A 115,343-nucleotide genomic window follows, 5' to 3' on the forward strand; every position below is an offset into this window, starting at 1 on the left:
CACCCGCCTACCCGCCTACCCGCCTACCCTACCCCCAACCCCCTCCCCTCCCGCAGCAGCGTCGTCAGATTCTGCGCCGTCATCGGTCTGGAGAAGAGATAGCCCTGACCGTAGTTGTAGTTCAACTCCAGCATGAGGCGGCGCTGATCGGCATGCTCAATGCCTTCGGCCACCAGGTCAAAGTGGATGCCATCTGCCAGATTGGCGATCGCCCGACAGATCGCCACCTTCTCCAAATTCTGGGCATTGGTGGGAATAAAATAGCGATCGACTTTGACCTCATCAAAGCGAAACTGCAAGAGCTGGGCCAGGCCCGACTGCCCCATGCCAAAGTCGTCGACCTTGAGCCGCAGCGACATGTCGCGCATGCCCTGCAGGCTTTGCAGGTAGCGCTCCAAATTGCTGTAGATGCCCCGCTCGGTGATCTCAATGCCGAAGTGATGGCTGGCAATGCCCGCCCCCGAAACCCGCTGCAAAATGCGATCTAAGAAGTCGTCGTCTTCTAGCTCTAGGGGGCTGATGTTGACAGAGAGGTTGAACTGGGGCGAGATCTCCTGCCACTGGGCTAGCTGCTCCAGGGCGTGGCAGAGCACCCAGTCGCTGATGCGGTGCACCAGTCCGGTGGCCTCGGCCACTGGTATAAACTCCGACGGCGACACCCGACCCAAACGGGCCGAATCCCACCGGATCAGGGCTTCGGCTCCGACAATCGCGCCGGTTTCCATCTGGCAGATGGGCTGGTAGGCGAGCCAAAACTCTAGCTCGCTGCTGCGCTGCGCCAGGTAGGCCTCCAGGGTGATCTGGCGCAGTCGCCGTCGAGCCAGGTTGCTATTCCATACCTGAATGCGGTGCTGGGGCAGGTTCGATCGCCGGTTGCGTTTGGCCTCCCGCAGGGCAGTTTCGGCCGCCTGCTGCAGCCGGTTAATGGGCACATCTTCCTGAAAAGCGTCGATGGTGCCGCTGGCCACGCCAATGGAGGCGCTGATGCTGGCCCCCTCGACCTCAATGGCCAGAATTTCGTTCAGCACATCTTCGGCGATCGCAGCGGGGGTAGGGCAGGGTTCGGTAGCGTCGGCATCGGAGGCGGGCAGCAGCAGCAGAAATTCGTCCCCGCCATTGCGTACGGCAACACCGCTATAGCGTTGGGCAAAGTCTTGCAGCACCTCGGCGATCGCTTTCAGCAGCTCATCCCCCAAAAAGTGGCCTCGCTGGTCGTTGATCAGCTTAAAGCGATCGAGGTCAATAAACAGACAGACCTCCCAGTTACCCAGCTCCATCTCCAGCACTCGGCGGTTGTAAAGGCCTGTGAGCGGGTCGTGAATAACGCCGCTCACCTCCGTAAAAGTCATGTAGAGCAGCTCTGGGGAGAGCGGGGTAACCAGGGTCATGTACCAGCCAGAAATTTCGCCCTTGTACTGGTACTCCAAGCGCTTGGGCTCGCCGGAGTCGAGGGCCGCAAAGTAGAGGTCAATTAGAGGTACCTCATAGGGGTAAACCTGCTGCTGGTGAAAGGGCATTTTTTCGCAGAGGCGATCGCCCGGCCGGAGCAGATTTTTGGTGATGGCAGCGGCCGCAGGGTTGAGCTTGAGCACCTTGAGGTCGTCGCCCGTGCGCTCGCACAGCACCTTGCCGGTGAGGGCCTGGTCCCAGGTGGCCTCTAGCAAGCTAAAGGTCTCACCCAGGTAGCGGAGGCGCGTTTGGCTGCTGAGTAAGGCCGCTACCGCCGCCCACGATATACCCGCCGTTACCCAGTGCCAGAGGGCGCTGTGCATGTGCAAGGCACTCAGGGTATGCCCTATACCGCAGCTAAAAATAAACAAGATCAGCAACAGCAGGTTGAGCCAAAGGTCGCGCTTGGTCGTTCGCAGCAGCGGCAGCAGCGTTAGAGGAATGACAAAATACGCCGCTGCGATCGCGCCGTTAGCCGCAATCTCCATGCCTGACTCTCCCCTAGAACAGTGCTCCTTTCCCGTTTTCAGCCCATGGCCTGCCAGGCCAACGCATGCATAAACGTTCAATTATCACCTAGCGGAAAGCAAAATACTCACCGAGAAAACGCCGACCAGCCCAAACCAGCGTTGCAGCCCCAGACGGGCTCTATCAGTAAATCTTCGCTGGCGCTAAGTGCAACGTCCTATTGCGAAGCACAACAAACTTTATCGAGGCGTAAAGGTTCGGCCTGAACAGTAGCCGTTGAGGATAGGTTTTCGGAGAATAAGGTCATGCACCCGGACCCGGTGCCCCAAAACGGGTCTGGTTCCTTTTATGTATAAGGACTATTGCTATGAACAATCCCCAAGAAGTACTTGAGCACCTCAAGCAGCTCGAAAAAGTTGATACCGTACAAAGCGCCCTATATCGCGAAGAAGCCCAGGCCGTACTCGCGGACGACACCATTAGTCTCAAATGGCGACGGGCGATCGCCGATCGCCTCAACCGGGCCAACCACGACCTGGGCCTGCACACCGTCACTGGCGACGACAGCTACTAGGCCAATAAACCCGGCTTCTGAGCTGATAATCTGGCTTCGACTCCGCTCAGCCACCGGCGGCTGAGCGGAGTCGAAGCCCCCTATTCGAAGCCCTTGTTTAGGCCCACAACCCTGGGTTTGACTACATCCTTAAGTTTGCAACCTGTTAATTTGGCCTAGCTCAGATCGCCGCTCACCGCCAGCCAGTTGTCTGGGCTGGGCACCAAACTGTTCAACGGGGCGTTAGACAGAGAGGTTAGGGAAGCTAGACCGCTGCCTGCGCCCTGGGGTAGCCAGTCTGCCTCAGCTGCGGCACTCAAGGCCGGCAGTAGGGCATCGCCAGATTGCAAATATCCGGCCTCCACCAGCGCAACCTGAAAGACATCCGATAGCAGGTCGTGTACGCGGGTCGTGGGGTGCTGCTGATCCCACCAGAAGTAGCCGGGGTCGTCGAGCAGCCCCTGGTTAAGCAGCGCGTCGGTGACATTGGTAAAGCCAAACTCTGCCGGAGCGCCAATAATTTCATTGGTCAGCCCAAACAGATCGACCGGGATAATGTCGATGGGCAGAGTTTGCTCCAGCGCCGTCAACGCATTGGCCAAGCCCGTATTAAACCCCAGACTCAGAGCCGTAGCCTGTTGGCTAGTGCCGTCACCCAGGGTGCGAGGCGTCAGGCCCAGGTTGGGCAGGTTGGGCACCAAAAATGTATCGGCCCCCCGCGCCGCTAGGTTGCCGATCGCCGTGGCGATATTTTGCACTGAGTTGGCCAAAAAGGCTGGAATCGCGGCGGGATCGCTGGGCAAGTTAAACAAATCGTTGGCCCCAGCCCATACCACATAGAGACCATCGGGATTGGCAGAACCACTGCCCAAGCTGCTCAGATAGCTATCAACCTCGTCGAGCAACCCCGGCAGATTAACCTCTGTACCCGTGAGCGAGCTAATCAAGGGGTCGAGGCCGTTGTCGCGGCCGGTGGTAGCTCCCCCCACGGCAAAGTTTTGCACCTGGGCAGGCTCCAGACCGATATCGTCACTCAAGTAATCAACCCAGAGATCGCCATTAGAAAAGCGCCCCTGGGAATAGGGAAAGGGCGGGAAAAAGCCCGTCAGCCCAAACAGGTTGCCAGGGTCGGACAGGCTATCGCCGAAGACGGTCAGGCTGTTAAAGCTGGGCACCAGCGCCTGGGTTTGAAAACTTTCAGGCGTAAGGCTACTGGCCTGCACATTGAGAAGAATGACGCTGGGCTCTGCCTGGTTGAGATAGCGCAAGGTGGTATTGGCTCCCTGCTGAGCGATCGCAATCTGCCCCAGGCTCAAGCCGCCCTGAAGCAAAAACCGATCGACCCCAGGGGCAAAATCTACTACGGTATCGACTCGGCCATCGTTTCTTAGCACAAAAGTATCTTGCCCNNCGANCCCGCCGNCGAKKCSANNNTTTTKGSCCARCYCRSYGNCNAAMAYATCGYYRCSKSGMYCGSCAAMSWRGCGNKCGNKKSSSSCCGMTMCMWWWYWGSTGNNYSYWACCNSCCCARNCCGATCAAAATCTCGTTTTCGGCTCCTCCGCTGAGCCTGTCATCGCCAAAACCACCCAGCAAAACGGTGCTACCAAAAAGATTGATGGGGCCGACTAACGCAGAAATTGGGCTAAAAAAAGACGACATCAGCGATGCCATAGCGCCTCCCGGCAAAAAAATAATTTAAACAGAACTACGCCCAGAATAACCAACACCTGGTGACTCTCACTCACACCTTGGGCTGACTCAGCACCACGTTTACACCCAGTAAAATTAGCCCCATGCTAGCCAGCATAGTTGCCGTCAATGGCTCGCGAAAAAAGAGCCAGGCCAGTGCCGCCACAAAGATTGGCACCAAACTGTAGACCACGCTAGCCGTGCGAGTGGGGCCAACCTTTTGAATGCTGAGGTTAAACAGCAGGTAGGCCACCCCCGAGGCCGCTACGCCCATGTACACAATGGCCAAGAGCGAAGCCAGCGATAGGGTGGTGAGCTGCTGCCACCAGCGCTCTAGCGAGGCCAACACCAGCAGTTGCCCCACCCCCGCTACCGCCGCGTAAAACGTAATGGTCAGCCCCGAGTAGCGCTGGCTGAGCTGCTTAATAATTAAGGAATACACCACCCAACACAGCACGGCGCACAGCATGAGCCCGTCGCCCCGGTTGAGGTCGAGCCTGAGCAGGGCCGTCAGGTTGCCCCGAGTCAGCAGGGTAAGCACTCCGGCCAGCGCCAGCACAATGCCGCCGTACTGGCGGCGGCTCAGCCGTTCGCCAATGAACAGGGCCGCCATCACCCCGGTTACCACTGGGTTAAAGGCGTTGATAATGGCGGTGTTGGCGGTGGCGGTGTAGCGCAAGCTGCTAAAGAAAAAATAGTGATAACCTACCACCCCAAACAGCCCCAAGAGCGCCATCGCACCCCAGTCCGAACGGGCGACGGTCAGGGCTTTGGTGGGGCGATCGCTGCGGTAAACCAGCAGTCCTAGCACGCCCAGGGCAATGACGTAGCGCAGCAGTGAGGTGGTCAGTGGCCCCAGCTCAACGGTGGTGTATTTGCCTGCGATAAAGCTACCTGCAAACAAAAAGCTGGTGAGCACAGGCAGCAAAACCTTGAGGCTGGGCAAAGATGGCATAGCAATGATGATTTGAAAGGGTTTAAACGATTTATTAAATGAGGTCTTCTCCAGCCTGATTTTGACAGCGATCGCACCCACTCACCTACCCGCCCACACATCGACCCCTTTTTTCCTATGGGAGACGCTAGTGCGTTGGCGAAGCCTGTCCACAGGACAAACGACTCGGCTCAGGGACCATCACACATCCACCCTCCTACCCGCCCACTCATTCACTCATCCACCCAGTTCGGGAACCCGTACAGGTGTCGGCGTTGCGATCGCCCCCCTTTCCGCCGTAAATTAGCACTCGGAGCTTGCGAGTGCTAAGCTCTGAAAATCTGTGTAATGCGTCTGAGCGGGGTTAGGCCACATTCCCCCAGGCGCTGTCTTAATAGCAAATCCGGAGAAGCATTGTATGGCAGCTATCACTTTGGCGGCATCTAGCGTTAAGCCCCTAGCCGATCGAGTTTTGATTAAAGTAAGTGCGTCCGAAGAGACCACCGCTGGCGGCATTCTGCTACCTGACACCGCCAAGGAAAAGCCTCAGGTGGGTGAAATCACCGCTGTCGGCCCCGGTAAAACCGACGACAAAGGTTCCCGCCAGGCCATGGAAGTCAAGATCGGCGACAAGGTGCTCTATTCCAAGTATGCCGGTACCGACATCAAGCTGGGCGGCGACGAGTTTGTGCTGCTATCTGAGAAAGACATTCTGGCTGTGCTCGGCTAAACCAATTTTGGCTCGGTAGCTGAGCCTATCGAAGCTCGGTAGCTGAGCTTGTCGAAGCTCGGTAGCTGAGCTTGTCGAAGCTTAGATTCGGGATTTCGGCCTCGTAGGGTGGGCACTGCCCACCATTAGCTATGTCGGTTTGTTGGGTTCCGCTACCGCTTCACCCAACCTACTTAGCCGATGCCCTGAACTCTAGGTTCCTCAATTCCCCTCGCTTCACGTTTTCACATTCACTTCCTATCTTCTTCCCGGAGAACATCGATTCTATGGCTAAGCGCATTGTCTACAACGAAAACGCCCGTCGCGCCCTTGAAAAGGGTATGGACATTCTGACCGAGGCCGTGGCCGTCACCCTCGGCCCCAAAGGCCGCAACGTGGTGCTCGAAAAGAAGTTTGGGGCACCCCAGATCGTTAACGATGGTGTCACCATCGCCAAGGAAATTGAACTCGAAGACAACATCGAGAACACCGGCGTAGCCCTGATTCGCCAGGCCGCTTCTAAGACCAACGACGCCGCTGGCGACGGCACCACCACGGCTACCGTGCTGGCCCACGCCATGGTTAAAGAAGGGATGCGCAACGTTGCCGCTGGTGCCAATGCCATCTCCCTCAAGCGCGGCATTGACAAAGCCACCGCGTTTCTGGTTGAAAAGATTGCTGAGCACGCTCGCCCCGTTGGCGACTCCAAGTCGATCGCTCAGGTGGGTTCCATCTCCGCCGGCAACGACGAAGAAGTGGGTGCCATGATTGCCGAAGCCATGGAGAAAGTGGGCCGCGAAGGCGTCATCTCCCTGGAAGAAGGCAAATCCATGACCACCGAACTGGAGGTCACCGAAGGGATGCGCTTTGACAAGGGCTATGTCTCCCCCTACTTCGTCACCGACACCGAGCGCATGGAAGCGGTGCTGGATGAGCCCTACATTCTGATCACCGACAAGAAAATTGCCCTGGTGCAGGATCTGGTGCCCGTGCTCGAGCAGGTGGCTCGCTCCGGTCGTCCTCTGATCATCATCGCTGAAGATATTGAGAAGGAGGCCCTGGCTACCCTGGTGGTCAACCGTCTGCGCGGCGTGCTGAATGTGGCCGCTGTGAAAGCGCCTGGGTTCGGCGATCGCCGCAAAGCTATGCTCGAAGACATCGCCGTGCTCACCGGCGGCCAGGTGATCTCTGAAGACACCGGTCTCAAGCTCGACAACACCAAGCTTGACATGCTGGGTCAGGCTCGCCGCCTCACCATCACCAAAGACACCACCACCATCGTTGCCGAAGGCAACGAGCAGGATGTCAAGGCCCGCTGCGAGCAGATCCGTCGCCAGATCGACGAAACCGAGTCGACCTACGACAAAGAGAAGCTGCAAGAGCGTTTGGCTAAGCTCTCTGGCGGTGTGGCCGTAATCAAGGTCGGTGCCGCCACCGAAACCGAGATGAAGGACCGCAAGCTGCGCCTCGAAGACGCCATCAACGCCACCAAAGCGGCGGTTGAAGAGGGCATCGTCCCCGGCGGTGGTACCACCCTGGCTCACCTGGTGCCCGATCTGAGCGAGTGGCTGGAAGCAAACCTCACCGCTGAAGAGCACACTGGGGCTGCGATCGTGGCCCGTGCCCTGGCCGCTCCTCTGATGCGGATCGCTCAGAACGCTGGCCAAAATGGTGCTGTAATCGCCGAGCGTGTCAAAGAGAAGGACTTCAACGTTGGCTACAACGCCGCCAACGGTGAGTTCGTCGATATGTTTGACGCCGGTATCGTTGACCCCGCCAAAGTGACTCGCTCTGCCCTGCAGAATGCCGCTTCCATCGCAGGCATGGTGCTTACCACTGAGTGCATCGTGGTCGATATGCCCGAACCCAAAGAGGGTGCCCCCGCCGGTGCTGGCATGGGCGGCGACTTCGACTACTAAATCACGCCGACGTTTTCCAACGAAAGCTAGAGTGAATTAGCCAAAAGCCGCCCTGAATTAGGGCGGCTTTTTTATAGCTTTATAACCTTGGCCATTGCAACTAACCTAATTTATACGAAATCCGCATTGAGAAATCTTGATTCAAAACAGAGATCTCGTAGGGGCATTGCAGTGCAATGCCCCTACAAACCGGGTGCAACCCAATAGGATTCGGTATTAGACCAAATCCGAATCGCATAGCCCCGATCCCAAACAGGCGGTTCCCGTAGGGGCAAACGGTGTCTGCCCAGTCCAACCGGGGGTAGCCAAGGCAGATTCAGTATTAGACCAGCGGTAGATTGGGTGAAATAAAGTCTCACTCAACGCCAGAGCAGGTTTTGTTGGGTTTGCTAACGCGCCACCCACCCTACGCGATCGCAGGTGCTTCACAGGTTTTGTCAGCCAATCAGGCTCAACCTAGCAGGGCAAGCGGCGCTTGCCCCTACAACTTAAAAAAGGTCTGGGGCGTTCGTACCCGCAAAGCCCTTTTCTAGCGGAAGTTACAGACGGTTCCAGCCCACAAATTCTCAACGGTGGCATCGGATTCGGCAGAGCTGAGAATTCCAAACAAGTCGCCCGTCGAAAACTCTGTGCCCAGGGAACCCTCAGCCACCTCAATGGTGTAGGCGGATTCTAGTTCACCGCGCGTTGAGCCAATGCCCACCCCGGCTATGGTGGTCAGATTAGCATCGGTGTCGGGACGCGTCGACCAGCCGATGAACTCACCGTCGGCGGCATGCAAAACCAGGCCATTGGACCACTGGGTGATCATCTGCGGGCCTGAACCGCACTCGGTATTTTCGCCAGACTCTGCAGGTTCTCCCACCAGCTCGGTGACGGCGTCTTCGACAACAGCCATGTCGGTGCCAAAGGCGAGGGTATCGGTCGAGCCACTCTGGTCACCCACCAGCTGCAGTCCCTCACCCGAGAGCGCCAGCAAAGAGGCGGTATCTTCAGTCTGATCGCCAGCAACGGGGTCAACCGGGGCGGCCATGGGGTCTGTGCCGTTGATATCGGCGGAATCTGAGGTGCGGGTGCAGGCGGCTGTAGTAAGCAGCAGAGTTAGCCCTAGGGGCAGTAAGGCAGAAAGGCGAAATGTTGATTTAATCATGATCTATTAAAACGTTGTTTGCGATACAAAAGCGAGTTTGTTCGGCCTATGGCAGATTACCGCAATTGGGTAGGGTAAGCACACCCAAGCGCAGCTGGATGGCCCACTTGAACAAGTTTTAGCCCTTTTACCCAAGGCCAGCGTTACTCTTTCCAAGCAGCCAGCCTTCGCTTAAGACTCGGTTTAAGGGATACTGACAGGCCGTTAGAAACGCTGAATTTTCTAGCCTGGGCCGTGGAGCAATGCCACAACACACGTAGCGCGAAGCCCTAGATCCCCGGCCGCACACTGTGGGTAGCATCCTGATCCTCCTGGCTACCGAGACTGCAACACCCCCCTAAAGCGGGAGGCTACAATGCGGGGTTGCCCGTCCTGCATTTGCACGGTGAACGTACGCTCCTCGCGCTGGGTTGAGCCGTCGGGGTAAATGTAGGTGTTCTCGCCCACAAACTCGACGGTATCAGCGCTTTGGTTGGTCACCCGCAGGTTCTCGACCGAGACGCGATCGAACTGGGCGAAAAAGTTGGGGTCAAACTGCTGGGCCAGAGAACCGCCAAACTGCGATCGCGCCGCATCCCAAGATCGGTTAGATACATGGCTATACAAAGCGTTTACCGTTGCCTGGGCCGTCGCTGGGGTTAGCCCACTACTGGTCTCTGGTGGCGCTGGCTCGGCAACTGGATCGGCTGGCTCGGCAGGCGGTGTGGCGTCTGCCGCTGGGGGAGGCGGTTCTACCGGCTCGGCATCCGTTGGCTCTGTAGCATTTTCTGTAGCATCATCGGCGGGGCTGGGGGCGGTGTCCTCCCTGGGGGGTGCAGTGGTCGCCTCGGTCTCGGAACCAGCGTCGGTGGCCGTCTCGTCGGTGGTCGCCTCATCGGTGGTAGGGGCAATAACCTCCGGGGCAGCGGCCTCTTGAACGGAGTCATCTGAACGCCAGAGCTGCCAGCCCAGGAGAGCGGCGATCGCAACGCTAGCCCCCGCCGCCAGCGGTAGCCACAGCGGCAAAGAGGTTTTTTGCCGTCGTCGGGCCGGAGCTTGGGGGGCGGTCGCCTGGGGGACCGTCGCCCTGGGGGTCGTGAGCTGAGTTCGCTCGCGGCGACGCCCCACCGCGACGGTGGGAGCGGCCTGAGTAGCACCGGGAGCCTGGCCTGGGGAAGCGATCGCAGGCGGAACGTACCGACTTAGCTGAGGCGGCAGGCCTCTCAGCGCCGCCAAAGCCTCAGCGGCGGTGGTGTAGCGGGTGCGAAAGTCGTAGCACACCATGTTATCTAGCAGATCCAGCAGGGCCGGATTGGCCTTTGGCGCGTAATGCTGCCACTCCAGCTCGCCGCTGTGGGGGTCGGGGTGCAGCTCGGTCGGCGGGTACCCGGTCAGGGCCTGAATGCCCAAGATGCCGACCGCATAGATATCGCTGCTAAACTGGGGTCGCCCGGCCACCTGCTCGCTGGGCATATACCCCTGAGTGCCGATCGAAATGGTGTGGCTGAGATGCGATCGCAGGGCGGTAGCCTGGCTGCTGACCTGTTTGACCGCACCAAAATCAATCAGCACTATGCGGCGATCGCTGGCGCGGCGGATCAAGTTCGATGGTTTGATATCGCGATGAATGACGCCGTGGCTGTGCACAAAGGCCAAAATCCCCAGCAGATCGCCCAAAAATGTGACCACCTGGGCCTCATTCCATGGGCTGCCCAACTCATCGGCCAGCGAATGACCTTCGATATATTCCTGGGCCAGGTAAAACTCCTGGTCCTCCTCAAAGTGGGCCAGCAGCCCCGGAATCTGCGGGTGCGACCCCAGCTTGTAGAGGGTCTGGGCCTCGGTATCAAACAGCCGTCGCGCCGTTTGCAGTTCTTCAGCGCTGCTGACCTGGGGCTGAAGCTGCTTTACCACGCAGATCGGGTGCCCCGGCAGGTGCAGATCTTGGGCGCTAAAGGTTTGCCCAAAGCCCCCCGAACCCAGGGGCTGCACGATGCGATAGCGCCCCCCTAGCGGTCTCGACTCGGGTTGAGAGTTGGGAAACGAAGCAGTCATAGCCATCGGCAAGAGTAGTCAATATGTGTATTAGACGGTACTTAGCGGATGCCGTTAACCCCCTTAGGGTAGCGCTCAGCAGCATAACCCTAAATAGAGAGCAACTTGGCCAAGTTTCTGCTGACTCATTATGCCGCCGATAAGTTCCTGGGGCAGGGAATGTTCTGTCTAAGGTGCTTGGGGACAGATGCGATGACGCAATGAGCGATCGCGGGAGGCAGTTCAACTCCTAATTTTTGTTCTTACCTACAGTGTGCTGGTGGGCACTGCCCACCCTACGGGACGTCAGGGAATCTTTGCGACGATAGGGTGGGCCGAAACGGATGGACTATCTACACGACCTCCTTCAAATGCTCGGCCAGGCGAATCGCCAGGGCGGCCAGAGTCAGCGTCGGGTTTGCCGCTGGCGATGACGGAAACACCGACAGGTCGCAGGCATAGAGGTTGTCGTAGGCCAGAAACTTGAGATTCGTGTCCACTACGCCATCGTTGAGCGACTGGCCGTCGTCGGTTTCGCCGCTCATCCGCAGGCTGCCGACTTCGTGGGCCACGCCACCGAGACCTGCGCCTTTGAGGCTGAGGTCGTTGTTGACCAGGGGTTGCCCCCCCAGAGCGGCAATTAGCTGGTCTTTAATCGCGCTCATTTCGCCGTAGTACTGGCCGCCCAGGGGGCTGGGCTGCATTTGCACGACGGGTTTGACGTAGGCAGGACCAACCTGCTGCACGGTGTTGGCCTCAATCAGCGGGGCATCCATCAAAAACACGATTTCGCAGAGCATGAGGTTGCCTTTTTGGCGGCGGTGGCGATCGAGCAGGTCTAGATCGACGTAGCGACCCTGGTTAAAGTCGGCCCCAAACTCCAGCACAACGTTGTAAGGACGGGCCTTACCGTCGTTGGGCTGAAGCAGCACTTTGCTGGTGCTGTTGGGGTCGTAGAGGTCGGCGGTGACGGGCAGGGCAAAGTGGGTAAAGTAGATCGGGTGGTCGGTAATGCCAACGCCAATTTTGTTGGTGGGGTCGGCCAGCCCGCTGAGCTGAGCAATTTTGGCGCTCTCAACGGTGCCCGCCGCTAAGACAACCGCCTTGGCCTGGTAGCTGCGCTCCTGCTGGGCAATTAGGTCGTAGGCAACCACGCGGGTAACTCGGTTGCCCTGGGTCTCGACCCGGCTGACGGGATGGTTGAGGTTAATGAACAGGTGCTGGTTGCCCTGGGGGCCATTGGTGAGCATCGACTCGGTGAGCAGGTCGGCGGTAGAAAACATGCCGGTGGGCACCGTGCTGAGATCTTGGGGGTTGGAGTATTGCACCGCCATAGGGGCATCGAAGGCGGTGAACTCGGCCAGGTTTTGGCGCAAAAACTGCTTCACGCGGCGGCGGTAGGGGGTGGGGGGTAGGGGTACGCGGTTCATCAGGTCCTCGGCCTGCTGGTAGCCGCCGCCTTCGAGAAACCAGCGCAGGCTGCGGGGCCAGCGATCGAGTTCCCACCAGGCCATCCGGGGAATGAGGCCGCCCCAGAAGAGCGATTTGCCGCCCAGGTTAAAGGCCTGACCGCCATCGAAGGCGGAGCCAAAGCCGTTGGCAAAGTTCTGCACCTTAAAGCGTTCGTAGAGGTTCCAAACATGTTTGTCGAACTGGCCGACGCGGTGCTGCCGGGGCAGGTTGGCGGTGTGGGTGGGGAACAGGTAGCTGCCCGCTTCAAGGACCAAAACATCTAGGCCTAGGTCGGAGAGCTGGTCGGCCAATATGCCGCCGCCAATGCCGGAGCCGACCACAATTACGTCGTAGAGCCGGTTTTCGTTGAGGTTGGGCGGAAAGAACTCTTGCTGAAGGTTGGTGTTTTCGACCACCACTTCGGTCATGGGCGGAAAGGTGACGGCGGGGGCCTGGTAGAGGTAGTCGCCGCCAGAAACGGGCTGTAGGAACAGGTCGGGGCCGTTTTGCCAGTAGGTGCGCTCCAGCACAAACTTAAAGGTAAAGCCGCCGCCGTAGCGGGCGATGGGCAGCTCAAAGCGCCAGGCCCCGTTTTCGTAGAGGCCGGGAATATCTTTGGCCCAGTTGTCGAGGTTGGTGCGGAGGGTGATCTGGCGATCGGGGCGGTAGTCGGCGGTGGCGAAGCGAAGGGTAAACATGGTGGCTCTCCTGGGGTGTCGCTTTTACCTCCAACGGGGATCAGTTAGGCTCCGGATAGAGAATTGTGATCGTGATCAGCTGGTTGCGATCGCCTCCGCCTTTCCTATGCCAATTCATTTCTGTGCCCTGAGCGGAGTCGAAGGGCACAGAAATGAATTGACAGGGGCGAAGAAACCTCCATACTGAGAGTCATGGCACGTGCCGCCGTCCTCGTATTTCCCCCAGCCGCCATGATTGCCACCAGCGATACCCACGTTTACCCCGTGATTTGGCAAGACGACCACCTGGTGCTGATCGACCAGCGGCAGCTGCCGGAGCGCTACAACATTGTGTCGATTCACCGCTGCGATGATGTGGTGCGATCGCTGCGATCGGGCATTGTCCAGGGCGGCTCGGCCATGGGTATTGCGGCGGCCTACGGCCTGTATCTGGGGGCAACCGAAATTCACACCGACGACCCCACCGCCTTTTGGGAGCGAATTGAGGCGATCGGCGACCAGTTTAAGCAGACCCGGCCCGACAAAGCCCATTTGCAGTGGGCGGTAGACACCATGCTGCGGGTGGTGCACCACTCCGGTGCCTCCATCGAGGAGGTGAGGGCGCAGCTGATGGCCCAGGCCCAGACCATTCAGGCAGAAGATTTTCGCCTCTGCCACGCAATTGGTGACCACGGAGTTAACGTGCTGCCGGAGCACCCGGCCAAGCTCACGGTGCTAACCCACTGCAACCACGGGGCGCTGGCCACCTCGGGCTACGGTACGTCGCTGGGCATTATGCGATCGCTGTGGAAAGCGGGTCGATTGGAGCGGGTCTACGCCGCCGAAACCCGGCCCACCTTTCAGGGGTCGCGCCTCACCGCCTGGGAATGTGTGCAGGAGGGCATTCCGGTGACGGTGATTACCGACAGCATGGCGGCCCACTGTATGCAAAAAGGGCTAATTCACGCTGTGCTGGCGGGGGCCGATCGCATTGCCGCCAACGGTGACACAATGAGCAAAATTGGCACCTATAGCCTGGCCCTGGTGGCTCAGGCCCACGACATTCCCTTTGTGGTGGCGGCTCCCGTATCGACGGTTGATTTTGCGGTAGCAACGGGGGAGGGCATGGCGATCGCCGAGCATCCGCACGAGGAAATTTATCAGCTGGGTGACTCTCAAAGCGCTATTCAGGGGGGGCAACGGGTCACGTCTCCCAACGGGGCCGAATTCTATAACCCTGCCTCCGACGTCACTCCGGCTCGCTGTATTACCGCGATCGTGACCGAGCGAGGAGCCTTTTCTCCCTACCAGCTGGGTGAGCTGCAGGTGACGTGACACACCTCAGACCATTGACTTTTCTAGCGTAAATGCTGCTCCTTCGCTCCGCATCATTATGATTAGGAGGATTGTTGCTCCCGACCTCCTTCTCCAATTGCCCCAGCCATGCCTACCCTGCGCCCCCCAGCCCACGTTTCCAGGTATTTGCTGGCGGTTTTTGCCATAATCGCCGCTGTGATTGGGGTGAGGTTTTTAGTCACCTGGGCAGCCGAGCTATTTTTGCACCCCATTCCCATTTTGGGTGGCTGGCTCAAGAGCCTCGAAATTATTGAGCTGAGCGTAATTTTGTTGTTTGCGGTGCTGGGCTTTGGCTTGGGCAGTGCCACCCATCATCTGCCAGCTAAAACCTCGTTGGGGTTGAAGTCGATCGCCCTACTGGTGGCTTTACCGCTGGTTTTCTTTAGCAGCTACTGGCTGCGGCACCAGCTGTGGCTCAGCCAGCTCACTGCCGAGTCAACCCTGACCCGCCAAGAAATTACCGCCCTGGCTAACCAAGCCCTCAGCCGTGAGGGAGGCGGCCAGGGGTTTTGGGGTTACTACACCACCACGACCCGCATGCCGATTTTGCCCGCCACCGTAGACGAGCTAGAGCGCATGGCCGAAGACCAGAAGTGGTTTCGCTCTGAACTCACCCGCTTCAGCGGCATTGAACCTGGCGTGTTTTCGATGATTTTTGACGGGGCCGGGTGGGGCATTCGCCTGTTTTACATGGCCTTGGCCTTTCTGACCGGGGTGATCTACTTCTTTAAAGGGCTGGCCGAGGCCGACGCGGCCCGGCTCCGCAAGCTGGCCCAGGGTACAGCGGTCAAGCGATGACATCCCTGGCCGCTGCGGTGCTAGCCGGAGGCCGCAGCTCCCGTATGGGCCACGACAAGGCGCTGATTTCGCTGGGGGCCGAGACGCTGATTCAGCGCACCTGTCGGGTAGCGATCGCCTCTGCCGATGCGGTGTATGTGGTGACGCCCTGGGGCGATCGCTACCGCCCCTTGGTGCCCGCCTCGGTGCAGTTTATCGCAGAGCACAAGACCGATTCCCAGGGGCCGCTGGTGGCGCTGGTGCAGGCGCTAATTTGGCTACGGGAGCAGCCCGAGCATACCCCCGAATGGGTACTGCTCCTGGCCTGTGATATGCCCAACCTGTCAGCGACGGCCCTGAGTACCTGGCGCACCGAACTGGCCACCATTCCCCTGCCCTACCTGGCCTACCTGCCCCAGCGCCAGCAGCGTTGGGAGCCGCTGTGCGGGTTCTACCGGGCGGCGGCGCTGGAGTCGCTGCAACAGTACGCGATCGCATCCCCAACGCGATCGCTGCAGGGCTGGCTCAACCAGCATCCGGTGCAGCCAATACCGTCGGTGGATGACGCTCTGCTGGCCAACCTCAACACCCCTGCCGAGTTTCAGCAGTGGCAGCGGGCGGCAAAGCCCTAGGTAAACCCTATCGAAGTCTCTGCCCTTAACGACTATCGCCGTCCGGTAGGGTTGGGAATGCCGGAGTCTCCAACCCTGGTCAGCGGCTAGGTTGCCCGCCAAAGCAGCCCCGGTTCGTAGATCACATCTAGGACGTAGCCCCGAGCCCACAGCGTTGCCTGGAGGTGGGGCGATGGGTTGAACAAAAACAGGTCGCTGTAGCCCGTCGGGAGGGGCGGCACCGCTTGCGGCTCGCACACCAGCACCAGGGTAACCGTATTGGCCAGGGCATGGCTGAGGGATAGCAGTTCTCCGGTATTGGTTCCGTGGTTGCTGCTCACCAGCAGCGGTCGGGGGGAGCGATTAATCTGCTCGGCGATCGCGGGCTGGGCCTGGCTGCTGTATTTAGTCCACCAGGTATCGGCCTGCAGAATGACCCCATTGGACAGAACCGCCGCTGTCAACAGCAGGGCGATCGCTCCCCTCTGCCACCGCTTACCGACCCTATCGGCGGTAGTCAAAACCAGGCCCATCCAGTGGGCAACCGCCAGTTGCAGACTTAGCCAGGTAGGAATCAGGTAGCGGCTAATGCTCGATCGGTGCCCCCCCCACAGCACATCGGGCAGCATCATTCCCAGGGCGGTCACGCCCCCCAACAGCAGTACAAAGGCCCATACCGCAACGGGTGCCCGGCGCACCAAAACCACCAGCGCATAGCCAACCAGGCCCGCCAGCACCAGCACGATCGGCAGCGACAGCAGCAGCGGATCGTCAGATCCGAGGTTAAAGTCCACAAAAACGCGACCGACGTCGGCCAGCCACGATCGCGTCAGCTCCGGCAGCGATCGCGGCTGGCCCAGCCAGGCTGTAGACGCGACAATCCGTGCAGACTGGGATGCCACCTGCACCAGCCAGGGAACAATCAGCACCCCGCTGGCCGCTGTCGCCAGCAGGTACTGGCCCAGGGGGCGGGTCAGCCGCAAGCCCTGCATCGCCAGCACGTACAATCCGTGGGCGAGCATCACCAAAACCGTGAGAAGAAACGTGTATAACCCCAGGGTGAGACTGAGGGCGTAAATAGCCCACCAGCGGGGCGATGGGTGGCGCAAGGCCCGCAGCAGTGCCGCACTAGAAAACAGCACCATAGCCGTCCACAGGCCATATTCTCGGGCCTCCTGGGCATACAAGCTGTGGAACGGGGAAATGGCCACCAGCCCGGTCAGGAGGGCCGCATGGGGCGGCGATCGAAAAAGTTCCCAGCCCAGCCAGTGGGCAAAGGGCAGGGCCAGCAGGGCCAGCAGGGCCGAAACCGCACGGATGGCGGTGACGGAATCTCCCACCAGTCCGGCCCAGAGCCGCGCCAGAACGTAGTAAAGAGGCGGGTGCTGGGCGTCATAGGTAGCCAGCGCCGCCACGGTATCCGTCACGTTGCGTCCGGGACTGAGGCGCTGAAACCGCTGAAGATCTGCCACCGTGACGGGTTGCCCGGTAAACAGGGCCTGCTCCAGGTCAGGCACCGCATAGCCAGACAGGTGCAGGGAGGTGTAGGCCTCATCGTGCCAGTAGACCTGGCGATCCAAATGAGCAAAGCGGAAGACAATGCCCAGAGCGATCAGGGCCGCCAGCAGGAGCGTCAGACCAGAGGCCTTGGGAAACGCTGCAGGGGCCTGCGATCGCTGAGCAATCATTACCCTAGACCTTAGTTAATGCATTACGTTTTGGCAGTCCGAGTATATAGCATCAGGCCCAATCGCCACTGCTTCCACCAGCGTCTCCGCCGAGGTCATACCGCCTCTTTGAAATGCTGCTCTATGAATATCGCCAGATCGCTCAGAAAACTGAATCCTCCAGGCTAAACCGACAGGCGCAAGCCGCGCAGTGCTAACCCTCGTCGGCTGGTTGAGGCGCAGGCTCGACGGGGCTAGCTSKGTCNSKTRTWSRSRKCWGWNNCRGAGCCTGGGGGCACAGCATCGGAGGTTTGGGGCGCGGCACTGGGCCAGGGAATGCGGGGGTCAGCGGCCAGCAGACGGGCCACCTCGCGGGCACCGTAGCGGTTGACGTGGCTGGGGTCGGCAAACAGGTGCGACTGCCAGCGCCATTCCTCCAGCAAATCGACCAGGGTGAGGGTGCCCTGATTGGCCCAGCCCTGCAAAAATCGCTGAAACTGGCGCTCGTAACCCAGCCGCACCCCGTCTAGATAATCGTCGCTGAGCGGCAGGTTCACAAACACCAGGGGAATGTTTTGCCCCCTGAGAAACTGGGTTATGGCCTCAAAGGAGGCCGTCTGCACCCCCTCCAGGCGAAAGGGGCGATAGGCGTTGTCGTACAGCCCCCGCACTCGAGGAAAGCTGCGGTAATACACCGCCGGGTTGAACTGGTCGTTGACGGCAAGAAAGCCCTGGGCATTGATTGGGCTGGGGGGAATGGTGCCATGCTCGGCCGGGATCTCGGCTGGGGCGGTGGCCTCTGAGTCGGGTTCTGAATCGCGATCTGCGCTGGAACCTGAGCCTGGCTCAGCAGCCTCGGCTGGAGCAGGCGATTTTTCGAGGTTTTGCAGGGTCAGCACAGCACCAGCGCGGACGGCAGCATAGCCTGGGGAGGCGAGGATTTCGGCAAAGGTGCGATCGAAGCGCCCACTGTTAAAGGCGCGCGACCCCTCAGCCCAGATCACTAGCCGAGGGTGCAGGTCGGGGGCCAACAGCTGCCGGGTCAAAAAGCTCACCACCTGGGCAGTGGCCCCGTTGACGCTAAAGTTGTAAACCCGCAGACCGGGGTAGCCCTGCAGAGCCAGCGCCTGCTGCAGCACTTGGGGGTCTACTCCCTGCAGCGATCGCGAACTGCCCACGATCAGCACATCCGGCGGCCCTTGAGCTGCCACGTAGGCGCGATACAAACTCACCTGCTCGTCGAGCACATCGCTGCCCAGGGCCGGAAACGCTCGCGGCAACCCCTGCTGGGCCGCCTGCTGCTGGGCCAGGTAGAGATTGCGCTGGTACTCCTGCGCCTTGCGCTGGCTAAACACCTGGCGGGGGTCATCGGTAGGCAGGTCTTGAATCAGGGCGATCGCTCGACTCCAGGCCCCGGCCACCTGGTGCCACTGGGCAGCGGTAGAGGCGGTAGCGGCCAGCTGAGCGGCCTGGTTGGCTTCGCCCACTGCCTGGTACCAGGGGTCACTGGCGGCAGCGGGGGCCGCGATCGCCGTGCTGGTAGGACCAGGGCTGGTAGCCAGGGGGCTAGAACGTCCGGCGCAGCAGGTAAGCAAAACGCCCAACATCATCGATGCCGTTAGCCCGCCTCGGGAGGTGAGGAGATAAGTCATGGCAGTGATAGGGCGCAGGTAGTAAAAAGGTTTGGCTGAAGCCCGTAGGTCGGTGGCGATACACCCTAGCTACAGTTTAGAAAATTGCGCGACCAGGTTGGGGGTGCCGTGCCAACGGCATGGCCGATTGGAATTAGACCGAAAGGCAAGCCGATGTCCTACCGTCTCAGTCGGCTGCAAAAAACGAGTGCAGTGTGCTCTCCAATGGAGCGATCGCTCTACCTAAAGGCCCACCAGGGGAGGATTTTATTTCTTTAAACACTCTGCAATAGTGGGGCTGTCTCCCGTCATTGTCCCCAGTAATAGCGAGGTAACCGGTGGTACCCCTCAAAGACTACAACCCAGGTCAGCGTACACCCTACGTCACCTACGGGTTGATTGTGCTCAACATCGTCATTTTTATCTATGAACTCAGCCTGCCTACCTACGGCCTGAACGACTTTTTCCACGCCTGGGCGGTAGTGCCCTCAGAATTTTCAACCAGCCTGACTACCGGAGTTTCAGCCATTAATGCCGAAGAATGGCTGACGGTCGTGACCAGCCAGTTTCTCCACGGCGGCTTTTTACACCTGGCAGGCAACATGCTCTACCTTTGGATCTTTGGCAACAACGTCGAAGACCAGATGGGGCACCTGCGGTTTTTGGTGTTTTACCTGCTGTGCGGCACGCTGGCCAACCTGGCCCAGTGGTTTTTTGCCATGGGTTCTGGCATTCCATCACTGGGGGCCAGCGGCGCGATCGCAGGGGTAATGGGAGCCTACATCTTTCGCTTCCCAGACGTGCGTATTCTCACCATCGTGCCCCTGGGGCCATTTCCTCTGCCGCTGAGAATTCCAGCCCTGTTTTACCTGGGCATTTGGTTTGCGCAGCAGGCTGTCTACGGCGTCGCCAGCCTCGGTGCCCCCGCCATGATCGGCATGGAAGGCGGTGGCATTGCCTACTGGGCCCACGCTGGCGGCTTCGCCATCGGTGCCCTGCTGGGACCGCTGTTTGGCCTATTTAGTCAGACCGATGCGGAGATTGCTGCCGAGAGGTCGGGGGTGGAGTGAGTGGGCGGGTGGATGGGTAGGCGGGTGGATGGGTAGGCGGGTAGGCGGGTGGATGGGTGGATGGGTAGCTGCGATCTTGATTCTTGTAAGCAGCGGCCTGAAACCTAAGCACCAATAAGTTTCAGAACTCATTCCTCCCTCATCCCCTTGCCTCCTCGTCCCCTTCCCTCCTCATCCCCTTACCTCCCTCATCTATCCGCCCACTCACCCACCCACCTACTCACCCACTCGCCTACCCATCTACCCATCCACCCCCTCATCCCCTTGCGACGGGGATGAGTAATTGTTACATTAGTTTACAAATGCGCAATATTCCGCAATACACTGGTCACTGCCTCCGGAGGGGCGACAGGGGAGTTGCGAGCAGGCCACAGAGTCGGTTGGAGTAATGTCGGGTGGGTGAAGAAGGTTCTATGAGTAGTCAGTCTGTCACCATAACCATGGCCCAGGTATTAGATTTGTACGCCGCAGGGCGTCGCGATTTTAGCCACCTCGACTTCCACGAAGCCTGGATGCCGGGGTTGGATCTGCCCGGCATTAACCTGAGCCAGGCCAATCTGGTATCGGTCAACCTGCACCAGGCCAGACTGAGTGAGGCCAAGCTGAGCGGCTGCAACCTGTGGCGAGCTAACCTGCGGGGAGCCAATTTGGAGAAAGCCGACCTGGCCCGCACGGTCCTCATTCGGGCCGAGCTTAGCGACATCAACCTGGCGGGGGCCGACCTGCGCTGCAGCGATTTGCGCCTGGCTACGCTGCATCACAGCACATTGCACAACGCCGACCTGCGCAACGCAAACCTTAGCTACACCGACCTGCGCGGCGCGGATTTAACTGGGGCCGACCTGCGCGGCGCGGACTTGACCGGGGCCAACCTGCGCGGCGCAACGGTGACGTTCGCTCAGCTAGAGGGTGCCCGCCTCGATCGCGCCTGGATCGACGAAGTTGACCCCCAGCCCCCCGAGCTATCCTCCATCCGCTAGATTCCCCGCGTTCGCATCTTCTTCACCTCTCCATCCCCTTATCGCTCTGCCTCCAGCGCCCGCCGCAAATGCCCCCCGTGCTGGGCCAATCGCTGGGCTGCAGCCTCGGCCTCTAGCCCGCCCAGGTGCATCATCAGCGCTAGCTTGACCTGCTGGTGGCTGCGATCGAGCAGGTCGGCGGCGGCAGCGCGGTCTAAGTCAGTGAGGTCGCAGAGCATACGCAGGGCGCGATCGCGCAGCTTGGTGTTGGTGACCGCCACATCGACCATCCGGTTGCCGTAGACCTTGCCCAGGCGCACCATCGCCCCGGTGGAGAGAATATTGAGGGCCATTTTGGTCACCGTACCCGCCTTCAGCCGGGTTGACCCGGCCAGCAGCTCTGGCCCCACCAGCAGGCGAATGTCGATGTCGGCCTCGGTGGGCACCTGGTCAGCGGGCACACAGGCTACAAACACGGTGGTTGCGCCCCGCTGGCGGGCGGCGGCGATCGCCCCCTGCACGTAGGGCGTGGTGCCCCCGGCGGTAATACCCACCACCACATCCTGGGGCTGAAGGTTGCGATCGGCGATCGCAGCGGCTCCGTCTTCTGCTATATCCTCTAGCCCCTCAGAGCTTTTGACTAGCGCCCCCGCCCCGCCCGCAATAATGCCCTGCACCAGCTCCGGAGGTGTGCAAAACGTGGGCGGGCACTCCGCCGCATCAAGCACTCCCAGTCGGCCGCTGGTACCAGCCCCGACATAGAATAGCCGCCCGCCCTGGGCCAGGGCCGCCGTTACCGCGTCGATGGCGGCCGCCAGGGCCTCGCGCGCTCCCGCGATCGCCTCCAGGGTGCGCTGGTCTTCCTGGTTGAACAGGTCAACCAGTTCGATGGCACTGAGCCGATCGAGCTGGGCGCTGCGGGGGTTGGCCTGCTCGGTGAGCAAATGACCGCGATCGGCGGGGTCTGAGGATGGGTGAACAGAAGAATTAGCGGGCACAGGCAGCATCTCTTAGGCGACAAACACTCCCGCTAATGTATAGCGCTGGCGCACCTAGCGCACAAACCGAATCGCTGCGTAGCGCACGGGCTTGCCCTCTGACGCTCGCACAGCCGCCACAATGCAGCTGACGATTTCAAGCAGGGCCAGGGGCACCACCAGCAAAAAGCCCACCAAAACAAACATCAGCGCCAGGGTAACGACCCAGGCGATAAACATCGTGAGCTGAAAGTTGAGGGCGGCTTTGGCCTGGTGCTGTACGTAGGCCGCATTGGTAGCCGCGCTGGCCCCCGTTCCTTTGACCAAAAGCAGCACCAGAGGAGCCACCACCCGGCAGGGCAGCAAAAATGAACCGCCCCAGAACAGCGGCCACCCCCCCAGCCACTGGCTGCCCAGCACGAGATAGCTCAACACCGGCGCTAGATGGGCCAGGGCCACCAGGGTGGTGTCTGAAAGGGCTGTTTCTGGAACTGGGTCTGGGGGCGAGCGGTCGGTGGTGAATCCGTCGTCAAAGCGATCGGATGTGGTCAGGGCCGGTTCTGGCGCTGCTCCAGGGCCAGTCGCGGGGGATATTGGCCCCGCCGCATCGAGCGGGGTTGTCGCCATATCGGTCGGGGAAAATACCGCCCCATCGAGGCTAAAGCCCTCGCGCCAGGCGGCCTCGGCCCAGCCCACTCGGCGGGCCGTTACCCACACCGTATCGACCGGGCAGGTGAGCCCCAGTCGCAGCAGCCCGCGCCGAAGCTGAGGCACCACCTGGCGCTGGTCAATGGCGGCCTCTGACTCTAGGTCGAGGTAGAGCTGGGTGCCCTGCCACTGCCCCTGGGCCACAACGCCCTGGGCGGCTAGCGATCGCGTGATCAACCGGGCGATCGCGCGGGCATCACCCTGGCGGGCGCGGGCAATCAGGGTAGACAGGGGGTTGGTCATAGCGCGGCCAGCCTAAAGCAGTTTTTCAAGCTGCTGACGCATGCGATCGAGTTCGGCCTGGGAGATGCCACCCGCCGCTTCATCCGGGCGATCGCTGGGCCGATCGCCGGACTGGTCACGGGGCTGGAGGTCGGGGTCGGGCTGGTCGGGGTCCCAGAGGTGTTCCTCCAGGCTGTGCTCGGGGGGCACCGCCAGCGTCCCCTCTGGAATCAGGCGATAGCCGTAGCCAACCGATTCACAGAACTCTTCGATCTCAGTTTGCTCAAAGCCTTCAACCGTAGCCTCCGGAAAGTCTTGGGCTTCCAGCATGAGGGCATAGCGGGTGGCATCGTCCTCGTGCTCAAACATTAGAATCAAATTCTGCCCATTCATGGTTTCGGCGTGGATGCCCTCATTATCGGTGCGGGCATTGAACAACAGCACGTACACCACCATAGCCCTATCTCACATACAGCATTACCTTGTTTACTCTACCGGGCGATCGCAGCGCGAACAAAGTTACTCCGGCTGCCGTCTATGCTTTAGGAGTTAAATCACAGCACTAGAATTGGGCATCACCCGAAGAGAAGAAATCCATCAGTTCATTACGGATGGTGGGCAGAAGTTTCGGGAGTTCACTACTATGTTGGGTGTTCTGCGGTGGCGTAAACGGGTATGACCCCTTCTCAAGATTCGGAGTCTTCTCAGGAACCGGAGTCTGCTCGGGAGCCAGAGTCTTCCCAGGCACCAAAACCGGGCGGTGGCAAACCCTGGCTAACATCGGCGCTGGTGGTGGGATCTGGGTTGCTGGTGCTGGGGGGCAGCACGGTTCTGGGCGGCTGGTTATGGAGCCGCAACAACCTGATTCCCTGGGTGTCTGAGCAGCTTTCTGAGACCCTGAATCGGCCGGTAGAGCTGGGACCGCTAGAGCAAATTGGGCTGACTGGGATACGGGTGGGGCCGTCTACCATTCCACCAACATCCACCGACCCAGATTCTCTATCGCTGGAAGCGGTCGAGCTGCGGTTTAGCCTGCTAGATCTGTGGCGGCGCGAGCTGCCGCTCAGCCTCACCCTGGCGCAAGGTGAGCTTTACCTGGAGCAAAACGCCGAGGGCGAGTGGTTCAATCTCGACATCGACTTGCCGGAGCAAGATCCCGATCGCGATCCGTTTATTAACATCAACCTCGACACGATTAACGTTGAGGATAGCCAGCTCACCATGGTGCCCTACGTTGCAGGAGACGCAGAGCCCGTGCGGGTGGCGATCGCCGATCTTGAGGGTCAGCTAGAGTTTAGCGACGCGTTCATTGACGTTCCTGAGGATCCAAACTCTCCCTTAGAAACCCGACAGCTGGATTTAGCCCTGAGCGGCAACTCCATCCAGGGCGGCAGCATTGAGGTGAAAGGTGCCGTTCTGCTGCCCCCGCCCCAGGATTCCAGCGCCGTCGCCGATGCCACCGAGGTACCCGGCCCTGGTCTGCAGGCCAAGATTAACCTGCGCACCCAGGAGGCCAGAGCGACCGACATTCTGCCCCTGCTCGACTCTTTTCTAGAGAATCCGCTGCCGGTGCAGTTTCCTAGCGGCCAGATCAGCGGCCAGGTCGATATTGAAAGCGGCGGCGGTGTGCCAACCACCGTAGTGGGTACAGCGCGCGTCGAAGCCGCCTCTCTAATTACCCGCGGCTTACCCGAGCCCCTGCAAAATCTGCAGGGCGACGTGCGGTTTCAGGGCCGGGTGCTCGAGTTTGAGGGGGTAACGGCTAGCCTGGGCGAACTGACGGCCAGAGCGGGCGGCACCCTTGACCTAGACGAGGGCTACGACTTGAGCGGTCAGGTCAACCCCTTCAGGCCAGAGCAGCTGTTTGAGCTATACGAGGTGGCGCTGCCGGTAACCACGACAGGCACCTTTTTAGCCAATGTCACCATGACCGGACCGCTGCGGCAGCCCGTTATCGCCACCGATTTTATTTCCCGAGGCTCCGTCACCATTGACCGAGTTGCCTTCGCGGCGGTCGAGGCCAACACCACCCTGAGGGGACGCGACCTGGTAATCGACAGCTTTCAGGCGCTGCCCCAGGCAGGAGGCTCGCTGACCGGCAGCGGTCTTTACAGCTTTAGTCAACCGGGACAGCTGGCGCTCTCGATAACGGGCGATCGCCTGCCCGCCAATGCCCTGGGTCAGCCCTACGGCTTGCCCGACACCGTTGCCCTGGGGCCAGTGTTTCTAGAGGCCGAGGTCAGTGGGCCATTCAGCCAGCTCACGGGTACTGCTAGCTGGCGAGCCCCGGCGGGCGACTACCCGGCCCGTGGCGACATTCGCCTGGCAGGCAACACCCTGCGCTTTACCGATACCTTTGTGCAGGTGGCCGGGGGCACCCTCGTCGGCCAGGGCAGCCTGGGGCTAAACAGCCGTCAGTGGGAGTCCTCCATTCGCGCCGATGCCGTGCAGCTCGATCAGCTGGGGGCTGGTGTAGACGGGGTGCTAAACGGAGTTGCCCAGTTTTCTGGCACCCTGGCGGGTGGCCTGAGTGGCATTCAGGGGCAGGGGGTGGCCCAGGCGGTGCTGCCCGGAGGAGGTACGGTGAATACCCGCGCCAACCTCAGCGGCGGCCAGTGGGTGGCCGATCTGCGGGGCCAAAACCTGCGGCTCGCCGCCTTTGCCTCCGATCTCCAGGGCACCGCCGAGGGCCGCTTTCAGCTCAGGGGCAGCACCGATGCCCGCAGCCTGGCCGGAGTGCGGGGAGAGGGCCAGCTGATTCTATCCGACGGGTTGGCCACGGCGGCAAGCCGCGCCCCCCAGCTAGCTCAGGTGCGCCAGCCCCTCACCGCCGACCTAGCCTGGAACGGCCAGTCGATTCTGGTACAGCGGGCCAGCACGGCCGGGCTACAGGCCAATGGCGTAATCACCCCCCAGCTGAGCGGAGCCGGTGCGCCCGCGATCGCCAACCTCGATCTCAACCTCGATATCGATGGCTACAGTTTGGCGGCGCTGCCGCTGCCTGAGATCATTCCCCTGACGGGCAACGCGTTCTTTAACGGGCGGCTGCGGGGTCGCCCGGGGGCCCTAGCCCTGACTGGCAACGCCTCGCTAGTGGGCCTCACTGCCGGGGACTTGGCCTTTGCCTCGCCGCTGACGGGGCCGATCGCCTATACCCAGGGTGGCCCGCTAGCGGTTGATTTGACCGGCGGCGGCGATCGCGTCTATGCGGCCACTGCCCAGGGCGACCGCGACCTCGCCTTTGAGGTGCGCAGCGGCGAGGCCCTGGCAGAGGGCTATACCCAGGCGGGCATTCTCTATGCCACCGTCGAAAATCTGCCGATTGGCGACCTGCGGCTGCCCCAGGCGGGCACCAGCGGCATTGGCACCTTCGACGGTCTAATTACCTCCGCTGAGATCGTCGCCGACCTGCGCCAGTCTACGCTGCGGGCCAGCTTCGACGTGCAAGACCCCAGCATTAGCTACATTAGGCTGCCCTCAGAGACCACCCTGACGGCCATTGACCCAGCGGCTCCCGAGCAGCCGCTGGAGGTGACCCGCTACGGTCGCCTGCGGGGCAATGTTACCTTCGCCAACAACGTCATTGGCCTGGTGGGGGTCACCCTGGAGTCGGCAGGTGGCCTCAGTCGCTACCTGGCCAGCGGCACCTATACTCTGGGCGACAGGCCCCAAATCAATGGCGAACTGGTGGTTGAGAACGGCCAGATTCAAGAGCTGCTGCAGACCCTGCTGATTTTTGAATGGGCCGACTTTCGCCCTAACCTGCTCAACCCACCCGACTGGTACCGCCCCGCCGCCCCGGCTGAGGTGGCCTCTCTAGAGGAGGTGAACCCGGTGGGCGATCGCAACGCCAGCCTGCTCGACCAGCTGCGCCGCCTGGCCGAAGTGCAGGAGCTGCAAGACACGCTGGCGGCCCAGGCCGAATCTGCGCCGCTGCCCCCGCTCGAAGAGCTGACCGGCAACTTCTCAGGCACCGTCACCGCCAGCGGAGCCGTGCCCGACGACCTCAACGTTACTTTCGACCTGGCCGGGGCCAACTGGGTCTGGGGCGAACCCGACGGCAGCAACGGTGCTGTCTATCGCTTTGACGAAGTCATTGCCCAAGGCAGCTACGAAGACAGCATCGTTCGGCTCGACCCGGTCAGCCTGCGATCGAACTTTTCAAATTTCTCAGCGACAACCCAGCAGGGGATTGCCCTGGCCACCCTCAACGGCGAGTTTAGCCTCAACCCCGACGATGCTGAAAACCGCACCATGCGCCTGGAGGTCAGCAATGTGCCTCTCAACGCCCTGCGCCAGCCCCTGCGGCTGCCCGACAACCTAGACGGGCTGATGAACCTGGGCGCTACCCTCACCGGCAGCCTGGCCAACCCCCAGGTGCGGGGGCAGCTAGCAGTCAACGAAGCCACCATCAACCGCAACACCATCGACCTGGCCAGCGCCAACTTTAGCTACGAAAACGCTCGCCTCAATTTGATCAGCCGGGTGGCGGTTGATGAGGAAATTGAAGACCCGCTGCGGCTGGTGGCTAGCGTGCCGCTGACCCTGCCCGGACTCAGCCAGCAGCCAGAGACCGATACAGTCAACATCACGCTTAGAATGCGCGACGACGGCTTTGCCCTGATCAACCTGTTCACCCAGGCGATCGCCTGGGAGTCGGGGATGGGCAATCTCGACCTGGCGGTTCAGGGCCGCTGGCCCACCAATCAGTCCATTCAGGAGGCGCTGACTACGCTCAACGTCACTGGCCAGGCCGATTTTGAGGGCGTTACTATCAGCGCCCGCAGTCTGCCCGAGCCGCTAACCAACATTCAGGGCAGCATTCGCGTCGTCGAAAGCCCCGCCACCAGCCTGAGCAGCTCGGTTTATAGCAGCGGTCTAGTGCTCGATTTCCAAACCCTGCAGGGCGACTTTAGCGACGGCAAGGTGGTGGCTGAGGGCAATCTCAAGCTGCTGCCCTCGGTGCGCGATCTGGCCCCAGGGCTATTCGACAACAACAGAACTTTGTCCGCCGAAGCCCAGGGTCCAGGCGTCGATAACCCCTTTCGCGTCAGCCTTGACAACATCGCCCTTGACCTGCGCAACCCCGCCGGTACCTATCGGGGACAGGTGGATGGCAATGTTGTGGTCGACGGCAGCGTCTTTTTGCTGGCTCCCCTTGTCTATGGCGAGGTCATGCTCTCTGATGGGCTTATTACGCTGCCTGAGGTTGGCGAAGGGGGTGGTACGCCAGCAGGCTTTGCCCCCACCCGAGAACCCCGCATCTTTGACCCCATTCCACCCATCCTGGAGGACTTCCAGCTAATTTTGGCCGACAACGTTCGGCTTGCAATTCCTGGCATTGTCGATGTACGGGCCGAGGGCACCCTAGATTTAATCGGTACCGCCCCCAACATCAAGCCCGTCGGTCGCATTGACCTACCCTCCGGTCGCATCAACCTGCTAACCACTGAGTTTCGGCTGACCGGGGACGAAAATTACGCCGAGTTTAGTGAACTAGACGACACCATTGACCCCTACTTAGTGGCCACGCTGTCGGCGGCCGTTCCAGACAGCGCCGCCGCTGGCGCTTCTCTGTCCACCGCCTCCCCCTTCCCCCGCAACGAAATCAGCGAGTCTAGAATTGACCAGCTGGGCCTCACCCAGGCGGGGGTACAGACGGTTCGCATTCGCGCCAACGTCAACGGTCGCGCCAGTCGGGTAGTCAACCTGCAGGGGGTCGAGCTAGAGAGCACACCCCCCCGCTCGGAGGGCGAAATTGTCGCGCTGATTAGCGGCGGCTTTTTAGCTGCCCTAGAGTCGACGCTAGGGAGCGTGTCGGGCGGTGGCGACGGGTTTCAGGGGCTGCTGGCCTTTGCCGGTTCGGCCCTGCTCAACAACCTGCAAAATCTTTTGGGCTCGGGTCTAGAGCGTACCGACCTGCGTCTGTTTTCGGCCTCGCCGCCGGGCAACCCCCAGGGCGGTGCTGTCGATATCGGCGGCGAAATTGGATACAACTTCTCGCCCAGTATTTCGGTGTCGGTGCAAAAGGTGTTTACCAACGTCACTCCCGCTGTTTTTAGCGTGCGTTACCGCATCAACGACCAGATCACGCTGCGGGCCATTACTAGCTACGAGCAATTTAACGAAAATACGGGAGCGATTTTAGAATTTCGGTTTTAGAGCAGGGGGATGACGCTGCCTTTCGCCCTCCATTCCCTGTAAGGTAAAAGCCGTGGGGATAATGCCACCCGGCCCATCGTCGTTTGCATATCTATGGATCCTAAGCTAACTGACCAGGCTACACCGTCCCCTGCCAAGGACGATCGCACCACCCAAGCAAACTCTACAGAAAACGCTCCCCAGGGGCGGTGGCGATCGCTGTGGCAGGGCCAGTGGGGCAACCTGCGGGTGCTGGCGATCGCCCTGGCGATCGCCCTAACGGTGCGGGTGCTGATTGCTGAACCCCGCTATATTCCCTCCAACTCGATGGGCCCAACGCTGCACATTGGCGATCGCCTGCTGGTTGACAAAGTCAGCTATCGCTGGCAGCCCCCCCATCGGGGCGACATTGTGGTGTTTGCGCCGCCGCCTCAGCTCACTCGCCTGGGCTACGAAACCCGCCAGGCCTTCATCAAACGCATCATTGGCGAACCGGGCCAAACAGTCGAAGTGGTGCAGGGACAGGTCGTTGTCGATGGACACCCCCTGCAAGAGCCCTATATTCTTGAACCACCCGCCTACACCCTTGCTCCCGTAACGGTACCGACCGGGCAGGTGTTTGTTATGGGCGACAACCGCAACGACAGCAACGACTCCCACGTGTGGGGTGGGCTGCCCCAGCAAAACATTATTGGCCGCGCCCGGTTTCGGTTCTGGCCCCTCGATCGCCTCGGTCCAGTCAATTAAAGCTTGCCATCGCTTTCCCTCACCCGACGATGGCCCAACGGCGTACTGCATTACCACCCTAACTTGACGGGTTGTGTAAGATCAAAGCGGCTTGAGATAAAGCGGTTTTGAGGAAGGCCCCATGCTTGTACAGCTCGTTCGCCCCCTAGTGCGCACCCAGGTGCAAATGCTCACCCAGGCCCAGTCGGCCAGCAGCAAACTGGTGAGCATGGTTTCCCAGTGGCTGGGCTATCTGGGCGTTCATGCGGAGGTAACCCAGCTGCAAACCACCGGCAGCCGCATTCAGGTGTCGCTCTGCGTGGGCAAACCCGAGCAGTGCACCGAGGCCGAGTGGCAGCAGATTCTCAATAACCTCAACCAAGATCAAACCGTCACACCTGAAGAAGACTCCCTTACCTACGCGGCCATGTCCCCCGCCCAGCAGAGCAAGGTGCAGCGGCTGTTGGCCTCCATGCTCCACGCCAGTGGCCAAGACCCCCTCGAAGAATGGGCTAGCCTGCGGCCAAGGCTGGTGGCTTTGGGCATGGAAGAATCAATGCTGGCGGGCATTCAAAGCGCCCTCAAGGTGCCTATGCCCGTGGAGCTTTTGGCCGAGCAGCTAGAGCCTGACGTAGCCGCCTTTGTGCTGTCCAAAGCCATTCACATCGCCCTACTCGACCAGCAGATTAGCCAGGCCGAGGACACCGCCCTCAAAACCCTGCTCAACGCCGTCGATCACAAGGTAGTGGCCTAGGTTCGCCGCTTCATCTTCGTTCCCTTCGCCTCTCTCGGTATGGATTCTGTCGCCCTATTTCACCTGGCCTTTCCCGTGGCCGATATTCCTACCACAAAAAAGTTTTACGTGGATGGCCTCGGCTGCGAGCCAGGGCGAGAAACGCCTAACTCGCTCATCCTCAACCTGTACGGCCACCAGCTGGTAGCCCACACCACAACCGAGCTGATGCCCCAAAAGGGCATCTACCCCCGCCACTTCGGCCTGGTCTTTATGGCTGAGCCCGCTTGGGAATTGCTGCTCCATCGCGCTAAAGAGCATCAACTCACGTTCTACCAGAGCGAAAAGCACCGCTTTCCAGGCACAACGCTGGAGCACCGCACGTTCTTTTTGCAGGACCCGTTCTACAACCTGCTGGAGTTTAAGTACTACTGCCACCCCAGCGCCATCTTTGGCGAGGTAGAGCAAGGTCTAGTGGGCGATGCCAAGTAGAGGGCTAGAGGATTGATACTGAACTTGGGAATGTGGGCACTCGCATGGTCTTTATAGTGCGATCGCACCCACACCCTGAGACTGGCTTTTTGCGCTTCAGAAATGCCCGTCGCTCCGGCAATGTTCATGCCTTTATAGGGGCGATCGCACCAGGAACACTGTTCGTTTACCCTACCCGTAGCCAGCCAAACACCTGCCCCACCGTTAGCGCCAGAGCCGGAGCCAGACCCGTCATTGTCACCTCATTTTCTGCTTCTTCCAGAGAGGCAGGGAGTTGGTCAGGCAGATAAACCTGCACCAGATTCTCATTCGGGTCGATCAGCCAGCCTCCCAGCCCGCCGTGGTTGAGGCAGTGCAAAATGTTGCTCACCACCCGCGTTGACGACTGCTCAGGGCTAAGAATTTCGATCGTCCAGTCAGGGGCGGCGCTAAACGTATTGGCAATGGTGCCATCGTCATTCGTGGGCAACCGCTGCCAACGGAATACAGATACGTCTGGAATGATGGATCTGCCGCCAAACGTGCAGCGCAGTTCGGGTAGGGCCAGGGCGACGCGAGCATCTTCAGTCACTGCATTAACAGTACCAATCAGCTTTTGTTGAATACGGCTGTGCTGTCCCTGGGGCATGGGTTTTTGAATAATGTGGCCGTCGATATATTCGCGGGCGGGCTTGGTCTCTGGCTGTTGCAGAAACTCAGCCAGGGTAATGGTTTTGGCAGGGGTTTGTACCATGGGCCAGGGAGATCGCGTTGTGGCTATTGTAGACCGCCGTTATGACCAGGTGCCCTACGAAGCGTGATGGCTAATGCTTTTGCCCTCCGCCCCCGTGCTAGGTTGAGAGGCAGCAATTTTTCGGTGGGCTATGCACAAAATTCCAGTCACCATCATCACCGGCTTTCTTGGGGCGGGCAAAACCACCCTGATTCGTCAGCTGCTGCAAAATCCCCAGGGCCGGCGCATTGCCGTGCTGGTCAACGAGTTTGGCGAAGTTGGCATCGATGGCGACCTGCTGCGCAACTGCCAGGTGTGTGACGAAGACGAAGACCCTACTACCAACATTCTCGAACTCACCAACGGCTGCCTCTGCTGCACTGTGCAGGAGGAGTTTTTGCCCACCATGCAGCAGCTCATGACCCGCCGCGACCAGATCGACTGCATCGTCATCGAAACCTCCGGTCTCGCTCTGCCCAAGCCCCTAGTGCAGGCCTTTCGCTGGCCCGAAATTCGCACCGCCGCCACCGTCGATAGCGTCATTACCTTGGTTGACTGCGAAGCTCTGGCCGCAGGCGACCTGGTGGGCGACCTGCCCGCCCTGGAGGCCCAGCGCCAGGCCGACGACAGCCTCGACCACGAAACGCCCCTCGAAGAACTATTCGAAGACCAGCTTAACTGCGCCGATCTGGTGCTGCTGACCAAAGTAGATAAGGTCAGCGAAGGCGATCGCACCCGCATTGAAACCTGGCTCACCCAACAGCTGCCCCACCCCGTCAAAGTACTCGGTCTAGCCGGGGGTGAGGGCAGCAGCCCCATCAGCCCCGACCTGCTGCTGGGCTTCAACGCCGCCGTCGAAGACAACCTCGACAGCCGCCCCAGCCACCACGACCACGAGCATGATCACGACCACGACGATGACATTGTGGCCATCCCAGTTGTGCTCAACCAGGGCTTTGAACCCAAGGCACTAGTAAAACGGCTAGAACAACTGGCCGCCGCCCACGAAATCTACCGCATCAAGGGCTTTGTGGATGTACCCGGCAAAGCCATGCGCCTGGTAGTCCACGGCGTCGGCCAGCGATTTGACTCTTTTTTCGATCGCGCCTGGCAGCCCAGCGAACCCCGCCAAACCCGCCTAATAGTTATCGGCAAAGATCTAAATGAAGCGGTGATCCGGGCTGCGATCGCCGCTTAATACTAAGTCCTATTTAGATAACCCCCGGTACCTCTGGGCGAATGCCATAAAGCCTCCGGCTAGGCTGCGCCAACACCCCTACGATCTGGCCTTTTCAGAACCGGGGTTATGCCATGTCCAATTAGCTCACCCACTGACCCATCCACCCATCCACCCGCCTACTTGCCCACCCATCCACCCATCCACCCATCCACTCACCCATCCACCCGCCTACTCACCCACCTCACCTACCCATACAACCCCGCCACCCACTCCCCATAACCGTTGTAAATCACCGTCGGCTGCTCCTCCCAGCTAAACAAAGCCGTACTCTCTCCCACTAGCCGCTCCTTCTTCTGCGACCATCGGGGATGCGGCACGTCAGGCTCTACATTGGCCTCAAACTTATACTCATTGGGGGTCAGCGTGTTCCAGAAGGTAGCGGGTTGCTCGGCCACAAACTCAATTTTGACGATCGACTTGGCCCCCTTAAACCCATACTTCCAGGGCACCACCATGCGAATGGGGGCACCGTGCTGTTTGGGCAGGGTGCGCCCGTAGACCCCCACCGCAAAAAAGGCCAGCTCATTGGCCATTTCGTCTACAGTTAGGCCCTCGGTGTAGGGCCAGGGCAGGTTGCGGGCAAAGCCCAGATTCGGGCCAGGGGTGACGGCCGAATCATAGAACGAGGTAAACCGCACGTACTTTGCCGCCGCCGTCGGTTCTACTGCCGCCATCAAGGCCCGCATCGGAAAGCCAATCCACGGCACTACCATCGCCCAGGCTTCCACGCAGCGAAACCGATAGATGCGCTCCTCCAGGTCAAAGCGCCGGGTCAGGTCATCTAAGTCATAGGTGGTCGGGTTTTTGACCAGCCCCGTCACCTCTAACCGCCAGGGATCCACAGGCAGCGCCTGGGCACTGGCCCAGATATTTTTGCTGCCGCCAAACTCATAGAAATTGTTGTAGCTGCTAGCGTATTGCTGCAAGGTTGGTTCTCGTCCAGCATCGGCAAAAGCCCGATTGCGAGATACCCCCAGCAGCGGTTCCCCCAAGGTGCGCGCTAGATCAGCATCCATCGTTGTGGAGCGCTGGCACCCACCCGCCGAGGCCGCCGCCAAACCTACTCCCGCCCCTATCAGCGAGGTCATAAACCGTCGTCGCCGCCAAAACACTCCTTCGGAAGTGACCCGAGGGTGGGGTCGTTGCCAGTCGGGGGGAGCCTTAAAGAAAACCATGCTCAAGTCAAGGAATGAGGGGGAGGGCGATCGCCAGCTCACTTTATCCTTTCACAGCCAATTCCTAAGTGGATGAGGCCTGGGTGAGAAAGCCAGGGGCCAGACCGTCACCAAGCCAATCGCGCCTAATCTCGCGAAAACTTATGTAACGTTTCTGTCCCTAACCTGAGGAATATACGGATATTGACTTCAGTCACCTCCGAGAATTCCACAATTTCCCTAGGAGGAAAATAAAATTTCGGCGGCTAACCCGCCAGAAACCAGATCATTTAACTAAAAATTCACAGAGCTGTGGGCATTTCATGAATCAGGCTAGATCCTTTACGGCACAAGGGTTAGCCCCTACTCAAAACCGCTTTGGTCAGCCCTAGCGGCAGCTTTAAGCATCAATTTTTTGCTGCTGTCGCCACTGCTTTTGAGAATAGAATCAGCAGATTCTATACTGGGTAGGCGAGTCCAGGCTAATCCGTAGTTCCGCTATTGTGAGCTTTCTCCTCTAACCTTAGGCTGATATCACAAGCACATGATTTTCACTTGCTGTCTATGCGTTGCCCTGTAACCAGCCGCAATCGACAGGACTAGGGCAGCGGGCACTCGCCTGCGCCTGCCAGTCGTCCGCTCAGCTTGGGGCCAGGGTTACTCCGTTAGGGGCACAGTTCTCGATTATCCGATTGGATTTTGGACGTTTCCTGAAATCGCTATGGTCGCTACTTCTCGGTTTCAAGCTAAAGGCAATACCCTAGAGCTGCTGCGGCAGTATCAAAGCAGCCCTAATCTCAGCCTACGCAACCAGCTGGTACAGCTCAACATAGGTTTAGTGCGCCGGGAAGCCTACCGCTGGCTTCAGCAGTCCACAGAAACCTTTGACGACCTGATGCAGGTGGGCAGTCTGGGCCTAATTCGAGCCATCGAGCGGTTTGATATGGGCAAAGGCTATGCGTTTAGCTCCTTCGCCATTCCCTATATTCGGGGCGAAATTCAGCACTACCTGCGCGACAAAAGCACCTCCATGCGCATTCCGCGCCGATGGCAGGCGCTACAGAGCCAGTCAACTCGCGTGATTCGCCAGCTGCAAGTCGAGCTGGGCCGAGGCCCAACTGACGCGGAGATCGCCGTTGCTCTCGACATCTCAGTGGCCGAGTGGCAAGACGTTAAGCTGGCCAACCGCAACCGATCGCTGCTCAGCCTCGACGCCCCCGTACAGGACGAGGAGTCGGCCTGTCTGGGTGACCTGCTGCCCGATCTCAAGTACAAAAGTTTTCAGCTAGCCCAGGAAGATCAAATCCGCTTACAGCAGGCGCTGCACCAGCTTGAGCAGCGCACTCGCGAAGTGTTGGAGTTCGTCTTTCTGTACGATTTAACCCAAAAGGAAACCGCCGAGCGCATGGGCATCAGCGCTGTCACCGTATCGCGGCGGGTCAAGCAGGGGCTCAGTCACCTCCAGACCCTCATGGTTTCTAACGAAGACGAAATAGCTTAAATCACGCTGTATCGGTAGTAAATGAGCCGCATCGGCAGAAGTGAGCTATCGTTGAGGAACATCGGCTCAGGAAGCAAGGAGGCTTGGCCATGGGGGCGATCGCGTTTTTGGTATTGTTTGTGCTGGGCTTTTTGCTGGCTACCGTAGGCGGCATCATTGGCCTGGTAGACGCGTTTCGAGTCAGCCCAGTATGGGGCCTGCTCTCGCTGTTTGTGCCCTTTGTGCTGCTGGTTTACTGCATTAAGTTTTGGGGCCGCAAGTGGGCTCGCAACAGTCTCATCATGAGTCTGGGCGGCTTGGGGGTCATGCTGCTCTCCACACCCCTGATGGGCGCTTTTATTGCGCAGCGGGCGGGTCAGCTTGGCATATCCACTGAAGAAGAGGTTCCCGCCGAAGGTACCGTGATTGAGCCTGTGCCTGTGCCCGACGAGCAGGTAGCCACCGGTGAAGAATTTGCTGAACCTCTGGTACCCGTTGCGCCTCAGCTAGCGCCAATTGCTCGGGCCGATCTAATTCAATCTACCGACCCCAACGAGCGGCTCCAGCAAATCAATAACAGCCGCATCGATCCCTTTGCGGCTGTGCCCGTACCACCGCCGCCCCAGGTTGTGGCCCCGCCAGCTCCACCCGGGTCTCCTTTACCCGGTGCTGGCAGCCCAGTGGGTACTACCACTGCTGGTGGCGGCGCTGCTGGCGGCGGTGCCGCTGGCGGCGGTGGCGGCGGTGGCGGCGGTGCCGCTGGCTCACCTGTGGCGGCAGCCCCTGGCACTCCAGGCGGTGCGGGTACAGGGACCGGTACGACTCCTGGTGCAGCGGGTGGGGCTCGGCCCGGTACACCCTCTCTAGCACCTCTGCCAGCTCTACCCCAGCCTACGTTAGCCGAAGCAGTGCTTGTGACTGGGGTCATGACTATTGGCAACGAAAACTTTGCGGTGGTGGAGACCTCTGCTGGTAGCCAGTACGTCAGGGCTGGTCAGCGCGTCGCCAATGGGCAGGTGCTGGTCAAGCGCATTGATGTGCGTGGTAGCGACCCAGTGGTGGTGTTGGAACAGAACGGGATTGAAGTGTCCCGCCCAGTAGGAGCCGCTCCGGCAACCGCTGCCGACGAACAACCTGCCGCCTAGGCCCAACCCCTCCCGCACCTCAACATTTAAAGCAAGCCCAGGGCCTAGGCCCTGGGCTTTGCTATTGCTCCACGGCCCTGCACCCCGCATCAAGTCGTGTCAGAATGTGAATTGCTCGACTTGGTGTGAATTATCTATGCCGCTTGAAACGGTTGTTTGGCAGGGGTTGTGGGGCGCGATCGCCATTGTGATAGCAGAGGTCCTACGAGATGTGTACCACGTGGTCAGCCACTACTGGCCCCCTCTAATGCGGCTCCACAATTGGCACCACCGAGCTTACAAAAAAGATTTCACTCCCGTTAGCCCTACCCTCTATCGCCAGGCTCAGCTCTACAACGATGCCCCTGAAGCCATTGTTATGGCCGGGGCACTGGCGGGGTTAGCCATTTCCACTGGCGTGGTCGGACTGTGGATCGGTTCGCTCTACGGCCTGAGCTTTTTGGCGGCGGCGATCGCCCGCTCCCAGGGCTGGCTCCTCACCACCGATCTCACCCACGAGCCCGGCGAACTAACTACCATTCCCGGCAACTGGCGAGTCAACCGCACTTACCACTGGCGGCACCATTTTGACGATACCAACGCCTACTTTGCCGGCTACTTGACCTTTTTGGATAAGCTGATGGGCACCGCTGTTTCCCTCAAGGGCAAAACCGTCGCTGTTACGGGGGCTTCGGGCACAATGGGCCGCGCCCTGCTGCAGGAGCTGGCCCGTCAAAAGGCGCGCCCGATCGCCCTTACTACCTCTTCCCATGCCGTCTTTGAGGATGGCATTCCCTGCTGGCAGTGGCAGCCTGGGTCCGAGGCTGACCTGCAAGACGCGCTTAAAAAGGTGGACATTCTGATCATCAACCACGGGCTAAACGTGCACGGCGATCGCACCCCCGAGGCCATTCACACCTCCCTGGAGGCCAATGCTCTCTCGGGCTACCGGCTGATGGAAGTCTTCTTCAGCACCGTAGAAACCTCGCCCCAGCGGGCTACCAAGGAAGTGTGGGTGAATACCTCTGAAGCCGAGGTTAGTCCGGCCTTTAGCCCTCTGTATGAGGTGTCTAAGCGGCTGATGGGTGACCTGGTCAGCCTGCGGCGGCTCGATGCCCCCTGTGTGGTGCGTAAGGTGATTTTGGGGCCGTTTAAGAGCAATCTCAACCCGATTGGGGTGATGTCTGCTGACTGGGTGGCCTGGGCAGTGGTGGCGTTAGCCAAGCGCAACGTGCGCAACATCATCGTCACCATCAACCCGCTGACTTATCTAGCCTTTCCTCTAAAGGAGTTAGCCCAGGGCGTTTACTTTCGCCTTTTTACCCGCCGCAGGGGAAGCGAGGGCAGCTAATTAGGGGTGGCGCGGCACAGCCCTGACGCCTATACCTCGGGGATGGGCCAGGGCTGCTGTCTCCAGCCAAGCTGCCGTTTCGCCGCAGATGTATTGATCTGAGGCATGTGGTGTTCGACCAGCGCTACGGTGTCTTGCACGAGTGCTTCTAGCTGAAGAGCTGCGACGGAGGGCTCTTGGTGAAACAAGCCTTCCAGCCGAGCCGCCAGATTTGGCGGGGCTATAGCCATTTGCTCAATAAAGATGCCCATGCGCTTGAATTGAAAGGTTGAGAAGTAAAGGTGGTTCAGCCCAGACAGCACCCCGAGAATGTTTTGGGCCGACTCAACCAAAATTTGGTAGTACCAGAGGGTAGCATCCCGCCGAGACAGCTTATCCTGCACGCCCCAGAGGGCAAAAAATTTGAGATGGTGCTCTATTACGGCTTGGGCAAGCTGGTTGGGATAGGTGGCGATGTTGTCTTTCCAACGGTGAATGAGGGCTTCCCCATAAAGCGGAATGCTAATCAAGGTGCCGTGCAGCATTTTCATGATGCCGGGTTGAATCTCAAATTTCTCCAGTACGGTGCTCATTTCCGCTTCCCACTGGGCGATCGCGGTATGGGCAAACTGGCATTCAACCCCCTGTACCCGAAACGTTTCACCAAACGCACCCGCCTGGCGATCGCCCACAATTTCAATTAGTTCTGCGTCCCGATTTTGCTGTCGTGCCAGAGTTAACTCGTCTTCAGTGGGCAGCTCATCGTAGTACAGCATGACATCGCAATCTGAGTACTCATCGCACCGCCCCTCTGCCACTGAGCCTGTGACCATCACGGCTCTGGTCTTTGGGTTAGCAATGTACGGTTTGACGTTGCGATGGACTAATTCCAGCAGGTATTGCGTTCTATCCGTCATGGCTTAGCCACTGAGAGCAACAGCGTTTACCCCGCCGCGCTAGATTTTTTGCCACCTAGCTGCGGTTAAAGAACTCAACCTGGGGCAAACGGGGGTCGTTGACCATGCCCAAGCCCTGAAAATTCCAGCGGTTGATCAGGGGTTTGAGACTAGAGGCGGTGATAGTTTCGATCGCAAATTTGTCACTCAGCTCGGGGGCGTGGGCGTTGAGGTAGCTGAGGGCATCGTAGTCGGCGGTAAACACCAGCAGAAACCCCGTGGGCGGTGGCTGGTCAGGGCTACTGCCGTGGGGTCGGGCGACTAGGTAGCTGCCGTCGGCGCGCGATCGCAGCAAATAGTAGAGCTGAGACACCATAAGTTCTAACCGCCTCAGTTGATATCCGACAGGCGAATGCGCGGGTCTACAAAGCTCAGCAACAGATCGGCCAGCAGATTGCCAATAATCAGCAACACCGCTCCCATAATTAGGCTGGCCATCACCAGGTATAAATCCTGGGCCTGGACCGCTTCGAGAGTCAGTTTTCCTAGACCGGGCCAGTTAAAGTAGGTTTCGGTAATGAATGCACCGCCCAGCAGACCAGCAAACTCAAAGCCCAGGAGCGTGATCAGCGGGTTCACCGCATTGCGCAAAGCGTGGACATAGACCACCCGTTTTTCTGACAGCCCTTTGGCTCGGGCGGTTTGAATGTAGTTCTGGCGCAGTACGTCGAGCAACTGCCCTCGGGTAATGCGCTGAAGGCCAGCAAAGCTGGTGATGCTGAGGGCCAGGGTTGGTAAAATCAGGTGCCAGCCTACGTCGACAAGTTTGCCAAACCAGTTGAGGTCGTCGTGGATAATGCTGGTGCGCCCGCCAATGGGGAACAGCGGCGCTACGCTTTGGGCAAAAAACAGCAGCAGCAGGCCGGTCACAATGCTGGGCATGCCCTGGCCCAGATAACTCAGCACCCGCAACACCTTATCGACAGGACGATTTTGGTTGACGGCGCTGACAATGCCCATCGGGAGAGCGACTAGCCAGGTAACCAGAAAAGCCGCAAAGGATAGCAGCAGCGTGTTGGGCACCCGCTCCCACAGCAGATCGACCACCGGGCGCTGGTAGGCAAAACTGAGGCCAAAGTTACCGTGGAAAATCACCTGGTAGAGCCAGTTGAAGTACTGCCGCCACACCGGCTGGTCGAGCCCAAATTGGGTTTCAATCTGGGCTAGGGTCTCAGGAGAAAACTGGGGGCTTTGGCGGTACTGGTCGAGAAAATTGCCTGGGGCTAGCTGAATCACAAAAAAGCTGAGAGCCGAGGCCAGCAGCAGCGTTAGCGCCGCCTGCAGCAGACGTTTCACCACGTAGAGGACGGTTTCGCTGGTGGCAAAGGTCACCAGGCGGTCCCAGGGGCTGACCAACGGACGACGGGGCGTAGAGGACTGAGCCATTCCCAAACACAGAGAGTAAAAGGGCTATCTCTGGTGATTCTAAACCAATCGCGCCTGCCCCATCGGTGCAGGTTGCTTGCGCAGAGGCTGAAGTCTGGGCCTGCGGGCAGGGTTAGCCCTTTACAACATCAGATTTTGCAACATTAGATTGCTGATTTGAACTATTGAGCTGTCCATCATCTTTGATGTTTATATACCCAGTCCAGCTCAGGATTTGGAGTTTTCTCATCGGCAAAACTCTACGTCTGGACTTGGAGTTGGGTTATACCCCCGACGGCAGCGCTCAAATGTGGTGCCAAATGCAGTCTTGCAGCGGTTAATTTCAGCCCGACTGATTTGACCTAACTAATTTGAATCGATGGCTAATTTTGCGGCGTCAAATTAGCCACCAGCTCCTGATCAAGCCCCCATCGCAAACTTCTTCCCAATCGGGATTCTCCTATGACTGCCCTTGAAGCCTCCCCAACCAAACTCAGTACCCTGGTGCTAACGGCTCCCCTGTCGGGACAGATGGTGCCCCTCGAAACGGTGCCCGACCCGGTCTTTGCCCAAAAAATGGTGGGCGATGGCGTGTCTATAGACCCGCTCAGTCAGGTGCTGCTGGCCCCCTGCGATGGTGAGATTGTGCAGCTGCACAGTGCCCACCATGCGGTGACGATCAAAACCGCCGAGGGCGTTGAGGTGTTGATGCACATTGGCCTCGATACGGTGGCCCTGAGGGGAGAAGGATTTTTACCTAAGGTTAACGTGGGAGACAGGGTTAGAACCGGCGACATGCTGATTGAGTTTGACGCCGACTATGTAGCCCTGCACGCCCGCAGCCTGCTGACCCAGGTTGTGATCACCAACAGCGATCGCGTGGCCGAGTTTAAACCCGCCAGCGGTTTGGTCAACGCCGCTCGCGACTCGGTGCTGGAGCTGGTGCTGGCCACAGGCACGGCGGCTGGAGACGAGGCAACCGGCGGGGCAACGGTGACCTCTCAAGCCATCATTATTCCTAACCCGGTGGGTCTGCACGCGCGGCCTGCGGCGGTGCTAACTCAGCTGGCGAAAAAGTATCAGTCGAGGGTTCGCATTCATCGCGGCAGCGACAGCGCCAATGTGCGCAGCGTAGTGGCCATTTTGGGCCTAGAGATTGGCCGGGGCGACACGGTGACCCTAGAGGCCACGGGAACCGATGCCGGGGCCGCGATCGCCGAACTCGAAGCCGCCGTTCGCAATGGTTTGGGCGAAGCGGGCGCAGTGCCCATGACTACCGCCGCCGCCAGCATTGCCCAGGCCGAGATCTCGGCTCCAGCCCCTCGGCCCAAGAGCGATGACCCCAACATTATTTTGGGCGTAGCGGCTTCGCCTGGGGTGGCGGTTGGCAACACCTATCGTCAGCGGCGGCAGGAGATTCATGTAGAAGCAGCGGGCGACAGCCCCCGCGAGGAGCATCGCAAGCTCGACCAGGCCATCGACCAGGCCATGCTGGAGATCGAGAGTCTGCGGGCCAAGGTGCACGGTCAGGGCGACCCCAGCAAAGCCGCCATCTTCGCTGCCCACCAGGAGCTGCTGGAGGACCCGGAGCTGTTGGAAATGGCCGCTAGCGCGATCGACAAGGGCAAAAGTGCGGCCTTTGCCTGGCAGCAGACCTACACCGCCCAGGCCAACCAGCTAGCCCAGCTCAAGAGCGAGCTGCTGGCCCAGCGAGCGAATGATTTGCGGGACGTGGGCGATCGCGTACTGCGCCTGCTCACTGGGGTAACAGCAGAAACCCTGGTCTTGCCCGCCAACACCCTGCTGCTGGCCGAAGACCTCACACCTTCGGATATGGCCAACCTCGATCCAACACGGGTAGTGGGCTTTGCCACGGTGGCGGGTGGAGCGACCTCCCACGTGGCGATTTTGGCCCGGTCGATGGGCATACCGGCGATCGCAGGCGTCGAACCCCGCATCCTTGATTTAGCTGACGGCACTCCAGTCATTCTCGATGGCACCAGAGGACGCATGACGCTCAATGCCTCGGTGGCCGAGCTAGAGCAAACCCAGGCCCGCATTGCCCGCCAAAAGGCCAAGCAGGCGCAGGATCTAGAGCAGGCCTTTGAACTGGCAACCACCCAAGACGGGCGACAGGTTGAGGTAGTTGCCAACATCGGCAGCCAAAAAGATGCCGAAGAGTCGCTCAAGGTGGGCGGCGAGGGGGTGGGTCTGCTGCGGACAGAGTTTATCTTTATGGAGGCCAGTTCTGCCCCCACCGAAGCGGAGCAGGAAGTCATCTACGCCGATATTTTGCGGGTGCTGGGCCGCGATCGCCCCATGATTATTCGCACGCTAGATGTGGGCGGCGATAAGCCCCTGCCCTACCTGGCCATGGCCCACGAAGAAAATCCTTTCCTGGGCGAGCGAGGCATTCGCCTGGGCTTCGATCGCCCCGAGCTGCTGCGCACCCAGTTTCGCGCCATTCTCAAAGCCTCCGTCGCTGGCAAAGCGCGGGTGATGTTCCCCATGATTGCCCGTTTGGAGGAGCTAGAGATGGCCAAGGCGGTGATGGAAGAGGAGCGCCAAAAGCTGAGTGTACCCGCGATCGAAATTGGCATTATGGTCGAGGTGCCTGCGGCGGCCGTGTCTGCGGAGCGCTTTGCCCAGCACGTTGACTTCTTTTCCATTGGCACCAACGACCTCACCCAGTACACCCTGGCGATGGATCGCGGCCACCCCAAGCTGGCCCCCTACGTGGATGCCCTCAACCCCAGCGTGCTGCGGATGATCGACCTCACCGTGCAAGGGGCCGAGAAGCACGGTAAATGNSTGNSRSKTMTRCRSMKSYGWSGCKGSCGACNNMSCYAGNMRGTKMMSRTCNTGCTGGGGCTGGGGGTAAAAGAATTGAGCGTTAGCGTGCCGGTAATTCCGGCGGTGAAGGCCCAGGTGCGATCGCTGAGCTTTGCCCACTGTCAGGAACTAGCGCAACAGGCGCTAAACCTAGATTCGGCGGCTCAGGTGCGCGATCTGGTTCCCCTAGATGAGCTGTAGGGTGCGTTCGGCGGCAGGGGTTATGCCTGGTGTGGTTCCACCCCGCCCCGCCAATGCACCATCGAGAGTCCAGAGAGAGGACTCACACCGTAGGGTAGGCACTGCCCACCATGAACCATGCAGTATTCAAATCAATTGCTTGAGGGAAAGTGCGGCGCATAACTGGGGATGAAAGCCAAGTCTACTGCTGGGGCCATTTCGCTGGCCCCAGACCCCCGACTTCGTGCGTCCTTCGGCCTACGACCAGGGACGTCGCCCCTACTGGGGCGCAACAAACATTGGCCGCCCTGGACCCGACGTAAAGGATGTATTGCTCATCGGTTTAAACCTCTAGTTGGATCATGAGCCTGTTAGCAGCACGAGATCCTAAGGTTCTCAACCCCTCACCCCATCATCACTCCGCTAACTCCCTACCCATCTACCCCCTACCCATCCACCCCCTACCCATCTACCCCCCTATGAACATCAAAGAGACCTGGAACCACGCCTTCGGGCTGCTGCAAAAAATGGGGAAGTCGCTCATGCTTCCCGTGTCGGTGCTGCCGGTGGCGGGGCTGCTGCTGGGCCTGGGCAGTGCCCGCCTGATCGAGCTTCAGCAGATTGAGCAGGGCATTCTTAGCGACCCCAAGTTTTGGTGGCTGCCGGAGTGGTTGGCGGCCATTATGAAAAGCTCGGGGGACGCGATTTTTGCCAGTCTGCCGCTAATTTTTGCGATCGCCGTGGCGATCGGCTACACCGGCAACGATGGCGTTTCGGCCCTGGCCGCTACCGTGGGCCTGATGGTGTTTCTCGCCACCTTGGGTACCGTCGCCGTCGGTATGGGGTTAGAGACCAAGGCTGTACTCGGCATCCCAACGCTGGATACGGGGGTGTTTGGGGGTTTGATCATGGGCTGCATTGCGGCCTATATGTTCAACAAATTCTTTCGCATTAGCCTGCCACGCTACCTGGGGTTCTTTGCAGGCAAACGGTTTGTGCCCATCATCACAGCCTTTGCCGCCATCCTCACCGGGCTGGTGATGAGCGTGATCTGGCCGCCGATCGGGGCTGGCATCAATAGCTTTGCCCAGGCGGCGGCGGAGGGCGGCAACGTGCCCCTGACCGTGGCCCTCTACGGCTTTATCGAGCGCCTGCTGATTCCCTTTGGCCTGCACCACGTGTGGAACGTGCCCTTTTTCTTTGAAATTGGCTCATTTCAGGACCCAATTACGGGAGAAACCGTGCGGGGCGATATTGCTCGCTTCTTTGCAGGCGACCCAACGGCGGGCATTTTGGGCGGGGCGTACTGGTTTAAGATGTTTGGTCTGCCGGCAGCGGCGATCGCCATTTGGCACAGCGCCAAACCCAAAAACCGTAAGCAGGTTGGTGGCCTAATGATTTCGGCGGCCCTCACCTCGTTCCTAACCGGCATTACCGAACCGATCGAGTTTTCCTTCCTGTTTGTCGCCCCCCAGCTGTTCGCCATTCACGCCGTGCTGGCGGGGTTTGCCGACTGGCTGTTTGTCACCCTAGGCGGACGCATGGGCTTTACCTTCTCCCACGGGCTAATCGACTTTGTGCTGTTCAACGGTTTGGGCACGCGGGTGTGGCTCATCCCGGCCCTGGCTCCGGTGTTTGTGGCGCTGTACTACTTCATCTTTCGCTTTGCCATTCGGCAGTTCAACCTCATGACCCCAGGCCGCGAAGAGGATGTCGATGTTGATGAAACCACCGCTGCGATCACGGGAGACAAAGCCGAAATGGCCAAAGCCCTGGTGCTGGCCTTTGGCGGTCGCAGCAACATCAAAAACCTGGATGCCTGCATTACTCGCCTGCGGGTTACCGTCGACGACATTGCCAAGGTCAACGTGCCCCGGCTCAAGGCGCTGGGGGCTTCGGGCGTGCTGCAGATGGGCCAAAATGCCCAGGCCATTTTTGGCCCCCAGTCTGACAACCTTAAAACCGATATGGCCGACTACCTCAAAACCGCAGGCCCCGAAGCCGACGCGGTAGAGGTACCCGCCGAGGGCTTTGTGGATCAAACCTCTGCCGACCTGGCCAAAATTCCCCCCGATCCGCAGGCGGCTGAAAAAGCGACGGCGATGGTTGCGGCTCTGGGCGGTGCTGACAACATTCGTACCATTGATGCTGTGGCCCTCACCCGGCTGCGGGTCGAGGTCACTGACCCCGCGACAGTCGATGAAACTGCCCTTCAATCCGCTGGAGTGCAGGGCATGATGCGGCTACAGCAGGACGTTCTGCATCTGGTTACGGGTCTCAACGCCGAGCAGTACGCTGCTGAAATCGTCAAGCACTTGACCGCTCGGGTTTAGGGCGCGTCATCAATTCTGGCCAAAAGCCTCGTGTTACAAGCCTTGCCACGTTCGACCCCAAAAACAGGCTAGGGGCTGTAATCCCTAATTTGTCGGCATTCAGCAGCTAATCAGCTAATCAATATAGCCGTCGCCACAATGGTGAGGACGTTTTCGTAGGTAGCCTATGGGCGATGGCTATACGCTAGTTCGCTGTCCCAGGCTTGGCTACGGGCGATCAGCATTGTCCTAGCGAACTAGCCAGCGCTATAACAGCCACCTAGAATTGCGGCTTCAGAATGTGCCAAATAGCCACAAAAAACCCCAGCCGTCCAAAGCTGGGGTTGTAGGTTAAATGGCTAATTCAACGATTTGATTTAAGGTTTTGATTTAAAGGTTTGATTTATGAGAATGCGTTAGCGCTGGCTTTGCCCTAGCAACTTCTTTTACCCATCAGTTTTTGTCCACAGGGATCAGTCAGTGAACTGTGACATTGTCAACGCTGCATAAAGTGTATGTTAGCTCAACATAGCCTGCCGTTACAAAGACTACGGTTAAATAAATCAAAAAAACAGCTCCGTTAGGTTCTGGCTATCGTTGAAGTAGCAGGCAACAGCTATCGACATTTGGAGTTTACAGGGAAAGCTGCGGTAGCATTTGTGTACTGTTCGGTGGCCAATTGTTACAGCTCGATGTGAGCAAAACTCTTAGCGAATTTCGCGGGCGGCGTTGTAGTTTTTTTCGTTGGCCTGGACCGACTTGTACAAATTTACTATCGGATTTGGGTAGTCAACACCGATATTTACCCCAAAGCGCTTTTGCTCCACGGGCTGAAGTTTCCAGGGTTCATGCACTTTTGCGGCAGGAATATTCTTCAACTCAGGCAGCCAGTGTTTGACGTAGAGGCCCTCGGGGTCGTAATCCTTCGCCTGTTTTGGAATGTTGAAATAGCGAAACCCCCGCGCGTCATTGCCAACTCCGGCGGTATAGTTCCAGTTGCCGTAGTTGCTGCACACGTCGTGGTCAATTAGCAGTGACTCAAACCACTCGGCCCCCATGCGCCAGTCAATGCCCAAATTTTTGGTTAAAAAGCTGGCCACATTTTGGCGGCCCCGGTTTGACATAAACCCAGAGCAGGCTAGCTCGCGCATGTTGGCATCGACTAGGGGAAAACCTGTTTCGCCATTGCGCCAGGCGTCAAAGCGCGTCCAGTCCTGTTTCCAATCGATCTGTAATCCTCGCAGGCCAGAGGGATAAAACACGCGATCGCCGTGTTTGGCGCAGATAAAGCGAAAGTAGTCGCGCCACAGCAGCTCAAAGATTAGCCAGTAGGTGGAGTCGTTGCGAATGCGATCAGCTTCGTAGTCCTGCACGGTTTCGTACACCCGCCGGGGCGACAGGCAGCCCAGCGCCAGCCAGGCCGAGAGCTTGGCCGAATAGTTGGCCCCCACCATGCCGTTGCGGGTTTGCTTGTAGGTCTTGAGGCAGTCGGCTTCCCACACGTAGTGGTTGAGGCGAGCTAAGCCAGCGGTTTCACCCCCCGCGAAGCTCAGTACAGCGCGGCTATCGGGGGTCGGGGGCTCAAGGCCAAAATCGGCTAGCGTTGGCATGGGGCCGGGCTCGACTGGGGGCAGCGGCGGCAGTTTGGCAGGGGTAGGCAGGGATACATCTACAATGCTGTGCTGCTCTACTTTTTTGCGAAACTGAGTAAATACCTCGGGCAGACGAGCGATCGCAAAGGGCAGGTTGTCGGGATGGTAAAGAGTGGCCCCCCAGTACACCTCGCTCGAGCACCCCTGCGCCGCCAGCTTGCTCTCTAGGGCCTGCTCGACCCGCCGTTCTTCAGCGGTAACTTCCTCATGCCAGTAGACGGTTTCAACGCCGTGGGTCTTGACCAAATCTGGAATAATATCCTCGGGTTTGCCGACCCGGACGACGAGATCGCTGCCCAGCGATTGCAGCGATCGCCGCAAATCGGCCACACTCTCCAGCAAAAACTGCGCCCGGTAGGCTCCCGTTTTGGCAAAGCCAAAGGATGTCTGACCAAACTGGCGCGGGTCAAAGCAGTAGAGCGGCACAATCGGGCTTCCGGCCCGCAGAGCCTCGTCCAGGGGTTGATGGTCGTGGAGGCGGAGATCGTTGCGGAACCAGACGAGGGTGGACATAGACGGAGTAGGTGAGTGAAGAAGTAGCCAGAACCCCAGGCTTTAATGTAGACAGGCCCCAGGGAAACCCCGCAGTGGCCGATATCCGTTGAGCATGGGGTGCTTTATTAAGTATTCTAAAGAACTATTACCCCCCACGCAGGAGACTGGCATTTATGGCAATTCAGGTTGGCGATGCGGCCCCCGATTTTACGCTGCCTAACCAAGCGGGCGAACAGGTTACACTGAGCAGCTTTCGGGGCCAAAAGGCAGTGGTGCTATACTTCTATCCCAAAGACGACACCCCCGGCTGCACGGTAGAATCGTGCTCGTTTCGCGACAGCTACGAAGACTTTGTCGCGGCGGGCGCTGAGGTGATTGGCATTAGCAGCGACTCGCCCGACTCGCACCGGGCCTTTGCCAGCAAACACAACCTCCCCTTTACCCTGGTCAGCGATGCTGGGTCGACGGTGCGGAAGGCCTATGGGGTACCTGCTACCCTGGGGCTACTGCCGGGGCGAGTGACCTACGTGATCGATCAAGAGGGCACAGTGCGCCACATCTTTAATTCGCAGTTCAACCCCAAAGGCCATGTGGCCGAAGCTATGGGCATTTTGAAAACTTTACCAGCAGCTTGATATGGAACTTCAGCCCCACCACAGCGATTTTGTCACCTGCCTGACGGCCCTAGAGGAGGCGATCGCTGGCCTCTGGTACCCAAGTGAAACCGATGCCCCCCTGGCGATCGCCATCTATGCCGACCCTAACCTAGACGCCACAACCCTGGGCAAGCAGCTCGGCACCAATGCTGACACCTTCGAGCACCGGCCGGCTGACGAATTCTTTCGGCGTATATTTGACAATTTTTACTGGAGTACTCCCCAAGGAGGCAATCTAACCCAGCGGTATAAGCACCTGCAAGACGTGCTGCAGACGCACCTGCAGGATCTAAATTTTTACCGGGTGGGAACGGTAGACGTGAATCTGTACGTGCTGGGCCATCACCCCAGCGGCTGCTATGTCGGCGTCTACACCCACATGATCGAAACTTAGAAGACGGTCGCCGTGTTATGCCTTACCCGCTTAGATTGATAGCCTGGGTGGGTGAGGAAGAAGTAGGGCAATGAAGAACTCACTGAGGGGCGTAGCCCCAGGGTCGTAACCCTGCAATAGGGCAATCCAAAATCTAAAATCCCCAATCCAAAATCTTTTGCCTGAGATATTTTATCCTGGTCACTCCGCCCAGATGACGGTAGCCTATCGGTAGAAATCGAGGCAAAAATCCATGGCTTTTCAAACCCCGGACTGGGTGAAGCACGCTGTCTTCTACCAGATCTTTCCCGATCGGTTTGCCCGTACCCAGCGGCATCTCGATCACCCCGCCATGGCCGTAACCCTGGAACCCTGGGAAACCCTTCCGACCCCCTTTGGCTACAAGGGTGGTGACCTGTGGGGCATTGCTGAGCAGCTCGACTACCTAGTAGATCTAGGGGTGACTGCCATTTATATGACGCCGATTTTTCAGTCGGCCTGCAACCATCGTTACCACACCCACGACTACTACCAGGTCGATCCGCTGCTGGGGGGAAACCCAGCCTTCTTTGACCTGCTGGAGGCAGCCCACGCCAAAGACATTAAAGTGGTGCTTGACGGCGTGTTCAACCACTGCAGTCGCGGCTTTTTCTTCTTTAACGACATTCTTGAAAACGGCCCCAACTCCCCGTGGCTGGAGTGGTTTGAGGTCGAGGGCTGGCCCCTGTCGGCCTACGATGGGGCTCTGCCCGCCAACTACAGAAGCTGGGTCGACAACCGGGCGCTGCCCACCTTTAAGCACGACCACCCGGCGGTGCGCGAGTACCTGATGCGGGTGGGCGAGTACTGGGTGCGCCAGGGCATCGACGGCTGGCGGCTGGATGTGCCTTTTGAGGTGAAAACCGAAGGGTTTTGGCAGGAGTTTCGCGATCGCATCAAGGCGATCAACCCCGAGGCCTACATTGTGGGCGAGGTGTGGACCGACGCTCGCGAGTGGCTCGACGGCACCCAGTTTGACGGGGTGATGAACTACTTGTTCACCGGGCCAACCATCGCCTTTACGGCGGGCGATCGCGTTCGTATGGACCTGGTGGAAAAGCCCCACTACTACCCCTACCCCGCCCTGGATGCGGCTGGCTATGCCGACCAAATTCGGCACCTGCTGGAGCTTTACCCCTGGGAGATTCAGCTCACCCAGCTCAACCTGCTCTCTAGCCACGATGTCGCCCGTATTTACTCAGTTGTGGGTGAAGACGACGCCAGCATGGTGCTCTCAACCCTGCTGCTGTTTACCTTCCCAGGTGCGCCCAGCATCTACTACGGCGATGAAGTGGGCCTGCCGGGCGAGCTTGACCCCGACTGCCGCCGCACCTTTCCGCCCGAAAAAGAGTGGCACCAGGACATGCTCAAAATTCACCGCAAGCTGATTGCCCTGCGCCACCGCTACCCGGCCCTGCACACGGGCACCTACGAGGTGCTGCACGCCGAGGGCATGGGCTATGTCTTTAGCCGCAGCCTGGGGGGCGATCGCGTCATTGTGGCGTTGAATCCCGGCGATCAGGATACAGTTACCCTATCCGCCGATGCCCTCACCCCAGCGGTCAAGTCTGCCGAGCAGGTCTTCGCCTACCACGGCGCGACCTGGGGCAGCGACAGCCTGACGCTGCCCCCCCGCTCAGCTCTGGTCGTAACCGCAGCGTAACCAGGCAGGCTTAACCCGAAATGATGAGCTAGCGACATGAGAGGTACTAGCTTTGCCGCCTAGGGGATAGATCACCCACAGGTGCACTTTCCTATCCCCTTACCTTCCCCAGTGCCTACCCCTCAGAACGGCGCTGGCGAATTTTGGCGATAAAAAACTCCTCCAGGGTCGGACGGGTTTGCTGCAGCGCAATCAGGTTTGCCCCCGCCACCGGAATCTGCTTGGCAAAGTCGTAGGGGTCGCCTTTGATCTGGCCGCGCCAGAGGTCGCCCTGCACAGTCATCTGGTCGAGCCAGGGCTCAAGCTCAGCCGTGCGCCCGCCGCGCCCTTTGACGACGTATTGGTTGGCGGTGCCCAGCAGGTCGTCGAGGCTGCCTTTGGCAATCAGCTCGCCCTGGTCAAGAATGGCAATGCGATCGCAAATCACCTCCACATCTGACAAAATGTGGCTGTTGAAAAAGATCGTTTTGCCCTCCCGCTTCAGGGCCAAAATAATCTCGCGCACCTGAAACCGTCCGGTGGGGTCAAGCCCCGACATCGGTTCATCTAAAAACACCACGTCGGGGTCGTTGATGAGGGCCTGGGCCATGCCCACCCGCTGCACCATACCCTTTGAGTACTGGCGCAGCTGCTTCTTTTTGGCAGCGGCCTGCGATAGCCCCACCAGGTCGAGCAGTTCGGTAATGCGGCGCTGCTGGGCCGCCCGCGAGAGGCCAAATAGCCCAGCGGTGTACTGCAAAAACTCCCAGCCGGTCAAAAAATCGTAGAAGTAGGCATTTTCTGGCAGATAGCCAATCCGCTGCTTGACGGCGCTCTCGCCCAGGGGATGACCCAGCAGCGTGGCGCTACCGGCGGTGGGGCGAATGATGCCCAGCAAAATTTTCAGCAGGGTTGTTTTACCCGCTCCGTTGGGGCCGAGCAGCCCAAAGGTTTCGCCCTGGTAAACGTTGAGGGTGCAGTTTTGCAGCGAGGTGACCTTTTGGTTGAGCCAAAACCCGGTGCGATAGGCCTTGGTTAACCCCTGGGTCTGCACTACAGCGGAGCGATTGTCTGGCAGACGGTTGTCTAGCTGGGTAGGATCATTCGGCAACAATGGAGCGCTCATAGAAACCGTGCGAAGACCAAATAGACGACAATCATTAAAAGACTCATCCTTAGAATACCCTTCGAAAACCTCTCCCCTGCCAGGGGCCAATTTAGCTCCCGTTGTGCCAGGCTAAGTACATGAACCTGGTGCCTCCAGTCTGTAGCGTTAAGCGCCTGTAGCGTTAGGGCAGGTCTCGCAGGAACTACGCTGAGCTCAGGTCTCATTCACTCCTCAAATCGATAAGTTGCTCTATGGATCGCTTCAAGCTAGATCGTTCAAAACTGGTAGCGGTAATTACGGGGGTAATCTCTCTGCTGCTAGCGGTTGGTTATCTTGTGCTAGTTCAAATTCTGGACTTTCGCGGCGACATGGTGCCTGCCCCCCTGTCTACATTAGTAGGGTTACTGGATCCAGCCTTGGCCCTCATGACCTAAACCTTACCGAGGGCTTTGAAGAGGTGGCAGCAGGGGTTGAGTGGTCTGTCGGCCCTGGTCCTAAGAGTGGCAGGGGAAATGTCAGGGCAGCCGTTGCTGGGTTAAGCCTAGGTAATCGGATACCTCTATTGGTATTCTAGATTGCGCCTAGACAGTCCTCTTTAGGATTGGCCTCTTTTAGGATGAGGAGGTACTGCTGTCTGTTTCACCGTTGTTTTACTGCTGCAAAAGTTCTGGCTATGGTGCCGCTTGAGCCACGAGCAAGTCTGCTGCCCCCAATTTCTCTCTTCTCTGAGCTGAAAGTTTGGCGGTCATTCCTTAGTCAATGGATAGGTGGTGTCAGTATGGCCTTTGAGCCAGGGCAGTTCCTGGGGTCTATGTCTACCGCTGGTAGTGGCACTCCTCCTTTAAGTTTCTCAGGGCTGTGGATATGTTAAACCGAACTGCGAACCAGACGTCGCTACAGACCCTGACAACGATTGAAACCTTCGTGGAGCTGTTGGCCTGGCGGGCTGAGCAAACTCCCCAGGGCACAGCCTACCGGTTTTTGGCGGAGGGCACCCCCGAAACCGCCCAGACGATTACCTACAGCGCTTTGCAGCAGCAGGCCCAGGCCATTGCGGTACTGCTACAGGATCTCAACTGCCAAAACCAGCCGGTGCTGCTGCTCTACCCCGCTGGGTTAGACTACATTGCCGCCTTTTTTGGCTGCCTTTACGCTGGGGCGATCGCCGTTCCAGCCTACCCGCCGCGCCCCAACCGCTCGTTAGATCGCATTCAGGCCATGGTGCAGGATGCCGGAGCCGCCGTCGCCCTGACCGACAATGCCACCCTGCAAAAGCTGGAGCGGCGACTGGCCGAGACACCCCAGCTGCGATCGCTCTACTGCCTCAGCACCGACGGCCTGCAACCCGATCTGGCCCAGCAGTGGCGTCCCCCCGCGATCGATGCCAACACCCTGGCTCTGTTGCAGTACACCTCAGGGTCAACCGCCCTGCCCAAGGGGGTAATGATCAGCCACGACAACCTGCTGCACAACTCCGAGCTGATTGGCCGCTGCTTTGGCAATACCGCCGCCAGTCGGGGAGTTTCCTGGCTGCCGCCCTACCACGACATGGGGCTGGTGGGGGGTATTCTGCAGCCGCTGTATGTGGGGGCGGAGATGACGTTGATGGCCCCGGTGTCGTTTTTACAGCGCCCGGTGCGCTGGCTGGAGGCGATTTCCTACTACCGGGCCACCACCAGCGGCGGGCCGAACTTTGCCTACGACCTCTGCGTGCGCAAAACTACCCCCGAGCAGCGGCGCGCCCTCGACCTCAGCTCTTGGCAGCTGGCTTTTAGCGGGGCCGAACCGGTGCATCAGGCCACCCTGGCCCAGTTTGCCGCCGCCTTTGTCCCCAGCGGCTTTCGGCCCCAGGCTTTTTACCCCTGCTACGGCATGGCTGAAACCACCCTGCTGGTGACTGGCGAGGCGGTGCAGGCCGAGCCTAAGCACCTGATTCTCAAAGCGACCGACCTGCAGCAAAATCAGGTCACGTTGGTTTCTGCCGCCGATGCCGACGCAGCTCGCCCCATTGTCAGCTGTGGCCCCCCGGCCATTTCCAACCAGGTGTGCATTGTGGACCCCGACAGCCACCGCCCCTGCCCCCCCAACACCATTGGCGAAATCTGGGTGCGCTGGTCGCGCAGTATTGCCCAGGGCTACTGGCGGCGAGAGGCGGCTACCCAAGATGCTTTCCACGCCACCCTGGCCGATGGAGCCGAGGGGCCGTTTTTGCGCACGGGCGACCTGGGGTTTCTCTACGGCGACGACCTCTACGTCACCGGGCGACTCAAGGATCTAATCATCATTCGGGGCCGCAACCACTATCCCCAGGACATTGAGGCCACCGCAGAACAGGCCCATCGCGCCCTGCGCCAGGGTAGCGGAGCCGCTTTTTCAATAACGGAGCACGACACCGAACACCTGGTAATTGTCCACGAGCTGGAGCGCAGCGCCCTGCGCACCGCTGACCCCGAGGCGATTTTTGCCGCCCTGCGCCGCCGAGTAGCCGAAGACCACGACTTGCAGTTGGGGGCGATCGCCCTGCTCAAGCCCAACGCCATGCCAAAAACCTCCAGCGGCAAGGTGCAGCGGCACCTGTGTCGGTCGATGTTTTTAGACGGGCAGTTTGACGTGGTCCACGGCTGGCCTACGGCAGAGACCAGCCAAGCCCTAGCGACCGCTGAGGCCTGGGCTGACGGCGGCGAGGAGGTGATCGCTGCGGAAAACCTGAATCAGCCTGAGGTAGAGGCCCAATCGCTGGCGGTGGCCAGCCCGGCTAGCTCGGCATCGCCGCCTTTGACCAGCCCCGATGCGATCGCCGATTGGATGCTGAGCTGGCTGGCCAACGCCCTGCAGGTGCCCAAGCACACCCTAAACGTGCGCCAACCCCTAGCCGAGCACGGGATTGACTCCCTGGCGGCGGTGGAGCTGGCCGAAGCCCTAGAATCGACCCTGGGGGTGCCCCTCTCGCCCACCCTGGCCTACGAGTACCCCACCATTGAGGCACTATCGACCTATCTGGCCTCGGCGCGGGACCGTGCTACCGTCACCGTTTCCCCGGTAGAGGCCGTCGACCATAGGGAATTGGAGCAAATCGTAAGAGAATTAGAACTGCTGTCGGATGCAGAGGTGCAAACCCTGCTGGGCAGACAGCGTCATTAAATAATAATGGAGCGTGGGAGTTGCCCGTGGAGGATCTCGCAAGGCGAATTAGCAGCCTTTCCCCAGAGAAACGGCTGCTGTTAGAGCTACAGTTGCAGCGCAAGCGCGGGCTACCCGAACCCATTGCCATTGTCGGGATGGCCTGTCGATTGCCAGGGGCTCCCAATCTGCAGGCCTACTGGCAGCTGTTGACCGAGGGGCAAGACGCCATTCGTGAGGTGCCCGCCGATCGCTGGGATGTCGATGCCTTCTACGATGCTGACCCTCAGGCCACGGGTAAAACCTACTGCCGCTGGGGCGGATTTCTCAACGGGGTAGACCAGTTTGACCCGGCGTTTTTTGGCATTGCCCCCCGCGAAGCTCCCTACATTGACCCCCAGCAGCGGCTGTTTTTAGAGAGCGTTTGGGAGGCCCTAGAGGATGCTGGCATTGTGCCCCACGACCTGGGGGGACAGCCAGTGGGCGTGTTTGCCGCCGCCTCAACCTTGGACTACGGCCAGATGCTGCTCCAGGGGCCAGAGGTGGTGGGTACCTATACCGCCACGGGGCTAGCCTCAACGATGGTGGCCAATCGGGTATCCTACCTGCTCAACCTGCAGGGCCCGAGCCTGACGATAGACACGGCCTGCTCATCGTCTCTGGTGGCGGTGCATCTGGCCTGCCAGAGCCTGTGGACCGGCGACAGCAGCCTGGCCCTGGCCGGGGGCGTCAACCTGATGCTAACCCCCACTGTCACCGTGAGCTTTAGTAAGTTGACGGCACTCTCCCCCGAGGGGCGGTGCAAAGCCTTTGATGCGGCGGCCAACGGTTTTGTGCGCTCTGAGGGAGTGGGTACTGTGGTGCTCAAACGCCTCAGCCAGGCCCTAGCCGACGGCGATCGCATCTACGCCCTAATTCGGGGCAGTGCCACCAACCAGGACGGCCGCACCAACGGCCTCACCGCCCCCAACCCAGCCGCCCAGGAGGCGGTGGTCAAAGCTGCCTACGAGCAGGCGGGCATTCCCCTCCATCAGGTGGACTACATTGAGGCTCACGGCACCGGCACCCTACTGGGCGACCCTATTGAGGCCAAGGCCCTGGGGAATGTGTTCAGCCCCTTTCGGGAGCTAGATCAGCCGATCCGGATGGGGTCAGTGAAAAGCAACATTGGCCACACTGAGGCGGCGGCGGGCATCGCTAGCCTAATCAAGGTGGCCCTCTGCCTGCGGCACCGCACCCTGGTGCCCAGCCTGCATTTCCACACCCCCAACCCCTACATTCCCTTCGACCAGATTCCTCTACGGGTGCAGCAGCAGCGCGAACCCTGGGCCGAGGCCGAGAATATGGCGATCGCCGGGGTGAGTTCCTTTGGCTTTGGCGGCACCAACGCCCACGTTGCCCTCCAGGCCGTCCCGGTTTTTGCTGGTGCACCAGAGGCAGATCGGCCCCTGCACCTGTTTTGCCTGTCGGCGCGATCGCAACCTGCCCTGCAAACTTACGCCCACACCATGGCTACGGCCCTCAGCCAAATGCCCCAGGCCAACCTGGGCGACCTTTGCCACACCGTCAACGCCGGGCGCACCACCTTCGACCACCGCCTCGCCCTCCTCGCCCCCGACCTTCCCACCCTGATCGCCGCCCTCCAGCAGCCCGTCCCCCCGCCTCCTCACCCTCTCCATCCCTCCGCCTCACCCGGCGTTGTCTTCCTCTTCACCGGCCAGGGCTCTCAGTACGTCGGCATGGGGCGGCAACTCTACGACACCCAGCCCGTCTTTAAAGCCACCATCGATCGCTGCGACGAGCTGCTGCAGCCCTACCTAGACCGTTCCCTTCAGAGTTTGTTGTTTGGAGAGGACAGCACTGGGCAAGATTCACCTACGGCTCCCCTGCACCAGACAGGCTACACCCAGCCCGCTCTATTCGCCCTGGAATATGCTCTGGCTCAGCTGTGGATGGCCTGGGGCATTCGCCCGGCGGCGGTGATGGGGCACAGCGTCGGTGAATACGTGGCGGCCTGCGTGGCCGGGGTCTTTAGCCTGGAAGATGGTCTGCGGCTGATGGCTCTGCGCGGGCGGCTGATGCAGACCCTGCCCGCTAACGGCGGCATGGTAGCGGTGTTTGCCGATGCCGACACCGTAGCAGCGGCACTGCCCGATACCGTTTCCCTGGCCACCCTCAATGGGCCAGATAATACCGTCATCGCCGGTCCCCAGACCGATCTGGAGGCCGTGATCGACGACCTCCACAGCCAGGGCATTCGCACCAAACCCCTGCAGGTATCCCACGCTTTTCACTCGGCGCTGATGGATCCGATTCTCAATGTGTTTGAGCAGAGTGCTCAGGGCATTAACTTCCATGCCCCCACCCTGCCCCTGGTCTCGAACCTGACCGGGGAGTTCGTCGGCCCCGATCTGCCGATGGACGCCCGCTACTGGCGACGCCATGCTCGCCAGCCGGTGCGGTTTGCCGATGCGATCGCCACCCTGCACGCAGCAGGTCATACCCTGTTTCTTGAGGTCGGCCCCCATCCGGTGCTCAGCGCCATGGGCAAGCGCTGCGTGGCCCAAAGTAACCACACCTGGCTGCCCTCCCTCCGCCGGGGCCAGGCCGATTGGCAGACCCTGCTCACGACCCTAGGTCATCTTTACCAGGGGGGCCTCACCGTTGACTGGGCTAATTTTGATCGCCCCTACCAGCGTCAGTGGCTGAGCTTGCCCACCTATCCCTTTCAACGCCAGCGCTACTGGATTGACCTGGCATTGCCCGCCCGTCCGGCGGCGGTGCGTGAAAACGATAGCGCACCCGAACCTGTTCCCAGCAACGCTTACGGCATTGTCTGGCAACCCCAGGCGATCGCTCCGGCTACTGCTGTAGCGGGCGAACAATGGCTGATCTGGGGGGCCACCGATGCCCTTTGGGGGAGCCTGAGCCAGACTTTGCAAAAGCAGGGAATTGGGGCTATTCGGGTTTCGGCGGGCGATCGCTTTCAGGCCCTTCAGCCTGACCACTACCAGGTATCGCTAGCCCAGGATCGACCCTTCGAGGCGCTGATGGGGGCTCTCCAGCCCCAGCCGGTGGCCCACCTACTCGTGCTAGCTCCCGAGGCTAGCGACGCTAAGCCAGCTTCCCAAGCCGTGACCGAACCGATTCTGCAATGGGTGAAGGCACTGGCCCGTCAGCCCGACCCCTCTAAACCCTGGCCCAAACTGTGGCTAGTGACCCAGGGTGCCCAGTCGGTAGAGACCTCAGATGCCATTACGTCGTCCCAGCAGGCCGTGCTGTGGGGGCTGGGGCGCACCCTGCGCCTGGAGCATCCAGAACTTTGGGGTGGCCTGATCGATCTGCCGGGGACAGCGGCTGCTTCAGACCCGGTGATGGCTCCGTGGCTAGACAATCTGGTAGCCCATGTGACCAATTCCCAGGGTGAGGATGAGGTAGCCCTACGCCAGGCCCAGGGTTGGGTGCCCCGCCTACAGATCCTAGATTTCGCCGAGTCCCCTGAGGCACAGTCCATTCGGGCAGAGGCCACTTATTTGATTACCGGCGGTACCGGTGCTCTGGGCCAGCAGCTGGCTGGCTGGCTGGTCGAGCAGGGGGCGCGCCACCTGGTGTTGACAAGTCGCCGGGGCAGCAGCGCCGAGCTGGAGAAAACCCTGGAGCCTTTGCGTCAGGCCGGGGCCACGGTGTGGGTGGAGGCGGTGGATGGGGGCGATCGCGCTACCCTAGCTGCCCTGCTCGATCGCATTGCGCAGCAGCTACCGCCGCTGCGCGGGGTGTTTCACGCGGCGGGCGTTTTGGCCGATGGCTTTGTGGCCAATCAGTCGGTCGAGCAGTTCCACCGGGTGATGCCCGCCAAACTTGAGGGAGCCTGGCACCTGCACCAGCTCACTCAGTCCACGCCTTTGGACTGGTTTGTGCTGTTCTCGTCGATTACCTCGGTGTTGGGTTCTCCGGGTCAGGGCAATTACGGAGCGGCCAACGCAGGGCTAGACGCCCTGGCCCAGTACCGTCGCCAGCAAGGGCTACCGGCCCTCAGCATTAACTGGGGGCCTTGGCAGGGGGCAGGGATGGCCGCCCACCAGAACGCCACGGCCCTGGCTCAGCGAGGCATGCCCGCCTTAGCAGCGCCAGAAGGATTGCGGTGGCTGGGGCGACTGTTGACCACAGAAACACCGGCCGCAGTGGCGATCGCCCACCTAAACTGGCCCCGCCTGCTGCGTTACTTGCCCACCGATCGCCCCCCGGCGATCGTTTCAGCCTTTGTGGGGAACGAGCTGGCTGCAGCTCCGGTGGATACAGCCACTGTACCAGTGGTTAAGACTGCGGCGATCGCTCTTCCCCTGGAGCAAATTTTGGCCCAGCCCGAGGCCGAGCGGGTCGCCACCGTGCAAGCCTACTTGCAGGCCCAGGTGGCCAAGGTGATGGGGCTGACCGAGGCTGTGCCCGTGGATGCGCCCCTGATGGATTTGGGCATCGACTCGCTGATGACCATGGAGCTGCTGACCCTGTGCAAGCAGGACCTGGATTTGGTGCTATATCCGCGTGAGGTGCTGGCCCACCCCACCGTGGCGGCACTGGCGGCCTACGTCGCTCGGGAGCTGGTGCGGGTGCATCGCCCCGTCAGCGATCGGCCTGGGGCAGGTTTAGTGGCGGCAGAGTTATCAGAAGGGGAGGACACCGATCTACCCAAGAGCCCCTGGCAGGCCCCAGCCCCGCTGGAGCCACTGCCCGCCCGCCGCAACCCGCCTATGGTCTTTTTGCTGTCGGCCCCCCGCTCCGGGTCTACCCTGCTGCGGGTGATGCTGGCGGGCCATCCCGGTCTGTTCTGCCCCCCTGAGCTGCACCTGCTGCCCTTTAACACCCTGGAGGCCCAGGGTGCAGCCCTGGGCTACAGCTACCTGCAAGAGGGTCTCCAGCGGGCGGTGATGGAACTACTACAGGTAAAAGCAGACCAGGCCGAAGCCCTGCTGAGCGAATGGCGACAGCACCAGACCACCGTACCAGCGGTGTATGACAAACTCCAGCAAATGGCGGAGGGGCGGCTGTTAGTCGACAAATCGCCCACCTATAGTCTCAGCCTGGAGACGCTGGAGCGGGCCGAACAGATGTTTGAGGGAGCCAAATACATTCACCTGGTGCGCCACCCCTACGCGGTGATCGAGTCGTTTGTGCACAACCGCATGTACAAGATCTTTGATCTGGAGCCCGATGACCCCTATCGGCTGGCGGAGCAGGTGTGGCAGGCCTGCAACCAAAACATTCGCACCTTTGCCCAATCCTTAGATGCCGATCGCCACTACACCCTGCGCTACGAAGACCTGGTGGTCGACCCGGAACCGTCTATGCGAGACCTGTGTGCCTTTCTAGAGCTGCCCTTTGATCCGGCGGTGCTGACTCCCTACGAGGGGCGACGCATGACCGACGGCATCAGCGCCCAGTCTATGGCCGTGGATGACCCCAATTTTCGCCAGCGCAGCCGCATTGAGGCCCATCTAGCCAAAATCTGGCAGGGCATTCAGCTACCCCACCCCCTGGGGGCCACAAGCCAAACCCTGGCGGCGGAGTTTGACTACCCGCTGCCCCAGGAGCAGGCCATGGCCCTGGCCTCCCCCGCCCCCGGTCTGGCTGAAGCGGTAGATCTCTCCCCCAGCTACGTGCCCCTGGGGGCCGTGCGGGAAGAGGAGATACTGCTGCGGGAGCGTCCCTACCGCCTGTGCCACTGGGGACCAGAGAGTGGGCCACGAGTACTCTTGCTGCACGGCATTTTAGAGCACGGTGCCGTCTGGGATGGAGTGGCGACGGCCCTAGCCGACCAGGGCTACCATGCGATCGCCCCCGACCTGAGAGGTCACGGCCGCTCGGCCCATGCTGGCCCCGATGGCGGCTATCAACTGCTCGACTTTTTGGGCGATCTCGATCGCCTGACCGCCACCCTAGACACCCCCGTGGTGCTGGTAGGCCATTCCATGGGGGCGGTGCTGGGGGCGATTTTGACCAGCCTGCGGCCCGAGCGGGTGCAGCAGCTGGTGCTGGTCGAACCCGTGGTACCAGCCCCTGCGCCATCCCTAGAACCTGCGACTCAGCTAGTGGCCCATCTCGATGCCCTAACCCATGCCCCTCAGCCAACCGTGATGGCGTCGGTGGCGGTGGCGGCCCAGCGATTGCTGGCCCTAAAACCCTACCTGTCGCCGCCCATGGCCGAGGCGATGGCCCAGCGACTCACTCAGGTGGTCGAGGGGGGCGTGGTGTGGCGTAGCGATCCGCGATTGCAGACCCGTACAACCCTGGGCCTGAGCGGCGGCCTGCTCGATCGCCAGGGCTACGGCCAGATTCTCAAGGGGATTCAGCGGTCCACTACGGTAGTATTTGGCCAGAGCAGCCAGTTCAATCGACCTGAAGATTTGGCGTTTCTGCAAGCAAGTTTGCCTGATGCCAACCAGGTAACGCTAGCCGGAGGCCATGACCTGCCCCTTGAAACCCCTGGGGGTCTGGCTCAGGTCATTCGCGCTGCCCTGGCTCCCGAGAGCCCATCTACAACACCTCCAACGGAGCCCCGCCCATGCCCCTGACCCGCCAGCTTGCCATTCTGTGGGAAATTCCCCTGGGGCTATTGTCCTTTGGGTTTTCGCGGCTGGTGCGAGGCACCCTGACACTGATCAGCCGCTACTACAACCCCACCGACACCAAGGTAAAGGCCGACTGGCAGGTGGTTTCGGCAGACTTTTTGCAGTCGCCCCTCAAGCTGCTGTGGACCATGAGCCGGGCCCGGTGGAACCTGCACGCGCTGATTGCGATCGCAGGTCCCTTCACCGTGCAGTCTACGATCGCGCTAGATGTGCGATCGCTCTGGCAGTCGGCCCCCACCTGGACGGCGGTGGTCTACACCCTCAAGGGATACAAAACCCTGACCAGCATCAGCTCCCTCACGGTGCCCCCCGACCAAGACACCGCCACCATTACCCTGCCCCCAGGGCGCTATCTGGTGGGGTTGCGCCACTACGACTGGCGCAACCCCGTGCAGCTGCCCGCGATCGCCGTCGATGGCACCCCAGCCCTGGCCTCAGAAACGCGATCGGCCCCGCCCGACTTCAACCAGTTCTATCGCGGTCTGGCTCCCCGTCGGAGCCTGCTGTTTAGCGCCCTAAACTTCTACGTCTACCCCCTGCTGCGCTGGATGCAGTGGCTACCGCGATCGGTAGTCAAACCGATTTTTCTCCCCGTCCCTAACCCAGAAACCCACTTTTTCTACGGCGCACTGGATCGGGGAGAACAGCTCACCATCGACCTGCCCCCGACCCTGCGAGACACCCACAGCCTCTATTTCAGCCTCTACAGCCGCGACTGCTTCCCCATGGATTGGTACCCCCTTGTCACCGACCACCACACCACCAAGCCCCTGCCCGAACAGGGGGTCTACATCCTGCGGGTGCACCCGAAAACCCCAGCGGCCATGGCTATGGCCAAACCCGCCATTCAATTTTCAGTAACCTAGAATATGTTGGTGCTTGACTAAGCGGAAGCGTTTAGGCAAACCAGTCTGCCCTGCCAGAGCGGCAAACGCTGATTCTCTGAGCTAATCTGAGCCAGTCTGGGATCGAGGGAGCTCTCCCTCGGCTGCGCTCAGCCCGAATCTGGCTTGAGTCTGGCCAGCCGCCGATGGCAGAGCACGTGCTTTTCAAACGCCTGTCTTACCTAACAACCGACAGGACAAATACAGCTGGGATGCCCGACTATTTCAAGGTCGATTAAATGCTAGGGGCAAGCCTTTAGCAGAGGTTCGCGTTCACACTACTTCCCGGCTCCACAGTTTTGTCAACTACCCCTTTAGATAAAGGAAATAATGCGGCCATATTCTCAATTTACAGTTGCTTCTTATCTAATGGCTCCGACGCTAATCACAGTCAGCCATGTCGGTTCTTTACTCATTCTCATAACTGGTCTATCTTGGGCCTCTATCCTATGGATGGCGCTACTTTACATCAGTCGAGCAATGGCAACTACGGTGATTTACCACCGGCTAATTACCCATAAATCCTACCAAGCTCCTACTTGGGTGAAATGGGGAGGTAGTGTCGTGGCTGCGTCGGCAGGGCAGTTAGGCCCAAGCTGCTGGAAAGCTCACCACTTGGCCCATCACCAGCATACAGATCGAGCTTTAGATCCTCATTCTCCCTACGCCCCCCCTAAGGATAGCAGAGGCCTTTATTGGTCTCACATCGGTTGGTTGTTATCCCCACGTTTATTGCCCACCAAACTTCCATTAGACGTTGAAAGTGATCTGGTTTTAAGATTGATTGATCGCTTCCACTTCATCCCCCTTGTTGCACTTGGGATAATCTCTTACTTTATTGGAGGAGTGGAATATCTCGGAGCCTTCTTCCTCAGCACGACGCTCCTGTTTCATGGTGTGCAAACGGTAAACTCCTTGGCCCATATATTTGGTGCTCAACCCTTTGCTACTGACGATCAAAGCCGCAACAACAGTTTTGTGGCACTGCTCACTATGGGTGAAGGCTGGCACAATATGCACCATGCTTTTCAGGCCTCCAGTCGCCATGGCATTACTATTCGCGATGGCCAGGTCGTCTATCTGCCTGACCCCACCTTTAGGTTCGTAAAACTGATGGAGTTCTTTGGGTTGGCCTCAAAACTCAGGGTGCCAGCTGAAACCGATCTGCTGGCCCGTGCCAAACACCGAGAGCCTGCCTACGTCAGTTCGTCCCTCTGAGATTTGGTTAGGCCTCCCTTTGGCGGTGTCCAGGGCTTCGGCCCCAAACTTACGTAGCCTTGGCAGTGGTTCCACAGGTCGCCCAGGCCAGGACTGAGGCCGATGAGTTCCTGCACATAGTCTGATCAGGGGCTATCGTAGTTGTCGCTGATAAAAATTAATTCGAATTGCTATGCAAGTCCCTGGAGAGCTGGGAAGTAAAGAACTGCACAGCCATTCTCTCTCCAACCAGGGCGCGATTTAATCCGGCTGGGGGCAGTTTATCGTAGTGGAATTGTTGACCTGCACCCAGGTTTTCTAACCCACAACTTTTGTTAACTAAATCTGCAATGTTTGGCCTAATTGGACATTTGACCAGTCTTCAGCATGCCCAGGCGGTAGCCCGGGACCTGGGGTATCCCGAATATGCGACCCGAGGCTTAGACTTTTGGTGCAGCGCCCCACCCCAAATCTTTGACCCCATCCAGGTCACCAGCATCACCGGACAGCAGATCGAAGGCCGCTACGTCGAGTCGTGTTTTTTGCCCGAAATGCTTGCGGCTAAACGCATCAAAGCGGCTACCCGCAAGATCGTCAATGCTATGGCCCACGCTCAGAAGCACGGCATCGACATCACTGCGCTGGGCGGATTTTCGTCGATTGTGTTTGAGAATTTTCACCTTAGCCAAATTCAGCGGGTGCGCAATGTCACTCTGGAGTTTGAGCGGTTCACCACCGGCAATACCCACACGGCCTACGTTATTTGTCAGCAGGTTGTTGCGGCGGCTGAAACGCTCAGCATCAACCTGTCTGACGCCACCGTAGCCGTCTGCGGGGCCACGGGAGACATTGGCAGCGCCGTCTGCCGCTGGCTGAGTGCCCGCACCAATATCAAAGAATTGCTGCTCATTGCCCGCAACCGAGAGCGCCTTTGTCTCCTACAGGCAGAACTGGGCGGTGGCGTGCCCATGACCCTAGACCACGCCCTGCCCAAAGCTGACATTGTGGTGTGGGTAGCCAGCATGACTAAGGGCGTCGGGGTTGACCCCGCCCGGCTCAAGCGCCCCTGCCTGATGATCGATGGCGGCTACCCCAAGAACCTCGATCAGCACTTCAACTACGATGGTGTTCACATTCTGAAGGGCGGCATTGTCGAGCATTCCCTTGATATCGACTGGCGGATCATGAACATCGTGAATATGGATGTGCCCAACCGTCAAATCTTTGCCTGCTTTGCTGAGTCGATGCTGCTGGAGTTTGAGCAGTGGCACACCAACTTTTCCTGGGGTCGCAACCAAATCAGCCTCGAAAAGATGGATCTGATCGGTCAGTCGTCGCGGCGGCACGGGTTTCGCCCGCTGCTTGACCTCAACGCGGCTCCTCTGGTGGCTTGAGGCTTGTGAAAAGAGACTTTTCCCGCGGCTGGGTGGGGCTAACCTTAGGCGATCGGGTCGCCGTCTTGGTATCCTAGGATGCGAATGGATCAGGATTTTCCGCCCGATGGCTGGGAGATCTCTGGTTAACGCTGGCTGGTTTTTGTTTTTGTATCCCCCTGGCTATGGCCCCACCTGAGCGCAAGTCGATTTTGCTATCGTTTGAGAAGCCCCTGGTTGAACTGGAGGCCCGCATTGATCAAATTCGCGATCTGGCTGAGGAGAATGATGTTGATGTCTCGGCTCAGCTGCGCCAGCTAGAGGCCCGCGCCACCCACCTGCGCCAGGAAATTTTTTCCAACCTGACGCCAGCTCAGCGCCTGCAGGTGGCGCGCCACCCCCGTCGCCCCAGCACTCTCGACTATATTCAAGCGATTACCGACGAGTGGATTGAGCTGCACGGCGATCGCAGCTCGGGCAAAGATGACCCAGCTCTCGTGGGCGGCGTTGCCCGCCTAGACGGTCAACCCGTGGTCATTTTGGGCCATCAAAAGGGGCGCGATACCAAAGACAACGTGGCCCGCAATTTTGGCATGGCCTCGCCGGGGGGCTACCGCAAGGCAATGCGGCTAATGCGCCACGCCGATCGCTTTTCAATGCCAATCATTACCTTTATTGATACTCCAGGGGCCTACCCTGGCTACGAGGCCGAAGAAATGGGCCAGGGCGAAGCGATCGCCTACAACCTGCGAGAAATGTTTAGCCTTTCGGTGCCCATTGTTTGCACCATCATCGGTGAGGGGGGCTCTGGCGGTGCCCTGGGCATTGGGGTGGGCGATCGCCTGATGATGTTCGAGCACTCGGTCTACACTGTCGCCAGCCCCGAAGCCTGCGCCGCTATCCTGTGGAAGGATGCCGCTCGTTCGGGAGAAGCCGCCGAAGCCCTCAAGATTACCTCCTGGGACCTCAAGCAGCTGGGCCTTTTAGACGTGCTGCTGCCCGAGCCCGTCGGCGGAGCCCATGCCCACCCGATCGAGGCCGCAGATAGCCTCAAGCAAGCGCTAATCGAGCAGCTAGCCGAGTTATCTCAGCTCACCCCAGCGGCTCGGCAGCAGCTGCGCTACCAAAAATACCGTCAGATCGGCGTCTTTGCCGAGGCAGCTTAGGGGCACTCTAGGGTTAATCTACGCCGCGCCGTGGCAGCCACCTTCCGCCAACCACAGGAGAAAGAGTCAATCGTTTATGCATGGGCCAGACTGAGGCGAGCGCCAGGGTTAAAACAGCCCCAGGATGCTGGCCAGCGATAACAACGCTCATAAACCGTTTACATTTGTTAACATAGTCAATGGGTTAGACGAAGCCCTGAGCTGGGGCTGCCTGTCTCAACCCTGTGACCCTGGGTGTTAACAACCCACGTTCTTTGTTGATGGGTACTTTCTATTGCAGACTCCTACGTTTCCTGACCTGCCGCGCCGCGCCCTGGTAACTGGGGCTAGCCGCGGTATTGGTCGCGCGATCGCCCATGCCCTGGCCCAGTCGGGCTACGACGTTGCCCTGATCAGCCGCTCCCTAGACTCGCTCCAGCCGGTGCAGGAGGAATTGGCGATCTACGGAATCGTGGTTAAGGCCTACGCCGTTGACCTAGCTCAACTGGAGGCCCTGCAAGACCGCATGGCGGAGGTGCTGGCCGATTTCGGCCCCCTCAGCGTAGTGGTCAACAATGCTGGTATGGGCTACACCGGAGCACTTGCCACTACGCCTCTAGCCGACTGGCAGCGGGTGATGGACTTAAACCTGACCAGCGTGTTCCAGTGCATTCAGGCCGTTTTGCCCACGCTGCGGGCCGGGGGCGGAGGCACCATTGTCAACATTTCCTCCGTTGCGGCTAAGTCTGCCTTTCCAGACTGGGGGGCTTACAGCGTTAGCAAAGCCGCTTTGGCGGCGCTGTCGCGGGTGTTAGCAGTAGAAGAACGGGCCCACGGTATTCGCGTGGTTACCCTATCTCCAGGTGCTGTCAATACGCCTATTTGGGATACCGACACGGTGCAAGCCGACTTCGATCGGTCTTCTATGCTGTCTCCAGAGGTGGTGGCGCAAACCGTTCTGCACACCATTCTCTTGCCTTCCCAGGCGGTGATTGAAGACCTCACTCTCATGCCTGCTGGCGGAGCCCTGTAGCAAGTTTTTACCCGTAGCGCCCTGGCCAACTCAGCGAGTGGCCTCTATTTTGTTGAACCTCTAGAGTGTTTAAAACCCCTATGACTATTGCATCCTCAAACAGCCTTAACGACAAAGTTACCAGTGGTGTGCCCAAAATCGCCCAGCCCGAAATTCGCCCCGATCGCACCAGCAGCTACCGCGACGATGCTGACCAGTATCCCATTCCTGAGACCAGCCAGGAGGATATGACCGACGCCGTGCGCACCATGCTGCTGTCGGTGGGTGAAGACCCCGAGCGGGAGGGGCTGCTCAAAACGCCGAAGCGCGTAGCCGAAGCCATGCGGTTTCTCACCAGCGGTTACCAGCAGTCTCTAGAGGAACTGGTCAACGGGGCTATCTTTGACGAGGGCCACAACGAGATGGTGCTGGTGCGCGATATCAATTTGTTTAGCCTCTGCGAGCACCACATGCTGCCCTTTATGGGGCGCGCCCACGTTGCCTACATTCCCAATCAGCGAGTGGTGGGGCTGAGCAAGCTGGCCCGCATTGTTGAGATGTACTCGCGCCGTCTGCAGGTGCAGGAGCGTCTGAACCGCCAGATTGCCGAGGCCGTACAGGAAATTCTTGACCCCAAAGGCGTGGCTGTAGTGGTAGAAGCTAGCCACATGTGCATGGTCATGCGCGGCGTGCAAAAGCCCGGCTCCTGGACGGTGACCAGCGCCATGCTGGGGGTGTTTCAGGAAGATTCTAAAACTCGCGAAGAGTTTCTCAGCCTGATCCGTCACCAGCCGTCGTTCTTCTAAACCAGCATCCGGTTTAAAAAAACCTGTTCAAACAATGGCATCTGTAGGGGCAAACGGTTGTTTGCCTCTTTACCTGGTACGAAGGGTTATTGAGCTAGAGCCTCGAAGTATTAGCAGGGCTAAAACCCCGGTTTCCTTGTCGCAGCCCCAGTAGCCTGGGTCTGTTCGTCGAGAAACCGGGGTTTTTGATCGGCGCTCTAGTCTCGCCCGGTCAGGTAGCCCCAGGCGTAGGCGGCATCGGCCATGCTTTGCATAACGGTGAACTCGTTGATGTTGGGCACAAAGTAGATATCAAAATAGGTCTCAATGGAGGGCCACTCGCGGGCTGGAGGTACCGCCACCGACTCCAGCACGTCAAAGAACCACTCATCGCCGTACATGCCGGTGTCGATGGGGCCGTACAGCGTGATGCCCGGCAGCAGATCGCCAGTAATGCGCTGATCGACGATCAGAGGGTTTTGGGGCGATTTAGGGCCGAGGCCGGTGGTGTAGGTCATATTGTCGGGGTTGGCCCCGGCGGAGAACTGACAGGCCAGTAGGGCGGCCTTGAGGTAGCGATCGCGGCCCGTCAGCGCATGGGCTCGCAGCAGGGTACGGGCCTTGGGTGCGCCCAGCCCATCACCCCAGCCCACGGGGGTCGATGGAATGAGCTTTGTCCAGCCAAAGGCTGTAGTCTGGCCCGTTTTGACAGCGGCTTCGGCTTCGGCCAGCAGCTCGGCTCGCAGCTCGGCTTGCCGGTCGGTATCGACCTGGTCGACGGGCATGCGGGCGTAGAGAAAAGCGATTTCTCGCAGGGGGCTGGTAATGCGGTAGTCCTCTCGGGCCTCGGCGGGCAGGGCCGATTGCGCGGCGACAAAGCGATCGTGCCAGGCGCGATCGCCCGTCAGCCGGTAAATCTCCAGGGCCGCTAGCGCGCGATCGGCCTCAATGCGATAGCGAGCCCACTCCAGAGCCTCAATGCCTTCGCGGTGGCGAGCTTCGGCCCAGTTCATGGCGGCCAGGGCACTGTCGCGATAGCCCTGGACCTGGTCGGGGGCATAGGTAGCGATCAATCGGGCGGTGCGGGCGGCGACTCCTGCATAAATGTAGCTGCTCCAGGGATCTGGGGCATAGGCCATAACCGGCAGCGACTCCTGCCAGCTGGTTTCGCCCCGGCGAGGGTGCTCCGCCGACTCAATGCCGCCGCGAATGCCGCCTTCGGGAGTTTGCAAGCGGCGGAAGAAGTCAACGCCCCACAGCACCTCGTCGAGCACATCGGGTAAATCGTTATCAGATTCTGGAATATTGAGCGCCAGTTCCATCGGCTGAGGAAAAAGTTCTAGCAGCTCTAGCAGCCAGCGAGCGACATCCAGGTGCTGCACCCGGCGGTCCCAGTCGCCCGCATCGAAGTAGCCGCCCCAGGCGTTGGCCACGGTCGTATTCGTTTTGCCCCGCACCAGGTTGCCAAAGTTGCCGTCGTCCGTGCCCTGGGCGTTAAGGCCGTTGCCGGTGTCCATTAACCCCGTGCTCGATTGGTACACGACGACCCCATCGTCGGGGTGAAAGGGCCGGGGGCGCTCCACATCTGTGTAGGGAGGCCCTAGCTCAATGCCGCTGCGCTGGTGGTAAAACCCGCGAGCCGCTAGGTGAAAGGCCTGCTGCCAGGTATTGTCAGCGACGGCAAAGGGGTTAGAGCAGCCGACGGTGTCTACACAGAGCCGATAACGTCCGGGCTGATTGAGGTCGCTAAAGTCGAGCTGGTCAACATCGGCGAGGGTATAGGTGCGATCGCGGGCGTCTTCACTATCGCCGCTGCGGTAGCGGCGGCGCGCCTTCCCCGTAAATACTGTTTGCTGACTAGCCTCATCAATTACCTGAAACGACAGTCCTTCCGGGTAGCTGAGCCCGCCACCTGTGCCCATCCAGGTCGATAAAAAGCCCACTTTTACCGGGTCGTCGGGGCGAAAACCGACCGCAGAGATGTGCACCGCCTCACTGTACTGCCGCTCGGGCTGGTAAGTAAGGGTCAGTGGCGGCTTCTCTTGACCCGTCAGCTCAATTTTGTAGGTTTTCCCTGGGGTCAGAGGAGTTGGCAGCCGCAGGTAAAAGCGATGCTCCATGGCCCAGCGCAAATCGCCGCCGCGCCCCATACGGGCGAGGTCTATCGGCTTGCTTTTGCGGTAGACCTCCTCAGGGGCAGCCGACTGGCGGTAGCCGGGGTCATTCTGCGACTGAATGCGATAGCTGCGCGGCTGGCTGGCGCGATCGGCATTAAATGGGGTTTCAGTGTAGCGATCGAACCCGTAGAGAATGTCTTGGTCGGGGCCAACCAGCGTGCCCAGGGCTTGTCCTCGTCGAATCACCCAGGTGTCGTTGCCTGAGGTCTCTAAGCGATCTTGGGGTTCGGCCTGGTAGGGGGTCTGCCGGGCGTGGGTAACGCTGCCCTGGCGCACCGAAACCACAACAATTTCGGGGCTAATAACGCCCACGCTCAGATCGGGCTGCCCGGACTGGGCCGTAGGCAGACGGCCTAGGGTGCCTGTGGTACAGGCCACTGAAAAGGCCAGTATGCCAAACCAGAGTGCTGTTTTGCGAGGCCAGCGGTAGAGCGTTGACAACATTCCTATTAGACCCCCTTTAAGCCATTTACTGTGGCGCGATTCTGGCGCTACTGTGGCGCGATTTTGACGCTGTTCTGGTGCTGTTGGGTATGGCTAAAACCTGCAGTCTAAACGTTAGCCCAACGCCCTCGGGCCATAGTAGCGATTCTGGTAAGAGGTGTGGAGTCAGTTGCTCCCAGAGCTGTCAAAGTTTTACCGCAGCTAAATAATTGGGGTTTTACTTCATTAAAAGTGAGCTAATATCGAGCCAATTCAGCCCTTCAAAAACAGCTTAAAGAGCCATTTTGGCGTTTGAGAGCCAATTTCTAAAGCCAGGTGGACTTTTATAGGGAGCTGAAGCTGGCGTAGTTAGCGGCCTGCGATCGCCTGGCGATCGCGCTCAGGTCAGGCTAAATTCTGTGGTGTGTGGGGAGATTGGCCCAATTGCGGCTGAGGCAGTTTTTTTCTGGAGTGGTTGGCGTGGCTGGGGTGTGCCTGTTGGGAAGCCTCCCGGCCAGGGCCAGCGCGCGGCTGCAGACCTGGCAGTTTGACACCGGCCAAAACCGCCTTATCTTTACCACCGAGAGCGGGGTTCAACCCCAGGTTAGCCTGTTAACCAACCCCCACCAGCTGGTCATCGACCTGCCGGGTATTGCGTCGGATGAGACTTTAGGTAATCAAATTATCGGTGGGCCGGTGCAGGCGGTGCGGGTGACCCAGGCCAATGCCCGCACCACCCGGATGGTGCTGGACCTGAGCCCCGACTATACCCTCGACCCCAAACAGGTGAAGGTGTGGGGGATGACCAACCAGCAGTGGGTCGTGCAGCTGCCCAGCGCCACTCAGGCTGACGCCTCCAACAGTGCGTTTCCCAATAGCACCCTAACTATTCCCGATCTGTCTAAAGCGATCGCCTCGCGGCCTCTAACAGCGGTGGGTACCGAACCGATGCCGCCGCTGATTAGCCGCAACCAGGTGACTACGGCAGCAGTCAGGGCCACAGCTACGGTGCTGCGCGGCGTTCAGACTACGGCTGAAGGGTTTTTTATCCCCACCGCGGGTGCTGCCCCCCAGGTGCATGTGTACCGCACCCGCGATGCCAACCAGGCGCGGCAGATTGTGATTGATCTGCTGGATGCGGCCATTGCCCCTGGACTGGTTGCCGAGGCGTTGCCCCAGGGGCGCTACGGCATTTCCCGCTGGAGCCTGACTCAGTTTGCGACGGCCCCGCCCGCCATCCGCGTTACCCTAACGCTAGATGGGCACAGCCCCGACTGGCAAATTACGCCCCTGGCCAGCGGCGGCGTTTGGGTAACACCCATCGGCATGGCTCCCAGTCAGATTGCCGCGCCGGCGACCACGGTGGTGCTGCCGGTCATTAACGCGGTAGCCCCGCCGCCGGTCAATCAAACCGTAGCCCCCCCAGCGGTGGCTACCCCAGTACCGCAGCCCACGGTTACCCCCTACTCACCGAGCCGTGGCCAGGTACTGGTCATGCTCGACCCTGGCCACGGCGGGGTTGACCCCGGTGCGGTGGGCATTGGCGGCCTGCAGGAAAAGGGTGTGGTACTGGCAGTAGCGCAATACACAGCGGCGGCCCTACAGGCCCAGGGCATTGCGGTGCAGATGACCCGCCAAAGCGACCAAACGGTAGACCTACAGCCTCGGGCCACCATGGCTGAAACAGCGCGGGCGACGGTATTTGTCAGCATTCACGCCAACGCGGTTAATATGCAGCGCCCGGAGGTTAACGGCCTGGAAACCTACTACTACTCAGATTCGGGGCAGGTGCTGGCCACGGCCCTGCAGCGGCAGGTACTGAGTACTATGGCCATGAACGATCGCGGCGTCCGCCAGGCCCGGTTTTTGGTGCTACGCCGCACCTCGATGCCCGCTGCACTGATCGAAATCGGCTTTGTAACCGGAGCCACCGATGCGCCGAAGCTGCGCGACCCCCGCTGGCAGGCCCAGATGGGTCAGGCGATCGCCCAGGGCATTGTCAACTACCTGAGTGGTCGGCCCTAGGAAAATTCAATGGTTTTGGATTTTCGCTTTTGGATCAATTGTGAGTTAGGAGATGCAGGGACCCCGGCGATCGTGACACCATATCTGGTATTAGATGTGGTAGATGAGCCTGCGGAGGGTACCTTTTGCCTGAGCCAAGATTCAAAATCGCCAGTCTAAAATTCACATCAGGCGCGTTTTGTGGGTTTGGCTGGGAAGTGCAGCACCAGAATGTTGGTATCCCAGTTAGCTTTGGTAATGGCCTCGGGCTCTCGACCCAGGGCTGACTGGCCAACCATACGAGTGCTGGCGATCAGAACCAGCAGGGTGTTGGGCTGAACCGCCTCTGACACCTGTTTAACGGTGTTGCCCTGCACGGGCTGCACGACAATGTCTTCTTCCTGAAGCAGGGCGGTGAGCTTGCGATCGCGGGCCGAGCCCACGGTCATCTGCACCACGTGGAGAGGAGCCTTGAGCTCTTCAGCCAAACACTGGGTAATAGTTAGGGTCTGCTTAATTTGCCCCAGGTTGGCCTGCCTGCCGGTAACGGCCAGCACCACTTTTTCAGTGTTCTCAATTGGCTGTGGAAAGCGACTGATCAGCACTGGAATAGTTGCCGATCGCACAATGGTGTCGATAACGCTGCCAAAGAAATTCTCTCGATAGGTCGAAAAACCCTTCCAGCCGCAAATCAGCAGATCGGCATCGCGCTCTTGAATAGTGCGCAAGATGCCCCAGGCAATGGAGTCGTCGATGCGACCAATGGTTTCGACCGGAATCGTAGCGGCGTGGGCAATGGTTTCGGCGGTTTCGAGCAGACGATTTTGGCGGGTTTTGTCGGCCTCGGCAATGGGTTGGTTGCGATCGGGCAGCACGTGCAGGGGCAGCAGAGTACCCTCAACCCGCTTGGTCAGAATAATCGCCAGCTGCAGCAGGTTGTCTTCGGTACTGGGGTTGGCCACCGGAATGAGCACGCGCTTGCCCAAGGTTGGAACCATCGGTACATTCTGAGCGTCCACCGGGGCCGCTTCAGCCTCAGCGGGCTGAGTCTGGAGCTGAGCACCCCAGCGCGCTACGACCCACGGCGACAGTACGCAACTGACCAAAATCATCAGGATAATGGCATTGACCACCACTTCATCGACCAGGCCAATGTCGAAGGCGATGGTAATAGCGGCCAGGGTAGAGGCCGCCTGGGCCATCGACAGGCCAAACATCACCATCGTGCTGGGAAATTTCCACTTAAACCAGCGAGCCGCTACCCAGGCCGCCACAAACTTACTGACCAACTCCGCCAGCACAACAATGCTGACCAACAACAGCGACTGGGGGTTGCGAACCAAAATCAGCGGGTCGACCAGCATGCCCACAGAAATCAAGAAAATGGGCACAAACAGGGTGTTGCCAATAAACTGCACCCGGTTCATCAGCGGGCTCAGGCGGGGGATAATCTGAGTAATGGCCACCCCAGCCAAAAACGCCCCGACAATAGGTTCAATCTCAATCAGGCTGGCCAGGTATGAGGCCACAAACAGGGCCGCCAGCACAAACGTAAATTCAGCCCCTTCGTCGTGGCCAAATTTTTTAAAAAACCAGCGACCCAGCTTGGGCACGCCCCACAGTACGGCAAAAGTGTAGATTGTCAGGGCCGGAATTAAAAACAGCCAAAACCCAAGGGTGAGATCGCCCTGGTCGGCCTTGACCACCACGGCCAGCACCAGCAGCGCCAGCACGTTGGTAATCAGCGTTGCCCCCAGGGTGGCGGTAGAGGACGGGTGCCGCATGATGCCCAGCTTGTTGAGCACAGGCAGCGCCACCAGGGTATGAGAGGCCAGGCAGGAGGCCACCAGTACCGCCGCCCAAAAACTATAGCCCAGGGCCACCATGACCCCAGTGCCAATCACCATGGGCACCACAAAGGTGGCTAGGCCAAAAATAATCGGTTTGTCAGCGTTGCGCTTGAGGTCATCGAGGCTGGTTTCGAGACCGCCTAAAAACATCAGAAACAGCAGCCCTACCGTGCCCAGCAGCACAATGGTAGGGTCGCGATCCAAAATGCCCAACCCGTAGGGGCCTACTATAACGCCAGCCAAAATCAAACCAATGATGCCCGGCAGCCGCAGCCGTTCAACCAGCAGCGGGGCGACCAGCATAATGGCCAGAATCGTCAGAAAGATCGCTACCGGGTCAGTGATAGGCTCCTGTAAAAGCTGCCCCAGGGGTAGGGGTACTGCCCTAGCGAAAATCCCTGACGCGGCGATCGCCGCGCTAAATTCTAGCCCAAGGTGAATCATGGCCTTTATAGGTAGGGAGTTAGTTTACTGATTGCTTATCTATAACACCACGTCAGGCTGCGCCCCTCAACCCGACTGGGGAGATTAATGAAGCAAACGGCCAGGCCGCCAAAGCTTCAACCCAGTTAGATTACCGGAACCTGGGCCAATTCAGTACTATCAGTGCCCTCGTTGGCATCTCTACCCGAATCTGGCGCAGACTGAGCAGACAATTCTGCCAACAGCGCCAGCAGCTCGCGTTCAAAGGTCACCTGGGCGCGATTGGTTCTGCCGCCCACGTAAATGGTGCCATCCCGCTCTAGGGCCCACACCTGGGAGTGGGAGACATAGCTCATGATTACCCCCAGCATGAGCAGCCCAAAGCCGCCGTACACCATCGGAATACCAGGGTCGGCCTTAATTTGCAGGCCGGTGCTGCCCACCACATCCACCAGCGTCAGCCTGACCCCATTCACCTCCGCCACCATACCCTTGCGAACGGTGGAAATTAGCTGCCCTGCATTGTCATAGATCAGCACTGACCCTTGCAGGTCGCTAGCCAGCAGGGTAACGCCCTCGCTCATGTCGGGCTTGGTGGGTAGCCAGGTGCCCCAAAACCGGGGGCCGTCATTTTCTAGCGGCTGCATGGGCAGCTGCAGCACAGGGCTGTTGTTGAGCTTGATCTGCACCGCCGCAATTCCCCAGTCGGCCTGGTAAAGCGTCACGCCCCGGTAGCGCATGGGCTCATTGACGTGAATCGTCTTGCGATCGACTTCGCTGCCGGCCTGGTTGAGCACCGATAGGTCAGAGTAAAACTGGTCAATCTTGCCCTCAGGCGTGTAGTCAATCCAGAAGCGGTTTACCCGCACCGACCAGTCTTTAGGAATTTGGGGCTCAGCCCAGGGACCGGCATCAAAAATATTGCGAATTTGGAACGTCTCGCCGCTGGGCACCAGCTCTTGGGCAAAAAAGCCGGTCATGGCCCCCCAAATGGCTCCCAGCAAGATTAGGATCATGCTGGCGTGCACCACAATCGGGCCAATGCGGCCCACAATTCCCTTGCGCCCGTAGAGCTGAGAGCCATCCTGAAACACCCGATAGCGCCTTTTAGCTAGCCGAGCCGACAGAGCGGTGAGATTGGTTTCGCTGAGTTCGGCGCTTAGGGCCAGCTTTTGAAACTGACGCGGCTGGCTGTAGTACTTCCAGTTTTGTGCTGCGCCCAGGGCCGGGAACTGGCGGGTAAAGGTGCAGGCAATCAGGCTGGCTCCAAACACAATCAGCAGCGCTAGAAACCACCAGGTGCGGTAGACGTGATCTAGCCCGCTAATCAAAATCACCTTCCAGCTCAAAAAGCCAAACAGAGCCGGATCGTCGGGATAGTTGGTCTGATAAAACTCCAGGGTTTGGCCCTGCTCAATCACGGTACCGCTAACGCTAAACGCCGCGATCGCCAGCAGCAGCACGATCGCCAGCCGCAGATCCGCCAGCAGCGGCAGCAGGTCTTGCCGAAAGTAATCGCGCACTGCATTCCGCAGGGAGTCACGGGGAGCGTCAGATGGGGCCATAGTACCTTTAGTATCCGTTGAAACAGGTCAGTACACCTACACCAGTCAACCTTGCACTCGTCCTTACAACTTTAAATCTGGACGCCTAAACCAAGGCAGACGGCAGCAGCCGCGACAGCAGCGAAAAGACCCCGAACCCCAGCAGCAGCGCCCCGCTAGCCGGAGTGACCCAGCTTGACCACTGGCGCAGATCTAACAGCCGCTTGAGGCTGGCGGTAAAGGTGCCCGCCAGCACCAGGGGGGTCACGTAGCCCACAGCGTAGGCCAGCAGCAGCGCACCGCCCAAAACAGGATCTTGCGTCGTCGAGATCCAGGCCAGGAGGGTGGCCAACACCGGGGTACTGCAGGGCGATGCCACAATGCCAAAGGTAAGGCCAAGGGCATAGGCCCGCAGCCAGGGCGGCAAGTTCCAGCCTTCGAAGGTGGGGCCTACGCCAGCGGGTAACGCCAGGGGAACCACTCCCAACAGATTTAGCCCCATCACAATGGCTACCAGGCTCACCACCACCGGCAGCCCCCAGGCCACCTGGCCGTAGACGTAGCCAAAGAGCCCCGCAATCAGCCCCAGCACCGCCAGGGTGGTGGCCAGGCCCAGAGCAAAGGCGAGCGATCGCCCGACTGCATCACGGCGGCGATCGCTCTCGTAGCCCCCCATATAGCCCACCATGATGGGCAACATCGATAGCAAACAGGGCGACAAACTGGTCAGCAAGCCCGCCAGCCCCACCACCGACAGACTCACCCAAGATACCTGAGTCAACTGGTCGTTAACTAACTGGTTGGCCCACTGGGCAATGTCATACAAATAAAGCTGAAGGCTCTGGAGCATTGCCGAAGTAGTGAAGTGCAGAAGCACCCCCTATTGTAACAATCTCGCAACCGGCTCTCAGTTTTTTCAGCCCCGTTTTAAGGCAAAAGATTACCGCCATCTAAGACGCGTAGAGACAATCGTTTCCGAGCGTTAGCTTTTGACTTTCTCTCCAAAGGCACCGGTGCTTCCAGATTAATCTCCCGCGCGGCTCGTACTAGCAACGCCGCCGTCACCAGGCTAGCCACCATCGAGCTACCGCCATAGCTCAGTAGGGGAAAGGGCAGACCTGTCGTAGGCAGCACCCCGGTTGCCACGCCCATATTCAGCAGTGCTTGCCCCACCAATACCACCATAGCTCCCACCGCCACTAGCCGGTGTAGGGGCTGTTTTAACCGTAGCGCCACCAGCAAAGCTACAGAAGCATAGATTCCCAGTAGCGCCAGCAGCACCAGACAGCCCACAAAACCAAACTCTTCGGCAAATACCGCAAAAATAAAATCGGTGTACTGAATTGGCAGTGAATACAGCTTTTGCTGAGACAGCCCAAAACCCTGCCCCCAGAACCCGCCTGAGCCAATCGCCAGCAGACTCTGCACCAACTGGTAGCCCTGGTCGCCGGGGTCAGCCCAAGGATTTAAAAAGGAAGTAATACGCTGGCGCTGGTAGGCCTTGAGGCTAATACTCACCCCCGCCGTCAACAGTCCACCACCAGCAGTAAGCAGCAGGTAGCCGTAGGGAATTCCCGCCGCAAGGGCGATGAGCCAGAGGGTGAGGCCGCAAACGGCAGCCGTACTCAGGTTGGGCTGCAGCAAAACCAGACCCAAGATGGCAGCAAAAACGCCTAGCCAGGTAAGGCGGGTTGACCAGGTAAGCTGCGGCCAGCGGCCAAACAACCGCGCCCCCTGCAAGACCAGGCAGGGCTTAATAAGTTCCGAGGGCTGAATCATAAACGGCCCCAGCGGTAGCCACCGAGTCGCCCCATTCACCGTCACGCCAAGGGAAGGAATTAAGGTTAGTGCCACCAGCCCCACCAGCACCAGTAGCACAATGCCCGATCCCTGGAGCAGGCGATCAAGGGACATGTGAACAATGCGATTAAAGATGACCAACCCAATGACCACCCAAAGCAGCTGCACCAGGACGTAGTGCAGCCCATAGCCGTGCTCTACCACTGCCACCGCGTAGGAGGCCGAAAACAACACTAGCAGACCGCCTCCCAACCATAGAAAGGTTAGCCACCGCAACCAGCGCGCCTCCGCCGACCACTGACCTACCGTGGGGTCAATCCATGGAACCAATCGAGCAATGTTCACACCTACTACCCCGCGCGCCCAAGGGCCAACTCTTTTAAGGGCCAAGTATAGCGGAGGGGACTATTTTTGTGATTTTTGATCAGGCCAAATCACAAAATATCCCCTCAAAAAACAACGGCAGGGTTAGCCCTTTAGCCAACCCTGCGCGTATCGCAGCATTAGAAATAATGCAGTAAGAATTTTTATCGGATGCCTTTACGACCCCTGTGAGGGAACCGCTCGGAATCCAGCCATTAGAGCAAGCCAGTATTGGCCCCTTGTCGCCCCGTAGCCAGTTCGACCTTAACGATTTTGCCGCCCATTTTTTGAATCCGCTGCTGCTCTTTAAACCAGTTGTCGTAGGGCACTAGTTTAGTGAAAAAAGTATTTTGCAGTTCCCGCTGGGTACGGATCCTGGTTTGGCTAGGAACACAAGCGGTAATCTTAAACATGCGCATGGCCGAAAACTCTCCTGCTATCTCACGGGACAGATATAAAGCCAATCCAAGCCCGAATCTAAATTCAAGAGCGGAGCTTTGCCAGCGGCAAAAACACCGGATCCTGAGCTGGACTGGTTAGAAACACTGAAAAGCCAGAGTCGAAAGCCAATGCTATGGACAGCAGGAAGACAGTACAGCACAACCTAGTGTCCTCAACACTCGCCCCTGACTCTGGCCTAAGGTCACTTTAGCTACTAGCTAAAGCGCAATGGATGAGCTTGAACTAGCTCAAGCCAGAGCAGATGTAGTCAAAGTAAACGCCCATTTCCTTACCAGCGTCAGCGCCCACCAGGCTAGCGGTCACTTCTTTCATGGCTTGGATGGAGTTGACGGTAGCGCCGATGGGTACACCCAGGGAATTGTAGGTTTCCTTGAGGCCGTTGAGCACACGCTCATCCAGGATGGAGGGATCCCCAGCCAGCATGGCGTAGGTTGCGTAGCGCAGGTAGTAGTCGAGGTCGCGAATGCAGGCAGCATAGCGACGGGTGGTGTACATGTTGCCGCCGGGACGGGTGATATCGGAGTACAGCAGGGACTTAGCCACGGCTTCCTTCACGATTTCAGCGGCGTTGGCGCTGATGGTGCTGGCGGCACGAACCCGCAGTTCACCGGTTTGGAAGTAGGCTTTGAGCTTGTCGAGAGCAGACCCATCCAGGTACTTGCCCTGCACATCGGAGGAGTTGATAACAGAAGTAATTGCGTCTTGCATTGGTGAAGCTTCCTTAGAACTGACGTAATCTCAACAACGAATCGACGGAGTAGCGCAGCTGCGACTACTGCATAGCGCCGACAACATAGTCGAAGTAGGACGCGGCTTCAGCGGCATCATCGCTGGACAGCAGCCCGGTTGCAACAGCCTTCATGGAGCGGACAGCCTCAGCCACAGCGGGGATGGGGGTGCCCAGGGAGTTGTACATTTCACGCACGCCCACCAGACCAATCTCTTCGATGGGGGTGACATCACCAGCGACCACACCGTAGGTGATAAGGCGCAGATAGTAGTCCATGTCGCGCAGGCAGGTGGCGGTCATTTCTTCGCCGTAGGCATTGCCACCGGGAGAAACAACATCGGGGCGCTTCTGGAACAGCTGGTTGCCAGCTTCCTTAACGATGCGCTCGCGGGATTCGGTCAGCACCTGAGCAATCCGCAGACGGCGCTCGCCAGAAGTAACAAAGCCCTTGATGCGATCCAGTTCACCGGGGCTGAGGTAACGAGCCTCAGCATCGGCATTCACGATTGACTTCGTGACAATACTCATTGATGGATTCCTCCGAAAAATATGACCAGATTAGTATGAAACTGGCATTTAAGGGTGCAGGGCCAGAGCTAACTCTATACAGAACCTCGGTTCTGGCGGCCTTCCCGATTAATTGTCCGGTATCGTGTAAGCCTTCTTCAAAGCAGCGAAATATTTTGTAACAGTTTTCCTCAGGTTCTCGAAGAGTCGACGGCAACGCCATCCTAGAGGCCTAGAAAAACGCCTAAAGCCTCCAAAAAACTATAAACCGGATGCAATTTAGAACCCGGTTTTAATATTTCGCAACAAATTCGAGTAGCTTTACAGCTAGGACAATGCCTTAGCTTAAAAACCAGTTGACCTTAACTACTGAATAGTCATTGCACCAGCTTAAAGGGAATGGCCTAAACCATCCCCTTTAAGCTTTAGTGGCTACTAGGCACGGCGATAGGGTACGCCCTGTTCGCCAAAGTAACGCAGATACTCAGCAGAGTTGAGCATGGCCTCGGCAACAGCCATGGCTCCCTGCTGGGCTGCGATCGCCCCGTACTCAGCATCCTCCAGGCTGCGGCCCAGCAGCTGACGGCCCATGATAGCCACGAGCTTGGCAGCTGGGTAAGCAGCCACAAACCGTGCCTGGTAGGCAGGAGACTGCACAAGATGACGAATGAACTCGCGCAGGGTGATGCGATCGCTCTGTAACCCTGCCTCAACCTCGCTCAGTCGCCATTCAGCCGGAATTTCTCCCGTGGGCAGCACCATCACCTGGCGATAGACCGCTGCCAGTACCTGGTCGAGCTGCTCAGGGCTAGCCCCCGGCTGGTGACGATAGAACCGCGTCGTCGGTCCGGCGACGGGTACGTCAGCTTCAACCGAAGCCCGCCCCACCGTTGCTGCTAGCTCCGCAGAACTGGCCTCCTGAGAGGCTACTGCCCCTGCCATCAATGGCATATCGGCGGCATCCATACCGGTCTTGGCGCTGGCAAAGCTCGGCACGATGAGATCGCGATTTTGCTTTGTCAGACGGTTGTAGAGCTTTTCAGTGTTGGGGAAGTTAGCCGCTGGCAGCGTGGGATAGCGCCGGTAGGGCACCGTGTCTTCGCCGAAGTTTTCGGCGTATTCGGGAGTATTGAGCATCGCCCGAATAAACCCTCGAATCCCTTCGCTGGCCAACACCTGGTTGTACTTACGAATTTCCGCCTGATCCTGCGGGGCACGGCCCAAGAAGTGCTTGGTGCCAAACTCAATTACCTGAGTGTTGGGGTAGGGCGCGTAGAACTCTTTGATATAGAGCGTTGAACAACCCAGCCCTTCAATGAACTCCTTCAGGTTGATTTCACCGTTGCCCAGCTTGCTCTCAAGCGCCGTAAACTCGCTCTTAACAATGTAAGGGGCGATATCGCGCTCAAAAATTTGCCGATAGGCAGCGGCGGTAACCAGCTTGAGGTTTGGCTTGTCGACCAGGGAGGTGAGCTTAAACACCTTGGTCTGCTGGCGCTGGCGGTTAACCCCCTGGGTCAGGCGACGCTGAACCTCAGGAATGGCCCGCTCTTCGCTGACTGCACCGAGTTCTACAAAGCGAGGAACGCTGGTATCGACGGCAGGAACCATGCCTCTCTCAGCCAGGCTGCCAGCCCGCATGCTGCGCAGAGCCAGACCTTTGGGCGTCAGGTAGCGTTCGTAGGGAACGGTGTCTTCCCCAAAGGCCTCGTTGTACTCCTGGCTGTCGATAATTGAGTCGACCAGGGCATAGAACCCTTTTTTGGCACAGATGTCGAAGTAGGCGTTGGTTTCATTGCGGCCGTAGGTGGGCCGCCCTAATAGACGACGGTGGATGTATTCCACCGCCTTCATCACGTACAGCGATGACCAGTAGGTCTTGCGGAAGGCTTCGGACTTGGCGATCGCCCGAATAAACTCCTTCATCGAAATTTCGCCATTCTCCAGCTTGATCTCGGCGACCCTAGAGCGCTGCCCCGAGTACACTTCGCGACCGAATACCTGACGATAGGCGGCGCTAATGATGGCCTGGGTCGAGCTTTCAGAATAGCGGATGCTGTTCTGAGTGTTGCCGGTTCTAGGAATTTGATCCAGCTTGAACACCTTGGCTCCCAGCGAACCGGGATTCTCAGGCCGAGCCGCAGGGTTGCTCAACTGGTTGTTGATGCCAGGGCCACGGTGAATCAGAATGCGGCGGGTGTCTTTGTTGAAGAAGGCTGGAGTAGCACTGACATCGCGGGTTTCCTTGGGGAAGATAGCCCCGAACTGAATCTCCAGCGGGTCATTGCCCGAGCCGTAGGGGTGCTGGTCGGGCAGAGGCTGCTCGTAGGCCGCAAACAGCGTAATGAACTGCGGCTTTTTGCGGAAGGGGGCGCTGTAGTTGAACAGGTCAAACTGAGGTCCCCAGTTGCGGCACTCTTGGGCTTCTTGACCCAGACCGCGCAGGTAGGGTACGGTCTCTTCGCCAAAGTAGTCGGAATACTCTTTTGAATCGACCAGGGCATCGATTAGAGCCGCCAGACCACCGTTAGACACAATGGAGAAGTAGTCGCGCACTTCTTCGCGGGAACTGGGCGCGCGGCCGAGAATATGGCGAAAAGCCAGTTCTAGGGCACGGCTATTGATGTAGGGGTCGTAGAAATTTTTGCGGTACAGAGGCGACTTGGCCAGGCGACGCACGAACTCCTTCATGGAGATTTCGCCGTTCTTCACCTTCGACTCCAGGTCAGAGACCGACAGGGAGTAGGCTCGGGTAATGTCGCGCTCAAAGACCTGACGATAGGCAGCTTTTACCACGTCATTTTTCTCGACCGCCGACAGCCCTGGCTTCATCGCGTACTTGGGCCGACGCTCAGCAGCATTGTAGTAAATCTGAGGCAGTTCCAGACCCTGCAGGTCGTTGGAGGAACGCTGGCGCACTTTGTTTGACGGGGTTGGCGCTTTAAACTCGCTCAACAGCACGTCGAAGTACTGATCCACAATGCCTTGGGCCTCAGAGTCACCACTCAGATAGCGCAGAGCCCCTGCTTTCATGGTCTGAATGGCTACGATGGTCGCCGCTGAGGAGCAGGCACCCTCAATAATTTCTCGCAGACCGCGCACGTTGACCGCAATAATATTTGGGTCACCCGCCACAATGGCATAGGTTACGTAGCGCAGGAACCAGCTCATGTCGCGCAGCGACTTGGTCATGTTGCTGGGGCCGTAGCGAGACACGCTAATCGGGCGGAACCCAGGGGGAACCGGCCCCGAGGGCGTAGAACTAAACAGGTTCTGAAACAGGCCGCCGCCGCTTTCAATGAAAGTTGAGGTGCCCAACCGGGAAGCCTCGGATTCATTTAAAACGGTGCCAGCTCGAGTTTTTTCGACCGGCGACTCGCTTTCGACTCGCTCTAAATAAGCCAGGGGAGACCCACCGGTAAAGATGCGGTTGGCCGCCTGGGAGACAATCAACTCGGAGTAACGGGTCAAGATTTCAGCAATCTGCACCCGCTTCAGGCCGGAATCAAAAAAGCCTGATAGCTCTTCTAGCTCACCTCGGCCCATGTAGCGATCTTGCTGCTCGGCCTGGGAAATCGTGGCCACTGGCAGAGTTTGGTAGAGCTGGGGCCGCGCCGGTGCACTTCCACCACTTGCTTTAACACTCATGCGTTTTCAAAGGCTCCCTATGCGGACAATGACGGCATCAATTAAAGAATCTATCAATCGATTAGAGGTAGAGGGCGCAGAATCCTGCACTGGTCAGGGACATCGATCAGGAAGGCTCCCTGAGCGAGGGCAAAATCACTGAACCTGCTTGAAGGTAAAGCGTTGTTAACCTCACCTGCCGGGTACCCAAGGCCGGGCACCGAATGCGGTATCTATGGATGGCGGGCTGTTCGCTGACCTGGAATCAGATTAAACCGTTTCAGGACAGCAACACAGATTATTAAAAACTGTGTAACATCCGACTGATTAAATGCCTTTGGCCATCATAGATGATGGTCACTACACCCCTGAGAAGGCGGATAAGTTTTGTAACGTTTCGTGATAAAGCTGAGACTCCGACAGCTCTGAAAGCCGCTTTCAGAAAGGGTTTGCTTTGGCTGACCCACTGTAACGATAGGGAATAAGGGTGGCGGGGAAGTCGGCCCGTCAGGTTCTATACCAACGGTTGCGATCGCCCGGCAGCGACCGGCGCAAGTATTGTAGGGTCAGGCACAACATTGCTGGGGCCACCCCTCTCGATTGAGCATTTCCTTGATGTAACTGTTGTGTAACGTAAATTGACAAACTAGCCATGGACGACTTGACAACAACCCAGGTGGTCAGCGATGCGGTTGCTCGCCTGTACAACACCTACCCCTTTCCGCCGGAGCCAATTCTCGACGAGGCTCCGCCGGGGTACAACTGGCGCTGGTACTGGCCTACGGTGCACAGTTTTTGTACGGGGGCAGCCCCTGACGCAGCCTCCGTGCGCGTGCTAGACGCGGGCTGTGGTACTGGGGTCAGCACCGAATATATTAGTCATCTCAATCCAGAGGCAGAGGTACTGGGCATTGATTTGAGCGAGCGGGCGATCGCCACCGCCACCCAGCGCTGCCAGTCCTCCGGGGCCACCAACGTTCGATTTCGCCAGCTCAGCATCTACGACGTGGATCAAATCGAGGGCGAGTTTGATTGGATCAACTGTGTTGGCGTTATTCACCACATGCCCGATCCGCTCAAGGGGCTGCAGGCGCTGGCAACCAAGCTGGCCCCTGGCGGGTTTATTCATTTATTTGTATACGCCGCCATCGGTCGCTGGGAAATTTCGCTGATGCAGCGGGCGATCGCGTTAGTTCAGGGCAGCCAGCGGGGCGACTACCGCGACGGGGTACAGGTGGGCCGCCAAATTTTCGCTACTCTGCCCGAGGGCAACCGGCTCAAGCAGCGAGAGCGCGATCGATGGGCGATGGAAAACCATCGCGACGAGTGCTTCGCCGATATGTACGTCCATCCCCAGGAGGTTGACTACACCCTCGATAGTTTGTTTGAGCTGATTGAGGCATCGGGGCTGGAATTCGTAGACTTCTCAAACCCTCACATCTGGCAGATCGATCGCCTGCTAGCCTCAGATCCCGCCCTGCTGGCGCGTGCCCAGCAGCTTCCCGAAAAAGACCAGTACCGCCTGGTCGAACTGCTCGATCCAGAGATCACCCACTTTGAGTGGTTCCTGGCTCGCCCCCCCTACCCTCGTGTTACTTGGGAGAACGACACTGACCTGCTAGCGGCCATTCCCACCCGAAATCCCTGTATGGAGGGCTGGCCCAGCCAGAGCATCTTCGATCACAACTATCAAATCATTTCGCTAGACAAGAAGGAGTTTGAGTTTTTGCAGGCCTGCGATGGTCAAAGACCGGCCCAAGAGGGCGATCGCCAAAACAGCCCTCACAGTCAGCCCTCAGCCACCGTTGCAGACCTACTCAGCCAAAGCGAGTTAACCCTTGAGGACGTGCGCCAGCTGCACAAGCGTCAGCTGATCTTGTTGCATCTGCCACAGCACCGCCCGCAAAGTTAGGCTGAAGATAACAGATTTACTTTTGGGAAGCGTCTATTAAGTATTATTGCCGTGATATGATCTCCCATGGCCTGCGTGAGCAGGTAAAACCCTTTAACGGCTAAGGATTAGGCGCTTTCGTGGCCCCATTGCCCTCCGAACACCCCGACCCTACTGCTCCAGCAGAGGTAGACCAAGACCCAGGTCAAACCGACGGTCAAGATCTTCCTCCAGCTTCAGCAGATGCCATGGCAGAGTACTACCAGCTGCAGCAAAACTTGCTGCTGACCACCCTGTCATTCAGCGGCGTCATCTTTGTTTCCGTGTGGCTAGTCTACTCGCTGCCAATTGCTCTGAATTATTTAATAGGAGCGTGCGGCGGTGTGGTTTACTTGAGGATGTTGGCAAAAAGCGTGGCCAACATCGGGCGCGGAAGCGCCAGGCTAGGCAGTGGTCGATTGGCCCTCGTGGTTGGATTGGTTCTGGTAGCTACTCAGTGGCAGCAGCTTCAGGTCGTACCCGTTTTTCTGGGTTTTTTGACCTACAAGGGGGCGTTAATTGCTTACACCCTCTGGACTGCGGTGCTGCCAAAATCATCGTCAGAGTCATTCCAGGAACCTGGTTGACCTAGATCGGTGGTTCCCCAGCATAGCATGCTTTTTCCTGGTAGGTCTTAAGGAAAAGTTGATTTAAGAGATGGCGCTCAATATGTTAATGATTCATCCCTTAGTCCTGGCAGAGCTAGAGGTCGGCCAGCATTTGTACTGGCAGGTTGGTGGCCTCAAGCTCCACGGTCAAGTCTTTTTGACCTCGTGGTTTGTCATTGGCGTGCTGCTGCTGGTGTCATTTTTGGCCACCCGCAACATTCAGCGCATACCGTCCGGTCTGCAGAACTTCATGGAGTACGCCCTGGAGTTCATCCGTGACTTGGCCAAAAACCAGATTGGCGAAAAGGAATACCGGCCCTGGGTTCCGTTTGTCGGCACATTGTTTCTATTTATCTTTGTGTCCAACTGGTCTGGGGCGCTGATTCCGTGGAAGCTAATTCACCTGCCGGCAGGTGAGCTGGCCGCTCCCACTAACGACATCAACACCACTGTGGCCCTGGCCCTGTTGACATCGTTGGCCTATTTCTATGCGGGTTTCAGCAAGCGTGGGTTGGCGTACTTCGCCAAGTACATCGAACCAACGCCCATCTTGCTGCCCATCAACATTTTGGAAGATTTCACCAAGCCTCTCTCCCTCAGTTTCCGTCTGTTTGGAAACATCCTGGCCGATGAGCTTGTGGTCGCTGTGCTGGTCTTGCTGGTACCTCTCTTCGTACCGCTGCCGGTTATGGTCCTGGGTCTGTTCACCAGTGCTATTCAGGCGCTGATCTTTGCAACCCTGGCTGCGGCCTACATCGGCGAGGCCATTGAGGGGCATGGTGGTGAAGAGCATGGATGACCCCGAAGTGACTTTCTCTTAGGGGCATTCAGTTTGGTATTGGCTGGTAGGGCAGGTGCTGCCAGCCGACGTGGTCTTAGGGCCGCACTGACAAGAAACGCCTATCGAGCGTTGTCTACGACCTGATTAACGAGTTGTTGATTGTCCAAATCGAGGTAAGACATGGATTCTACTATTGCAGCCGCTTCCGTAATTGCAGCCGCTCTGGCCGTTGGTCTGGCAGCGATCGGCCCTGGTATTGGTCAAGGTAATGCAGCTGGTCAAGCGGTAGAGGGTATTGCTCGGCAGCCCGAAGCTGAAGGTAAGATTCGCGGCACCCTGCTGCTGAGCTTGGCTTTCATGGAAGCACTCACCATCTACGGTCTGGTAGTAGCCCTAGTGCTGCTGTTTGCCAACCCCTTCGCGTAGATAGTCATCGGCGGGCTAGGGAGAGGTTTTTGTACCTTTCCCTGCCTATTGATACTTGCGATTTCCTCTGTGGAATTTCACTCTGTAGTGCTGGCCCTGGGCCGGGTTAAAGGGCATACCCACAATGATGAATTTTGTTTGGTTACTAGCGGTTGAAGCCGCTGAAACGGTTGAAGAAGGCGGTGGTCTATTTGACCTTGACGCCACTCTGCCGCTGATGGCAGTGCAATTTGTGCTGCTGGCGGTGGCGCTCAACGCGCTGTTCTACAAGCCTCTGGGTAAAGTTTTAGACGAGCGTGACGGTTACATTAGTTCCAATCAGGTTGATGCGGCAGAGCGCCTGGCCAAGGCCGAGCAAATTGCTAAGCAGTATCAGCAGGAGCTAGCTGAGACCCGTCGCCAGGCCCAAGCGGTAATTGCCGAGGCCCAGGAAGAAGCGCAAAAAATTGCGTCTCAAACCGTTGCTGCTGCTCAGCAGGAGGCCCAGGCCCAGCGGGAGCAGGTGCAGCGCGAGCTAGACGAGCAAAAGAATCAGGCAATGGCCACCTTAGAGCAGCAGGTGGATGGTCTGAGTCAGCAAATTTTAGATAAGCTGCTGGGTTCTTTAGCGGCCTAGGCTATTGGTAACGGCGGGATGGTTTAGCCCTTCCGGAGTTGCCCGCGTCGTTGACGGAAAGTAGGGATATGACTATTGGTTGGTTACTGGCGGCGGAAGCAGGTGGTTTTGGTGTGGATTTCAACATCCTAGAAACCAACCTGATTAATTTGGTCATTATTATTGGCGTGCTGTATTACTTTGGCGGCAAGTTTTTAGGGAAAACCCTATCGACCCGCCAGTCGGCGATTAAAACAGCGATTGTTGAGGCCGAGCAGCGTAAGCAGGAGGCCGCCGCCGCGCTGGCAGAGCAGCAGCAGAAGCTGGCCCAGGCTCAAACAGAAGCTAAAAGGATTTTGGCCGAAGCCCAGACAACAGCAGAGCGCAGCCGTGAGGAGATCTTAAAGCAGTCTCAGATCGACGTAGAGCGCATGCGAGCTAATGCCGCTCAAGACCTCAGCTCTCAGGAAGCTCGGGTCATGCGAGAGTTGCAGCAGCGGATTGCAGCCCTGGCCATCGAGCGCAGCGAGGCCGCTCTGCCCGATCGGCTGAACGACGATTTGCAGCGGCGTCTGGTGGATTCCAGTATTGCCTCGCTTAAAGGAGAATAGCCATGAACGACACAACGCTGAGTTCTGAAATTGCTGGTCCCTACGCCAAGGCTCTGATGTCGGTGGCTGATGATAACAACGCTGCTGACCAGGTAGGTGACGAAGTCGCCAATCTGCTGGAGATACTGGCCAGTTCTGACGAGCTAATCGGGTTTCTGTCTAACCCACTGATGGCTCCCGATTCTAAAAAAGAGGTGCTGCGCCAGATTGCGGAAGGAAACGTGAGCGGCTTTTTGCTGAACTTTCTGATGCTGCTAGTTGACAGGGGTCGGATAGCCTTCCTGCAGCCCGTGCTTCAGCAGTACCGAGCTTTGCTGAGGGAGCGTAACCAGACTGTTTTGGCTGATGTAACCTCTGCAGTCGAGATCACCGACGATCAGCAGAACGCGATTCGCGATCGCGTCAAGGCCATGACCGGGGCCAACAGCGTCGAGCTGTCGATCCAGATTGACCCATCCCTGATTGGGGGACTGATCATTAAGGTTGGCTCTCAGGTGATCGACGCCAGCCTCAAAGGGCAGCTGCGTCGCATTGGCATGCAGCTAGCGGCTACCGCCTAGCCCATCGATCTAGTTTGCCCTTTGGTGGGGCATTTTCTCTGACGTCTCGTGTTTATGTAGGTTTATCCAGAGCAAGTCCTATGGTTAGTATCAGACCTGACGAAATTAGCAGCATTATTAAGCAGCAAATCGAGCAGTACAACCAGGAGGTCAAGGTCTCCAATGTGGGTACGGTGCTGCAGGTGGGTGACGGTATCGCCCGCATCTACGGCCTCGAGACCGCTATGTCCGGCGAACTGCTGGAGTTTGAAGACGGCACCGTAGGGATCGCCCTCAACCTGGAAGAAGACAACGTGGGCGCGGTGCTGATGGGCGACGGCATCAACATCAAGGAAGGCAGCGCCGTTACCGCCACCGGCAAAATTGCCTCGGTTCCCGTGGGTGAGGCCATGCTGGGCCGCGTTGTGGATGCTCTGGCCCGCCCGATTGACGGCAAGGGCGATATACAAACCACTGAAACCCGTCTGATTGAATCTCCTGCCCCCGGCATTATTGCCCGCAAGTCGGTTTATGAGCCCCTGCAGACCGGCATCACCGCTATCGACGCCATGATTCCCATCGGTCGTGGTCAGCGCGAGCTGATCATTGGTGACCGTCAGACGGGTAAGACTGCGATCGCGATCGACACTATCCTCAACCAAAAGTCTGAGGACGTGGTGTGCGTCTACGTGGCCATTGGTCAGAAAGCGGCTTCGGTGGCTCAAATTGTAGACGTGCTGCGCGAGCGCGGTGCCCTTGAATACACCATTGTGGTTGCGGCTAACGCCAACGACCCCGCACCGCTTCAGTATCTAGCGCCCTACACCGGTGCTAGCCTGGCTGAGTACTATATGTACAAAGGCAAGGCTACCCTGATCATCTACGATGACCTCACCAAGCAAGCCCAGGCGTACCGCCAGATGTCGCTGCTGCTGCGTCGTCCGCCCGGTCGTGAAGCTTACCCCGGCGACGTGTTCTACTTGCACTCTCGTCTGCTAGAGCGGGCGGCTAAGCTCAGCCCCGAGCTGGGCGAGGGCAGCATGACCGCCCTACCCGTGATTGAAACCCAGGCGGGTGACGTATCGGCCTACATTCCGACCAACGTAATTTCGATTACCGACGGTCAAATCTTCCTCTCCTCTGACCTGTTTAACTCGGGTCTACGCCCCGCTATTAACGCCGGCATTTCGGTATCGCGGGTAGGCTCTGCAGCCCAGATCAAGGCGATGAAGCAGGTGGCCGGTAAGGTGAAACTGGAGCTGGCTCAGTTCGACGAGCTGCAGGCGTTTTCGCAGTTTGCCTCTGACCTAGATGCGGCTACCCAGAAGCAGCTGGCTCGTGGTACTCGTCTGCGCGAACTGCTCAAGCAGCCCCAGTACTCTCCCCTGCCGGTGGAAGAGCAGGTGGCCATCATTTACGCAGGCATCAATGGCTACATGGATGAGGTGCCCGTAGATCAGGTGACGGCTTTTGCTAAGTCGCTGCGCGACTACCTCCGCAACAGCAAGCCCAAGTTTGGCGAACTGATTCGCAGCGAGAAGAAGCTCGGCGACGAGAGCGAAGCCATTCTCAAGGACGCGATCGCTGAAGCCAAGCAAGCCTTCATGGCAGCCGTCTAATCTCCTGTTTTAGTCGAGGTGCTGCCTAAGGCAGCACCTCGACTCTCGACGACCCCTTAGGGATCCACTATGCCTAACCTAAAAGCGATTCGAGACCGCATTAAGTCTGTTAAAAATACTCGCAAAATTACTGAAGCGATGCGTCTGGTAGCTGCGGCCAAGGTACGTCGCGCTCAGGAGCAGGTGATTGCCACCCGGCCCTTTGCCGATCGCCTGGCCCAGGTGCTTTACGGCCTGCAAAGCCGCCTGCGGTTTGAGGAGGCCGATCTGCCGCTGCTGAAGCAGCGCGACGTTCAAACCGTTGCTCTGCTGGTCATTTCTGGCGATCGCGGCCTCTGCGGCGGCTACAACACCAACGTCATTCGCCGAGCTGAAATCCGTGCGCAAGAGCTAGCGGCGGAGGGGTTAAACTATCGCTTCATTCTGGTGGGTCGCAAGGCTAACCAGTATTTTAAGCGTCGTGAACAGCCGATTGAGTCCAGCTTCATCGGTATGGAGCAAATTCCAACAGCTGCAGAGGCATCGACGATTGCCGACGAGCTGCTTTCGCTGTTTCTCTCCGACGAAGTCGATCGCGTTGAGCTGGTTTACACCCGGTTTGTGTCGCTAGTCAGCTCACGCCCGGTTATTCAAACGCTGCTGCCCCTCGATCCTCAGGGTCTAGAGGTATCGGATGACGAAATTTTCCGGCTTACTACCCGAGGTGGCGTCTTCCAGGTAGAGCGCGAGAAGGTGACTGGGCCGGCTCCAACCGAGTTTCCCCAGGACATGATCTTCGAGCAAGATCCGGTGCAAATTCTAGATGCGCTGCTGCCTCTGTACCTAAATAACCAAATTCTGCGGGCACTGCAGGAGTCGGCCGCAAGCGAACTGGCCGCCCGAATGACCGCTATGAACAACGCCAGCGACAACGCGAAGGAACTGGCTAAGACGCTTAACTTGACCTACAACAAGGCTCGTCAGGCGGCTATTACCCAGGAAATTCTGGAAGTGGTAGCAGGGGCTAACTCTCTGTAAACCTAGAACAACCTACATTCACGATTCAAAAGCCCGTCACAGGTGTGACGGGCTTTTCTTTTCTATAGGGTTTCAGGTGGCTGCGCCGATCGGTTCGCGCAGCGGTTGCCCAGGGGAGCGCTACCCAGGCCAAACTCTCTAGCCGTGGCGCTTTTGGTGCCAGGCCCAGGCGTGGGTCAAAATGGTGTCGATGTCGGCGTACTGTGGATTCCAGCCTAGAATACTGCGGGCGCGATCGCTGCCTCCCACCAGCGCCGGCGGATCGCCGGGGCGGCGTTCGACTTCCACCACCGGAATGGTCTTGCCGGTCACTCGAACCGCTGCGTCAATCACCTCTCGCACCGAGAAACCGCTGCCGTTACCCAGGTTAAAGACGTTGCTCTCGCCACCTTTGAGCAGGTATTCCAAGCCCAAAATATGGGCATCGGCCAGGTCGCACACGTGGATGTAGTCACGGACGCAGGTGCCGTCGGAGGTGGGGTAGTCGGTTCCAAAAACGCTAATCGACTCCCGCTTGCCCAAAGCCGTTTGCAGCACCAGGGGAATCAGGTGGGTTTCGGGGTTGTGGTCTTCGCCCAGCAAACCGTTGGGATGGGCACCCGCCGCATTGAAATAGCGAAAGCGCACCGATCGCAGATCGTAGGCTTTGTCGTAGTCGGTCAGAATGCGCTCCACCATTAGCTTGGTGGCACCGTAGGGGTTGATCGGGTTTTGGGGATGGGTCTCTGTGATCGGCATTTCCTGGGGCACGCCATAGGTGGCGCAAGTCGAAGAAAACACAAAGTTTTTAATGCCCGCATCTACCATCGCATCGAGCAGCGACAAGGTGCCCACCACGTTGTTTTCGTAGTATTTAGCAGGGTTGCTGACCGACTCGCCCACGTAGGCGTAGGCCGAAAAGTGCATGACTGCACTGATGTCGTAGCGCTTAAAGATCGACTTGAGCAGCTCTTTATCTAGGGTGCTGCCCTCAATCAGCTCGGTTTTTAGCACATTTTCTACTAGGTCACGATGGCCATAGACCAGGTTATCTAGAATCAAAACCCGATAGCCCGCCTGCTGGAGAGCCATCACGGCGTGGCTGCCGATATAACCGGCTCCCCCTGTCACCAGGATAGTTTTTACATCGGTTGTCATAGGAATTATCTCTAGGGTGTTCAGTACTAGCTAAGCCGCAGTCTCGGTTCAATGCGGTTGGTGCTGGCCGAGTGATGCCATTTTAGCTCTAGCCCCAGAGCCGCCCTGAGGTCTGGGGGTGAAGTTACTAACTTTTTATCTCTCGGCGAGATTGTCTTACAGAAAGAAAACGCTGGGGGATGGAACCGCTAGCGCCGCCCTGGGCGCACTTAAATAAGCTTTAACCAAAGCTTACCGCCCGCTTAGTTCTCCCATGAAGCTTTGCCGTGCGTAATGGCCGAAGATAGCTCCGTAGCAATAGCTACAAGACGTAACCCCTAAGTGTTATCTATGGCTGACTTCACACTCCAACTCTTTCACGCGGCCGATCAAGAGGGTAATATTTCTGCCCTGGATGATGCTCCTCGCTTTTCAGCTGTACTAAATGCTTTAAAGAACCAGGATATTGATGGCGATGGCGTCGCTGGCTTTGCCAACACGCTGGTTTTGTCCTCTGGAGATGCTTACATTCCTGGCGTGTTTTTCAGCGCTAGCAACCAGGCCTTTGGTGGCGCTGGGCGAGGCGATATCTTAATTCAGAATGCTCTGGGCTTTCAGGCGATCGCCTTTGGCAACCACGAGTTTGACCAGGGTACTGGCTTGGTGGCTAACTTAATCAGCCCCGGAGACGATGACCCTGCAACAGCGATCGATGAAGCTTTTCCGGGCACTGCATTCCCCTACCTCAGCAGCAACCTCGACTTCAGCACCGATGCCAACCTGGCCGGTCTAGTCGTAGCCGACGCCCAACCCCCTCAACCCAACAGCATTGCAGCCTCGACCGTGATTGAGGTCAATGGCGAGAGAATCGGCGTGGTAGGGGCTACAACCCCCACTATCAGCAACGTTAACGTGCGCATCTCTAGCCCTGGCGACGTGACGGTGCTGCCCCAACCCTTTGACGGCAGCCCCACCCCAGACCAGCTCGATGCCCTAGCGGCGGAAATTCAGGCCGACGTGGATGCACTGCTGGCAGCCAATCCCGACATTAACAAGGTCGTGCTGCTGGCCCATATGCAGCAGATTGCCATTGAGCAAGAGTTGGCCCAACGCCTGTCAAATGTAGACATCATTGTGGCGGGTGGCTCGAACACTCGCCTGTTTGACGAAAGCGATCGCCCCCGCACGGGCGACAGCAATCAGGGAATTTATCCCATTATCCAAACTGGAGCCGACGGCAACCCCATTGCCGTTGTCAACACCGACGGCAACTACAAGTATGTAGGCCGCTTGGTGATCGACTTTGACGAGAACGGCGTTCTGCTGCCAGAAAGCTACAACCCCGCTATCAGCGGTGCCTACGCCACCGATGAACAGGGCGTTGCCGATGTCGGTGGCGTAGGATTGGCCGATTCCCAAATTGTGGCCCTTACCGATGCCCTGCGCGAGGTCATCATTGCCACCGAGAGCAATGTGTTTGGCGTCAGCGAAGTTTTCCTGGAGGGTCGTCGCAGCCAGGTGCGCACCGAGGAAACCAACCTGGGCAACCTGACGGCCGACGCCAATCTGGCCGTAGCCAGAACCGTCGACGCCTCCACCGTTATTTCGCTTAAGAATGGCGGCGGCATTCGCAACCCGATTGGGCAGGTTGTGGTGCCCGCCGGCGGTACAGGAGAGGCTGAGCTGCTGCCCAACGAGGCGATTCCTGGGGTGAAGCCTGAGGGCGGCCTGTCCCAAACCGACATTGAAAACACCCTGCAGTTTAACAACGAGCTGTCGCTGATTACCGTCACCGCTGCAGAACTGGTAGCGCTCGTCGAGCACGGCGTGGCGGCTAGCAGCCTGGATGACAGCGTTACACCCGGTCAGTTCCCGCAAATTAGCGGCTTCTCCTTCAGTTTTGATGCCACCGCCGCTCCTGGCGATCGCGTTCAGTCGCTCGCCATTGAAGCTGAAGACGGCAGCGATCTAGACGTGGTCGTACAGAATGGTGAGATTGTGGGCGACCCCAGCCGCACCTTCCGCATGGTAACCCTCAGCTTTTTAGCGAACGGAGGCGACGGCTATCCCTTTCCAACTGGCGAAGCGACCAACCGCATCGACCTAGTAGATGAAACGGCAGCCGCTACGGGTAATGCCACCTTTGCCGCCGACTTCACCGAGCAGGATGCCCTGGCGGAGTATTTGTTCGAGAACTTTGGCGAAGAAACGCCTTTTACCGCTGCTGAAACCGGCCGCGAGCTAGACAGCCGCATTCAAAACCTGGCCTTCCGCAGCGATACCGTAATCGACGATCTGACCGGTACCCCTGGCCCCGCCGGACCGGGTCTATTTCTAGATCTGCGGGGGCTGAGTGGGGAGGTGACTACCTCCTTCGTAGTGAATCGAGAGGCCGCCTTCGACAATTTCATAGGCTTCTACCGCGTAGCCGACACCAACGGAGGCATCGACCTAGATGGCGACGGAACCGCCGATATTACTCCTGGCCAGACGGGCTATACCCAGGCGGCCTTGGATGCTCGCGCTGAGTCTGTGGCACTAACTACGGCCAACTTGACCGAGTCGGTATTTGAGGCAGACGTGGCTGGGGGCAGCCTTTACGCTCCCTTCCTGATTGTCAACGGCACTCCAGACAGCTTCAATGCTAGTCGGGTGTACTTTGCCTTTGGGGCCGCCAACGCCGATGGCGCTGAGCACGTGCGCGTTGCTGATGGGGTAATTGGGTTTGAAGACCAGTTTGGCGGCGGCGACAACGACTTCAATGACATGGTTATAGCGGTTACAACGTCGGCCTAAGCCCCGGCAAAATCGGCGAAAATGGCTGCCCCAGCGCCATTTTCGCCCCAGTATCGCTTTTTGTTGGTGTTGCGATCGCAGACGCAATCTCAGGTCTGCCTTTCTTAGGGACTAAACCTGCGATCGCAGGTTTAGTCCTACTCAAGAAATATTAGCTGCATCCAAAACAGCAAAACTCTCAAAAAATTAAAGATAACGTTATAAAAAGCAAGCAACTTTAGTCAGCTTAATTGAGTTTGAACGCATAACGGTTCGGCCCGAGATATGAATTACCCTGCTTAGGTGCTTAGGTTCAGCTTCACAGATTACTTAATACGTTTCTCTCAAGGTCAACTAAGTGGTACAAACAATTCCCAGAAGCCTACCCAATGACGAGTTGAGAACTCAGACCAGAGCTAAAGATTTACAACCAGGCAGGCTTCATCATGTGCCTAAGTTGCCTAATTAGGCAACCTTTTGAATTAGGCTCTTGATGACTTTTTGATCGCCAAAGGGCAATATTGTTGTAGAGGCTTTAGGCTCCCTTTGAAAGTCACCTTTAATGAAATCCTTGCATACTATTGGCGCGAGTCAACTGCTTGACTTCAATACCGCTGCACTAAGCGTTCTGACCTACCTCCACGGTCGACTCGGGTTTGACCTGTGGATGATTACCCGCACCGAGGGCAACGACTGGATTGTCTTGCAGGCCAACGATCAGGGCTATGGGGTAAAAGCAGGGGATGTTTTTAACTGGACCGATTCGTTTTGCTCGCGCATGATCCAGGGCGAAGGGCCCCGCATTGCCCCCTGCTCTGACGAAGTAGCCGCCTATATCCAAGCGCCCATTGGTCAGCAGGTCAAAATTGGGGCCTACGTAGGCGTTCCCCTCATCAATGAAGACGGCACTTTATTTGGCACTCTGTGCGCCATCGATCCAGCCCCGCAGCCACCCGCCATTCAGCAAGAATTACCCCTGATTGAGCTACTGGCCCAACTGCTCAGCCGCATTCTCCATGCCGACACCAAAGCCGCCGAGCAGGCTCGTCTCACCGAACGACTGCAAACGGAAGCCCTCACCGACGGGCTAACCGGGCTTTACAACCGCCGCGGTTGGGATCAGCTGCTCGATAGCGAAGAAGAGCGCTGCACCATCTACGGCTATCCAGCCTGCATTATCGTTATCGATATAGATAACCTAAAAACCATCAATGACAGCCAGGGCCACGCCGCTGGAGACCACCTCTTGCAGCAGACTGCCGCCGTGCTGCGGCAAATTACCCGCAAGCAGGATATCGTCGCTCGCATTGGCGGTGACGAGTTTGCCATGCTTTGTGTTGAATGCTCGCTAGACGAAGGCGAGCAGCTGAAAACCCGTCTAGAGCAGGTTCTAGCAGCAAGCCAGCTACAGGCTTCGGTGGGCATTGCCGGACGCCACCCCAGCCAGGGGCTGCGCTGGGCCTGGGCCAACGCCGATCGCGCCATGTACAGCTTCAAACGCCTTCGCCAAGCCATATCTCCTTAAATTGGTTTGCAGATTGTCCCCGTCGGTTTAGAATAGTCAAGGACCACAGCAATTCAGGGTTGGTCGCCGCAGGCACGTTAGCCTACAGCTCTTACCCAAAATTGATGGCCCAAAAAAACAAAACTTGGTTTGACAAGGGTTTCTCCTTTATCTATACTAAGGATCGTTGAAAAAACCAGGCCCCCATCGTCTAGAGGCCTAGGACACCTCCCTTTCACGGAGGCGACGGGGATTCGAATTCCCCTGGGGGTATAGTTAAAACCATTTAAAGCCCTGTAGCGATCGTTACAGGGCTTTAATGTTTAGGCCTACTGCCTAAGGTGCTAGCGGCTAGGCAGATGACAAGCTCAGGCGCTTCCGGTAGTGTAAGGGTTACCTGGAGCGTTCGGTGCAGCCCTTTGTAAGGGGAATTTATGGCCTTTATTACCTTGTTAGCAACCGCAGTGGGGATTGTCTCTGCCCTGGGGTTGGTGATAGTGGGGCTGGTAGAAGCCCCCTGGCAGGTGCTGTTGCTGGGCCTGCTGGCGGCTCTTTACGCGTTACAGCGGCAGATCCAGGCCAGTGAACTGGTAGCCCAAGCCAGCGATATTGTCCCGCCCGAAGCGATCGCTGCCGATGCACCCCTAGATAAGCCAAACCCGGCAGGAACTGCTGAGTCAACTCCAGGCGAAGAGGCTGAGGCGGCTGTAGAAGCAGGTGATGCTGGCTACGAGCTAACCTATCGAGGCATTCGCTACCGATCGTCTCACCCTTCCCCAGGTGCTTCTGCTACCGCTAAACCTGAGGGCGATGCCGCTGAGACGACAGAAGGTATTTATCGTGGGCAGCGATGGCAGCGGTAGATTTCGCCTGACCAGTACTGGCTTAGGCACCCAGGCTACTTAGAGTGGGCAAAAATGCTCTCGTCTTGGGCAAAGGCCTTAAACTCCAAAGCATTACCGCTGGGGTCAGTGATAAAGAGGGTAGCCTGTTCTCCCACCTGGCCCACAAAGCGCTGGTAGGGCTCAATGAGAAACTTTACCTGGGCCTGGCGCAGGCGATCGGCCAGGGTATGCCATTCCGTTGGGGTGAGAATAACTCCCCAATGGCTAACCGGAACCCCGTGTCCATCGACAGCGTTAGTGGGTACAACCGAACGGGCTTCATCCACTAAATGGGCCGTTATCTGATGACCAAACAGGTTAAAGTCAATCCAGCGATCGGAGGTACGCCCCACAGAGCAGCCCAGAACTGTTTCGTAGAAGTGACGGGTGCTAGACAGGTCGTACACTGGAAACGCCACATGAAAGGGACGAAGCATCACCATGTCCTCTAGGGTTACAACGGATGGGGTTACAACAAATGGGGTTACGCCAGAGCTAAACACCAGGGTTAGCCCTGCCACGGAGGCCCGCTATGCCCTTACCAACTGTACCCTCTATACCGGGCGTCAAGTTCTGGAAAACCATGCCCTCGTAGTAGAGGGGGCCAAAATTGTTGACCTGGTACCTGTCGCCCAACTGGCTCCAGAGTTGCCCCGGCTAGACGGTCGAGGTTGCGCGGTAGCGCCCGGATTTATCGATCTCCAACTCAACGGCTGTGGCGGTGTCATGTTTAATGATGCCATTACCGCTGACACCCTCGATACCATGCACCGTACCAATCTTCAAAGCGGTACGACCAGCTTTTTGCCTACGCTAATTACCACCTCCGATGCGGCGATGAAGGCTGCGATCGCGATCGTGACTGAGTACCGCCGTCGCCACCCCCAGCGGGTTCTAGGGCTGCACTTAGAAGGTCCTTATCTCAACCCAAACCGCAGCGGCATTCACAACAAAACCTATGTCCGCCCGGCCGATGGGGAGATGGTTAACTGCCTGGTCGAAGCGGGGCCAGAGGTGGTTAAGCTAGTCACGCTAGCGCCTGAGATGGTGCCCCCCGAGCACATTCAACAGCTAGCTCAGGCGGGCATTTTGGTCGCGGCTGGGCACACAGACGCTAGCTTTGAAGCCGCTTTGGCTGGCTTTGAGGCAGGCATTGGCATGGTGACGCATTTGTTTAATGCCATGTCGGCCTGGCAGGGGCGCAGCCCAGGGCTGGTAGGGGCCGTCTTTAGCCGTCCCGATATCTATGCGGGCATTATTGTGGATGGCCATCACGTTCACTACGGGTCGGTTGGCTTGGCCAAGACCATTAAGCAAGACCGTCTGGTGCTGGTCAGCGACGCCACACCGCCAGTAGGCACGACTCTAGAGTCGTTTGTGATTGGTGGCCAGCGGGTGTTTTATCGCAACGGCAAGTGTATATCGGCCGACGGCACCCTGGGAGGGGCGGCGCTAACGCTGATCGAAGCGGTGGGCAACTGCGTGAACCAGGTGGGCATTCCCCTCGCCGAAGCCCTGCGGATGGCGACTCTGTATCCGGCACGGGCAATTGGGTTAGAGGACCGCCTTGGGCTGCTGGCGGCCGGGTATTGGGCTAATCTAACGCTCTTCGACCCGGCTACTTTTGAAGTTAAAGGCTGCATTGACCAGGGCAAGCTGGCCTGGGCCAGCGCTGACGTTCAGCCGTGTTGCTAAAGTCGGGGGCGGGGCAGTCCGGCAACCCGCTGCTGAAGCAGTTGGGCCGCCATCATCTGGCTGCGGAGGCTAATCCAGAGGCTGCACTGTTCTTCAGCGACCGATACCAGCGCCCCGGCCCGCTGCTCTGAGAACTTGCAGGCTAAATGGTACAAACGGGTGCGTTTGTTTGCTTCAACGGTTAAAGCTCGGTAGTACAGCTCATTGGAGTGGTGAGTGCCATCCTGCAAAGCGCCATTGAACCAAAATTTAAACACCTGAACTCGATTTTCGGGCAAAACCTTGGGCAGCATGAAGGCTCTCTCTTAACCTAGTTTCAGCATACCCAGCTGATTTAGCAAATGCTGATGCCAGAGCAGATATAGTAATTGTTGGGTCAAAAATAACCGCCCTAAACACAGGTAATTTTAAGTTCGGTTAGTGGCAGATGCTGCGGGCAAAGGCAGACTCTACCAGCGATCGCAAAATGTCCATGCTGAGGGGTTGCACCAGCAGACCGTCTACCCCCGGTGTCTCTTCGCTGTAGTTCCACTGGGGACTGGCCGAATCGGTGAGAGCCACGATCGTCATGTCGGGCGAGTGGCTGTACCGCCGCAGCTGATTAACTAACGGCTGTGACCAGGCCTGGAAATTGTTACCCACCAAAATAACCAGGCAGGGAGGCCCTTGGCTAACCCGAGTTACCGCTTGCTCGGTAGAGCTGGCTACAAACACAGGGTATTGCAGGTTAGTTACCAGGGTATGAGCATCGTCATGGTGACAACGCTCTGGATCGAGCACAAGGATATAGCCTTGGGTCAAAGTCATGATTAAAAACGACGCAGTTGACCTCCATATTACCTAGGTCAAAAATTGTCTTTAGCCCCTGTATTACTGCTCTTTTGGCCTATATATTGGGGTTTCAAGGGTATTTTAGTGAATTGCCCAAAACTTGTTCTTTTGTTTTTTTTAGCCTCTCTAAAGGCTTTCCAAAGCCGCTTCCTTTCGAAAATCAAACTATATTTAAGTTATGCAAATTATTGATCTATAAATAGATAGTTGACTGCCACTAGTAACGTTTTGTCCCCACGATATAACTCTTGGGGCCCGCAGCCGACCTCAGAGTTGGGTAACCCTAGCTACAAAACCCCCTGAAGGGCTTTGCTATGTTTAGCAAATAAAAATTGCCGTTTATGACGAAATCCAGTGGGCTCTGTATCTGTACAGATTATTGAGGGAAACCCCCATTTGCGATCGCTCCTAGGCTGGCATCTTCAGCAAGCTGGCTACCGGGTTTTTCAGTCGTCAGATATAGTTCGCACCCGTGATGTCTTTCAGAGTCGCCAGCCCGACTTGGTGATTTTAGATTCGCAGCTGCCGGACGGGGATGGGGTAGAGCTGTGCAAGTGGCTCCACAGTCAGGGGCAGCCGCTGATCATGATCCTGTCTGCCTGCAGTACCGAAACCGACATTGTGACTGGGCTACGGGCCGGGGCCGACGACTACCTCACCAAACCCTTCGGTATGCAGGAGTTTTTGGCCCGGGTGGAGGCTTTAACCCGTCGAGTGCGGCTGATGAGCGCTCCTGCATCACTGACCTACGGCGATTTAAACATTGATTTGGTGCAGCGGCGGGTCAACTTTCGCGGCGACTATATCGATCTCACTCCCCAAGAATTTAGCCTGTTGTACGTGCTGACCCAGGCGGCGGGTGCGCCCCTTAGCCGCACCGACCTCCTGCGCCGCGCCTGGCCCGATGCGATCGACAATCCCAGAACCGTTGACACCCACATTCTTTCCCTACGCAAAAAAATTGAGGTCGATCCAAGACAGCCCAACATCATTCAAACGGTGCGCAATGTAGGCTATCGCTTCAACGTCGAGCGTGCCTCTGCTGAGTCTAACGGCCATAGCCCGCGGGTGAGCCCCAGTTTGGCTTCCTCCTCACTGATCTAGTTTCACCCCTGAGCCACTTTTACTAAGTCAACAGTAGTTCTCAAGGCGGCACCAGCGCTTAGCTTAGAGCCTAGACAGATTTGTGGCGGCTGGAGTTGCGCCTGGCTTCTAACTGCCGCAGGCGGAGTGTTGCCAGAGCCAATAGCGAGTTTTGGTGAATTGAACTATAATTCGAATTGCACTAGTCTTCGGCCTGTCTACTATCGTGTTCACCACCCTAACGCCTGCTGCCACGCTGCCAACTTACGACCTGGTTGAAGCCATTGAGACCCTCAAGCGCGAGCTCAATGCGGTTATTTTGGCCCACTATTACCAGGAATCTGACATTCAAGATGTCGCCGACTACATTGGCGATTCGCTGGGGCTGTCTCGGCAAGCCGCTGCTACCAGCGCCGACGTGATCGTCTTTGCGGGAGTGCACTTTATGGCCGAAACCGCTAAGATTCTCAACCCCGAGAAGCAGGTGCTGCTGCCCGACCTCGATGCAGGCTGTTCTCTAGCCGATAGCTGCCCCCCCGATGCCTTTGCGGCCTTCAAGGCCGCCCATCCCGACCACCTGGTAATTTCTTACATCAACTGCACGGCGGCGATTAAGGCCATGAGCGACATTATTTGCACCAGCTCCAACGCAGTTAGCATCGTACAGCAGCTACCCGCCGACCAAAAAATCATCTTCGCCCCCGATCGCAACCTGGGCCGCTACGTGATGCAGCAAACGGGTCGAGATATGGTGCTGTGGCAGGGCAGCTGCATGGTTCACGAAACCTTTTCTGAGAAGAAGCTGGTGCAGCTGCAAAGCGCCCACCCAGAGGCAGATGTCATTGCCCACCCAGAGTGTGAAGAAGCGGTGCTGCGCCATGCCCACTTTATTGGCTCGACCACAGCACTGCTTAAGCACGCTCAGCAAAGCGCAAAATCTGAGTTTATTGTCGTTACAGAATCTGGCATCATTCACCAGATGCAAAAACAGGCTCCAGACAAGGCGTTTATTCCTGCCCCGCCAGCGGCGACTTGCGCCTGCAATGAATGCCCTCACATGCGGCTCAACACGCTTGAGAAGCTTTACCTAGCTATGAAAAATCGCCAGCCTGAAATCATCCTTAGCCCCGAGCTACAGCAGCAGGCTCTCAAACCCATTCAGCGCATGCTGGAGATGAGTGCTTGACAGCCTAATGCTCATCCACGAAGGTCTTGAGTTCTGCCGTCAATTGCTCGATCAGGTTGTTGTTGTCGGCAGCGGGCTGGCCACTTTCCTGCTCTACCCGCTCTACCACATCGTCAGGCAGATTGAGCAACGACACCAGACGGCTGTAGGCATCTGCCTCTTCTGCGTTGATGGGGTCTTCACCGGGGGTGCGGGCACTGGAGCTAATCACCTGGTGGCCGAGCTTGAGCACTAGCTCTCGCTCATCAACACTCGTCAGCTTGGGCACTAGCTCTTCGAGAGGCAGGTTTTGCATTAAGTAGTCGCGCAGCTCGTCGCGCAAAGCGGCCTGTTGACCAGGATTACTGGCAAACAGGTGGCTAAACTGGTCTAGCATCACGCCGACTTCTTCATCGGCGAGGTGGCCGTCGCTCCAGGCCATAGTAGAGACAATGCGCAGCAGAGTCATCTGGCTGGGGCTAATGGACGGAGGAGAAGGAGGTTGTAGTGGCATAGCAGTCTCCGGGGTAGTGAACTACGTCGGGTAGCTGATGACAACCTACCACGCAGAACCGGAGGGGTCGGGTAACTTTAGCAATCTCTACAAATTCAGAGAAGCTTGGGAAACGTCTCACAGCCGCCCGGCCAGGTGCGCCAGCTGACGGGTATTTTTAAGCCGCAGCACCGATCGCGCCGTATCCTCCACAATCCAGCCCTTTTCGGCTAGCTTACCCATAATCTTTTCGGCTTCGTCGGGGGTAATATCGGCTAGGTCGGCCAGGTCTTTTCGAGGAATATTGAATAGTTCAACCCCATCCTCCACAGGTTCGCCGTAGGCCGTTTGAATAGCCGTCAGGGTATTGGCCAACTTGACAGCGGGAGGCTGGTGACGCAGCTGAAATCGCAGGTTGGTCTGGCGCAGTCGCTGCACCATTAGCTGCAGCAGTCGGTGGTGCAGCTGAGGATCTTTAAACAGGGTTTGAATAAACCGCTGAGCCGATATACTCATGAGCTTAACAGCGGTCATCGCCACCACGTCAGTGGAGCGAGGAGATTCGTCTAGAATGGCCATCTCGCCAAAGAAGTCGCCTTTGCCCAGTACCGCTAGGGTGATAGAGCTATCTTCGGCATGGCGGCGCACTTTTACCCAACCAGCCTCAATAAAGTAAACCGCATTGCCCCAGGCATCTTCCATCACCACCGCTCGATCGGCGGGGTAGTCGTGGTGGGTAGCCACAGATAGGAGCCAATCAACGGTTTCGGGACTAGCAGCCTGAAATAAGGGATACAGTTCGCTCAGCGTGTCGGCTTGCATAAAAGGCATAGTGAAAGGGTGACGCTCAGGGCTGGTGGAGCCAGACTAGCGATGACAAGGTACCCTCCCATGGTACCCAGAAACCTAGGGCAGACCGAATCAGCCGCCCTCTCCCGGCAGGCCGATTGCAGCCGCGATCTCGCTTAGGGGCGACAGCAGTGCCTCCACATAGCTGGGCCAGCCTACGACAATGGGCTGCTGGTGAATCAGCGTTTGGGGAGCCACATGGGGTTCTGTAAACCGTATGGGCCGCCCTGCTAGATCGCAGCACACCAATCCGGCCGCCTGCGCCAAGGCCAGGGGGCCAGTGGTATCCCACAGTTTGACCCGTCCGTTGAGGTAAATGTAAATGCCTGCCTGACCCGTAATGACTGCCAATACCTTAAGGCCAAAGCTACCCAGCGAGAGAAACTCGACCTTGGGGAAGCGCTGGGCGATCGCTGGGCCAAACCGCCGCTCATCCTTATCGCCAATTACCACGGCCCAGGCTCGGTCGGGGTCGAAGGCAGGCTGCTTAGGAATCAACGGGGTCGAATGACCGCCATTTGTCTGCTCAAACAAGCCCCAGCCAGGGCCACCCCAAACCAAATGCTGCCTGACTGGGGCATAGATCCAGCCCGCTTGGGGCAATCCCCCCACCACTCTCCCCACCATCACAGCGTAGTGGTCTCCGCCCTGAATAAAGTCATCGGTACCGTCGATAGGGTCGACAAACCACAGGGGGCGATCGCTGCCTGGCCCTGCTTGACTATCACTCTGCCGAAACTGCTCAGCGGTGGCCCGGTTTTCTTCTGTAATAATGCCGTCCGTTGGAAAGAGCGCCTGCATACCGACCAGCAGCTTTTGGTCTAGCAGTTGATCAACGGTAGTAACGTAGTCGTCAACGCCCTTCTCAAACACTTGAAACGACTGTTGAGACTGCTGGCTAGCATAGTCGCCACAGGCAATCAGCAGCTGATGCAGAGCCGACAAATCAGACGGACTGATGGGAGACATACCAGGCTAAACCACACGATCCCCAACTTGGGGCAATCATTTTAAGAGAGCACCTCGTACCAGGCACACCTGGCAGCTAAGGAATCTCGCCTCTCCGTCAGTGTAGTCTGGCTCTGTGGCAGAAAACCACTAACCAAACATAAAAGATGGGCAAGTATAAAAAATGGGGTGGCTAGCGTGTGCTAGCCACCCCACCTTAGGGAACGCGATACGGGCTTACTGAAGCACCAGCTTGACGTTGGCGTTCTGTAGACCAGGACGCTTGACTTCAGCCAGGGTCTTGTTGACCGCGTACTTTTGGTTGATGGAGTTAATCAACTCAGTCTGGTTGTGCTTTTTAGCCACACCCCAGAGGTCAGCAATCAGATCAAAGGAGCCATCGGCATTACGAGACCAACCCAGATCGTACTCACCATCGAGAACGGCAACAAGGTCGGCGCGAACACGCTGGCCGTTGTAACCGCGTACATCAGCTTCGGTCTTGGTAGCAATCCCCAAGTCAGCCAGAGACTGCTTGAGAATCTCAGCATCGGTCACTTTGGTGCGAAGGGTGCTGAAGTGAGACATGGTGTTTCCTCCTGTAGGGAAATTGAGAGAGACAACGAGGTTTGAGAGAGACAAACCAGCTAGCCACGGGCTATCTGGACACTAACTGCTAGCAAACGCTAGCCCTTCCCCCGGATACCGCCGGGAGGAAAGCCTGTTAAAACTCCATCCGCTGATATTCAGCGACGGAGGCTGCCGCCGGACGTGCCCGCTGGCGGGCCCAGTCCCGCAGGGCGGTGACCTGCTCACTCATGGTCTTCGACAGCGGCAGCGTAGCGCGAATGGCCGCAATAATATCGAGCTGAGTGAACTCACGTCCTTGGGCAAATGCTTCATACATGGCCGAAATCAGCCCTTGCTCGATTTCAGCTCCAGAAAACCCATCGCAGACCTTGGTCAGCTGATCTAGGTCAAAGCGCTCAATGTCGCGGCGGCGCTTTTGCAGATGGATTTGAAAAATATCCTTGCGCTCTTCGGCGTTGGGCAGGTCAACGAAGAAGATTTCATCGAAGCGACCCTTGCGCAGAAACTCGCTGGGCAGCTTTTCAACCCGGTTGGCCGTCGCCATTACAAATACCGGAGAAGTCTTCTCCTGCATCCAGGTCAAGAAGGTGCCGAAGATGCGGCTAGAGGTGCCACCGTCCGAGTCAGAGGAGCCGACCCCGCCAGCAAAGGCCTTATCAATTTCATCGATAAAGAGAATGCAGGGAGAAATCGACTCAGCCGTGCGCAGGGCATTGCGCAGATTGGCCTCCGATCGCCCCACCGTTGAGCCATCGTACACTCGACCTAGGTCGAGACGCAGCAGGGGCAGACCCCACAACCGGGATGTGGTCTTGGCAATCAGCGATTTTCCACAGCCTGGCACCCCCAGAATCAACATGCCCTTGGGCTGAGGCAAACCGTATTCCCGAGCCCGCTCAGTGAACGCATCAGAGCGCTGCTTGAGCCAGTGCTTCAGTTCCTCTAGTCCGCCCACAGAGTTGATGGTCTCATCGACATCCATAAATTCCAGAATGCCGTTGCGCCGAATGAGCTGCTTTTTCTCCGAGAGAACAATGTCTACTTCCTCAGCCGTCAGGCGCTTGGCCATTACCCGCGCCTTGCGATAGACCTTTTCAGCCTCATCACGGGTTAAACCCAGGGCGGCCTTCAGCAGCTTCTCGCGCTCTTCGGTGGAAATGCTGCTGCCGCGAGCCCGATTCATTTCGGTCGAGAGCACCTCGTCGAGCTCCGACATATTGGGCAGCGGAAAATCGAGAACCACCACCTCTTTCTCTAGCTCGATGGGAATCTCCTGCACAGGAGACATCAGCACAATGGTCTTGCGGGTGCCCTTGAGCGACACGATCGCATCTCGCAAGCAACGGGTAACGGCGGGAGAATCTTTGAAGGGGTGTAAATCTTTGAAGATAAAGATGCCGGGCTCACGCTGACGAATCACCCACTCTACGGCCGCTTCAGGAGAAACTGTGTTGTTGTTTTGGTTGCCCGCGCCCTGGCTGCCAAACTCGACCATGCCGCGAGTCATCGTCCAGGTGAAGAGCCGCATTGGCCCTTTGACATCCGGCTCTTTAGAGAGATGACGAGCCACCATAGCAATGGTTTGCTCCGCCCGTTCTTCCTCAAAAGTGACCAGGTAGATCAGAGGATATTGGGCTTGTACTAGTACGTTCAAATCCTCTCGCATGACCAAATCCCTTCTCAGGCTACGGGGCAGTTAAATTGCTGTCTGGGCGCTGTCTAAGCACTGTCTAAGTGAACTACAGCTAGGCCAGTCAAATCTGTACCTAGCAAACAACCAATTCCCCTTCTTCACGGGAACCAGTGCTGGCAGCAACCTCAGGAACAACGGCAGAACCTAATGCACTGCCCTGGGTAGCACCAACCATTTGAGCTATTTCAACGAGTTCGCCTTCTCGCAGCACCACCGACGACGCACAGCTTGGGCAACTGTGAACACGATGGGTCTGGCCAAAGGAAGACTCTAAACTTTCTGCGACTACATCACTGTGGGCCAGGTAAAAATCAATCGCACGCTTAGCAATGGAAGACATGGCCTCGCCCTCAACAGCAGAGCGAATCTTTAACTGACGGTGCAGGTCAGGGGGTAAATACAGCGTGACCTTAGTGGCTTTTTGCTCTTCCATAGCGCTTTTCTAAATAGGGATAACCCGGGTATGTAGATAACTTAAATGGGATATCGGCGACCGTCAAGCCAGTATGCTGTCATGACGTCATTCTTGTAACATTGCTTTACACGCCGCAAGGTTCCTTAAGCTTCCAGGCTGGGATGCATTTGTATACCGATGTAGCTCGCACCGGGTTAAATCACATCTAGAGCGCGCCCATTTCGGGAGCAGTTTGGGTCAGCCGCCGCCCTATCCGACACCAGGGAAGCTAGGCCTGGATTACTACCGTAGCGGGATCAGGGCGCGTTGGGGCCGACGTAAACTTATGCGACGGTCAGAGAATTCTTCTCAGGCAGACCGATTATGCTCTTGAGAATTGAGGTTAAGCGCAGCGGTGGCACCAGCGATAGCTTGTATCGGGCTGCCTCCTTGCACTGGTCTAGAGCATTTTTGAGGTTGGGTCATTGGACCAGCCAAAGGGAATGCTGTGGTTGTTCTGTGTGTAATTTGCCAACTATGAAACCTACCGTCACCCCGGTCACGCCCGCTGGCCTTAGCCCTCAGGTAGTAGCCCTGTCGTCTTTGCAAGATGGTTCGTTTCAGCGTTGGTACAGCGAAGGAGAAACGCTGGCCAATACTGGGGCCTACGAGCGGGCGCTGCGCTGCTTTCAAGAAGCCGCTATTGTTTGTCCGCAAGAGGTGTCGGTGCTGGTCTACCAGGCAGTGTGCCTGCTCCATTTGGGGCAGCCCGAGCAGGCGCTGGCGTTGACTGAGCAGGTATTGGCGATCGCACCCGATCATTCCCAAGGCTGGCTGTATCGGGGGGTAGCGCTGCATCGCCTGGGGCGTTACAAAGAGGCCTATGCCTGCTATGCCCAGGTTACGCCATCCTGAGTAATTCCTAAGTCACTTAGGGGCGACAGAATTCCCTAAAAGAGTACACTTGAACGCACCAAGATAATTTTCTGAGCGTTGGCTATGGTTGGGGTTGTATCATCACCCACGACGGCCTTTCCTTCTCTGGAAACGGCCCTTAAACATCATTTTGGCTACGACCAGTTTCGCCCCGGACAGCGAGCGGTCATTGAGGCGGTGCTCAAAAACCAAGACGCCCTGGTGATTATGCCCACCGGGGGCGGCAAGTCGCTGTGCTATCAGCTGCCTGCCCTGCTCAAGCTAGGGGTGATGGTGGTCGTATCGCCGCTGATTGCCCTCATGCAAGACCAGGTCGATAGCCTGATCGACAACGGTGTCGCCGCCACCTGCCTCAACAGTTCCCTGGACTACGACACCATTCGCCAGCGGGAGGCCGACCTGCTAGCGGGCAAGATTAAGCTGCTCTATGTGTCGCCCGAGCGATTGATGAGCCCAGGCTTTTTTGGGCTGCTGGGGCGGCTGATTCAGACCGTAGGGGTGAGTGGCTTTGCCATTGACGAGGCCCACTGCGTTTCGGAATGGGGCCATGACTTTCGCCCCGAGTACCGGCAGCTGTCGGTGCTGAGGGAGACCTTTCCTCAGATCGGGGTGATGGGTCTGACGGCTACCGCCACCGAGCGGGTGCGGCTCGACATCGCCCAGCAGCTGAGGCTGCGCGACCCCCTGATCCAGGTCTCGAGCTTTAATCGACCCAACTTATTTTACGAAGTGCGCCCCAAGAGCCGCGACGGCTACCAGGAGCTGCGGCGGCAGGTGAAGCAGCACCAGGGCTCGGGCATTATCTACTGCCTCAGCCGCAAGCGGGTCAACGAGCTAGCGGAGAAGCTGACCGCTGACGGCGAATCGGTGCTGCCCTACCACGCGGGGCTGACCGACGACACCCGCCGCGACAACCAAACCCGCTTTATTCGCGACGATGTGCGGCTGATGGTGGCCACGGTGGCCTTTGGCATGGGCATCAATAAGCCCGATGTGCGCTTTGTGATTCACTACGACATTCCCCGCAACATTGAAGGGTACTACCAGGAGAGCGGGCGGGCGGGCCGCGACGGTGAACCGGCCCACTGCACGCTGTACCTGGCCTACGGCGATGTGGCCACAGCAGACTATTTGATTGGCCAAAAACCTGACGAAGCGGAGCAGCGCATTGCCCGCCAGCAGCTCAGGCAGATGGTGGACTACGCCGAAACCACCGTGTGCCGTCGCCGGGTGCAGCTCAGCTATTTTGGTGAACCCCTAGAGGGGCTGTGCCACCAGTGCGACAATTGCACCAACCCAACTCCCATCGAAGACTGGACCGTTGAGGCGCAAAAGTTTCTCTCGTGCGTGGCCCGCTGCCAGGAGCGGTTTGGGATGGCCCACATTATTGACGTGCTGCGCGGCTCTAAAAAGCAAAAAATTCTAGACCTGCGCCACGACCAGCTCTCGACCCACGGCATTGGTAAGGATCGTTCCGTCGATGAGTGGCGGCTGCTGGGGCGATCGCTGCTGCACCAGCGCCTGGTAGACGAAACCACCGACGGATACCCGGTGCTCAAGCTCAACGCCGCCAGCTGGCAGGTGCTGCGCAAGCAAATTCCCGTCGAGGTAGCCGTCCCAAAAGACTTTGCCCCTGGCCCTGCCGAAGCGTCTACAATCGAGGACGCTCCTGAGGTGGCTCAGCTCTTAACGGTGCTGAAAGCCCTGCGCAAAAAGCTGGCCGACCAGCAGAGCATGTCACCTTACATGGTGTTTCCGGAGTCGTCCCTGCGGCAGATGGCCAAAACCCGCCCCCAAACTCTTGATGCCTTTGGCCAGGTGTCGGGGGTGGGTAGCCATAAACTTGATCAGTACGGCGAAGTGTTTACCGCTGCCATTCGCCAGTTTTGTGCCGACTATGGCCTGGAGTCTGACCCGGGGGCTGCGGCCCGGCGATCACGTCCGGTTCGAGAGCGTCGCCAAGCCGTGGGCGATACCCACCGGCAAACCCTAGAGCTGCACCGCCAGGGGCTATCACTCCAGGAGATCGCCGACCAGCGCGGCCTCAAGGCCACCACCATTGCTAGCCATCTGGAGCAGCTCATCCGTCAGGGTGAAGCGGTGGAGGTAGATCAGCTGGTGGATACGGACAGCCAGCGCACCATTGTGGCAGTGCTGGCAGAGCTAGAGAATGGGTCGCTGACGGAGATTCGCGATCGCCTCGGCTCCACCGTGAGCTACGAAGATATTCGCCTGGTGCGCGCCACCTGGCATAGAGATCAAGCGATCGGCTAATGCTAAGAACTAATCGATCGATCTGAGCCTGGATCTTCTGAGCCTAGATTCAAGGTGCTGAGCAACTCGACCAAACGGGCCGGGTTGGTTAAGTAGAGGTAGCCTACCAGCGCCTCAAAGCCGGTAGCCTGCTGGTAGATTTGGCTATCGACTCGCTTCGGGCCACGAGAGGAGGCATTGCGCCCCCGTCGCAGCAGATCCTGCTCGACTTCGGTGAGTAAAGGCATCAGCCGCTGCACCTGGTAGGCCTGCTGCTCGGCGCGCACCTGATTGACCACCTGCTGATGAAAGGCCTGGATGCGTTTGGGGGGCTGTAAAAAGGCGCTGCGCACAAACAGCTCATACACCGCATCGCCGATGTAGGCCAAGGCTACAGGCGACAGAGCCCGTGCCTGCTCGGGCGAAAGGGACAACGAACCATGAGCCCTAAACTGGAGCAGCCTCTGCAGGCCGGAAGGAAAAGGCTCAGGAGATAGCTCAGCCACGGCTACCTCTGGCTAAGCCAACGGCGCACAGGGTCTACTCACTGGGCGGGTTGTCGAGGTTGGCGATCGCATCATCCACTGAGGGTTGTAGCGACAGAAACTTCTCTAGCCGCACCAGCTTCACGGTTTGAGTCACGCGGGGATTGGTCACCACCTGTACGGTGCCGCCTTCGGTAGTGGCTTTTTTGACCAGCTGCACGAGCGCGCCCAAACCCGAGCTATCGACAAAGTCAATAGCCGCCAGGTCAAGGATGATATTGGTTGGCCCAGCCTCCACGTACTTGGTCATGGCCTTGCGAAAGGCAGGCTCTGAGAACGCGTCTAACAGGCCAGTGAGGCGGAAAAGTTGATAGGTTCCCCTGACATCGCGAGTGCCTCGTAAACTTACGGTCAGGGTTAGAGATTCAGCGATGGGAAACCTCCTCGGTGCTCCGGTTCGACGTTAAATATAGGTCAGGATACCGCTGCCTGCAAGGGGTGAAACCGTACGGGTAAACCGCCATGTTTAGAAACCCAACCAGACCCGAAACAAACCTAGAACTAGCGCTTTACTTTAGACAGACAGCATATAGCGGTTTGGCTAAATTTTGCTAGCTGCCGTCAAAAAGCGCCAGGGCATCTCAAAAAACCCTGCCTTTAGAGGGAGAAGAGCTAAAAACTAGAGGGGGAAAAGCTGCTGGCGGTGGCTGCGCATGGTGTCGACAAATTTAGCAAACAAATAGTCGGCGTCGTGGGGGCCGGGGCTAGCCTCGGGGTGGTACTGAACCGAAAACAACGGCAGGGTCTTGTGGGCCAGCCCCGCTACGGTCTGGTCGTTCAGGTTTAGGTGGGTGACCGTCACCGCATCTTCAGGAATGGACGTGGCATCGAGGGCGAAACCGTGGTTTTGGCTCGTAATTTCTACCTGGCGCTCTAAACCGCAGGGCTGGTTGAGCCCCCGGTGGCCAAACCGCAGCTTGAAGGTCGAAGCCCCCAGCGACAACCCCAAAATCTGGTGGCCCATGCAGATGCCAAAGGTGGGCAGCGAATAGTTCATCAGGGCCTGAACCAGCTCTGGGGCTTTGGTGACTGCGGCTGGGTCACCGGGGCCGTTGGAGAGAAAAATACCGTCGGGCTGATAGCTCATAATTTGCTCTGCCGTGGTGCTGGCGGGCACCACAATTACCCGGCAGCCGTAGCTGGCCAGACGGCGTAGAATGTTCCGCTTCACCCCAAAATCAACGGCAACAACCGTCAGCGGGGCCTGATCGCCGGGAGCCAGGTCAGCGGGGCCAAATTCCCAAACGGGGTCGGTACCCTCAGTCCACTCGTAAATCTGTTCGGTCGTGACCTGATCGACCAAGTTGAGGCCAGCCATGGGAGGGGCATCTTGAAGCTGGCGCAGCAGCTCTTGGGGGTCGAGCACGGCGGTCGAAATGGCCCCGTTCATGGCCCCGGCAGTGCGCAGTTTACGGGTGAGGGCGCGAGTGTCAATACCAAAAATGCCGGGAATTTTGTGGGTTTTGAGGTAGTTGGGCAACGACTGGGTAGAGCGCCAGTTGCTGGGAATTTCGCAAATGTTGCGGGCGATCGCACCGCTGATATGGGGCCGACTCGACTCTTCGTCGTCGGGGTTGACGCCGGTATTGCCCAACTCGGGGTAGGTGAAGGTGACAATTTGACCGCAGTAGCTGGGGTCGGTCATGACTTCTTGATATCCGGTCATGCCGGTGTTGAAGACGACCTCACCCATAACGGTGCCCGACGCCCCAAAAGACCAGCCTCGAAACACCGAACCATCGGCCAAAACCAGCACAGCAGGGGGGACATCGGGGAAAACCATGGCGATTTGCTCAGCGCTACGAATCGCTATTATCCTAAGGCGAAAGGACGGCTTTCAGCCATTTGATCGCTATTTCATTGAGAGGTCATTCTCCCCAAATTAATAGCTAGCTCAACGCGGTCTTGACCTTCCCCTGCGCGGGCTATGTCACCGACAGCGAGAGGATGGGGAATCCTGGTGTTTAGGTTGAGCAATTGGAACAGTGGAGCAACAGCCATGGGGAGTGCGGGGGCGATCGCAAGTAGGTTCATGCTGGCTACCGTGGCCTTGGGTTTGGCTGGCTGCGACCTGTTGGCCAGTACGTTGCTGCCGGTTACTCCCACCGAGGTATCTACCGAGGCCTCTGAGGCGGCGATCGCCCCTGAGCCCCTCGTTTTACCTATCGCTGCTGAGCCGGCCCCGGTGCCACCCTCCCCAGCCCCAGATTCCTTTCGCGAGGCGGTGAATCGGGCCACTAGCGCCGTCGCCATCGGTCAGTCGGCCCAGTCTCAGGCCGATTGGCAGCTGGCCGCCAGTCGCTGGCAGCAGGCGATCGCCCTGATGGAACAGGTGCCCAGCAGCAGCCCCAACCACGCCCAGGCCCAAACCAAGGCCCAGGAGTACAAGCAACACCTGACGGCGGCTCAGAACCGGGCCACGGGTTCGATCGTGCCAGCGGCCGCCCTTGCCCCTGCTCCCAAGGCGGTTTTACCGGCTGGGTTGGCAGCTCAAATCCCAATTCAGGGACGACAGGGGGGCACCCCGATCGTGTCCGTTACCCTGCGGGGCAGCAGCGGCACTCAGACCTTCCCCATGCTGTTTGATACCGGGGCGACCGGCACCCTAATTACCGCCGAGATGGCCCAAGCGGTCGGGGTCACCATTGTGGGCACAATCCAGGCCAGAATCGCCGACGGCAGCGTGGTGAGCCTGCCCGTTGGCTATGTGGATGCCGTGGAATTGGGCGGTCTGCGTCGCGAACAGGTGATAGTCGCTATCGGCGGCAGCTACGGTCTGCTAGGGCAAGATATCTACGGTGAGTATGGCATTGCCATTGGGTCTCACCAGATCAATTTGCACCAGTGAGAGCAAATCTCTGGGGTAGCCTGGCTTAGCGCCTAGGAATGCGTGAGAATAGGCAGCAGGTTTTGCACTATTCATCTATGGCTGTCTCTGTATTGCCCGCCGCCGCTGCGGGGCTAACTGAACCCACTTCGATTGCTATGGCGGCCCAGGTACAGGTGGCGGCCATCCACACGCCGCTGGTTGAGGGTGCCATTCCCACGGCCTACGTGGCAGGGGCAGATAGCGCTGTCACGCCGCCGCTGCTGCTGCTTCCCGGATTTGACAGCTCGCTGCTTGAGTTTCGTCGGCTGCTGCCACTGCTGGGACCCCAGGCCTGGGCGGTCGATTTGCTGGGGTTTGGGTTTAGCGATCGCACCCTTTATCCAAGCCTCTCCCCCGGAGCGATCAAGGTTCACCTGCACAGTTTTTGGCGACAGATGATCGACCGCCCGGCGGTGCTGGTGGGGGCATCAATGGGTGGGGCGGCCGCCATCGACTTTGCCCTCACCTACCCTGACGCGGTGGCCGGACTGGTGCTGCTCGACGCCGCAGGCTTTGCCGCTGGCCCCGCCATGGGCAATCTGATGGTGCCACCGCTGGATAGCTGGGCCACCGCCTTTTTGCGCAACCCCAGGGTGCGGCGCAGCATTAGCCGTCAGGCCTACTTCGACCCGGCGTTCGTAACATCCGATGCCGAACTGTGCGCCGCTTTGCACCTGCAGTGCCCCGGCTGGAAAGAGGCGCTGATCGCCTTTACCAAGAGCGGCGGCTACAATTTTTTGACGAGAAAAATTCCCCAAATTGCCTGCCCTACCCTGGTAATCTGGGGCGAGCAGGACAGAATTTTGG

88 protein-coding genes, 1 tRNA gene and 1 pseudogene (1 of these 90 running past the window's edge) are annotated in these 115,343 nt (G+C 58.5%); 51 read left to right on the forward strand and 39 right to left on the reverse strand.

Annotated elements, in window-relative coordinates:
• Positions 1–23 precede the first annotated feature (23 nt).
• Entirely contained in the window at positions 24–1,937 is a 1,914-nt protein-coding gene (locus tag IQ265_RS18790) for a bifunctional diguanylate cyclase/phosphodiesterase (protein ID WP_194056382.1), read from the reverse strand.
• A 347-nt stretch (positions 1,938–2,284) separates the two neighbouring features.
• Here IQ265_RS18790 and IQ265_RS18795 point away from each other — a divergent pair, with 347 nt between their 5' ends.
• Positions 2,285–2,491 carry a hypothetical protein gene (locus IQ265_RS18795; protein WP_194056383.1) on the forward strand — a complete coding sequence of 69 codons (207 nt, stop codon included), beginning with the start codon at positions 2,285–2,287 and terminating at the stop codon, positions 2,489–2,491.
• A gap of 155 nt (positions 2,492–2,646) precedes the next feature.
• On the opposite strand, the gene IQ265_RS18800 is transcribed toward IQ265_RS18795, so the two are convergent.
• Entirely contained in the window at positions 2,647–3,864 is a 1,218-nt protein-coding gene (locus tag IQ265_RS18800; RefSeq protein ID WP_194056384.1) for an SGNH/GDSL hydrolase family protein, read from the reverse strand.
• Positions 3,865–4,212: 348 nt separating this feature from the next.
• On the reverse strand, positions 4,213–5,115 hold the full coding sequence (locus IQ265_RS18805) for a DMT family transporter (protein ID WP_194056386.1): 903 nt from the start codon (positions 5,113–5,115) through the stop codon (positions 4,213–4,215).
• Between the two features lie 397 nt (positions 5,116–5,512).
• Between IQ265_RS18805 and groES the strand changes: the two genes are divergently transcribed.
• Together groES and groL are read left to right on the forward strand one after the other, a co-directional pair.
• The gene (groES, locus tag IQ265_RS18810; protein ID WP_017299961.1) at positions 5,513–5,824 is read left to right on the forward strand and encodes a co-chaperone GroES; all 312 of its coding nucleotides are present in this window, start codon (positions 5,513–5,515) and stop codon (positions 5,822–5,824) included.
• 266 nt (positions 5,825–6,090) lie between these two features.
• Entirely contained in the window at positions 6,091–7,722 is a 1,632-nt protein-coding gene (gene groL / locus IQ265_RS18815; protein WP_194056388.1) for a chaperonin GroEL, read from the forward strand.
• Positions 7,723–8,251: 529 nt separating this feature from the next.
• Here groL and IQ265_RS18820 read toward each other — a convergent pair.
• The 3 genes from IQ265_RS18820 to IQ265_RS18830 all read right to left on the reverse strand — a co-directional run bounded on the left by IQ265_RS18820 (position 8,252) and on the right by IQ265_RS18830 (position 13,035).
• Complete coding sequence (locus tag IQ265_RS18820; protein ID WP_194056390.1) at positions 8,252–8,872, reverse strand: hypothetical protein; 621 nt, start codon at positions 8,870–8,872, stop codon at positions 8,252–8,254.
• Between the two features lie 315 nt (positions 8,873–9,187).
• Complete coding sequence (locus IQ265_RS18825; protein ID WP_194056392.1) at positions 9,188–10,906, reverse strand: serine/threonine-protein kinase; 1,719 nt, start codon at positions 10,904–10,906, stop codon at positions 9,188–9,190.
• Between the two features lie 332 nt (positions 10,907–11,238).
• On the reverse strand, positions 11,239–13,035 hold the full coding sequence (locus IQ265_RS18830; RefSeq protein ID WP_194056394.1) for a GMC oxidoreductase: 1,797 nt from the start codon (positions 13,033–13,035) through the stop codon (positions 11,239–11,241).
• A gap of 231 nt (positions 13,036–13,266) precedes the next feature.
• Here IQ265_RS18830 and mtnA point away from each other — a divergent pair, with 231 nt between their 5' ends.
• The 3 genes from mtnA to IQ265_RS18845 all read left to right on the forward strand — a co-directional run bounded on the left by mtnA (position 13,267) and on the right by IQ265_RS18845 (position 15,779).
• A complete protein-coding gene (gene mtnA, locus IQ265_RS18835; RefSeq protein WP_194056552.1) occupies positions 13,267–14,349 on the forward strand; it encodes an S-methyl-5-thioribose-1-phosphate isomerase in 1,083 nt (360 codons plus the stop codon).
• 108 nt (positions 14,350–14,457) lie between these two features.
• Positions 14,458–15,168 (forward strand): hypothetical protein, encoded by a 711-nt coding sequence (locus IQ265_RS18840; RefSeq protein ID WP_194056396.1) that lies wholly within the window; start codon positions 14,458–14,460, stop codon positions 15,166–15,168.
• Complete coding sequence (locus tag IQ265_RS18845; protein WP_194056397.1) at positions 15,165–15,779, forward strand: molybdenum cofactor guanylyltransferase; 615 nt, start codon at positions 15,165–15,167, stop codon at positions 15,777–15,779. Before IQ265_RS18840 ends, IQ265_RS18845 begins: the two co-directional genes overlap by 4 nt.
• A gap of 86 nt (positions 15,780–15,865) precedes the next feature.
• Here IQ265_RS18845 and IQ265_RS18850 read toward each other — a convergent pair whose 3' ends face one another.
• Complete coding sequence (locus IQ265_RS18850) at positions 15,866–17,446, reverse strand: glycosyltransferase family 39 protein (RefSeq protein ID WP_194056398.1); 1,581 nt, start codon at positions 17,444–17,446, stop codon at positions 15,866–15,868.
• Between the two features lie 1,948 nt (positions 17,447–19,394).
• Between IQ265_RS18850 and IQ265_RS18860 the strand changes: the two genes are divergently transcribed.
• Positions 19,395–20,126 (forward strand): rhomboid family intramembrane serine protease, encoded by a 732-nt coding sequence (locus IQ265_RS18860; RefSeq protein ID WP_194056399.1) that lies wholly within the window; start codon positions 19,395–19,397, stop codon positions 20,124–20,126.
• Between the two features lie 413 nt (positions 20,127–20,539).
• Entirely contained in the window at positions 20,540–21,106 is a 567-nt protein-coding gene (locus tag IQ265_RS18865; protein WP_194056400.1) for a pentapeptide repeat-containing protein, read from the forward strand.
• A gap of 38 nt (positions 21,107–21,144) precedes the next feature.
• Here IQ265_RS18865 and murQ read toward each other — a convergent pair whose 3' ends face one another.
• From murQ to IQ265_RS18880, 3 genes are read right to left on the reverse strand one after another with little or no spacing between them, the layout of a single operon-like run.
• Positions 21,145–22,083 (reverse strand): N-acetylmuramic acid 6-phosphate etherase, encoded by a 939-nt coding sequence (murQ, locus tag IQ265_RS18870; protein ID WP_347404985.1) that lies wholly within the window; start codon positions 22,081–22,083, stop codon positions 21,145–21,147.
• A 54-nt stretch (positions 22,084–22,137) separates the two neighbouring features.
• A complete protein-coding gene (locus tag IQ265_RS18875) occupies positions 22,138–23,013 on the reverse strand; it encodes a DUF4870 domain-containing protein (RefSeq protein ID WP_194056403.1) in 876 nt (291 codons plus the stop codon).
• Positions 23,014–23,025: 12 nt separating this feature from the next.
• Positions 23,026–23,448, reverse strand: a complete 423-nt coding sequence (locus IQ265_RS18880; protein ID WP_194056405.1) for a DUF3110 domain-containing protein — start codon at positions 23,446–23,448, stop codon at positions 23,026–23,028.
• 219 nt (positions 23,449–23,667) lie between these two features.
• On the opposite strand from IQ265_RS18880, the gene IQ265_RS18885 reads away from it, so the two are divergent.
• The 4 genes from IQ265_RS18885 to IQ265_RS18900 all read left to right on the forward strand — a co-directional run bounded on the left by IQ265_RS18885 (position 23,668) and on the right by IQ265_RS18900 (position 31,084).
• Positions 23,668–29,154, forward strand: a complete 5,487-nt coding sequence (locus tag IQ265_RS18885) for a translocation/assembly module TamB domain-containing protein (protein WP_194056407.1) — start codon at positions 23,668–23,670, stop codon at positions 29,152–29,154.
• Between the two features lie 93 nt (positions 29,155–29,247).
• Positions 29,248–29,880, forward strand: a complete 633-nt coding sequence (gene lepB, locus IQ265_RS18890) for a signal peptidase I (RefSeq protein WP_194056410.1) — start codon at positions 29,248–29,250, stop codon at positions 29,878–29,880.
• Positions 29,881–30,001: 121 nt separating this feature from the next.
• The gene (locus IQ265_RS18895; protein WP_194056411.1) at positions 30,002–30,613 is read left to right on the forward strand and encodes a hypothetical protein; all 612 of its coding nucleotides are present in this window, start codon (positions 30,002–30,004) and stop codon (positions 30,611–30,613) included.
• A 39-nt stretch (positions 30,614–30,652) separates the two neighbouring features.
• Positions 30,653–31,084, forward strand: a complete 432-nt coding sequence (locus IQ265_RS18900) for a VOC family protein (RefSeq protein WP_194056414.1) — start codon at positions 30,653–30,655, stop codon at positions 31,082–31,084.
• 166 nt (positions 31,085–31,250) lie between these two features.
• Here the strand turns inward: IQ265_RS18900 and IQ265_RS18905 are convergent, their stop codons facing one another.
• Positions 31,251–31,817 (reverse strand): Uma2 family endonuclease, encoded by a 567-nt coding sequence (locus IQ265_RS18905; RefSeq protein WP_194056416.1) that lies wholly within the window; start codon positions 31,815–31,817, stop codon positions 31,251–31,253.
• Positions 31,818–31,947: 130 nt separating this feature from the next.
• Here IQ265_RS18905 and cobW point away from each other — a divergent pair, with 130 nt between their 5' ends.
• Complete coding sequence (gene cobW, locus IQ265_RS18910; protein WP_194056418.1) at positions 31,948–32,994, forward strand: cobalamin biosynthesis protein CobW; 1,047 nt, start codon at positions 31,948–31,950, stop codon at positions 32,992–32,994.
• 108 nt (positions 32,995–33,102) lie between these two features.
• The gene (locus IQ265_RS18915; RefSeq protein ID WP_194056420.1) at positions 33,103–33,255 is read left to right on the forward strand and encodes a hypothetical protein; all 153 of its coding nucleotides are present in this window, start codon (positions 33,103–33,105) and stop codon (positions 33,253–33,255) included.
• On the opposite strand, the gene msrP is transcribed toward IQ265_RS18915, so the two are convergent.
• The gene (gene msrP / locus IQ265_RS18920) at positions 33,222–34,211 is read right to left on the reverse strand and encodes a protein-methionine-sulfoxide reductase catalytic subunit MsrP (protein WP_194056423.1); all 990 of its coding nucleotides are present in this window, start codon (positions 34,209–34,211) and stop codon (positions 33,222–33,224) included. The genes IQ265_RS18915 and msrP overlap by 34 nt on opposite strands.
• 700 nt (positions 34,212–34,911) lie before the next feature.
• Between msrP and IQ265_RS18925 the strand changes: the two genes are divergently transcribed.
• From IQ265_RS18925 to IQ265_RS18935, 3 genes are all read left to right on the forward strand, one after another.
• A complete protein-coding gene (locus IQ265_RS18925; protein ID WP_194056425.1) occupies positions 34,912–35,691 on the forward strand; it encodes an RNA polymerase sigma factor SigF in 780 nt (259 codons plus the stop codon).
• Between the two features lie 89 nt (positions 35,692–35,780).
• On the forward strand, positions 35,781–36,815 hold the full coding sequence (locus IQ265_RS18930) for a hypothetical protein (protein ID WP_194056427.1): 1,035 nt from the start codon (positions 35,781–35,783) through the stop codon (positions 36,813–36,815).
• 136 nt (positions 36,816–36,951) lie between these two features.
• Entirely contained in the window at positions 36,952–38,145 is a 1,194-nt protein-coding gene (locus tag IQ265_RS18935; RefSeq protein WP_194056429.1) for a bifunctional sterol desaturase/short chain dehydrogenase, read from the forward strand.
• Positions 38,146–38,174: 29 nt separating this feature from the next.
• Here IQ265_RS18935 and IQ265_RS18940 read toward each other — a convergent pair whose 3' ends face one another.
• From IQ265_RS18940 to IQ265_RS18950, 3 genes are read right to left on the reverse strand one after another with little or no spacing between them, the layout of a single operon-like run.
• On the reverse strand, positions 38,175–39,041 hold the full coding sequence (locus tag IQ265_RS18940; protein ID WP_194056431.1) for a hypothetical protein: 867 nt from the start codon (positions 39,039–39,041) through the stop codon (positions 38,175–38,177).
• 55 nt (positions 39,042–39,096) lie between these two features.
• A complete protein-coding gene (locus IQ265_RS18945) occupies positions 39,097–39,396 on the reverse strand; it encodes a hypothetical protein (protein WP_194056433.1) in 300 nt (99 codons plus the stop codon).
• 14 nt (positions 39,397–39,410) lie between these two features.
• On the reverse strand, positions 39,411–40,466 hold the full coding sequence (locus IQ265_RS18950; RefSeq protein WP_228038108.1) for an ABC transporter permease: 1,056 nt from the start codon (positions 40,464–40,466) through the stop codon (positions 39,411–39,413).
• A 441-nt stretch (positions 40,467–40,907) separates the two neighbouring features.
• On the opposite strand from IQ265_RS18950, the pseudogene ptsP reads away from it, so the two are divergent.
• Both ptsP and ptsG read left to right on the forward strand, forming a co-directional pair.
• A pseudogene (gene ptsP, locus IQ265_RS18955) lies at positions 40,908–43,478 on the forward strand (phosphoenolpyruvate--protein phosphotransferase).
• 458 nt (positions 43,479–43,936) lie between these two features.
• The gene (gene ptsG / locus IQ265_RS18960; protein ID WP_194056435.1) at positions 43,937–45,790 is read left to right on the forward strand and encodes a glucose-specific PTS transporter subunit IIBC; all 1,854 of its coding nucleotides are present in this window, start codon (positions 43,937–43,939) and stop codon (positions 45,788–45,790) included.
• Between the two features lie 686 nt (positions 45,791–46,476).
• Here the strand turns inward: ptsG and IQ265_RS18965 are convergent.
• A complete protein-coding gene (locus IQ265_RS18965) occupies positions 46,477–47,934 on the reverse strand; it encodes a DASH family cryptochrome (RefSeq protein ID WP_194056437.1) in 1,458 nt (485 codons plus the stop codon).
• 155 nt (positions 47,935–48,089) lie between these two features.
• Here IQ265_RS18965 and IQ265_RS18970 point away from each other — a divergent pair, with 155 nt between their 5' ends.
• The 3 genes from IQ265_RS18970 (at position 48,090) to IQ265_RS18980 (ending at position 50,647) form a co-directional block, all read left to right on the forward strand.
• Positions 48,090–48,551, forward strand: coding sequence for a peroxiredoxin (locus tag IQ265_RS18970; RefSeq protein WP_194056440.1), 462 nt, complete (start codon positions 48,090–48,092; stop codon positions 48,549–48,551).
• A 1-nt stretch (position 48,552) separates the two neighbouring features.
• Positions 48,553–48,966: a nuclease A inhibitor family protein gene (locus tag IQ265_RS18975; protein WP_194056442.1), complete on the forward strand. Its 414-nt coding sequence runs from the start codon at positions 48,553–48,555 to the stop codon at positions 48,964–48,966.
• 232 nt (positions 48,967–49,198) lie between these two features.
• Complete coding sequence (locus IQ265_RS18980; protein ID WP_194056444.1) at positions 49,199–50,647, forward strand: glycoside hydrolase family 13 protein; 1,449 nt, start codon at positions 49,199–49,201, stop codon at positions 50,645–50,647.
• 115 nt (positions 50,648–50,762) lie between these two features.
• On the opposite strand, the gene IQ265_RS18985 is transcribed toward IQ265_RS18980, so the two are convergent.
• Positions 50,763–51,752, reverse strand: a complete 990-nt coding sequence (locus IQ265_RS18985; RefSeq protein ID WP_194056446.1) for an ABC transporter ATP-binding protein — start codon at positions 51,750–51,752, stop codon at positions 50,763–50,765.
• A gap of 846 nt (positions 51,753–52,598) precedes the next feature.
• Here IQ265_RS18985 and IQ265_RS18990 point away from each other — a divergent pair.
• The 8 genes from IQ265_RS18990 to folE all read left to right on the forward strand — a co-directional run bounded on the left by IQ265_RS18990 (position 52,599) and on the right by folE (position 67,897).
• Complete coding sequence (locus IQ265_RS18990) at positions 52,599–54,875, forward strand: AMP-binding protein (RefSeq protein WP_194056449.1); 2,277 nt, start codon at positions 52,599–52,601, stop codon at positions 54,873–54,875.
• A 26-nt stretch (positions 54,876–54,901) separates the two neighbouring features.
• Positions 54,902–61,423, forward strand: coding sequence for a type I polyketide synthase (locus IQ265_RS18995; RefSeq protein WP_194056451.1), 6,522 nt, complete (start codon positions 54,902–54,904; stop codon positions 61,421–61,423).
• Complete coding sequence (locus IQ265_RS19000; RefSeq protein WP_194056453.1) at positions 61,414–62,346, forward strand: DUF6208 family protein; 933 nt, start codon at positions 61,414–61,416, stop codon at positions 62,344–62,346. Before IQ265_RS18995 ends, IQ265_RS19000 begins: the two co-directional genes overlap by 10 nt.
• A gap of 387 nt (positions 62,347–62,733) precedes the next feature.
• Complete coding sequence (locus IQ265_RS19005; RefSeq protein WP_228038109.1) at positions 62,734–63,582, forward strand: acyl-CoA desaturase; 849 nt, start codon at positions 62,734–62,736, stop codon at positions 63,580–63,582.
• Positions 63,583–63,911: 329 nt separating this feature from the next.
• Positions 63,912–64,955, forward strand: a complete 1,044-nt coding sequence (locus IQ265_RS19010; protein WP_194056457.1) for a long-chain acyl-[acyl-carrier-protein] reductase — start codon at positions 63,912–63,914, stop codon at positions 64,953–64,955.
• Between the two features lie 164 nt (positions 64,956–65,119).
• Positions 65,120–66,100, forward strand: coding sequence for an acetyl-CoA carboxylase carboxyl transferase subunit alpha (gene accA / locus IQ265_RS19015; RefSeq protein WP_194056459.1), 981 nt, complete (start codon positions 65,120–65,122; stop codon positions 66,098–66,100).
• A gap of 274 nt (positions 66,101–66,374) precedes the next feature.
• Complete coding sequence (locus IQ265_RS19020; protein ID WP_194056461.1) at positions 66,375–67,112, forward strand: SDR family oxidoreductase; 738 nt, start codon at positions 66,375–66,377, stop codon at positions 67,110–67,112.
• A gap of 80 nt (positions 67,113–67,192) precedes the next feature.
• On the forward strand, positions 67,193–67,897 hold the full coding sequence (folE, locus tag IQ265_RS19025; protein ID WP_194056464.1) for a GTP cyclohydrolase I FolE: 705 nt from the start codon (positions 67,193–67,195) through the stop codon (positions 67,895–67,897).
• A 197-nt stretch (positions 67,898–68,094) separates the two neighbouring features.
• Here folE and IQ265_RS19030 read toward each other — a convergent pair whose 3' ends face one another.
• Positions 68,095–70,497 carry a glycoside hydrolase family 9 protein gene (locus IQ265_RS19030; protein ID WP_228038110.1) on the reverse strand — a complete coding sequence of 801 codons (2,403 nt, stop codon included), beginning with the start codon at positions 70,495–70,497 and terminating at the stop codon, positions 68,095–68,097.
• Between the two features lie 477 nt (positions 70,498–70,974).
• Here IQ265_RS19030 and IQ265_RS19035 point away from each other — a divergent pair, with 477 nt between their 5' ends.
• On the forward strand, positions 70,975–72,501 hold the full coding sequence (locus tag IQ265_RS19035) for an N-acetylmuramoyl-L-alanine amidase (protein WP_194056466.1): 1,527 nt from the start codon (positions 70,975–70,977) through the stop codon (positions 72,499–72,501).
• 167 nt (positions 72,502–72,668) lie between these two features.
• On the opposite strand, the gene IQ265_RS19040 is transcribed toward IQ265_RS19035, so the two are convergent.
• From IQ265_RS19040 to IQ265_RS19075, 8 genes are all read right to left on the reverse strand, one after another.
• The gene (locus IQ265_RS19040; RefSeq protein ID WP_194056468.1) at positions 72,669–74,774 is read right to left on the reverse strand and encodes a cation:proton antiporter; all 2,106 of its coding nucleotides are present in this window, start codon (positions 74,772–74,774) and stop codon (positions 72,669–72,671) included.
• A gap of 125 nt (positions 74,775–74,899) precedes the next feature.
• Positions 74,900–76,318, reverse strand: coding sequence for a cytochrome c biogenesis protein (locus tag IQ265_RS19045; protein WP_194056470.1), 1,419 nt, complete (start codon positions 76,316–76,318; stop codon positions 74,900–74,902).
• A gap of 85 nt (positions 76,319–76,403) precedes the next feature.
• Positions 76,404–77,147, reverse strand: a complete 744-nt coding sequence (locus IQ265_RS19050; RefSeq protein WP_194056472.1) for a cytochrome c biogenesis protein CcdA — start codon at positions 77,145–77,147, stop codon at positions 76,404–76,406.
• Between the two features lie 77 nt (positions 77,148–77,224).
• Positions 77,225–78,442, reverse strand: a complete 1,218-nt coding sequence (locus tag IQ265_RS19055) for an FtsW/RodA/SpoVE family cell cycle protein (RefSeq protein WP_194056474.1) — start codon at positions 78,440–78,442, stop codon at positions 77,225–77,227.
• A gap of 233 nt (positions 78,443–78,675) precedes the next feature.
• Positions 78,676–78,879: a phycobilisome linker polypeptide gene (locus IQ265_RS19060; RefSeq protein WP_017299912.1), complete on the reverse strand. Its 204-nt coding sequence runs from the start codon at positions 78,877–78,879 to the stop codon at positions 78,676–78,678.
• A gap of 265 nt (positions 78,880–79,144) precedes the next feature.
• Positions 79,145–79,630, reverse strand: a complete 486-nt coding sequence (gene apcB / locus IQ265_RS19065) for an allophycocyanin subunit beta (protein WP_017299911.1) — start codon at positions 79,628–79,630, stop codon at positions 79,145–79,147.
• Positions 79,631–79,694: 64 nt separating this feature from the next.
• A complete protein-coding gene (apcA, locus tag IQ265_RS19070; protein ID WP_035986290.1) occupies positions 79,695–80,180 on the reverse strand; it encodes an allophycocyanin subunit alpha in 486 nt (161 codons plus the stop codon).
• Positions 80,181–80,594: 414 nt separating this feature from the next.
• Positions 80,595–83,807, reverse strand: a complete 3,213-nt coding sequence (locus IQ265_RS19075; protein WP_194056476.1) for a phycobilisome rod-core linker polypeptide — start codon at positions 83,805–83,807, stop codon at positions 80,595–80,597.
• 631 nt (positions 83,808–84,438) lie between these two features.
• Between IQ265_RS19075 and IQ265_RS19080 the strand changes: the two genes are divergently transcribed.
• The 9 genes from IQ265_RS19080 to IQ265_RS19120 all read left to right on the forward strand — a co-directional run bounded on the left by IQ265_RS19080 (position 84,439) and on the right by IQ265_RS19120 (position 91,912).
• Positions 84,439–85,698, forward strand: coding sequence for a class I SAM-dependent methyltransferase (locus IQ265_RS19080; protein WP_194056478.1), 1,260 nt, complete (start codon positions 84,439–84,441; stop codon positions 85,696–85,698).
• A 227-nt stretch (positions 85,699–85,925) separates the two neighbouring features.
• Complete coding sequence (locus IQ265_RS19085) at positions 85,926–86,303, forward strand: ATP synthase subunit I (RefSeq protein WP_228038111.1); 378 nt, start codon at positions 85,926–85,928, stop codon at positions 86,301–86,303.
• Positions 86,304–86,373: 70 nt separating this feature from the next.
• Positions 86,374–87,123, forward strand: coding sequence for a F0F1 ATP synthase subunit A (gene atpB / locus IQ265_RS19090; protein ID WP_194056482.1), 750 nt, complete (start codon positions 86,374–86,376; stop codon positions 87,121–87,123).
• Positions 87,124–87,285: 162 nt separating this feature from the next.
• A complete protein-coding gene (gene atpE, locus IQ265_RS19095; RefSeq protein WP_194021618.1) occupies positions 87,286–87,531 on the forward strand; it encodes an ATP synthase F0 subunit C in 246 nt (81 codons plus the stop codon).
• Between the two features lie 124 nt (positions 87,532–87,655).
• Positions 87,656–88,147 carry a F0F1 ATP synthase subunit B' gene (locus IQ265_RS19100; protein ID WP_194056484.1) on the forward strand — a complete coding sequence of 164 codons (492 nt, stop codon included), beginning with the start codon at positions 87,656–87,658 and terminating at the stop codon, positions 88,145–88,147.
• Positions 88,148–88,215: 68 nt separating this feature from the next.
• On the forward strand, positions 88,216–88,737 hold the full coding sequence (locus IQ265_RS19105) for a F0F1 ATP synthase subunit B (protein ID WP_194056486.1): 522 nt from the start codon (positions 88,216–88,218) through the stop codon (positions 88,735–88,737).
• A gap of 2 nt (positions 88,738–88,739) precedes the next feature.
• Positions 88,740–89,297: an ATP synthase F1 subunit delta gene (gene atpH / locus IQ265_RS19110; RefSeq protein WP_194056488.1), complete on the forward strand. Its 558-nt coding sequence runs from the start codon at positions 88,740–88,742 to the stop codon at positions 89,295–89,297.
• Between the two features lie 80 nt (positions 89,298–89,377).
• Complete coding sequence (gene atpA / locus IQ265_RS19115; RefSeq protein ID WP_194056490.1) at positions 89,378–90,895, forward strand: F0F1 ATP synthase subunit alpha; 1,518 nt, start codon at positions 89,378–89,380, stop codon at positions 90,893–90,895.
• 69 nt (positions 90,896–90,964) lie between these two features.
• Entirely contained in the window at positions 90,965–91,912 is a 948-nt protein-coding gene (locus IQ265_RS19120; RefSeq protein WP_194056492.1) for a F0F1 ATP synthase subunit gamma, read from the forward strand.
• Between the two features lie 138 nt (positions 91,913–92,050).
• Here IQ265_RS19120 and galE read toward each other — a convergent pair whose 3' ends face one another.
• On the reverse strand, positions 92,051–93,049 hold the full coding sequence (gene galE, locus IQ265_RS19125; RefSeq protein ID WP_194056494.1) for a UDP-glucose 4-epimerase GalE: 999 nt from the start codon (positions 93,047–93,049) through the stop codon (positions 92,051–92,053).
• 321 nt (positions 93,050–93,370) lie between these two features.
• On the opposite strand from galE, the gene IQ265_RS19130 reads away from it, so the two are divergent.
• From IQ265_RS19130 to IQ265_RS19145, 4 genes are all read left to right on the forward strand, one after another.
• On the forward strand, positions 93,371–95,824 hold the full coding sequence (locus tag IQ265_RS19130) for a 5'-nucleotidase C-terminal domain-containing protein (RefSeq protein WP_347404986.1): 2,454 nt from the start codon (positions 93,371–93,373) through the stop codon (positions 95,822–95,824).
• Positions 95,825–96,365: 541 nt separating this feature from the next.
• Entirely contained in the window at positions 96,366–97,328 is a 963-nt protein-coding gene (locus tag IQ265_RS19135; protein WP_194056498.1) for a sensor domain-containing diguanylate cyclase, read from the forward strand.
• A 179-nt stretch (positions 97,329–97,507) separates the two neighbouring features.
• A tRNA-Glu gene (locus IQ265_RS19140) sits at positions 97,508–97,580 on the forward strand.
• 161 nt (positions 97,581–97,741) lie between these two features.
• Entirely contained in the window at positions 97,742–98,170 is a 429-nt protein-coding gene (locus IQ265_RS19145; protein ID WP_194056500.1) for a DUF4278 domain-containing protein, read from the forward strand.
• A 35-nt stretch (positions 98,171–98,205) separates the two neighbouring features.
• On the opposite strand, the gene IQ265_RS19150 is transcribed toward IQ265_RS19145, so the two are convergent.
• Positions 98,206–98,634, reverse strand: coding sequence for a VOC family protein (locus IQ265_RS19150; RefSeq protein WP_194056502.1), 429 nt, complete (start codon positions 98,632–98,634; stop codon positions 98,206–98,208).
• Here IQ265_RS19150 and nagA point away from each other — a divergent pair.
• Complete coding sequence (gene nagA / locus IQ265_RS19155; RefSeq protein WP_194056504.1) at positions 98,633–99,886, forward strand: N-acetylglucosamine-6-phosphate deacetylase; 1,254 nt, start codon at positions 98,633–98,635, stop codon at positions 99,884–99,886. The genes IQ265_RS19150 and nagA overlap by 2 nt on opposite strands.
• Here the strand turns inward: nagA and IQ265_RS19160 are convergent.
• Together IQ265_RS19160 and IQ265_RS19165 are read right to left on the reverse strand one after the other, a co-directional pair.
• Complete coding sequence (locus tag IQ265_RS19160) at positions 99,883–100,179, reverse strand: hypothetical protein (RefSeq protein ID WP_194056506.1); 297 nt, start codon at positions 100,177–100,179, stop codon at positions 99,883–99,885. The genes nagA and IQ265_RS19160 overlap by 4 nt on opposite strands.
• 124 nt (positions 100,180–100,303) lie before the next feature.
• Positions 100,304–100,693 carry a hypothetical protein gene (locus tag IQ265_RS19165; RefSeq protein ID WP_194056508.1) on the reverse strand — a complete coding sequence of 130 codons (390 nt, stop codon included), beginning with the start codon at positions 100,691–100,693 and terminating at the stop codon, positions 100,304–100,306.
• A gap of 378 nt (positions 100,694–101,071) precedes the next feature.
• Between IQ265_RS19165 and IQ265_RS19170 the strand changes: the two genes are divergently transcribed.
• Positions 101,072–101,821 carry a response regulator transcription factor gene (locus IQ265_RS19170; protein ID WP_194056510.1) on the forward strand — a complete coding sequence of 250 codons (750 nt, stop codon included), beginning with the start codon at positions 101,072–101,074 and terminating at the stop codon, positions 101,819–101,821.
• 205 nt (positions 101,822–102,026) lie between these two features.
• Positions 102,027–102,986, forward strand: a complete 960-nt coding sequence (gene nadA, locus IQ265_RS19175) for a quinolinate synthase NadA (protein ID WP_194056512.1) — start codon at positions 102,027–102,029, stop codon at positions 102,984–102,986.
• 4 nt (positions 102,987–102,990) lie between these two features.
• Here nadA and IQ265_RS19180 read toward each other — a convergent pair whose 3' ends face one another.
• The 6 genes from IQ265_RS19180 to IQ265_RS19205 all read right to left on the reverse strand — a co-directional run bounded on the left by IQ265_RS19180 (position 102,991) and on the right by IQ265_RS19205 (position 107,972).
• Positions 102,991–103,479, reverse strand: coding sequence for a TerB family tellurite resistance protein (locus tag IQ265_RS19180; RefSeq protein WP_228038114.1), 489 nt, complete (start codon positions 103,477–103,479; stop codon positions 102,991–102,993).
• Positions 103,480–103,596: 117 nt separating this feature from the next.
• Positions 103,597–104,289: a Crp/Fnr family transcriptional regulator gene (locus tag IQ265_RS19185; protein ID WP_228038116.1), complete on the reverse strand. Its 693-nt coding sequence runs from the start codon at positions 104,287–104,289 to the stop codon at positions 103,597–103,599.
• A 90-nt stretch (positions 104,290–104,379) separates the two neighbouring features.
• Positions 104,380–105,276, reverse strand: coding sequence for an inositol monophosphatase family protein (locus IQ265_RS19190; RefSeq protein ID WP_194056514.1), 897 nt, complete (start codon positions 105,274–105,276; stop codon positions 104,380–104,382).
• A gap of 216 nt (positions 105,277–105,492) precedes the next feature.
• Positions 105,493–105,843: a DUF1257 domain-containing protein gene (locus IQ265_RS19195; protein WP_017299886.1), complete on the reverse strand. Its 351-nt coding sequence runs from the start codon at positions 105,841–105,843 to the stop codon at positions 105,493–105,495.
• Positions 105,844–105,979: 136 nt separating this feature from the next.
• The gene (locus IQ265_RS19200) at positions 105,980–107,512 is read right to left on the reverse strand and encodes an AAA family ATPase (RefSeq protein WP_194056516.1); all 1,533 of its coding nucleotides are present in this window, start codon (positions 107,510–107,512) and stop codon (positions 105,980–105,982) included.
• Positions 107,513–107,612: 100 nt separating this feature from the next.
• A complete protein-coding gene (locus IQ265_RS19205; protein ID WP_194056518.1) occupies positions 107,613–107,972 on the reverse strand; it encodes a hypothetical protein in 360 nt (119 codons plus the stop codon).
• Positions 107,973–108,470: 498 nt separating this feature from the next.
• On the opposite strand from IQ265_RS19205, the gene IQ265_RS19210 reads away from it, so the two are divergent.
• Positions 108,471–108,848 carry a tetratricopeptide repeat protein gene (locus IQ265_RS19210; RefSeq protein WP_194056520.1) on the forward strand — a complete coding sequence of 126 codons (378 nt, stop codon included), beginning with the start codon at positions 108,471–108,473 and terminating at the stop codon, positions 108,846–108,848.
• 84 nt (positions 108,849–108,932) lie between these two features.
• Positions 108,933–111,143, forward strand: a complete 2,211-nt coding sequence (gene recQ, locus IQ265_RS19215; RefSeq protein WP_194056522.1) for a DNA helicase RecQ — start codon at positions 108,933–108,935, stop codon at positions 111,141–111,143.
• Between the two features lie 2 nt (positions 111,144–111,145).
• Here the strand turns inward: recQ and IQ265_RS19220 are convergent, their stop codons facing one another.
• The 3 genes from IQ265_RS19220 to carA all read right to left on the reverse strand — a co-directional run bounded on the left by IQ265_RS19220 (position 111,146) and on the right by carA (position 113,450).
• Positions 111,146–111,556, reverse strand: a complete 411-nt coding sequence (locus IQ265_RS19220; RefSeq protein WP_228038118.1) for a ribonuclease III domain-containing protein — start codon at positions 111,554–111,556, stop codon at positions 111,146–111,148.
• A gap of 106 nt (positions 111,557–111,662) precedes the next feature.
• On the reverse strand, positions 111,663–112,040 hold the full coding sequence (locus IQ265_RS19225; RefSeq protein ID WP_194022849.1) for an STAS domain-containing protein: 378 nt from the start codon (positions 112,038–112,040) through the stop codon (positions 111,663–111,665).
• Positions 112,041–112,286: 246 nt separating this feature from the next.
• Positions 112,287–113,450 carry a glutamine-hydrolyzing carbamoyl-phosphate synthase small subunit gene (gene carA / locus IQ265_RS19230; protein ID WP_194056524.1) on the reverse strand — a complete coding sequence of 388 codons (1,164 nt, stop codon included), beginning with the start codon at positions 113,448–113,450 and terminating at the stop codon, positions 112,287–112,289.
• A 216-nt stretch (positions 113,451–113,666) separates the two neighbouring features.
• Between carA and IQ265_RS19235 the strand changes: the two genes are divergently transcribed.
• Both IQ265_RS19235 and IQ265_RS19240 read left to right on the forward strand, forming a co-directional pair.
• The gene (locus IQ265_RS19235; protein ID WP_228038119.1) at positions 113,667–114,515 is read left to right on the forward strand and encodes a retropepsin-like aspartic protease; all 849 of its coding nucleotides are present in this window, start codon (positions 113,667–113,669) and stop codon (positions 114,513–114,515) included.
• 77 nt (positions 114,516–114,592) lie between these two features.
• Positions 114,593–115,343, forward strand: the 5' portion of a protein-coding gene (locus tag IQ265_RS19240; RefSeq protein ID WP_194056526.1) for an alpha/beta hydrolase. The gene runs 143 nt beyond the window's last position; 751 of the gene's 894 nt are visible here — the first part of the coding sequence; it begins with the start codon at positions 114,593–114,595; the stop codon falls past the right edge of the window.

This window comes from Nodosilinea sp. LEGE 06152 (assembly GCF_015207525.1).
GTDB lineage: Bacteria > Cyanobacteriota > Cyanobacteriia > Phormidesmidales > Phormidesmidaceae > Nodosilinea.

What these genes read in the sequence shown, in the direction of transcription:
- IQ265_RS18790 (WP_194056382.1), bottom strand. Translation starts at nt 1,937, where the DNA reads ATGGAGATTGCGGCTAACGGCGCGATCGCAGCGGCGTATTTTGTCATT.
- IQ265_RS18795 (WP_194056383.1), top strand. Translation starts at nt 2,285, where the DNA reads ATGAACAATCCCCAAGAAGTACTTGAGCACCTCAAGCAGCTCGAAAAA.
- IQ265_RS18805 (WP_194056386.1), bottom strand. Translation starts at nt 5,115, where the DNA reads ATGCCATCTTTGCCCAGCCTCAAGGTTTTGCTGCCTGTGCTCACCAGC.
- groES (WP_017299961.1), top strand. Translation starts at nt 5,513, where the DNA reads ATGGCAGCTATCACTTTGGCGGCATCTAGCGTTAAGCCCCTAGCCGAT.
- groL (WP_194056388.1), top strand. Translation starts at nt 6,091, where the DNA reads ATGGCTAAGCGCATTGTCTACAACGAAAACGCCCGTCGCGCCCTTGAA.
- IQ265_RS18820 (WP_194056390.1), bottom strand. Translation starts at nt 8,872, where the DNA reads ATGATTAAATCAACATTTCGCCTTTCTGCCTTACTGCCCCTAGGGCTA.
- IQ265_RS18825 (WP_194056392.1), bottom strand. Translation starts at nt 10,906, where the DNA reads ATGACTGCTTCGTTTCCCAACTCTCAACCCGAGTCGAGACCGCTAGGG.
- IQ265_RS18830 (WP_194056394.1), bottom strand. Translation starts at nt 13,035, where the DNA reads ATGTTTACCCTTCGCTTCGCCACCGCCGACTACCGCCCCGATCGCCAG.
- mtnA (WP_194056552.1), top strand. Translation starts at nt 13,267, where the DNA reads ATGATTGCCACCAGCGATACCCACGTTTACCCCGTGATTTGGCAAGAC.
- IQ265_RS18840 (WP_194056396.1), top strand. Translation starts at nt 14,458, where the DNA reads ATGCCTACCCTGCGCCCCCCAGCCCACGTTTCCAGGTATTTGCTGGCG.
- IQ265_RS18845 (WP_194056397.1), top strand. Translation starts at nt 15,165, where the DNA reads ATGACATCCCTGGCCGCTGCGGTGCTAGCCGGAGGCCGCAGCTCCCGT.
- IQ265_RS18850 (WP_194056398.1), bottom strand. Translation starts at nt 17,446, where the DNA reads ATGATTGCTCAGCGATCGCAGGCCCCTGCAGCGTTTCCCAAGGCCTCT.
- IQ265_RS18865 (WP_194056400.1), top strand. Translation starts at nt 20,540, where the DNA reads ATGAGTAGTCAGTCTGTCACCATAACCATGGCCCAGGTATTAGATTTG.
- IQ265_RS18875 (WP_194056403.1), bottom strand. Translation starts at nt 23,013, where the DNA reads ATGACCAACCCCCTGTCTACCCTGATTGCCCGCGCCCGCCAGGGTGAT.
- IQ265_RS18880 (WP_194056405.1), bottom strand. Translation starts at nt 23,448, where the DNA reads ATGGTGGTGTACGTGCTGTTGTTCAATGCCCGCACCGATAATGAGGGC.
- IQ265_RS18885 (WP_194056407.1), top strand. Translation starts at nt 23,668, where the DNA reads ATGACCCCTTCTCAAGATTCGGAGTCTTCTCAGGAACCGGAGTCTGCT.
- lepB (WP_194056410.1), top strand. Translation starts at nt 29,248, where the DNA reads ATGGATCCTAAGCTAACTGACCAGGCTACACCGTCCCCTGCCAAGGAC.
- IQ265_RS18895 (WP_194056411.1), top strand. Translation starts at nt 30,002, where the DNA reads ATGCTTGTACAGCTCGTTCGCCCCCTAGTGCGCACCCAGGTGCAAATG.
- IQ265_RS18900 (WP_194056414.1), top strand. Translation starts at nt 30,653, where the DNA reads ATGGATTCTGTCGCCCTATTTCACCTGGCCTTTCCCGTGGCCGATATT.
- IQ265_RS18905 (WP_194056416.1), bottom strand. Translation starts at nt 31,817, where the DNA reads ATGGTACAAACCCCTGCCAAAACCATTACCCTGGCTGAGTTTCTGCAA.
- cobW (WP_194056418.1), top strand. Translation starts at nt 31,948, where the DNA reads ATGCACAAAATTCCAGTCACCATCATCACCGGCTTTCTTGGGGCGGGC.
- IQ265_RS18915 (WP_194056420.1), top strand. Translation starts at nt 33,103, where the DNA reads ATGCCATGTCCAATTAGCTCACCCACTGACCCATCCACCCATCCACCC.
- msrP (WP_194056423.1), bottom strand. Translation starts at nt 34,211, where the DNA reads ATGGTTTTCTTTAAGGCTCCCCCCGACTGGCAACGACCCCACCCTCGG.
- IQ265_RS18925 (WP_194056425.1), top strand. Translation starts at nt 34,912, where the DNA reads ATGGTCGCTACTTCTCGGTTTCAAGCTAAAGGCAATACCCTAGAGCTG.
- IQ265_RS18930 (WP_194056427.1), top strand. Translation starts at nt 35,781, where the DNA reads ATGGGGGCGATCGCGTTTTTGGTATTGTTTGTGCTGGGCTTTTTGCTG.
- IQ265_RS18935 (WP_194056429.1), top strand. Translation starts at nt 36,952, where the DNA reads ATGCCGCTTGAAACGGTTGTTTGGCAGGGGTTGTGGGGCGCGATCGCC.
- IQ265_RS18940 (WP_194056431.1), bottom strand. Translation starts at nt 39,041, where the DNA reads ATGACGGATAGAACGCAATACCTGCTGGAATTAGTCCATCGCAACGTC.
- IQ265_RS18945 (WP_194056433.1), bottom strand. Translation starts at nt 39,396, where the DNA reads ATGGTGTCTCAGCTCTACTATTTGCTGCGATCGCGCGCCGACGGCAGC.
- IQ265_RS18950 (WP_228038108.1), bottom strand. Translation starts at nt 40,466, where the DNA reads ATGGCTCAGTCCTCTACGCCCCGTCGTCCGTTGGTCAGCCCCTGGGAC.
- ptsG (WP_194056435.1), top strand. Translation starts at nt 43,937, where the DNA reads ATGAACATCAAAGAGACCTGGAACCACGCCTTCGGGCTGCTGCAAAAA.
- IQ265_RS18965 (WP_194056437.1), bottom strand. Translation starts at nt 47,934, where the DNA reads ATGTCCACCCTCGTCTGGTTCCGCAACGATCTCCGCCTCCACGACCAT.
- IQ265_RS18970 (WP_194056440.1), top strand. Translation starts at nt 48,090, where the DNA reads ATGGCAATTCAGGTTGGCGATGCGGCCCCCGATTTTACGCTGCCTAAC.
- IQ265_RS18975 (WP_194056442.1), top strand. Translation starts at nt 48,553, where the DNA reads ATGGAACTTCAGCCCCACCACAGCGATTTTGTCACCTGCCTGACGGCC.
- IQ265_RS18980 (WP_194056444.1), top strand. Translation starts at nt 49,199, where the DNA reads ATGGCTTTTCAAACCCCGGACTGGGTGAAGCACGCTGTCTTCTACCAG.
- IQ265_RS18985 (WP_194056446.1), bottom strand. Translation starts at nt 51,752, where the DNA reads ATGAGCGCTCCATTGTTGCCGAATGATCCTACCCAGCTAGACAACCGT.
- IQ265_RS18990 (WP_194056449.1), top strand. Translation starts at nt 52,599, where the DNA reads ATGTTAAACCGAACTGCGAACCAGACGTCGCTACAGACCCTGACAACG.
- IQ265_RS19000 (WP_194056453.1), top strand. Translation starts at nt 61,414, where the DNA reads ATGCCCCTGACCCGCCAGCTTGCCATTCTGTGGGAAATTCCCCTGGGG.
- IQ265_RS19005 (WP_228038109.1), top strand. Translation starts at nt 62,734, where the DNA reads ATGGCTCCGACGCTAATCACAGTCAGCCATGTCGGTTCTTTACTCATT.
- IQ265_RS19010 (WP_194056457.1), top strand. Translation starts at nt 63,912, where the DNA reads ATGTTTGGCCTAATTGGACATTTGACCAGTCTTCAGCATGCCCAGGCG.
- accA (WP_194056459.1), top strand. Translation starts at nt 65,120, where the DNA reads ATGGCCCCACCTGAGCGCAAGTCGATTTTGCTATCGTTTGAGAAGCCC.
- folE (WP_194056464.1), top strand. Translation starts at nt 67,193, where the DNA reads ATGACTATTGCATCCTCAAACAGCCTTAACGACAAAGTTACCAGTGGT.
- IQ265_RS19030 (WP_228038110.1), bottom strand. Translation starts at nt 70,497, where the DNA reads ATGTTGTCAACGCTCTACCGCTGGCCTCGCAAAACAGCACTCTGGTTT.
- IQ265_RS19040 (WP_194056468.1), bottom strand. Translation starts at nt 74,774, where the DNA reads ATGATTCACCTTGGGCTAGAATTTAGCGCGGCGATCGCCGCGTCAGGG.
- IQ265_RS19045 (WP_194056470.1), bottom strand. Translation starts at nt 76,318, where the DNA reads ATGGCCCCATCTGACGCTCCCCGTGACTCCCTGCGGAATGCAGTGCGC.
- IQ265_RS19050 (WP_194056472.1), bottom strand. Translation starts at nt 77,147, where the DNA reads ATGCTCCAGAGCCTTCAGCTTTATTTGTATGACATTGCCCAGTGGGCC.
- IQ265_RS19060 (WP_017299912.1), bottom strand. Translation starts at nt 78,879, where the DNA reads ATGCGCATGTTTAAGATTACCGCTTGTGTTCCTAGCCAAACCAGGATC.
- apcB (WP_017299911.1), bottom strand. Translation starts at nt 79,630, where the DNA reads ATGCAAGACGCAATTACTTCTGTTATCAACTCCTCCGATGTGCAGGGC.
- apcA (WP_035986290.1), bottom strand. Translation starts at nt 80,180, where the DNA reads ATGAGTATTGTCACGAAGTCAATCGTGAATGCCGATGCTGAGGCTCGT.
- IQ265_RS19075 (WP_194056476.1), bottom strand. Translation starts at nt 83,807, where the DNA reads ATGAGTGTTAAAGCAAGTGGTGGAAGTGCACCGGCGCGGCCCCAGCTC.
- IQ265_RS19080 (WP_194056478.1), top strand. Translation starts at nt 84,439, where the DNA reads ATGGACGACTTGACAACAACCCAGGTGGTCAGCGATGCGGTTGCTCGC.
- IQ265_RS19085 (WP_228038111.1), top strand. Translation starts at nt 85,926, where the DNA reads ATGGCAGAGTACTACCAGCTGCAGCAAAACTTGCTGCTGACCACCCTG.
- atpB (WP_194056482.1), top strand. Translation starts at nt 86,374, where the DNA reads ATGGCGCTCAATATGTTAATGATTCATCCCTTAGTCCTGGCAGAGCTA.
- atpE (WP_194021618.1), top strand. Translation starts at nt 87,286, where the DNA reads ATGGATTCTACTATTGCAGCCGCTTCCGTAATTGCAGCCGCTCTGGCC.
- IQ265_RS19100 (WP_194056484.1), top strand. Translation starts at nt 87,656, where the DNA reads ATGATGAATTTTGTTTGGTTACTAGCGGTTGAAGCCGCTGAAACGGTT.
- IQ265_RS19105 (WP_194056486.1), top strand. Translation starts at nt 88,216, where the DNA reads ATGACTATTGGTTGGTTACTGGCGGCGGAAGCAGGTGGTTTTGGTGTG.
- atpH (WP_194056488.1), top strand. Translation starts at nt 88,740, where the DNA reads ATGAACGACACAACGCTGAGTTCTGAAATTGCTGGTCCCTACGCCAAG.
- atpA (WP_194056490.1), top strand. Translation starts at nt 89,378, where the DNA reads ATGGTTAGTATCAGACCTGACGAAATTAGCAGCATTATTAAGCAGCAA.
- IQ265_RS19120 (WP_194056492.1), top strand. Translation starts at nt 90,965, where the DNA reads ATGCCTAACCTAAAAGCGATTCGAGACCGCATTAAGTCTGTTAAAAAT.
- galE (WP_194056494.1), bottom strand. Translation starts at nt 93,049, where the DNA reads ATGACAACCGATGTAAAAACTATCCTGGTGACAGGGGGAGCCGGTTAT.
- IQ265_RS19135 (WP_194056498.1), top strand. Translation starts at nt 96,366, where the DNA reads ATGAAATCCTTGCATACTATTGGCGCGAGTCAACTGCTTGACTTCAAT.
- IQ265_RS19145 (WP_194056500.1), top strand. Translation starts at nt 97,742, where the DNA reads ATGGCCTTTATTACCTTGTTAGCAACCGCAGTGGGGATTGTCTCTGCC.
- nagA (WP_194056504.1), top strand. Translation starts at nt 98,633, where the DNA reads ATGTCCTCTAGGGTTACAACGGATGGGGTTACAACAAATGGGGTTACG.
- IQ265_RS19150 (WP_194056502.1), bottom strand. Translation starts at nt 98,634, where the DNA reads ATGGTGATGCTTCGTCCCTTTCATGTGGCGTTTCCAGTGTACGACCTG.
- IQ265_RS19160 (WP_194056506.1), bottom strand. Translation starts at nt 100,179, where the DNA reads ATGCTGCCCAAGGTTTTGCCCGAAAATCGAGTTCAGGTGTTTAAATTT.
- IQ265_RS19165 (WP_194056508.1), bottom strand. Translation starts at nt 100,693, where the DNA reads ATGACTTTGACCCAAGGCTATATCCTTGTGCTCGATCCAGAGCGTTGT.
- IQ265_RS19180 (WP_228038114.1), bottom strand. Translation starts at nt 103,479, where the DNA reads ATGCCACTACAACCTCCTTCTCCTCCGTCCATTAGCCCCAGCCAGATG.
- IQ265_RS19185 (WP_228038116.1), bottom strand. Translation starts at nt 104,289, where the DNA reads ATGCCTTTTATGCAAGCCGACACGCTGAGCGAACTGTATCCCTTATTT.
- IQ265_RS19190 (WP_194056514.1), bottom strand. Translation starts at nt 105,276, where the DNA reads ATGTCTCCCATCAGTCCGTCTGATTTGTCGGCTCTGCATCAGCTGCTG.
- IQ265_RS19195 (WP_017299886.1), bottom strand. Translation starts at nt 105,843, where the DNA reads ATGTCTCACTTCAGCACCCTTCGCACCAAAGTGACCGATGCTGAGATT.
- IQ265_RS19200 (WP_194056516.1), bottom strand. Translation starts at nt 107,512, where the DNA reads ATGCGAGAGGATTTGAACGTACTAGTACAAGCCCAATATCCTCTGATC.
- IQ265_RS19205 (WP_194056518.1), bottom strand. Translation starts at nt 107,972, where the DNA reads ATGGAAGAGCAAAAAGCCACTAAGGTCACGCTGTATTTACCCCCTGAC.
- IQ265_RS19210 (WP_194056520.1), top strand. Translation starts at nt 108,471, where the DNA reads ATGAAACCTACCGTCACCCCGGTCACGCCCGCTGGCCTTAGCCCTCAG.
- recQ (WP_194056522.1), top strand. Translation starts at nt 108,933, where the DNA reads ATGGTTGGGGTTGTATCATCACCCACGACGGCCTTTCCTTCTCTGGAA.
- carA (WP_194056524.1), bottom strand. Translation starts at nt 113,450, where the DNA reads ATGGTTTTCCCCGATGTCCCCCCTGCTGTGCTGGTTTTGGCCGATGGT.
- IQ265_RS19235 (WP_228038119.1), top strand. Translation starts at nt 113,667, where the DNA reads ATGGGGAGTGCGGGGGCGATCGCAAGTAGGTTCATGCTGGCTACCGTG.